112 protein-coding genes, 9 tRNA genes and 2 other RNA genes (1 of these 123 running past the window's edge) are annotated in these 114872 nt (G+C 42.0%); 80 read left to right on the forward strand and 43 right to left on the reverse strand.

Annotated elements, in window-relative coordinates; all coding sequences use genetic code 11:
* A complete protein-coding gene (gene dnaA, locus TM7x_RS00005) occupies positions 1-1356 on the forward strand; it encodes a chromosomal replication initiator protein DnaA (RefSeq protein WP_039326694.1) in 1356 nt (451 codons plus the stop codon).
* A 245-nt stretch (positions 1357-1601) separates the two neighbouring features.
* Positions 1602-2699 (forward strand): DNA polymerase III subunit beta, encoded by a 1098-nt coding sequence (dnaN, locus tag TM7x_RS00010; RefSeq protein WP_039326695.1) that lies wholly within the window; start codon positions 1602-1604, stop codon positions 2697-2699.
* Here the strand turns inward: dnaN and TM7x_RS00015 are convergent.
* The 12 genes from TM7x_RS00015 to TM7x_RS00070 all read right to left on the reverse strand — a co-directional run bounded on the left by TM7x_RS00015 (position 2689) and on the right by TM7x_RS00070 (position 18612).
* A complete protein-coding gene (locus tag TM7x_RS00015) occupies positions 2689-3336 on the reverse strand; it encodes a hypothetical protein (RefSeq protein ID WP_138074048.1) in 648 nt (215 codons plus the stop codon). The genes dnaN and TM7x_RS00015 overlap by 11 nt on opposite strands.
* Before the next feature lie 3 nt (positions 3337-3339).
* Positions 3340-3948 carry a hypothetical protein gene (locus TM7x_RS00020; RefSeq protein ID WP_039326699.1) on the reverse strand — a complete coding sequence of 203 codons (609 nt, stop codon included), beginning with the start codon at positions 3946-3948 and terminating at the stop codon, positions 3340-3342.
* A complete protein-coding gene (locus TM7x_RS03735; RefSeq protein ID WP_052198755.1) occupies positions 3948-5162 on the reverse strand; it encodes a phage tail tip lysozyme in 1215 nt (404 codons plus the stop codon). Before TM7x_RS03735 ends, TM7x_RS00020 begins: the two co-directional genes overlap by 1 nt.
* Positions 5155-5613 carry a hypothetical protein gene (locus TM7x_RS00030; RefSeq protein ID WP_230478848.1) on the reverse strand — a complete coding sequence of 153 codons (459 nt, stop codon included), beginning with the start codon at positions 5611-5613 and terminating at the stop codon, positions 5155-5157. Before TM7x_RS00030 ends, TM7x_RS03735 begins: the two co-directional genes overlap by 8 nt.
* A 1-nt stretch (position 5614) precedes the next feature.
* Positions 5615-8608 carry a M15 family metallopeptidase gene (locus TM7x_RS03740; RefSeq protein WP_052198756.1) on the reverse strand — a complete coding sequence of 998 codons (2994 nt, stop codon included), beginning with the start codon at positions 8606-8608 and terminating at the stop codon, positions 5615-5617.
* A 3-nt stretch (positions 8609-8611) separates the two neighbouring features.
* Complete coding sequence (locus TM7x_RS00040) at positions 8612-10471, reverse strand: VirB4-like conjugal transfer ATPase, CD1110 family (RefSeq protein ID WP_052198757.1); 1860 nt, start codon at positions 10469-10471, stop codon at positions 8612-8614.
* Positions 10471-11346 carry a conjugal transfer protein TraC gene (locus tag TM7x_RS04160; RefSeq protein ID WP_230478849.1) on the reverse strand — a complete coding sequence of 292 codons (876 nt, stop codon included), beginning with the start codon at positions 11344-11346 and terminating at the stop codon, positions 10471-10473. Before TM7x_RS04160 ends, TM7x_RS00040 begins: the two co-directional genes overlap by 1 nt.
* A 9-nt stretch (positions 11347-11355) precedes the next feature.
* Positions 11356-12246, reverse strand: a complete 891-nt coding sequence (locus tag TM7x_RS00050; protein WP_039326702.1) for a PrgI family protein — start codon at positions 12244-12246, stop codon at positions 11356-11358.
* A 30-nt stretch (positions 12247-12276) separates the two neighbouring features.
* Entirely contained in the window at positions 12277-14787 is a 2511-nt protein-coding gene (locus TM7x_RS00055) for a TrbL/VirB6 family protein (RefSeq protein WP_039326703.1), read from the reverse strand.
* 73 nt (positions 14788-14860) lie between these two features.
* Positions 14861-17449: a TrbL/VirB6 family protein gene (locus tag TM7x_RS00060; RefSeq protein ID WP_039326704.1), complete on the reverse strand. Its 2589-nt coding sequence runs from the start codon at positions 17447-17449 to the stop codon at positions 14861-14863.
* Between the two features lie 49 nt (positions 17450-17498).
* Positions 17499-18374, reverse strand: coding sequence for a hypothetical protein (locus TM7x_RS00065; RefSeq protein ID WP_039326706.1), 876 nt, complete (start codon positions 18372-18374; stop codon positions 17499-17501).
* Between the two features lie 160 nt (positions 18375-18534).
* Positions 18535-18612 (reverse strand) — tRNA-Asp (locus TM7x_RS00070).
* A gap of 102 nt (positions 18613-18714) precedes the next feature.
* Here TM7x_RS00070 and TM7x_RS00075 point away from each other — a divergent pair.
* From TM7x_RS00075 to TM7x_RS00100, 6 genes are all read left to right on the forward strand, one after another.
* Positions 18715-19086 (forward strand): hypothetical protein, encoded by a 372-nt coding sequence (locus TM7x_RS00075; protein WP_039326708.1) that lies wholly within the window; start codon positions 18715-18717, stop codon positions 19084-19086.
* Positions 19086-19505: a hypothetical protein gene (locus TM7x_RS00080; protein ID WP_039326710.1), complete on the forward strand. Its 420-nt coding sequence runs from the start codon at positions 19086-19088 to the stop codon at positions 19503-19505. Before TM7x_RS00075 ends, TM7x_RS00080 begins: the two co-directional genes overlap by 1 nt.
* Before the next feature lies 1 nt (position 19506).
* Positions 19507-19788: a hypothetical protein gene (locus TM7x_RS00085; protein ID WP_052198758.1), complete on the forward strand. Its 282-nt coding sequence runs from the start codon at positions 19507-19509 to the stop codon at positions 19786-19788.
* A 40-nt stretch (positions 19789-19828) separates the two neighbouring features.
* Entirely contained in the window at positions 19829-20170 is a 342-nt protein-coding gene (locus TM7x_RS03745) for an Mbov_0395 family pilin-like conjugal transfer protein (protein ID WP_138074050.1), read from the forward strand.
* An 8-nt stretch (positions 20171-20178) separates the two neighbouring features.
* Positions 20179-20559, forward strand: coding sequence for a pilin (locus TM7x_RS00095; RefSeq protein ID WP_039326711.1), 381 nt, complete (start codon positions 20179-20181; stop codon positions 20557-20559).
* A 70-nt stretch (positions 20560-20629) separates the two neighbouring features.
* Positions 20630-21010, forward strand: coding sequence for a pilin (locus TM7x_RS00100; RefSeq protein WP_039326714.1), 381 nt, complete (start codon positions 20630-20632; stop codon positions 21008-21010).
* Positions 21011-21108: 98 nt separating this feature from the next.
* Here TM7x_RS00100 and TM7x_RS00105 read toward each other — a convergent pair whose 3' ends face one another.
* The gene (locus tag TM7x_RS00105) at positions 21109-21600 is read right to left on the reverse strand and encodes an Hsp20/alpha crystallin family protein (protein WP_039327924.1); all 492 of its coding nucleotides are present in this window, start codon (positions 21598-21600) and stop codon (positions 21109-21111) included.
* Positions 21601-21887: 287 nt separating this feature from the next.
* Between TM7x_RS00105 and TM7x_RS00110 the strand changes: the two genes are divergently transcribed.
* Positions 21888-22379 (forward strand): ComF family protein, encoded by a 492-nt coding sequence (locus TM7x_RS00110; protein ID WP_039326716.1) that lies wholly within the window; start codon positions 21888-21890, stop codon positions 22377-22379.
* Here the strand turns inward: TM7x_RS00110 and TM7x_RS00115 are convergent.
* The 5 genes from TM7x_RS00115 to TM7x_RS00135 form a co-directional block, all read right to left on the reverse strand.
* Positions 22374-22826 carry a 23S rRNA (pseudouridine(1915)-N(3))-methyltransferase RlmH gene (locus tag TM7x_RS00115; protein ID WP_039326719.1) on the reverse strand — a complete coding sequence of 151 codons (453 nt, stop codon included), beginning with the start codon at positions 22824-22826 and terminating at the stop codon, positions 22374-22376. The two genes, TM7x_RS00110 and TM7x_RS00115, sit on opposite strands and share 6 nt — an antisense overlap.
* A gap of 9 nt (positions 22827-22835) precedes the next feature.
* A tRNA-Ser gene (locus tag TM7x_RS00120) sits at positions 22836-22923 on the reverse strand.
* A gap of 12 nt (positions 22924-22935) precedes the next feature.
* Positions 22936-23012: transfer RNA gene (locus TM7x_RS00125), tRNA-Arg, on the reverse strand.
* 108 nt (positions 23013-23120) lie between these two features.
* Positions 23121-23639 (reverse strand): hypothetical protein, encoded by a 519-nt coding sequence (locus tag TM7x_RS00130; protein ID WP_039326725.1) that lies wholly within the window; start codon positions 23637-23639, stop codon positions 23121-23123.
* A 35-nt stretch (positions 23640-23674) separates the two neighbouring features.
* Positions 23675-24082 carry a hypothetical protein gene (locus TM7x_RS00135; RefSeq protein WP_052198761.1) on the reverse strand — a complete coding sequence of 136 codons (408 nt, stop codon included), beginning with the start codon at positions 24080-24082 and terminating at the stop codon, positions 23675-23677.
* 72 nt (positions 24083-24154) lie between these two features.
* Here TM7x_RS00135 and TM7x_RS00140 point away from each other — a divergent pair.
* From TM7x_RS00140 to TM7x_RS00150, 3 genes are all read left to right on the forward strand, one after another.
* Positions 24155-24247 (forward strand) — tRNA-Ser (locus tag TM7x_RS00140).
* Between the two features lie 10 nt (positions 24248-24257).
* Positions 24258-24347: transfer RNA gene (locus tag TM7x_RS00145), tRNA-Ser, on the forward strand.
* Positions 24348-24481: 134 nt separating this feature from the next.
* Positions 24482-24823, forward strand: a complete 342-nt coding sequence (locus tag TM7x_RS00150; protein WP_039326729.1) for a hypothetical protein — start codon at positions 24482-24484, stop codon at positions 24821-24823.
* A 1-nt stretch (position 24824) separates the two neighbouring features.
* Here TM7x_RS00150 and TM7x_RS00155 read toward each other — a convergent pair whose 3' ends face one another.
* From TM7x_RS00155 to tsaD, 3 genes are all read right to left on the reverse strand, one after another.
* Entirely contained in the window at positions 24825-27392 is a 2568-nt protein-coding gene (locus tag TM7x_RS00155; RefSeq protein ID WP_230478850.1) for a valine--tRNA ligase, read from the reverse strand.
* 152 nt (positions 27393-27544) lie between these two features.
* Entirely contained in the window at positions 27545-28471 is a 927-nt protein-coding gene (locus TM7x_RS00160) for a lipid II:glycine glycyltransferase FemX (RefSeq protein WP_052198762.1), read from the reverse strand.
* Positions 28472-28489: 18 nt separating this feature from the next.
* The gene (gene tsaD, locus TM7x_RS00165) at positions 28490-29560 is read right to left on the reverse strand and encodes a tRNA (adenosine(37)-N6)-threonylcarbamoyltransferase complex transferase subunit TsaD (RefSeq protein ID WP_039326731.1); all 1071 of its coding nucleotides are present in this window, start codon (positions 29558-29560) and stop codon (positions 28490-28492) included.
* A 41-nt stretch (positions 29561-29601) separates the two neighbouring features.
* Between tsaD and TM7x_RS00170 the strand changes: the two genes are divergently transcribed.
* Positions 29602-30900, forward strand: a complete 1299-nt coding sequence (locus TM7x_RS00170) for a UDP-N-acetylmuramoyl-L-alanyl-D-glutamate--2,6-diaminopimelate ligase (RefSeq protein ID WP_158386478.1) — start codon at positions 29602-29604, stop codon at positions 30898-30900.
* Positions 30901-30981: 81 nt separating this feature from the next.
* Here the strand turns inward: TM7x_RS00170 and TM7x_RS00175 are convergent, their stop codons facing one another.
* Positions 30982-32259, reverse strand: coding sequence for a Mur ligase family protein (locus tag TM7x_RS00175; protein WP_039326733.1), 1278 nt, complete (start codon positions 32257-32259; stop codon positions 30982-30984).
* Between the two features lie 106 nt (positions 32260-32365).
* Here TM7x_RS00175 and TM7x_RS00180 point away from each other — a divergent pair, with 106 nt between their 5' ends.
* Positions 32366-32632 carry a co-chaperone GroES gene (locus TM7x_RS00180; protein WP_039327932.1) on the forward strand — a complete coding sequence of 89 codons (267 nt, stop codon included), beginning with the start codon at positions 32366-32368 and terminating at the stop codon, positions 32630-32632.
* 19 nt (positions 32633-32651) lie between these two features.
* Positions 32652-34295, forward strand: a complete 1644-nt coding sequence (gene groL / locus TM7x_RS00185) for a chaperonin GroEL (RefSeq protein WP_039327934.1) — start codon at positions 32652-32654, stop codon at positions 34293-34295.
* A 63-nt stretch (positions 34296-34358) separates the two neighbouring features.
* Here groL and TM7x_RS00190 read toward each other — a convergent pair whose 3' ends face one another.
* The gene (locus TM7x_RS00190) at positions 34359-34865 is read right to left on the reverse strand and encodes a hypothetical protein (protein ID WP_039326735.1); all 507 of its coding nucleotides are present in this window, start codon (positions 34863-34865) and stop codon (positions 34359-34361) included.
* Between the two features lie 77 nt (positions 34866-34942).
* Here TM7x_RS00190 and TM7x_RS00195 point away from each other — a divergent pair, with 77 nt between their 5' ends.
* Positions 34943-35983 carry a bifunctional phosphoglucose/phosphomannose isomerase gene (locus TM7x_RS00195; RefSeq protein WP_039326737.1) on the forward strand — a complete coding sequence of 347 codons (1041 nt, stop codon included), beginning with the start codon at positions 34943-34945 and terminating at the stop codon, positions 35981-35983.
* Here TM7x_RS00195 and TM7x_RS00200 read toward each other — a convergent pair.
* Together TM7x_RS00200 and TM7x_RS00205 are read right to left on the reverse strand one after the other, a co-directional pair.
* A complete protein-coding gene (locus TM7x_RS00200; protein WP_039326739.1) occupies positions 35980-37191 on the reverse strand; it encodes an ABC transporter permease in 1212 nt (403 codons plus the stop codon). The two genes, TM7x_RS00195 and TM7x_RS00200, sit on opposite strands and share 4 nt — an antisense overlap.
* Positions 37188-37982 (reverse strand): ABC transporter ATP-binding protein, encoded by a 795-nt coding sequence (locus TM7x_RS00205; RefSeq protein ID WP_052198764.1) that lies wholly within the window; start codon positions 37980-37982, stop codon positions 37188-37190. The genes TM7x_RS00200 and TM7x_RS00205 overlap by 4 nt, the downstream gene beginning before the upstream one ends.
* Positions 37983-38059: 77 nt before the next feature.
* On the opposite strand from TM7x_RS00205, the gene TM7x_RS00210 reads away from it, so the two are divergent.
* Positions 38060-38149 (forward strand) — tRNA-Ser (locus TM7x_RS00210).
* A 108-nt stretch (positions 38150-38257) separates the two neighbouring features.
* On the opposite strand, the gene TM7x_RS00215 is transcribed toward TM7x_RS00210, so the two are convergent.
* The gene (locus tag TM7x_RS00215) at positions 38258-39169 is read right to left on the reverse strand and encodes a hypothetical protein (RefSeq protein WP_039326741.1); all 912 of its coding nucleotides are present in this window, start codon (positions 39167-39169) and stop codon (positions 38258-38260) included.
* 553 nt (positions 39170-39722) lie between these two features.
* Here TM7x_RS00215 and TM7x_RS00220 point away from each other — a divergent pair.
* The 10 genes from TM7x_RS00220 (at position 39723) to TM7x_RS00260 (ending at position 49689) form a co-directional block, all read left to right on the forward strand.
* Positions 39723-42125: a ribonucleoside-diphosphate reductase subunit alpha gene (locus tag TM7x_RS00220; protein ID WP_173401749.1), complete on the forward strand. Its 2403-nt coding sequence runs from the start codon at positions 39723-39725 to the stop codon at positions 42123-42125.
* Positions 42126-42138: 13 nt separating this feature from the next.
* Positions 42139-43116, forward strand: a complete 978-nt coding sequence (locus tag TM7x_RS00225) for a ribonucleotide-diphosphate reductase subunit beta (RefSeq protein ID WP_039327939.1) — start codon at positions 42139-42141, stop codon at positions 43114-43116.
* A gap of 15 nt (positions 43117-43131) precedes the next feature.
* On the forward strand, positions 43132-43527 hold the full coding sequence (locus TM7x_RS00230; protein WP_039326743.1) for a pyridoxamine 5'-phosphate oxidase family protein: 396 nt from the start codon (positions 43132-43134) through the stop codon (positions 43525-43527).
* Positions 43528-43584: 57 nt separating this feature from the next.
* On the forward strand, positions 43585-43758 hold the full coding sequence (locus TM7x_RS04100; RefSeq protein ID WP_158386480.1) for a hypothetical protein: 174 nt from the start codon (positions 43585-43587) through the stop codon (positions 43756-43758).
* 85 nt (positions 43759-43843) lie between these two features.
* On the forward strand, positions 43844-44002 hold the full coding sequence (locus TM7x_RS04105) for a hypothetical protein (RefSeq protein WP_158386482.1): 159 nt from the start codon (positions 43844-43846) through the stop codon (positions 44000-44002).
* A 50-nt stretch (positions 44003-44052) separates the two neighbouring features.
* Entirely contained in the window at positions 44053-45684 is a 1632-nt protein-coding gene (argS, locus tag TM7x_RS00240; RefSeq protein WP_039326748.1) for an arginine--tRNA ligase, read from the forward strand.
* A 54-nt stretch (positions 45685-45738) separates the two neighbouring features.
* A complete protein-coding gene (locus TM7x_RS03750) occupies positions 45739-46173 on the forward strand; it encodes an MscL family protein (RefSeq protein WP_052198765.1) in 435 nt (144 codons plus the stop codon).
* 63 nt (positions 46174-46236) lie between these two features.
* Entirely contained in the window at positions 46237-48783 is a 2547-nt protein-coding gene (locus TM7x_RS00250) for a helicase-related protein (RefSeq protein ID WP_039326750.1), read from the forward strand.
* A gap of 19 nt (positions 48784-48802) precedes the next feature.
* On the forward strand, positions 48803-49354 hold the full coding sequence (gene orn / locus TM7x_RS00255; protein WP_039326752.1) for an oligoribonuclease: 552 nt from the start codon (positions 48803-48805) through the stop codon (positions 49352-49354).
* Entirely contained in the window at positions 49351-49689 is a 339-nt protein-coding gene (locus TM7x_RS00260) for an MmcQ/YjbR family DNA-binding protein (protein WP_039326756.1), read from the forward strand. The genes orn and TM7x_RS00260 overlap by 4 nt, the downstream gene beginning before the upstream one ends.
* On the opposite strand, the gene TM7x_RS00265 is transcribed toward TM7x_RS00260, so the two are convergent.
* Positions 49686-50297, reverse strand: coding sequence for a hypothetical protein (locus TM7x_RS00265; RefSeq protein ID WP_039326758.1), 612 nt, complete (start codon positions 50295-50297; stop codon positions 49686-49688). The genes TM7x_RS00260 and TM7x_RS00265 overlap by 4 nt on opposite strands.
* 53 nt (positions 50298-50350) lie before the next feature.
* On the opposite strand from TM7x_RS00265, the gene dnaG reads away from it, so the two are divergent.
* Both dnaG and rpoD read left to right on the forward strand, forming a co-directional pair.
* Entirely contained in the window at positions 50351-52084 is a 1734-nt protein-coding gene (gene dnaG, locus TM7x_RS00270; protein ID WP_052198766.1) for a DNA primase, read from the forward strand.
* Positions 52081-53040, forward strand: coding sequence for an RNA polymerase sigma factor RpoD (rpoD, locus tag TM7x_RS00275; RefSeq protein WP_052198767.1), 960 nt, complete (start codon positions 52081-52083; stop codon positions 53038-53040). Before dnaG ends, rpoD begins: the two co-directional genes overlap by 4 nt.
* Here the strand turns inward: rpoD and TM7x_RS00280 are convergent, their stop codons facing one another.
* Positions 53041-53628, reverse strand: coding sequence for an AAA family ATPase (locus TM7x_RS00280; RefSeq protein ID WP_039326760.1), 588 nt, complete (start codon positions 53626-53628; stop codon positions 53041-53043). It lies immediately after the preceding gene.
* A gap of 44 nt (positions 53629-53672) precedes the next feature.
* On the opposite strand from TM7x_RS00280, the gene TM7x_RS00285 reads away from it, so the two are divergent.
* The 5 genes from TM7x_RS00285 to holA are packed head-to-tail and all read left to right on the forward strand — an operon-like array spanning position 53673 to position 59450.
* Complete coding sequence (locus TM7x_RS00285; RefSeq protein WP_138074051.1) at positions 53673-54362, forward strand: hypothetical protein; 690 nt, start codon at positions 53673-53675, stop codon at positions 54360-54362.
* Positions 54363-54378: 16 nt separating this feature from the next.
* A complete protein-coding gene (gene polA, locus TM7x_RS00290) occupies positions 54379-56913 on the forward strand; it encodes a DNA polymerase I (protein ID WP_039326765.1) in 2535 nt (844 codons plus the stop codon).
* Between the two features lie 20 nt (positions 56914-56933).
* Complete coding sequence (locus tag TM7x_RS00295; RefSeq protein ID WP_039326767.1) at positions 56934-57578, forward strand: hypothetical protein; 645 nt, start codon at positions 56934-56936, stop codon at positions 57576-57578.
* Positions 57579-57585: 7 nt separating this feature from the next.
* The gene (gene mutM / locus TM7x_RS00300; protein ID WP_039326769.1) at positions 57586-58554 is read left to right on the forward strand and encodes a bifunctional DNA-formamidopyrimidine glycosylase/DNA-(apurinic or apyrimidinic site) lyase; all 969 of its coding nucleotides are present in this window, start codon (positions 57586-57588) and stop codon (positions 58552-58554) included.
* On the forward strand, positions 58551-59450 hold the full coding sequence (holA, locus tag TM7x_RS00305; protein ID WP_039326771.1) for a DNA polymerase III subunit delta: 900 nt from the start codon (positions 58551-58553) through the stop codon (positions 59448-59450). The genes mutM and holA overlap by 4 nt, the downstream gene beginning before the upstream one ends.
* A 52-nt stretch (positions 59451-59502) precedes the next feature.
* Here holA and rpsT read toward each other — a convergent pair whose 3' ends face one another.
* Positions 59503-59871 carry a 30S ribosomal protein S20 gene (rpsT, locus tag TM7x_RS04205; protein ID WP_082001314.1) on the reverse strand — a complete coding sequence of 123 codons (369 nt, stop codon included), beginning with the start codon at positions 59869-59871 and terminating at the stop codon, positions 59503-59505.
* 159 nt (positions 59872-60030) lie between these two features.
* Between rpsT and TM7x_RS00315 the strand changes: the two genes are divergently transcribed.
* From TM7x_RS00315 to rpsO, 3 genes are read left to right on the forward strand one after another with little or no spacing between them, the layout of a single operon-like run.
* Positions 60031-61728 (forward strand): DHH family phosphoesterase, encoded by a 1698-nt coding sequence (locus tag TM7x_RS00315; protein ID WP_039326773.1) that lies wholly within the window; start codon positions 60031-60033, stop codon positions 61726-61728.
* 3 nt (positions 61729-61731) lie between these two features.
* Positions 61732-62388 carry a tRNA pseudouridine(55) synthase TruB gene (gene truB / locus TM7x_RS00320; protein ID WP_039326775.1) on the forward strand — a complete coding sequence of 219 codons (657 nt, stop codon included), beginning with the start codon at positions 61732-61734 and terminating at the stop codon, positions 62386-62388.
* Between the two features lie 38 nt (positions 62389-62426).
* Positions 62427-62693, forward strand: a complete 267-nt coding sequence (gene rpsO, locus TM7x_RS00325) for a 30S ribosomal protein S15 (RefSeq protein WP_039326777.1) — start codon at positions 62427-62429, stop codon at positions 62691-62693.
* Between the two features lie 61 nt (positions 62694-62754).
* Here the strand turns inward: rpsO and TM7x_RS00330 are convergent, their stop codons facing one another.
* Positions 62755-63354 carry a sortase gene (locus tag TM7x_RS00330; RefSeq protein WP_039326779.1) on the reverse strand — a complete coding sequence of 200 codons (600 nt, stop codon included), beginning with the start codon at positions 63352-63354 and terminating at the stop codon, positions 62755-62757.
* A 187-nt stretch (positions 63355-63541) separates the two neighbouring features.
* Between TM7x_RS00330 and pnp the strand changes: the two genes are divergently transcribed.
* Positions 63542-65659, forward strand: a complete 2118-nt coding sequence (pnp, locus tag TM7x_RS00335; protein WP_039326782.1) for a polyribonucleotide nucleotidyltransferase — start codon at positions 63542-63544, stop codon at positions 65657-65659.
* 33 nt (positions 65660-65692) lie between these two features.
* Here pnp and TM7x_RS04110 read toward each other — a convergent pair whose 3' ends face one another.
* Positions 65693-65860 carry a hypothetical protein gene (locus tag TM7x_RS04110; RefSeq protein WP_158386484.1) on the reverse strand — a complete coding sequence of 56 codons (168 nt, stop codon included), beginning with the start codon at positions 65858-65860 and terminating at the stop codon, positions 65693-65695.
* A gap of 5 nt (positions 65861-65865) precedes the next feature.
* Between TM7x_RS04110 and TM7x_RS00340 the strand changes: the two genes are divergently transcribed.
* From TM7x_RS00340 to TM7x_RS00385, 10 genes are all read left to right on the forward strand, one after another.
* A complete protein-coding gene (locus TM7x_RS00340; protein ID WP_138074052.1) occupies positions 65866-66618 on the forward strand; it encodes a hypothetical protein in 753 nt (250 codons plus the stop codon).
* 122 nt (positions 66619-66740) lie between these two features.
* Positions 66741-67577, forward strand: a complete 837-nt coding sequence (locus TM7x_RS00345) for a hypothetical protein (protein ID WP_039326786.1) — start codon at positions 66741-66743, stop codon at positions 67575-67577.
* A gap of 195 nt (positions 67578-67772) precedes the next feature.
* Entirely contained in the window at positions 67773-69938 is a 2166-nt protein-coding gene (locus TM7x_RS00350; RefSeq protein WP_082001315.1) for a ribonuclease J, read from the forward strand.
* A gap of 106 nt (positions 69939-70044) precedes the next feature.
* Entirely contained in the window at positions 70045-72258 is a 2214-nt protein-coding gene (locus TM7x_RS00355; protein WP_052198768.1) for an FtsK/SpoIIIE family DNA translocase, read from the forward strand.
* A gap of 44 nt (positions 72259-72302) precedes the next feature.
* The gene (locus TM7x_RS00360) at positions 72303-72920 is read left to right on the forward strand and encodes a hypothetical protein (protein ID WP_039326788.1); all 618 of its coding nucleotides are present in this window, start codon (positions 72303-72305) and stop codon (positions 72918-72920) included.
* A 72-nt stretch (positions 72921-72992) separates the two neighbouring features.
* On the forward strand, positions 72993-73346 hold the full coding sequence (gene rpsF, locus TM7x_RS00365; RefSeq protein ID WP_052198769.1) for a 30S ribosomal protein S6: 354 nt from the start codon (positions 72993-72995) through the stop codon (positions 73344-73346).
* A 35-nt stretch (positions 73347-73381) separates the two neighbouring features.
* Complete coding sequence (locus TM7x_RS00370) at positions 73382-73804, forward strand: single-stranded DNA-binding protein (protein ID WP_039326790.1); 423 nt, start codon at positions 73382-73384, stop codon at positions 73802-73804.
* Positions 73805-73817: 13 nt separating this feature from the next.
* Positions 73818-74015: a 30S ribosomal protein S18 gene (gene rpsR, locus TM7x_RS00375; protein ID WP_039326792.1), complete on the forward strand. Its 198-nt coding sequence runs from the start codon at positions 73818-73820 to the stop codon at positions 74013-74015.
* A 72-nt stretch (positions 74016-74087) separates the two neighbouring features.
* Entirely contained in the window at positions 74088-74648 is a 561-nt protein-coding gene (efp, locus tag TM7x_RS00380) for an elongation factor P (protein WP_039326794.1), read from the forward strand.
* An 11-nt stretch (positions 74649-74659) separates the two neighbouring features.
* Positions 74660-75382 (forward strand): TlyA family RNA methyltransferase, encoded by a 723-nt coding sequence (locus tag TM7x_RS00385; protein WP_039326796.1) that lies wholly within the window; start codon positions 74660-74662, stop codon positions 75380-75382.
* Here the strand turns inward: TM7x_RS00385 and ychF are convergent.
* Entirely contained in the window at positions 75372-76451 is a 1080-nt protein-coding gene (gene ychF, locus TM7x_RS00390; protein ID WP_039326798.1) for a redox-regulated ATPase YchF, read from the reverse strand. The genes TM7x_RS00385 and ychF overlap by 11 nt on opposite strands.
* 44 nt (positions 76452-76495) lie before the next feature.
* Between ychF and TM7x_RS00395 the strand changes: the two genes are divergently transcribed.
* The 14 genes from TM7x_RS00395 (at position 76496) to TM7x_RS00460 (ending at position 90924) form a co-directional block, all read left to right on the forward strand.
* Positions 76496-79456, forward strand: coding sequence for a hypothetical protein (locus TM7x_RS00395; RefSeq protein ID WP_039326800.1), 2961 nt, complete (start codon positions 76496-76498; stop codon positions 79454-79456).
* A gap of 44 nt (positions 79457-79500) precedes the next feature.
* Complete coding sequence (gene pilM / locus TM7x_RS00400) at positions 79501-80547, forward strand: type IV pilus assembly protein PilM (RefSeq protein ID WP_039326802.1); 1047 nt, start codon at positions 79501-79503, stop codon at positions 80545-80547.
* A complete protein-coding gene (locus tag TM7x_RS00405) occupies positions 80544-81281 on the forward strand; it encodes a hypothetical protein (RefSeq protein WP_039326805.1) in 738 nt (245 codons plus the stop codon). The genes pilM and TM7x_RS00405 overlap by 4 nt, the downstream gene beginning before the upstream one ends.
* Positions 81268-81936 (forward strand): hypothetical protein, encoded by a 669-nt coding sequence (locus TM7x_RS03755; RefSeq protein WP_052198770.1) that lies wholly within the window; start codon positions 81268-81270, stop codon positions 81934-81936. The genes TM7x_RS00405 and TM7x_RS03755 overlap by 14 nt, the downstream gene beginning before the upstream one ends.
* Complete coding sequence (locus tag TM7x_RS00415) at positions 81933-82163, forward strand: hypothetical protein (RefSeq protein WP_039326809.1); 231 nt, start codon at positions 81933-81935, stop codon at positions 82161-82163. Before TM7x_RS03755 ends, TM7x_RS00415 begins: the two co-directional genes overlap by 4 nt.
* A gap of 14 nt (positions 82164-82177) precedes the next feature.
* A complete protein-coding gene (locus TM7x_RS00420) occupies positions 82178-83938 on the forward strand; it encodes a GspE/PulE family protein (RefSeq protein WP_039326811.1) in 1761 nt (586 codons plus the stop codon).
* A 12-nt stretch (positions 83939-83950) separates the two neighbouring features.
* A complete protein-coding gene (locus TM7x_RS00425; protein ID WP_039326813.1) occupies positions 83951-85021 on the forward strand; it encodes a type IV pilus twitching motility protein PilT in 1071 nt (356 codons plus the stop codon).
* A 3-nt stretch (positions 85022-85024) separates the two neighbouring features.
* The gene (locus TM7x_RS00430; RefSeq protein WP_039326815.1) at positions 85025-86239 is read left to right on the forward strand and encodes a type II secretion system F family protein; all 1215 of its coding nucleotides are present in this window, start codon (positions 85025-85027) and stop codon (positions 86237-86239) included.
* Positions 86240-86324: 85 nt separating this feature from the next.
* The gene (locus tag TM7x_RS00435) at positions 86325-86804 is read left to right on the forward strand and encodes a type II secretion system protein (protein ID WP_039326816.1); all 480 of its coding nucleotides are present in this window, start codon (positions 86325-86327) and stop codon (positions 86802-86804) included.
* Between the two features lie 74 nt (positions 86805-86878).
* Entirely contained in the window at positions 86879-87760 is an 882-nt protein-coding gene (locus tag TM7x_RS00440) for a prepilin peptidase (RefSeq protein WP_082001317.1), read from the forward strand.
* 32 nt (positions 87761-87792) lie between these two features.
* The gene (locus tag TM7x_RS00445; protein WP_039326819.1) at positions 87793-88533 is read left to right on the forward strand and encodes a type II secretion system protein; all 741 of its coding nucleotides are present in this window, start codon (positions 87793-87795) and stop codon (positions 88531-88533) included.
* Positions 88526-89107, forward strand: a complete 582-nt coding sequence (locus TM7x_RS00450) for a PulJ/GspJ family protein (RefSeq protein WP_039326821.1) — start codon at positions 88526-88528, stop codon at positions 89105-89107. The genes TM7x_RS00445 and TM7x_RS00450 overlap by 8 nt, the downstream gene beginning before the upstream one ends.
* The gene (locus TM7x_RS00455) at positions 89091-89789 is read left to right on the forward strand and encodes a PulJ/GspJ family protein (protein WP_039326823.1); all 699 of its coding nucleotides are present in this window, start codon (positions 89091-89093) and stop codon (positions 89787-89789) included. The genes TM7x_RS00450 and TM7x_RS00455 overlap by 17 nt, the downstream gene beginning before the upstream one ends.
* Entirely contained in the window at positions 89782-90924 is a 1143-nt protein-coding gene (locus tag TM7x_RS00460) for a hypothetical protein (protein WP_039326825.1), read from the forward strand. Before TM7x_RS00455 ends, TM7x_RS00460 begins: the two co-directional genes overlap by 8 nt.
* Before the next feature lie 7 nt (positions 90925-90931).
* On the opposite strand, the gene xerA is transcribed toward TM7x_RS00460, so the two are convergent.
* Positions 90932-91849, reverse strand: a complete 918-nt coding sequence (gene xerA, locus TM7x_RS00465; protein ID WP_039326827.1) for a site-specific tyrosine recombinase/integron integrase — start codon at positions 91847-91849, stop codon at positions 90932-90934.
* Between the two features lie 88 nt (positions 91850-91937).
* Between xerA and TM7x_RS00470 the strand changes: the two genes are divergently transcribed.
* The 7 genes from TM7x_RS00470 (at position 91938) to TM7x_RS00500 (ending at position 96289) form a co-directional block, all read left to right on the forward strand.
* Entirely contained in the window at positions 91938-92462 is a 525-nt protein-coding gene (locus TM7x_RS00470; protein ID WP_039326829.1) for a nucleoside-diphosphate kinase, read from the forward strand.
* Between the two features lie 41 nt (positions 92463-92503).
* Positions 92504-92580, forward strand: a tRNA-Arg gene (locus TM7x_RS00475).
* Between the two features lie 5 nt (positions 92581-92585).
* Positions 92586-93116, forward strand: coding sequence for a PH domain-containing protein (locus TM7x_RS00480; RefSeq protein ID WP_039326831.1), 531 nt, complete (start codon positions 92586-92588; stop codon positions 93114-93116).
* Entirely contained in the window at positions 93094-94092 is a 999-nt protein-coding gene (locus tag TM7x_RS00485; RefSeq protein WP_039326833.1) for a SurA N-terminal domain-containing protein, read from the forward strand. Before TM7x_RS00480 ends, TM7x_RS00485 begins: the two co-directional genes overlap by 23 nt.
* A 52-nt stretch (positions 94093-94144) precedes the next feature.
* Positions 94145-94220: transfer RNA gene (locus TM7x_RS00490), tRNA-Thr, on the forward strand.
* 4 nt (positions 94221-94224) lie between these two features.
* Entirely contained in the window at positions 94225-94602 is a 378-nt protein-coding gene (locus TM7x_RS03960) for a hypothetical protein (RefSeq protein ID WP_082001318.1), read from the forward strand.
* 4 nt (positions 94603-94606) lie between these two features.
* The gene (locus tag TM7x_RS00500; RefSeq protein ID WP_039326837.1) at positions 94607-96289 is read left to right on the forward strand and encodes a glycosyltransferase family 2 protein; all 1683 of its coding nucleotides are present in this window, start codon (positions 94607-94609) and stop codon (positions 96287-96289) included.
* Here TM7x_RS00500 and TM7x_RS04220 read toward each other — a convergent pair.
* The 3 genes from TM7x_RS04220 to TM7x_RS00505 form a co-directional block, all read right to left on the reverse strand.
* A complete protein-coding gene (locus tag TM7x_RS04220; protein ID WP_420887224.1) occupies positions 96213-96695 on the reverse strand; it encodes an NrdR family transcriptional regulator in 483 nt (160 codons plus the stop codon). The genes TM7x_RS00500 and TM7x_RS04220 overlap by 77 nt on opposite strands.
* Positions 96696-96804: 109 nt before the next feature.
* On the reverse strand, positions 96805-96948 hold the full coding sequence (locus TM7x_RS04115; protein WP_158386486.1) for a hypothetical protein: 144 nt from the start codon (positions 96946-96948) through the stop codon (positions 96805-96807).
* Between the two features lie 96 nt (positions 96949-97044).
* Positions 97045-97121, reverse strand: a tRNA-Val gene (locus tag TM7x_RS00505).
* Positions 97122-97181: 60 nt separating this feature from the next.
* Here TM7x_RS00505 and thrS point away from each other — a divergent pair.
* Genes thrS through TM7x_RS00530 form a run of 5 tightly spaced genes read left to right on the forward strand, consistent with a single transcriptional unit; the run spans position 97182 to position 101451 of the window.
* Positions 97182-98993: a threonine--tRNA ligase gene (gene thrS / locus TM7x_RS00510; protein ID WP_039326839.1), complete on the forward strand. Its 1812-nt coding sequence runs from the start codon at positions 97182-97184 to the stop codon at positions 98991-98993.
* A 9-nt stretch (positions 98994-99002) separates the two neighbouring features.
* Entirely contained in the window at positions 99003-99326 is a 324-nt protein-coding gene (locus tag TM7x_RS00515; RefSeq protein ID WP_039326841.1) for an MGMT family protein, read from the forward strand.
* On the forward strand, positions 99308-100198 hold the full coding sequence (gene miaA / locus TM7x_RS00520; protein WP_039326844.1) for a tRNA (adenosine(37)-N6)-dimethylallyltransferase MiaA: 891 nt from the start codon (positions 99308-99310) through the stop codon (positions 100196-100198). The genes TM7x_RS00515 and miaA overlap by 19 nt, the downstream gene beginning before the upstream one ends.
* 24 nt (positions 100199-100222) lie before the next feature.
* Positions 100223-100810 carry a hypothetical protein gene (locus tag TM7x_RS00525; protein WP_039326846.1) on the forward strand — a complete coding sequence of 196 codons (588 nt, stop codon included), beginning with the start codon at positions 100223-100225 and terminating at the stop codon, positions 100808-100810.
* 2 nt (positions 100811-100812) lie between these two features.
* On the forward strand, positions 100813-101451 hold the full coding sequence (locus TM7x_RS00530) for an MBL fold metallo-hydrolase (protein ID WP_039326847.1): 639 nt from the start codon (positions 100813-100815) through the stop codon (positions 101449-101451).
* Positions 101452-101525: 74 nt separating this feature from the next.
* On the opposite strand, the gene rpmB is transcribed toward TM7x_RS00530, so the two are convergent.
* On the reverse strand, positions 101526-101732 hold the full coding sequence (rpmB, locus tag TM7x_RS00535; RefSeq protein WP_039327955.1) for a 50S ribosomal protein L28: 207 nt from the start codon (positions 101730-101732) through the stop codon (positions 101526-101528).
* 143 nt (positions 101733-101875) lie between these two features.
* Between rpmB and TM7x_RS00540 the strand changes: the two genes are divergently transcribed.
* Positions 101876-102475, forward strand: a complete 600-nt coding sequence (locus tag TM7x_RS00540; protein WP_230478851.1) for a site-2 protease family protein — start codon at positions 101876-101878, stop codon at positions 102473-102475.
* A 176-nt stretch (positions 102476-102651) separates the two neighbouring features.
* An RNA gene (gene rnpB / locus TM7x_RS03950) (RNase P RNA component class A) lies at positions 102652-102991 on the forward strand.
* A 51-nt stretch (positions 102992-103042) separates the two neighbouring features.
* On the opposite strand, the gene rplT is transcribed toward rnpB, so the two are convergent.
* From rplT to TM7x_RS00560, 4 genes are read right to left on the reverse strand one after another with little or no spacing between them, the layout of a single operon-like run.
* Positions 103043-103384: a 50S ribosomal protein L20 gene (rplT, locus tag TM7x_RS00545; RefSeq protein WP_138074055.1), complete on the reverse strand. Its 342-nt coding sequence runs from the start codon at positions 103382-103384 to the stop codon at positions 103043-103045.
* 2 nt (positions 103385-103386) lie between these two features.
* The gene (gene rpmI / locus TM7x_RS00550) at positions 103387-103581 is read right to left on the reverse strand and encodes a 50S ribosomal protein L35 (protein WP_010164349.1); all 195 of its coding nucleotides are present in this window, start codon (positions 103579-103581) and stop codon (positions 103387-103389) included.
* Positions 103581-104111: a translation initiation factor IF-3 gene (infC, locus tag TM7x_RS00555; RefSeq protein ID WP_082001319.1), complete on the reverse strand. Its 531-nt coding sequence runs from the start codon at positions 104109-104111 to the stop codon at positions 103581-103583. The genes rpmI and infC overlap by 1 nt, the downstream gene beginning before the upstream one ends.
* A 57-nt stretch (positions 104112-104168) precedes the next feature.
* Entirely contained in the window at positions 104169-105692 is a 1524-nt protein-coding gene (locus TM7x_RS00560) for a YifB family Mg chelatase-like AAA ATPase (RefSeq protein ID WP_039326862.1), read from the reverse strand.
* Positions 105693-105758: 66 nt separating this feature from the next.
* On the opposite strand from TM7x_RS00560, the gene ssrA reads away from it, so the two are divergent.
* The 3 genes from ssrA to TM7x_RS00575 all read left to right on the forward strand — a co-directional run bounded on the left by ssrA (position 105759) and on the right by TM7x_RS00575 (position 111233).
* Positions 105759-106158: a transfer-messenger RNA gene (gene ssrA, locus TM7x_RS03965) on the forward strand.
* Positions 106159-107922: 1764 nt separating this feature from the next.
* On the forward strand, positions 107923-108375 hold the full coding sequence (locus TM7x_RS00570; RefSeq protein ID WP_039326869.1) for a hypothetical protein: 453 nt from the start codon (positions 107923-107925) through the stop codon (positions 108373-108375).
* A gap of 8 nt (positions 108376-108383) precedes the next feature.
* Positions 108384-111233 carry a type IV secretory system conjugative DNA transfer family protein gene (locus tag TM7x_RS00575; protein ID WP_039326872.1) on the forward strand — a complete coding sequence of 950 codons (2850 nt, stop codon included), beginning with the start codon at positions 108384-108386 and terminating at the stop codon, positions 111231-111233.
* A gap of 15 nt (positions 111234-111248) precedes the next feature.
* Here TM7x_RS00575 and TM7x_RS00580 read toward each other — a convergent pair whose 3' ends face one another.
* Positions 111249-111821 (reverse strand): hypothetical protein, encoded by a 573-nt coding sequence (locus TM7x_RS00580; RefSeq protein WP_039326875.1) that lies wholly within the window; start codon positions 111819-111821, stop codon positions 111249-111251.
* Between the two features lie 11 nt (positions 111822-111832).
* Positions 111833-113437 carry a hypothetical protein gene (locus tag TM7x_RS00585; protein ID WP_039326878.1) on the reverse strand — a complete coding sequence of 535 codons (1605 nt, stop codon included), beginning with the start codon at positions 113435-113437 and terminating at the stop codon, positions 111833-111835.
* Between the two features lie 147 nt (positions 113438-113584).
* Between TM7x_RS00585 and TM7x_RS00590 the strand changes: the two genes are divergently transcribed.
* Positions 113585-114872: the 5' portion of a DNA gyrase/topoisomerase IV subunit B gene (locus tag TM7x_RS00590; protein WP_039327957.1), read on the forward strand. Its footprint extends 701 nt past the window's final position; only the first 1288 of its 1989 coding nucleotides appear in the window; the start codon lies at positions 113585-113587; its stop codon lies beyond the right edge, outside the window.

The raw sequence follows: 114872 nt of genomic DNA on the forward strand, positions 1-114872 counted from the left end.
GTGGATAGTCATGCAGTTTGGCAGGGTGTATTAGGTGAAATTGAAGTAACTGTATCGTCATCATCTTTTACGGCGTGGTTTAAAAACACGAAACTAGAAATAATATCAGATAAAGAAATCTCAATAATTGCCCCAAATATTTTTGCTCGCACTCAACTCGAAAAGCGTTTTCACCCACAAATACTTGAAGCTTTATCTCATAACGGAATAAATTCTCCATCAATCTCCTACCATGTTGAATCCAGCAATAAAAAGCCTCGTATTAACCGTGAGATTACTAAAACCGAGAGTCAGGAATCGTCAGCGCCGCTCATCTTACCATCAAAAAAATCTCATGCCAGTAATCTAAATCCTCGCTACACATTTGATAATTTCATCGTTGGCTCTAGTAACGACTTGGCTTACGCTGCCTGTCAGGCCGTCGCCTCTCACCCCGGAGAAAAATATAACCCGCTTTATTTGTATGGTGGATCTGGACTTGGTAAAACTCACTTAATGCAAGCGGTTGGTAATGAGATAATTAGAAAACAACCATCCGCCCGCGTACTATATATCACCACAGAAACTTTTGTGAATGAATTTCTTGACTCAATTCGCTTTAAGAAAAAGGGTTTTTCGGATAAGTACCGCAATGTTGACGTCCTAATCGTTGATGATATGCAATTTATCGCCGGCAAAGAAAAAACTCAGGATGAATTCTTCCATACGTTTAATGACCTTCATCAGAACAACAAACAGATAATTATTAGCTCCGATAAACCACCGAAGAGTATTCCAACCTTAACGGATCGTTTACGTAGTCGCTTCGAATGGGGTATGGCAATTGATATTCAGATGCCAGATTATGAGACTCGTTGTGCCATAATCAAAGCGAAGGCTGAGCTCAGTAATACCGAATTAGATTCTGATGTCGTAGAATACTTAGCAACTAACTTTAAAACAAATATTCGCGAATTAGAGGGCGCATTAAACCGGCTCTTAGCATATGCGGAAATGCAAAACTTCACTCCAGACCTTATGGCAGCTGAGGGTATTTTAGGCGATATCAAGCGTAGCCGCCCACAACATGTCACCGCCAAGCAAATTATCGATAAGACTGCTCGCTATTATAATATCGACGTGAAAGATATGTGCTCGTCCAGGCGCGATAAGTTTATTGCCACACCGAGGCAAATTGCTATGTTCCTACTGCGCAGTGAGCTGAAAATGAGCTTCCCAAAAATTGCCCAAGAGCTTGGACGGAAGGACCACACGACCGCTATGCACTCAATTGAAAAAATTACTAAGGAAAGCCTTACCAATGTAAGCATTCATGAACAAATTAATGATATTAAGGATAAATTATATGCTCATTAGTTGTGGAAAAGCTGTGCAGACCCTGTGTTTTTTTGGCGGATTACTAACACACAGATATGTGGAAAGAATGAATTACTATGTTAAGCAGTGGAATAGTAGAATAATATCCACCATAAAGCCCACAGCCAATACACAGAGTTTTCCACCTATAAAATCAACCAACTACCTCTATCTGAATACATTTTTTACCCAGTTTCCACAATACCTATTACTATTAAGACTAATTAAAAATTAAGGAAAGTATAATGAAAGTATCGGTCACTCAAGAAAAACTTGCAAAAGCTCTTAATCTCATCAAAGACATTGCTTCAAGTCGTAATGAATTACCAATATTAAATAATATTTTACTATGTACTGATGGAGGCAGATTATTAATCGCTGGAACAAATTTGGAAATTGCCTCTACTCAATATATTGGTGCTAAAATTGATAAGCACGGCTCGATTACCATCCCTGCTCGCTTGGTCTCAGAATTTATCTCAAACTTACCAAGCGGTACTGTTGAGCTTGAAGTCAAAAATGAGCATCTTCATATTACATCGGGTAAATTCTCATCAGTTATCAATGGTGTGGTGGCGGATGAGTATCCGGAATTACCAACAATTGACGAAAAAACTGCCATCCAATATGAAATCGATGTTGAAGATTTAAAGAAGGCGATAATTCAAACGAAAATTGCGGTTAGTTCTGATGTGACGCGGGCGGTTTTGACTGGTGTGTATTGGCATAATCACGAAGGCTCGTTATATCTGGCAGCTACTGATGGTTATCGATTGGCGGAAAAAAGACTAGCTAAGTCTAATGATGAAGTATCAGCTATTATCCCTGCTTCGACACTTTCAGAGGTAAGCAAGAGTGTTGGTGAAGAGAAAAAAATCACCGTTCTCTTTGATGAATCTCAAGTATGCTTCAGAACGGGAGATATGGAAATCGTTAGCCGGTTGATTGACGGAAAATTCCCTGATTATCGTCAATTGATTCCGTCAAATTCAGAGACGGAAATCGTGATTAAAAAAGCTGATTTTAGTAGAGTGACAAAGATTGCAGCATTATTTGCGCGTGAATCTGGTGGCGGAATAACCGTGACCGCCTCAAAGGAAAACTCCCTATTATCTATCCACTCAATCGCATCTGAGCTAGGTGAAAACACCTCAGAAGCTTCGGCTTCTATATCAGCTGACGGTCAAGTAACACTTAATTCGCGCTATTTAACGGAAGTTCTGAATATTATTGATGCTGACGAAATTACATTCTCGTTTAACGGTAAATTATCGCCATGTGTCATCCGAGAGCAGGTAAAAAACCCTGATTATACACACATTATTATGCCACTTAAGAGTTAGTGGAAAATGGTGATAACCTAGATGCTGCTTCGGATAAAATTTCTTCTGGAATATTTTTAGTATTATAAGTAGTATTGATTATTTGTGGTCTAGTTTTAATTGTCCATTTATTATTTTCTTTTTTTAATATGACAGTGTAGGCGTCTCCTGAATTTCTATCTATATCCTCTCTTTGATAGGTGGCGGCATACCAATCGATATTCTTTCCTAATATAATTTCCTTTTTAAGTATGAAATATGATTTTAATTCTGGGTATTTAGTAAATAATACAGCTGAAATCTCATTTTTGTATTCGGCTATTTTATTGGACATAAATTTCTTGCTGTAGCTGGTTTTTATAGATACATCCCTGTCTGATCCTTCGACTGTAAATTCTGTGTAATTTTCATTTATATGTCCAGACTTAGATGAGGTTTTAATTATATATTTGCCATCTGATAATTTTATTTTAGTATCTCCTGCTAACGATATAATTTCAGTGTTATTTTTTGCATTATTGCGATATATTTTAGCCGATAAGTCTGGTTTGTCGAAAAATATCGAAATAGTATAGGTTGGTTGAATGAAGAAAAAAGACAATAATAATAGTACGACTATTATAGAACTTATTATTATAATAATATTTCTTCGATTCATAAATTACTCCTTAAACACATTGGCATAATTTCTAAAAACAATATTTAGTTTTGATGGATCAAATCCTTGTTCTTTAATTTTATTAATAGCAGCATTTCTATATCCTTCTATAGTATCGATCTCTACAATAATACCATTTGGGATATTTGGATCTACTCTATAGCCTATAGAGTATATTAGATTTTTGATAGGTAATTTTTTAATTATTGGATTTGCATCTTCTAATGCTTTTTGCTCGTCAACAAGTTTGTCTGTTGTAATTTTGTCTATTTCAGCGCCCCTAGAAGATGATTTTAACTCTTTAGTTGCCTCTTGAGTAATTGGAATAAGTGAAAATACTATCCTTAGTGGTTTATCTTTCTTTACTTCTATATGAACGGTTTCGCTCTTAAAGCCATCTCTAGATGCTTTAAAATCATATATTCCTGGTTCTAGATATATAATTTGTGATCCGATAATTTTTTTATTTTCTACGGTAATTTCTGCTTTATTTGGTGAGACTAATAAAAATACTGGTACCGTATTAATTCTGGATGTATATATGACAATTCCGTAGGTTAATATAATAAGTGATGATAAAAATAGTAATATACTAATTGTTCTTTTGTTCATTATTTTTTCCTATACCAAGTTACACTTGGAGAAGTTAAACTTTCACCTCCTGCTTTTGGTGCATATTCGCATTGTGAAGCAGATGCTATTTTTGAATCAAAACCCTCTATATCGCCAACGTAAACAAAGGTATGTCCTGGGCTGTGTGCGACATCACCGGGTTTAAGATCTGCTATATTTATTGAGTTGCCAGCACCAAGATTTTGCCAGTTCTCTTCAGCCCAAGCACGCTGCGTGGCTGTCGGGCCAGCCTTACCGTTTTCGCCTCCGTAATTATAGTTCTTATCAAATCCACTGTCATTTAGTATCGTTGTCACAAAGGCACCACAGTCTACACCGCCCCCAAGACAAGAATCTCCAATGTATCTGTTCTCGCTTTTTGCCTTTTCTATAGCTTTTGCATATTCAGGTTTTTTATCTGTACGTACAGTTTTTTCTGGCCAGGCATAACGTTTGACATAGTCGATAAAGTCGCCGCCACTTGATGAAGAGCATCCTCCTCCGCTTCCGCCCGTACCATTGAATCTTTCATAAATCTTTTGAGCAGCAGCACCACGTATATTTTTGACCTGCTCTTTAGTCATAGCTGATTTTTCAAAATCATCATGCCAAAAAATAGTAGCCTCCTCTACTGTTTTTAAGGTTTTTAGTAGCTCCCAAGAATTTGACGCAGTACCGAATCCAGAAGCTGTAACCGGTCTTTCCGTTCCTTCTTGAACCAGATACTCTAATTCGAAAATTAATAATTTATCGTTATCTTCTACAGGAATAGAGTCTATCATTCCTTTTTCGTTGGGTGCGCCACCATATTCTTGACTGTAATATTTTTTTAGATCGGATGGTATTTTATTAGCTATTAAAGTACGCCTTCCAAATGTCCATTGAGCAAGACCCCATCCTCCGGATTCCCATCCCTGTCCTACTTCATGCCTAGTAGGACTAAATCCTGACTCTGCTTGAATATTAGCCATCACACCAGCCGTTTGCTCTGCACTTAATCCGACATTACGCAAGTATCCCCAAATCTTTTCTTGATTGTCAGCTCCAGATATACCAGCAGACGAAGAATCGGAACATGTCGTGTCATTTTTATTAAACCATAAGATATTATTATTGATATATGTATTTGGATATCCTGCTGCATAAGAAATCGGCTGAACAGTAGATATAAATAATACGGCAATACAAATAGCAATGAATATTTTTTTATACATCAGTCTGATTCCTCGCATATTCATTAACTATGTCCGTGGGTACGCCAGCTTGCTTTAGCGAATCTATCGTTTTTTCGCTATTGACTCCTGCAACGACTGTATTATCCTTAAAAATAGCATAAGAATCATAAGTGGAATTAGTAATATGGCTAAAAATTGTCATTTTTATTAATTTAAATCCGCCCTGTTCTTTGACTAAGATATATTTTTTTAGTTCACGTTTTCCATACTTACTGGAAGTGGAATTAAGTAATTCAATGATAATATTCTGCTCAATTGGTTGTTGAGGGCTAGTCTTTTGGGTGGCTGATTTTTTACTGACGGTTTGCTCGGACGATAAAATAGTGGTGTACTTACCTTTATCTGGATTTTTCGTGATAAAGAATACAACCAGAATATTTATGAAAAGCACGATAGATAATATTAGTATAGTTTTATCTTCCCTATTCATATCAAACATTCCTTGCGTACTCCCAATGCCACGGTTCTGGTTTACTGCCACCCGGTTTTGCCCAAGCTGGGTGAACGTAGCCATATTTATGTGCGTTCGCTTCCAGCCATTTATAGACAGCAGATCCAGTTCCACCGACGTTAATATCTACTGCTAGACCCCAACCGTGATTTGATATGCATGGAGGAGCTGGTGCTGCCGCCCCGCCCTGGTATCGTGGATTACCTGGAGTGGAGTAAGCAATTTGCGTATCGCAGTCTCTATACGCTTCGTTAATAGTTAAATCAACACCAGTCTCGGCTTTATAAGCTTTATTCATTTCTTCCATAGCCTTCGCAGCTTTTTTATGCATTTTATCGCTTGATGAGAATGATAATGCTTGCAATTCTGAGTCTGGTATTTTACCGTTTTCATGTCCGCCCCAACCTTTCTGTTGCGCCTCTTCTAATTGTGGCTCGCCAATTGCATCGCCATCGTCAGCATTTTGAGACTTAGCTGAGCTACCTCCGTCATTCTCTTCATCTTCACCGTTAACTGATTGAGCGACTTGGTAGTCAATTAAAAGTACCGACATTGCAGATAATTTTCTATCACTATAAGTCTTATTTCCATCACCTGTTCCAAATGATTCGTTGGTAATTGCCGAACCGTCGGTTGGGTCAGTAAGATTTTGTTGCTTAATTGTTCCTGAAGAAGTTGAGCTAGATGGCGCCGTACAGCCGCCACTCTTAAACCAGTATTCTCCGGTACTAGCGTCGCTACAATCGCTAATAAAGTCATGAAGCGGTGTGTTGCTGACAATATAGCCACTACCTACGAGATCTTCTATAGTCGCATTATCTGGAACGTCCTTACTGTTGTCTATCCACCCTTCTTCCTCAGCGATTTTTAGTGCTTCTTCAGTAGACATATTAGCCTGGTCTTTAGTGATACCTGTACATGGTAGACCTGCTAAGTTAATTGCCGGATCGTCGGGCGAGCCACTACCCATGTTAAAATCTTTAGCGTAGCTACAATATTTTTCTGAATATATACCACTTGCTGCCTTCGTGGTTGATGAATAGGCTAATGCCATTGATGGTAGTCTAAAAATATTAGAGAGCATTGCTGCTGGAGTTCTATTGTATGTAGCGTTTGCCAGCATCATATTTCCCATATTATGAACTATGCTGCCTAAGAAGGTATATTTACTGGAGATGTCAAATGGACTTAATGAGGCGATATCCATATCTTTTTGAAACTTTTCATTGGCTATCTTTATACTATTGAACTCTGCTAGCTGACTTCGTTTTAGTCCTGGTAGCATTTGCCTCATGGATCCATTTGAAAAGAATGCAGCCGCTCCTACACCAAGCGAATCTCCCAAATCTTTATATCTAGCATTACCTGGAGTTAAGAGACTTTCTGCTAGTTCTAAAAGTAAACTTTTGACCGCCTCACCAGCAACCCATCCTAATAAAGACGCTGCCACTTGCTTAATTGCAACTTTACCAACTGCACTCACTAAAAAACCCACTCCACCAGTTGCCCATCCTGCCGCTAATTCTGCTGCTGTAAACGCATACATGGTATATGGACTAAGGATAAAATCACATGCTGGGGCGGTTTCTTCCTTGAGTTTATTAATAGACTGGATAGCTGGATTAGATATGACTGAATATCCAGGAACATAATTTTTGGCAATAGCTGGCTTATTACTATTAATGCCCATTGAAGCAAGTAATACTGGTGAATCTAGGGCGGATCCCTCGGTGTTTTCGGAGCCTTTTATTTTTCCTCTTTCCGTTAACATCGTGCCGATTGTGTCCATCGCCTCTGGTGTAAATCCGCTACCAAAACCTGATGCTTTAGCTTGAGACCCAGGAGACAAGACAACTTCCATAACTAAGGTAAGCAAAGGTGCTAACTGAATGGCAGTAACCCCCGAAGCAATAATGTTTGGGATTTTTACAACCATACACCCACCGGCAGCAATGCCATAAGCTAGGCCACCTTTCCCTACTCTTTCACTAAGACCAGTTATGCGATTATTTATATGACCGCTTGCTTTATTACTATCGAATCTTGGTAGTTTTTTCTTAAATTTATCAACCCGTTCTTTTATACCAAGCTTTTTATCAATTTTATTGGCGATTCCACCATTTCTCTTTAGGCCCATTTTGTTATACATCTTCTGCATATGCTTTCCAGTCCAGGCATGGAAACGCATATTAAATAGCCCGGTTCTCCCGTAGACTTTATTCCCTATTTTCCTATTTTCCGGCTTAATCAGCTCATCTTTTAGTCTAGAGGCTTCAATCGGCTTGCCATTATTAATTCCTTCAACTTTATAATGTGAAGGATTCTTATCTGGGTATCCAGTTTTCTTTAGACTTATTTCACTGCCATCCGCATTAACTGGTTTAATCCCTTGTTTTGATAGTTTTGATAGAGCTCTATTTGAGATTCTTCCCATTTTACAGCGCATTCCTTTTTTGCCTTGGCAAATTCCTGCATTATCTTCGTTGCTAAAAACTCGATTAAAGTATTTTTTTAGACGGTGTTCCTTTACTGTTGAAGCTGAATCATTAGTCCCCGTCATATTTTCGACCATACTTGTCAGCATATTTATTGGGCTAGAAATAGTACCAAATATTCCGGCAATTAATCCCAATATTGCAGTGATTACTGCAATCGGTCCACGTTTTTTCAGTAAGGATTTAAATGTAACTGGACTTTTCTTTTTATGTTTACCAGACGGCTGATAAAAACCGTTATTAGGCACGGAAGATTCTCGCCCATTGACTGCTTCACTGGCGGAGTCATTTTGGTCGGGGTCAAGTTGATAATCCTTATTATCAAATTGAGACTCAAGGTCGTTTAAGACATCCTTTTCGCGAGCACTTAATTCCGAACCGCTATCAAGTCCAGCTGAGATTTGATCGAACCTAGCCTGCTCGGCAGGATTTAATCTACTGTCAGTCTCGGAATCTGTCGTATAGTCAACTCGCGCCATCTTTTATACTTCTCCGTAACCACCAATTGGTGTATCAGACGGCTTTACTTGTTGAGCTACGGGATTGGTGTTAATCAGGTTATACTCAGTGTCGCTAGCTTGAATTTGGATATGAACGTGATTTTGCCCAGCAAAGAATAAGCCTTGACCAACTGGGAAATTAGATAGTCGTTTTTGTTCTTCATCGGTCAATTTAAATACCTGAGCGAGGACATCAACAGCGCTGGTGGATTGTTTTAATAGTAATTGCATTGATGAGTTGGAGACTATGGCGCGACCCATCTTACTACCAACGAAATCTTCCACGTCCTGAGTGATAGTGGTTAATCCTAATTGATACTTACGGGCGCGCTTTGCTAGGGAGAATAAGAAATTGGCGGAATCATCATATTTCATCAATTGCCAGGCCTCGTCCACAATCAGCATGCGCTTTTTCTGGTCAGTGCGTGTAATATTCCAGATGTGGTTCAGGACAATATACATTGCGGTTGGCCGAAGTTCATCTTCAAGGTCGCGAATATTAAACACTACCATATTATTGTTGATGTCAATATTACTTTGCTGTGAGAAAATACCAGCAAATGTTCCAGAGGTAAATTTGCGTAGACGCTGTGCCAGGCTTGGTCCAGTGCCACCCATGTGAAGCAAGGTGTCATATAAGTCAGAAATAGTTGGAGGAGTGGAATTGTGAGTCAGTGGATCGGATGTAATACCGACACGCGCGTAGGTGTCAATGAGTGCTTGATCGATGTCTGCCTCTTCCGCTGGTGTTAATCCCGCTACAACTTGCCCGCTGGCTGTTGTTTGTGCCCCGCCTAGCATTTGTCGCAATAATCCATGCAGCGTTACTAGGTTTGCTCTTAAAGCGTCGTCCGCCTCCTCGGTATCGATGACTCGCGGTAAGTCAAAAGGATTAATCCTTGTATCGCTATTTAGACTTAGTCGAATATAGCTACCGCCAACTGCGTCACAAAGTTTTTGATACTCATTTTCTGGGTCAATAATCACAATGTCTGACCCAACCATCATACTCCTTAGAGCCTCTAATTTAACAGTAAATGATTTACCGGCACCAGATTTAGCAAACACCACCATATTGGCATTTTCCAGGCTAAACCTATCAAAAATCACCAGACCGTTATTGTGCATATTAATTCCATACAGGACGCCCTTATTATCTGTTAGGTCGGCTGAAGTGAATGGGAAGCTGGTAGAAATTGCGCCTGTATTCATATTGCGGCGAATTTGCAGCTCATCGGCTAACTGTGGGACTGTGCTATTGAGCCCCTGCTCTTGCTGGCTGGAGGCCACTTTGGAGAAGACTAATTGTTGTCCAAATATTGTTTCAATTTTGTGTTGCACAAAGTTCAATTCATCCATACTATCGGCATAAATTGTAATGTATAGTCCGTAGCGGAAGAACTTCTCTGCCCCAATCTGTAGCTGATCGCGTAATTCTTCGGCGTCTTGTAAGGCAGCTTCCAGTCCTGGATCACGCACGCGTCCCTTTTCCGAATTGATATTCATGCTAGCTTCCAGCTGGGTAACTTTTTTGCGCAGATTATTCAACACAATTTGCGTATCAACCGGATAAATAAACATACTAATATCCAGTACTTCATCGATATTAATGACTGAACTGAGCCAGCCGGTGTAGATTTGTCGTGGATAGCCATAGACATACATAGTACGACCATATTTTGAACCTAGTCGGAAATGATCGGAATGAAGTTCAATGCTACTTGGTGCAATAAAATCACGCAGTGTACGGACACCGGTTAAAAAGGCTTGCTCAACTTCAGCTTGTTCGCGCGCTCGTTGTTGTGCGGCGATATCAACAGCGTCTAATTTCTTCTTTGCCATTATAGTCTTTCTCCTGTTGGTGCTTGTCCTGTGCCTTTAGTGACGTAGGTAGTAGTTAGTTCACTCGGGTCGATTTCTGACAGTGATTCACGTGATGATGTGTCGGGATTATATGAAGTGTAGAATAACTCACCCAACTGACGGGTGTTTAATTGCCAGCTTTTTACCCCAATTTGGAACAAGCCGCTCATTACTGAATCAATACGATTTTTTATCTCATCCTTTGCTTTTGTGTATGTAACTTGATCAATTTTTGTTACAGTCGCTTCTTTTTTTCCGCTAAAGAAACTACTGAATAGTCCTTTTGTTTGTTGCTTGAATGCATTAGTATCACCATCAGGATAATACGGTACAACTACGTAAAAACTTTTATCCATAATATTTGCTTCTTGCGCTAAAACATCAATAAAGTCCATATAATCATCCATCAGAACATTGAGCAACATGTTATCTTGATTACGTCGGATATCAGCCAGTCTGTCTAGATAAGGCCCAATGTCTACCCGGCGTGAACGGACCAGAATTTGAATTGGAAAATATAGAGAATTGATGAAATTTTGATAGCTGAACTCTATTCCCTCTCTTTCGCGTGAACTCATCAAATCAAAGTTAATTGACTCACATTCGATTACTGCTCGGAAACTGCCGTCACTCATAATAATCATATTTTCACGCATTTCAGAAAACAGGAGAGTATTTTGAGTGCTGATTGGTCCACTCTGTTTTTTATTTTCTGGTGACTTATCCGGGGTTGGTGTAGTAGCAGATCCTGCTATGGTTGTATTCACGGCGGATTGCTGAGGAATATTAGGAATAGCCGCATTGGTTTGCGGTAATTGCTGATTCAATTGCTGATTTTGTAACTCTGGTTGCATAAACCCCACCTAACGTAATGAAATCACCACTTCCTCTTCTGCTAATTTATTTTCTTGCTGAATTCGATTTGCCTCACGTGAAATCGTTTCAATTGAAAGGTCGCTGTGATTATTTGCCAAATCTATTATAGCAGGTGATACGTCGTTTAAGCTAGTTTGCGGCGTGGCAGTCGGTTGGCTATTAGTAGGTTTATTGTCTGACAGCGGATTGATGGTTGACTGGCGCATTGTTGGGTATGGATTTATCTGAAGGCGTAAGTCGGACGGTTTTTCTGAGTCGTTATTAGTCTGAGATGGTTGCTCAGATAGTTGACCTGTTTGCATTTTCTCTATTATCTGCTGTCGCCTACGGACATCTGACTGGCTAATTAGATGGTTAATGTTTTGTGCTGTAGTGCTATTTTCATCTAGAATATCATTGGCCGCTTGGCCTTCGTTAAATAAATCGGCGCGCATTGAACTATTCGGGTTATTAACTCCACGGATTGACCAACCTTGGCTGTCTACCAGGTTTGCTAAGTATGACAATCGCCGCTGAACCTCGGTTTGATCGTATTTATTGCCATATATCTTCTCCTCAGTTTTTGGTGCGACAACTTCTACTAACGTTTCAATACCGTCAGGCTGCCATAGGCGTTTTTTCGGTTTTAACATAAAAGAAATAACTGCCGCAAGGTATACTTCCATCGGTTGATCTTTTTTAAGAGGTAAAGCTAAAGCCCCAAAAAACAAAACAACCGGCATTGGAATTAAAAATAAGGGTAGCAACAATTGGCTCAAAGCATACGCAATACCAATTCCAACAACTGCGGTAATTAAAAACACAAACTGCCGGAAACTAAATGGTCCAAGTAGCTTATCCTCCGCCTCAACATCCTGAGGAACTTTATATATAGACATACTGCTTATATTATACCAAAAATACGATGATTATAGCATGTTGCGAAGGTTTTTGAACTGATCTTTAGCCGCATCAATTACACTCGCTGACAATCTTTCGTCGCTGAGGATTGTATCAATAGTCTCCTTAATAGATGCGCGTTTTTCTTTGCTAATTATAGAGGTATTATTAACAGCTTCTATTAATAGTTTAACCCCATCAGCATCAGTGTTAGCCAAAGCTTCCGGTTTATATTTACCACCCTGTAGCCATTCAGCACAATAATTGAGCAAATCTTGACGGTTATTAATAGTACCCTTAACCATATCGTCAATTAATTTACCACCCATAAAGGAAGCTTTGTTTTTCACGCCAGATGATGCTAATGCTGCCGCCACAGAAGAATAGAATTCTGGCGGTAATTCGCTAACAAGCTGAGCAACTTCTGTAACGGTCCCATATTTAATCTGCTCTTCAATTGCAGCTTCACGTACATATATGTTATTGCTATCCAATACCGTTCCATCTGAAAGTGTCACGGAATTGCCTAAAGATATCTTTTGTCTTTGCCCAGAGCTTAGCTTATAATGCTTCATAATCTGATGAGCTTCATCAACGGACTTGGAGAATTCGCTGCGGTTGGTTGATATGGCAGAGGCTAAGGCGGCATCCGCGCCAAGTAAATTACCTTTATCATCCACTAAGACATGTCCACCAGCCTTCCCTCGAAGTTCCTTGCTGTTTATCAATTGTTTTGCAAATTCACTGTGCTGCTGGCGTTGAGCGTTATTCTTAATTAGTCCAGACACTGCAATTTCGGTTTCTAGGTCTTTAATGTCTGATATAAATTGAGCTTGTTGCGCGTCTCGCCAATTTGAGTATTTAGTTGACTTAGCTCGTAGAGCACGATCGTACTTTCCATACGTATCAGTTGGTGCGTGACCCAGCGTAGCTTCGGTGTATCGATTGTCATCTTGTGCGGATAACAGATCTGCACGCCTGGAAGCCTGTCTGGCGTCTAAGTCTGACTTCTTATATCTGGCTGTATTTCTGAATGAGTTTTCGGCATTTTTCTGTGAAGTTTCCAGATCTTTTTTGCGTAATCTACCACTATGATCTGCCCAACGGCGTAAACGATTTGGGTTGAATCGCGCCATATTGGGGTTAGCCAACTTCTTGTTTTTAGTGATCTCGCGACGATCTTTAGCCCAGTTTTTAGACTTGTCGTACCAACCTTTATTCTTATCATTAACAAACCCAGCGAACTTACCTAATACTCCGCCGCTAAGTTTCAGAATTATAGGTGTTAAGGCTAATGGTATAACTTGAACTGCCATTCCTAAGATTTGCATTATTCCACCATTTGCTCCAGTGGCGTTTTGGATAATTATTATTCCAGCCAATTGTGCCCCACCGAATATTACAGCGAATGCCGGGAAAAATACTAACATCGTGAGGAATAAGTCTCGCCATTTCTTAAACCATTTTTCTGTGCCAGGAAGTAAATAGCAAACGAAGGCTAAAGGTGAGATGATAATTAGGATTACAATTAAAGCTTGACGTGCTGCCATAATTAGAAGCACTAAGAGAAGCACTAGACCTATTCCTACTAATGCCGATAGTGCTAATGGTAGTAGTTCTGCTCCCATGGCTACTGTTGCGACCACTCCACCAGCTAAAGCTCCGTTGGACAGTATCATCACAATAACTTCTGACCATGTCCAACCTACGCCCGTATTTTCTCCTACGGTGGATATTGTGTTTTTAATCCCCATGAAAGCGTCTTGGAAAGCGTAACCAGTTACGTTTGATAAATCTAATAAAATAGCACAAAACGTAAACGATAAATTGACTAACACCGCCGCAATCACTAACCTAGGGAGCATTTTTTTGATACCGTAATTGCTAATTCCTACAGAGGTCAATTGTGAGTAGATAATCACCAAAAACGCCACAATAAACGCCACGTTGCTGATGTTGCGCATAATGACCCACGCCAAATAAATTCCACTGTTTTGATTGGTCGTTTCTAATGGCTTAGTTTTTAAGAACTCCTGAAGCGCGCTGTACATATAATCTATGCCATCAGCTAACCAATTGGAGAGTGGACAGATAATCCAACCTATTCCCTGTACGTCACAGGAAGTGCTGGTTGAATTTTCTGAGGGAGATTCAATTGAAATAGTTGAGGTGCTGGTTTGTTCGTAGGTGTTTGGTGGCGCAAATGAATAAACCGCGTAAGTTGCGGAACTTAGTGAAGATATTTCGCTTGATGGGAAATAAATAACCTTGGCTTCTTTTTTATTCTTATCTTCATTAACATAAACAAGCGAATTATCAGGTAGGTTAAATTGTTTGATCTTTTTATCATCGCTTACCTTTGTATATTTTTCTTTATTATAGGTTAAATTACGACCACTCCATTCTGCGTCTACGGCGTAAACAGAAGTTGAATGTGCTAAGGTATTAAGAAAAATGCCCACCAGCATCCCTGCTATCAGCAACACGAACCACTGCAGCCACTTATTAAGAAGCTGCTTATGGGAAATCAACCACTCCATCTGAGGTTATATTAGCATTTTTGATGGAAAAAGTCAAGAGAAGAAGTTGTGTATGATTTTTTCTTGCTTAATGTCATCTGCCGTATTTATTAACCTCTTCGTCAGAGGGAATAATTATCCCTCCAGAGCTACTGTTGCTCTGTTGGTTATTTTGTTGAGAATTAGAGGAGGATGTATTCTGTGGTGTATTCTCGGCAACCACTCCGTGAGCACTTAACGCCTCATATATTGCTTGATTTATATTTTTTGCAGTATTTGGATTTGATACGGCAACTTCTCCTGCTTTTTTAAATGCAGCCGAAGCTTTTTCATTCTTACTATCGGCAATAGCTTTAGATAGCCATTTGGTTGCTGCGCCATTTTGTACTAAGTGCTCTGCTTGTAGATTTCCAGACTCGGTATTATTTACTGCCATGTTAGATAGATTTTGCATACCATCAATCTTATCGTTGAGAATAGCATCTCCGAATCCGTTTCCTATGATATTATTATCTCCCTTTGCAAATGAACCTTTAATCGCTCGTTGTTTTATAGAAGTGTCTACACCTTTTAGGCTACTCAGCACCTTCATACGTTCTTCAAAACTACCATTAGCCATAATATGGTCAATAGCAGCTGCGCGCATAGCTTTTGAGGCAGTTGTGTTTGTGCCGTTGGCTATATTGGCTATATTACCTGATGTCATACCTTGCAACATTGTGGATGCGTTTTCAACGTCGCTTTCGAACGCCTTAGCTACAGTTGCGCGGGCGCGTGCTCCACCTTTATCCCAACCCATAAATCGACCGAGTGGACTACTATCCCTCCACGTAGCAATTTTACCCGTTCGCCTGCTTGCGCGTTTTCTGTCCATGAAGTCTGAATATTTTCTTTTCGTATCACCAATAACAGAATTGTCAACACGTCCTTTTGCTGTGCCTTTTACGTTTCCAGCGAATCGACTATGCGCATTAGCACCCATTCTACCTATCTTTGCGCCAATGTTGCCCAGCGAATTTAATGAGCTCTGTAGTACGAAAGGTGTAGCGCCCAATGGCAATATAGATGCTGCTAGTGCTGCGAACTGCATAGTTTCTTTCGGGTTGTTTGGATCGTCTGTGGCTGACGCTGCTAATACAGCTCCCGCTAATTTTCCAGCTCCGTATAGAAGGGATATTACAGGAAATACTATTAATAACCCTCTAAACACTGATACCCATTTTTTGAACAGATTTTCGGTATTTGGGAGAAGCCATGCTGCAAATGCTAATGGAGATATCGCTATCAATAATATAATGGCAGATTGTCGAACAATTAATATAACCAGCACTACAAGTAGAGCTAACAGCAGGGCTAAAATAGTAGGTATACTTACAGCAAGGAATATAAACAGACCTACTCCAACTAAGGTTAATCCAGCGGCTATTAAATTATAAAAAGATCCAGTTGCTGCTGATTGAGTATCTATTCCTGATGCAGCTCCTTCTAAAACTCCCTTAAGAGAAAAACCGAGTATATTAGATAAGTCTACAGCTAATTGACATAGGTAAAAAGATAAGTTTACAAGTAAAGCTCCTATTATTAACCTTGGCAGAATTCTCTTAATGCCGTAGTTGCTTATACCGACATTGCTTATTTGGGAAAATATTACCCATAAAAATATCAAAGCAAATGTGGCGTTTGCAATGTCGCGAAAGAAATCCCAAGCTTGTTTTAATCCCCCGGATGTAGAATCGTTTTTAAAAATTCCTGGGTCAATAGATAGAAACTGTGATATTGCGGAGTAGGAGGCGTCTCCCAAGCTACCAGCAAAACTCATCAATGGACAAACCAACCATCCTACACCGTCTACGCCACAGGAATTTTTCTCTTCGTCACTTTCTTCTGGCTTATTAAGAGCATTTTCTGCCTCTTGAGCTTTAGCGTCCATCTCTTTTTTAATGTCATCCCAGGCTATAGTTGTCATATTTTGTATGACTTGACTCTTATCTATACCTGATCTTGAGCTAACACAGTCGGTGAAGTATTGATCCTTGGCGCTAGATCCAGTGTCTCCGTATTTACGAGAGGATACAGATTCTTCAGCCGCAGCTATACAAGTCCCTATTAATTTCTTTGCAAGCTTACTTTTTGCATTTTGATCACAGCTTATGCTATCACCAATAGTTGCGCATCCAGCTTCGATTTTTTCGCTGTCCGGCAACTCCTTATACCAAGTACTATTTGTAATTGTTGGTTTTAGAGCTTCCTCTAGCTTGGGCATAGTTACTTGATTAGTGGCAGCATCTATTGAGGCCTTTTTTCTGGCATTTTTAACTTGTTCCTCTTTTGATAATTCCACACACCTACCCTGTGAATAGGGTCCTTCCTTAGGTGTTGATCCCTGTACTTCTCGTGATTCAGCTTTATATCCACTATCACATTTAAGTCTGTCATAGCTCACTCTATGGTTACTTTTACTACTATAACACCACCACCATCCATCATCTTTACTTTCTTCACCTTGAGGGGTTTTCTTGTAATTACCATATTCAGTATTACAGATAACGGCACCTCCTTTAATAGGTTTGGAGGTTGCGTCATCCGCATATGCAACTAAAATTGGCTGCAAAATTATAAAAGCTAGCGATGCAAATAAAATAATCAGCAGTGGTTTTATAGGATTATAGTAAAAATACCGCATATGCTTGCATTATAGCATATGCGGTATTGTCATGGTAAGATTAGTGACCCTAAGACCACCATGCTTTTTTTTCTACACCGAATGTTATCTCGTTAAGTTCAATCAGATGTTGAATGTTCGACGTATTAACTTCTACGGACATATTAATAGGACTGGCTTCGAAGTCCTTATTATTTGATGGCACAGTTATGGTTGCTCCACTTGCCTCAAATCTAACAACTGAATCTTTCGTTCCTTTAGAATTATTGACTGCGATAGGTTGTTTACTTACTCTCAGTATTTCAGTGTAGTCATAATAAAGCGATCGCTGTTCAACGGTACAGAGTTCCTTTTTGCATGTAGGAGATGTTGGGTTTGAAGCTGCCCAAAGCTTTCTTATTGCTTCTTTGAATTTTTCTAATTCTTCAGTCTTTTCCGGATTAAACATAGCCGTAGCTAGATTCATTGCCCTTGTGTAGTTTGCGTCATCAGAATGATCAACACTAAGCATTTGAATTAGTCGGATTATTCTCAATGCACTCCAAGCTGTTTTCTTTGTTACTGGATCAAAAACAGGCTCTTCACCGTTATCATAGTTATTTCTAATAAACTGATCTAAAATTCCTACCAAGTCTTCTCTAGAGGCATTCTTGTCGTCTAAGATACTCAGATCAATACCTTCGTAATTCCAGTCTTTTAGGGGTTTTAGCATTTCTTCAACATCAGTCTTTCTTGAGGCTGGTGTTTTATCTGGCGACAACTCTGGTGCTGGACTCTGAGTTTCTTGCGCTGTAGATGTTGTGATGTCTGGAGTTGGTTCGCTGTGAGTCTCTCTATTACATCCCGCCACTCCAAATGCAAGTGCTGCCGTGCCAATTAGTGCCATTATTTTTTTTGGTAGTTCTGAACCGCTTGGGTTATTAAGCTTATTGGGACTATAAACCATAACGCTTGGGGTCCTTTCTCTGGCATTGCCAGGTGTAATTTATAAATCTCCTTAGGTTCATTGACCTAATTGCCGATATAATAACATAAAAATTAAATAAATGCAATAGTTATAGCTGGCAATTATAATAAAAAACACCCTGTTAGGGTGAAAATATCTGTGGCGCGCCCGACCGGATTCGAACCGGCGATCTCCTCCGTGACAGGGAGGCGTGATAGGCCAACTTCACTACGGGCGCACATTGCAGTTTATATACTAACAGACTACCTACATCTTTTCAAGGAAAATATTTGCTTTTTTCGCTTGACTATTTTACAATTTCTGTATAAGAGAAATTTTTATGACAAAAAGAAATATTATAATCAGTATATTTATAGCAACAGTAATCGCAGGAAGTGTTTTTATACCCAGAATAGCTTTGGCTGCCAACTGTGGTGGCGCGGAAACCTCTGTTATTTCTTGTGAAGGCGAAGGTAGCACGGCAATTATCAACATAATCAAGCAAGTTATCAAGATCTTAACTGCTGGTGTTGGTGTTGCTGCTTTTGGGGCTGTTGTATATGGTGCATTTTTATATACTACGTCTGAAGGAAGTCCAGATAAAGTAAAAAAAGCCCGAGAAGTTTGGATGAATACGGTTATTGGGTTGTTGATGTTTGCATTTATGGTGGCTATTACCAACTTTATCATTCCAGGGGGAGTTTTTAACTAATGAAAAATATTATAATTGCAGCATCTTTAATTGTAGTTGGTGCTTTTGGTGCTAATATTGTTATATCTGAAACTTCTTCTGCGGCCTGCTCTGATGGTAAGATTATGACTTTAAAACCTTGGTATGATGGCCTGTTGGATGGTGATTGTAATGTTAAATCCCCTGGCGATAATACAGACTCACAAGCCAATTTTATTTGGAAGATTGTCCTAAACATAATAGAAGATCTCTTGCAGGTTGTTGGTTATGCTACAACTGGGTATATTATGTATGGCGGCTTCCTTATAATGACCAGTAATGGCTCTTCTGATAAAGTAGCTCACGGACGAAAAACAATCATGAATGCAGCGATTGGGTTGGTTGTGGCTTTATCATCAGTGGCAGTTGTTAGTTTTATATCATCAAATATAGGAATATAGTATGAAATATTTAGAATTTTTTGCTGGATTATTAGGTAGCGCTAGCGAAGTCGGAGTACCAGACAATCAAGTTGACATTATGGTTATTGTTAACTTCATATTCAAAATAGCTGGTATCGTAGCGGTTATTGTTATAGTTATTGCCGGCATAAACTATTCACTGTCTTCTGGTGACCCGGCAAAAACCGCTAGCGCAAAAAATACAATTTTATATGCCGTTATTGGCCTGGTGATTATCTCTAGTGCTATTGCTATAACAGGTTATATTATAGGAAAGGTTTAGTATGAGAAATATTACAAAAATTTTGACCGTCTGCATGGTTATGATTGGAATGTTTAGCGCATTCGCTCCTGTAGTTTCTGCTGGTAACGGTATTGATATTTGTGCAGGTGATGGCTCTGGGTCAGTTTACTGTAATAATAAATCTGATGGTGAAGGTAAAGTTAATGGTATCATAGGCAGTATAGTGCAAGTTTTATTAACGGCAGTTGGTGTAATTTCGGTCATTATGATTGTTATCGGTGGGATTATGTTCGCAACTTCTAGTGGTGATGCTCAGAAAACAGCAAAAGCCAGAAATACTATCTTATATGCTGTCATTGGTTTGGTTGTTTCAATATTTGCTGCAGCAATTGTTAACTTTGCGTTTAGTAATTTTAAGTAGGAGAAAACATGAAAAAAACAGTATTATCGATAGCATTAATGATTTGTATGGTCTTTGGAGTGTCAGCCCTGCTGGCTACTTCCCCTTCTGGTAGTGTTTCTGCTCAAGTGTCAGATGGTATTGACATAGCTACTACTCCAGAAATGAAAGGCAAGCAAATTGAAGGTAAGGGTGGCTTAATACAAACTGTCGTTAATGTTTTATTGTGGGTTGTAGGTGCCTTATCTGTTATTATGATTATTTTTAGCGGTATCCGTTATGTTACTTCAGCTGGTGACGCTGCAAAAACTAAAGCTGCACAGAATTCACTTATTTATGCAGTAGTTGGTCTGATCGTGGCTATTTTCGCCTGGGCTATCGTTAATATGGTCATCGATAAGTTTGTCTAAAAACATAATAGTTTTGCAAATAACAGAGAAAAATGTATAATAATAACATCATTAAAGAAGGAGAAATAACATGAATAAATTGAAAATGATTCTAGCTGGACTGCTAATTGTGCCGACAATCTCTTTGGCGGTAGCTCCAGCTGCAAATGCTGCTGATTTTACATTAAGGGGTGGAATTGACAGTGCACAAGGAGAGGGTGTAGATAAGGTTAATTCTAGTCCTGAGAGCCTAGTTAAGCAGTTTGTTAATATATTCCTATTTGCAGTCGGTGCCTTAAGCGTTATTATGCTTATTTGGGGTGGTATTCGTTACACTACTTCAGCTGGTGATAGCAATAAGGTTACTTCAGCTAAGAATACGGTTCTATACGCTATTGTTGGTCTAGTCGTCTCTATTTTGGCTTGGGCTATCGTTAATATGGTCATCGATAAATTTACTTCAGGATCATAATAAGTTTTGCAGTTAGAAAAAAGAACCTCGCTAATGAGGTTCTTTTTTCTAATCAAAAAATACCGCCAACCTGTGGCGGTATTTTTAGCTAAATAATTTTACAGGACCTGAATCTTCTTCGCCTTCTCTTGTTTTATCTTTTCAAAGGTAATTGTCAAAACGCCATCTTTCAACTCCGCCTTTACACCCTCTTCATTAACGGCTGTAGGCAATGCTAATGTGCGGCTAAATTCGCCCCAGTAACACTCCTGAATGTGCCATTGGCGTACGTCAGCTTCATCACCACTAGATAACGTGCCGCTAATAGTTAAGATTCCGTCAGAGATACTTACGTCTAAGTCGTTGCGATCTACTCCAGCAGTACGAGCTTTAATGATTAAGTCGTTCTCTGTTTCAAAAACGTCAACAGCTAATTGACCCATTAGATCGTCAGCTTCATCCTCCCAGTTGTCTTCAGCTGGTGCTGCTGGAGCTGGACTGCTGTTGCTGTCATCGTTAAGATTAGGTAGTAGCTGATCTGTATCGTCAATAAACGCTGCAGCCAACTCATCTTCTGTTAGTAATATGTTATCATCTTGTTTTCGGGCCATAATTTCCTCCACTTTTATAATAGGCTCATTGACAAAGTCCTTATTAGTATAACTATAATATGCGGTATAATCAACAGTGAAAGGTGTAAAACGTAAAAATTACAATGTTTGATGCACTATTATCTATTATTGCTCCGCACTACTGTTATAGATGTCATAAAATAGGTGGTATTTTATGTAAAGATTGTAAAAAATACATCATAAGTCAGAAATACGATATTTGTGTATTGTGTGGTCAGTCCTTAAAAAATGGAAACTTGTGCAAAAAGCATAAAATCTCCTGTGATATGATCTGGTGTTTTACGAAAAGAACTGGCGTGGTGGCTAAGATAATTGATAATTATAAGTTTAACCGGGTACAAGCTGCTGCTGATCTGTTGAGTGAATTTTTGAATAATATTCTGCCCCCTCTCCCGAAAGAGACGGTTATTGTGCCAATACCTACAATCTCCCAAAATATTCGTCACCGCGGATTTGGCCATATTGAAAAGATAGCTAATAAGCTAGCTAGGAATAGAAAAATAGAGTGTAGACCCCTGCTTCGACGAAGAAATAATGTCACTCAGCACTTTACTAAGTCTTCGCGCCAGAGAAAACGTCAAGCAAAGGATTTCTTTGAGCTAAGTGGTTCGGTAGATAAAAATCGTCGATATATAATTATTGACGATATTTTTACGACTGGTTCAACCGTGTTGGCGGCAGCTGAATGCTTAAGAAAAAACGGCGCTGAGCATGTAGAGATTGCTGTCATTGCCAGGCATGGTCGTCCGAAATTATGAGTGGTGATACTGGCTGCCGCGATAGATTTCTTGAGCACGATACAGTTGTTCAGCTAAGATTAGCCGGACTAGCTGATGTGGAAATACTAGATTTGATAGAGACCAGACAACGTTAGATTTTTGGCGTAAATCATCGTTAACCCCATAAGCCCCTCCAATAATAAAAACAACATGCTTATTTATATGACTGCTAATTAGATTTGATAATTCCGGTGATGATAAATTTTTACCGCGTTCATCAAGCAGGATAATAAAATCGTCTGAACTAAGACGTGTAAGTATACGCTCTGACTCTTCCTGACGTGCTCTGTCGCCTTCAAAATTTGAATGTGGTATAATCACCATCTCAGTGGCAAATGGCGGCCTGAGGCGCTCTAAAAAACGAAAAATGCCTGGCTGAATCCAGGCTTCATGTTTCTTCCCGATTGTTATAACGGTTATTTTCATAAATATTTATGGCGGAGAGAGAGGGATTCGAACCCTCGATGAGTTGCCCCATACCGCTTTTCGAGAGCGGCCAGTTCAACCACTCCTGCACCTCTCCATAAAGCTTAATTGGTACACCCGGCAAGATTCGAACTTACGACCTCTGGCTCCGCAAGCCAGCGCTCTATCCAGCTGAGCTACGGGTGCATACAGCCTTTCGGAAATCCGATTGGCCATAACAAAAATATAAAGAGCTTTCTCCGCCTGGAAGCGGTGAACTTCTGTATTCTACCACATAAAACATGGCCAATCAAGCTATAGTTTTATTAAGCGAATGAGCTTTTCTAGAGCGTCTGGTTTAATTTCTTGCATTGGTAGGCGTGCACCTAACATATCGACTATCTTCTCACCTTCTGCTTCAGAAAAATAGATAGTTAGTCCTGGGGAAAAACGCTTAACTGGCAATAATATGATGGAGTGCTGGTTGTTTTCATTTGATAATCCAAATGCACGAAATTCACTGAAATCATGTAAAACGTCAGCAATATAAACACCCTTTGGGCTAATTGCATAATTAATAATCTGAGGATTTTTGTTTGATAGGGTAAATAAGGCCACTGCCATAATAGGTAGCAAGGCAGCAAAGGTCCAGTTCTTAAATACTAGAATAGCTAAAGCTATTAGCCCAACTAGGATAATCGCAAATATTATGTACCAAATTTTTCCACGCTGAACTTGCACTCCTTCTGGGGCGTTCCAGGCAATTGGTTCAGTTAGATCAAGTCTATCTGATGAGGTTGGTTCGAATCCCTGTTGTTCTGGATTATCATTCATGCTGTTAGTATATCACGGCAAGAATAAGTGAACAATTAAACGTTAGTGGTTGAACCGCCGCTTAATGCTGCGCCAAGGATAAAGTTAATGATAGCATAAGCAAAAACTGCGACTAGCAGACCAACAATTGCATATAAAATGGTGTTTTTAGCGTTTGTGACTGATTCTTTCTTGCCACCAGATATGACATAGCGAAAACCGCCAAAAATTAGCATAACAACACTTAATACGCCGACTGCAAATAGCATAATATTTATGGCACGCTTTATGATTGATGAATCGCCATTAACTAGATTGGATGGAGTATTATCCCCCCGGGCTGCACCAATACCAGCCGAAGCACCACCTTCACCAAGAGCAGATACCGGTGTGGCTGCTAGGGCTACTCCTAATCCAATCGTAAGTAATGCCGTGACAATCTTAGAAATATATCCTTGTATCATAATTACATTATACCTCATTTATCATAAAGCTGTTAATTATTACACTTATATGATACACTAAATAGTGAATTTGGAGGAGTACCCAAGTGGCTGAAGGGGACGGTTTGCTAAATCGTTAGTACGGAGAGATCTGTAGCGGGAGTTCGAATCTCCCCTCCTCCGCCAAATCAAACCTGGAAGGGTGACCGAGTGGTTGAAGGTACCGGTCTTGAAAACCGGCGTGCGGTAAAACGTACCGAGGGTTCGAATCCCTCCCCTTCCGCCAAGATTGCAAGATGAAATGTTCGCCAAAACGAGGCGAATATTTTTATGTAGTGAAATATACTTGACAAAAAACAAATCTTATGCTAGCATAATAACCAGTATTCTAAAAAATAGATACAAAAAAGAAAGAACAAAATGAATTTAGTGCAACAGTTTTTTACTGCTACAGCTATGCTAGTGAGCTTAAACGTAGCGTTTAGTATATTTATTCATGATACTAACATTGATAAGGCATTTTTATCATCTTGGAAAATGTATAGTGTTCATGGTGATGTTGAGAGTGACGGAAAAATGCCGGAAACTAATCCACACACCCATCCAGAACACTCAGATCTGTCTAATGTATTAAAGGAGAGCTCAGCGCGTCCACGGACCACGCCTCGTAACAACGATAAAAAGCGACTGCGTCAAAAATATGCTGCTCGCGGACAACATACTTTTGATGGATATCACCTTGATCTTGACGCTGTAAGCTAGACTATTTCAAGCTAATTACTTCTAATTCTGAAACCAGCCGAGCAATGATTTTTTCCTGCTCGGCTAATTGTTCGCGAGTTTCCTCAACAAGGTGTGTTGGGGCTTTCTCAATGTAAGTTGGGTTGTCTAGTCGTTTCTGTAATCCTGACAATTTTTGGCGTGCTTCTGCTAATCTAACCTCAAGATTTTCCTGATGCTGATATAGAGTTTCGCTATCAATATCCAGCCACGCTTCCCTGTTTGCCGCAGCTAAACGAAGGCCACGCGGCTGATCTGTATGTTCGACTGACTCGAGGCGCATCAGATGTTTAATAGTGTCCTGGTTATCAGAAATTAGACTGTCGTTACCGTATAATAATCGATATTTTTTATTACCTGGCAATTCAGCAATCACCCAGCGGCCCTCGGTAACTAGTGTCTTTAACTGTTCGAATTGCTCAGCGGCAATTGGGTCAAATTTTTCTGGAGTCGGCCAAGTTTCACGCATTAAGATTCCATCGGTATAGTTAAGAGTTTGCCAAATTGTTTCCGTAACAAACGGCGCAAATGGGTGTGCAATTTTTAGAGAAGTCGCCAGTACCCATGATAATAGTGGGCGGTTAATTGAAGTTTTAGATGATTCGATATACCAGTCGGCTACGTCGTCCCAAATGGTATGGTAAACCGTTTCTGATGCTTCAGAAAAACGATACTGCTCTAGTCGAATGGCCACGTTATTGGCAGCGTCATTTAATTGACGAATAATCCAGTGGTCGGCCAGAGTTTGTGGCTCCAGCTCGACAATTTGATGATTATCGCCAATTTGTGCCTCAACAAATCGGGCTATATTCCAGAGTTTATTGCAGAAATTACGTGCAGCAATAACCGAACCTTTATTAAAGGCCTGATGTTGGGCTGGGGCGCGACCAGCGATAATTCCCATGCGCGTGGCATCTGAGCCAAATTCAGCCACCAACTCCATTGGATTAATAACGTTGCCTTTGGACTTAGACATTTTTTGGTTATGCTCATCATTAACCATGCCGTGTAGATAAACCTCTTTGAAAGGTAGTTTACCTGTACGATATAGACTCAACATAATCATTCGAGATACCCAAGCGCGCATGATGTCCATGCCTGTTTCCATCAGGCTGGTTGGGAAATATTTGGCTAGTTCCCCGTCGCCTAAATAGTCAGTTACTACATATGGCCATTGACCGGATGAGAACCAGGTGTCGAAGGTGTCTTCTTCTCTAATATATGTTGTGTTATTCACAACAATCTTCTGTTCATTAGTACGAGTGTCGAATATCCAATCTTTAGGATTATTTTCATTAACAAATGCTGGAATTGGAATTCCCCACGGGATTTGACGCGAGATATTCCAGTCCTTTAGCTGTTTGAGATATGAGATAAGCTCGCGGCTTTTAGAGGCGGGATAAAAAGTAACTTCTCCCCTTTCAAGCGCATCAATTGCTGGTTTGGCCAAAGGCTCCATTTTAATAAACCATTGCTCCTTAACCATTGGTTCAATAACGCTACCACATTTATAACAATGACCGACAGCATGCTCAATATTGCTTTCACCGCGGCGCAATTCCAGTGCGTCTAGGGCTTCTAAAACTCGAGCACGGGCTTCTTCTGGGGTTAACCCTAAGAATTGTGCAGGAACATTTATCATCTTGCCTGCTTGGCTAATGATTGACTCTAAAGGCAAATCGTGTCGTTTGGCAATTTCAAAATCGTTCGGATCGTGGGCTGGAGTAATCTTAACCGCGCCAGTGCCATAACTCATATCAACGTATTCGTCTGCAATAATTGGAATTTCTTTATCAATAATTGGTAATAAAATACGTGTACCAATGAGGTGCTTGTATCTTTCGTCATCTGGGTGGACTGCTACTGCTACGTCGCCAAGCATAGTTTCGGGGCGAGTGGTAGCCACGATAATCTCGCCAATTTTGTCCAATGTTGGGTAAGCTATTTGCCATAACTTCCCCTTTTCATTCTTATGTTCTACTTCAATATCAGCGAAACTAGTTTGGTGTTTAGTGCAGTAATTAACGATGCGCTCACCTCTGTAGATTAGATCATCATCCCACATCTTTTTGAAGGTGTCATATACAGTGCTAATAACTTTATTATCCAAGGTAAACGTTAGATGTTTCCAAGAAGCACTAATACCTAGAGCGCGCAGTTGTAGTTCCATATTACCGCGCTTTTCTTGGACGAAATTCCAGACTTGGCTATAGAGCTGATCTCGAGAAAAATCAAACCGGCTCTTCCCTTGCTTGGTCAATTCCCTCTCATACACTACCCAAGTCTCGAAGCCAGCATGATCGGCACCAGGAATAAATATCGCATCATCACCCTTCATACGGTGATAGCGGATCATAATGTCCTTCAAATTCATATCCAAGGCGTGGCCTATATGTAAATTACCATTAGCGTTAGGCGGCGGCATAACTATAGAATATGGCTTACCTAACCCTGTCGGCTCTAGAGCGCCACTAGTTTCCCACATGGCATAAATGTTTGGTTCGTAATCATTTGGTATGTATTGTTTGGCTAGCTGCATAAGTAATTCCATGGTTTTTTCATGTGAAAAAAAGACAAAAGTAAATACAAGTACTTTTCACGTGTAAAAGCTTGCATTTATAGTATCCTTAATTTTCTCCATATGTTTATATTACATCTCAATTATATCACATATTTTATGTGGCACAGCCAAGTAGGATGGGGCTATTTTTTAATGGTTTGGTAAGCTCTATATAACCAATATTGAAGCGGTTTTAATGGCAACTCCCAAGTTGCACCGGAATAGATGTCTTCGCCGCCAAACGATCGCTTAAACTTTGTAAAGCCAGCCCAGGGGTGATTTTTTGGCGCACTTTCTGGGGTGATTCCATATAAATCAACCTGATCCATCTGGCGATGTTTTGCGTCGATAATAGCTTCGGTAAGCAGGGCAGTGCTGGCATTAAGTTTGCGATATTCTGGCGTAGAGTCTGCCGCCGCATGTGCATAAATTCGAGTTGTTTTTGAGTCAAAAAACAGGGCAGTAGCAATTATTTTATCGTTACACTTTGCGTACCAAAACGAAGCGTCTTTGGATGGTAATAGGGAACTGGCTTGTTTATGGAAATATGAATCTGGATGTGGCGACATGCCGGTTCTTTTGGCAACTTCATGGATTAGTTCAAGAAAATATTTGATATCTTCTGGATTTTGAGATTGGTGAATGGTAACGCCCTTTTTGTGATAATTTCGATAGCAATTTCTGACAGGTTGCGCCATGTTAGCTATAATCTCGTCTTCTGACTGATGGAGATCAATAACATGAGTATGTTCTGGCTGTAGATGAACGTAAGTGGCTTTTTTCCATGATTCATTATGTAGTGTCGTAGTGAAATTTGGATTAATTGGCCCAATTCTAAGAAATGTCACGCTGAGTTTTTTACCTAGGCTGGTGAGGTCTTGCAGGGCTAATTGTAATTTTTCTTCATTGATGGCAGTTGGACCAAAAGGGCAATATAATCTAGAATTGCCCGTGCCATGTTCTAATATAGCAAAATACTCCCAACCATCACCTCTGTTGTGAAAGACTTTTCGACCGAGTGATTTTTGGAATTGCTCCCAGGCTGTTGATTGTAAAAAATGTTGATTCATGTTGTAATCCTCACAACGTTATACTACTGTCATTGATAAACTTGGCTGTACTTCCAGGTCGTACGGGTTAGCGGGCTGGTCAATTTGAGCACGGTAATAGCCGAGCGTAGCGATCATGGCGGCGTTATCGGTGCAGAGCTGAATAGGGGTGTATTCGATTTCAATTGGTAGAGATTCGCGTAGCTGGCGACGTAGTTCTTGATTAGCGGCAACACCACCAGCAATGACGACGGAAGCTGGCTGAAAATTGTCAAAAGCTTTTTTGGTTTTGTCTATGAGAGTTTTGATGGCGGTGTATTGGAAGCTGGCTGCCATATTATGCCTTAATTCATCGTCTACAAGCCCTGGAAGCTCGTGTGAAGGAAAAGTAAAGTCTTTTCCAACTTCTCGCTGAACGGCTCTTAAAACGGCTGTCTTAAGGCCAGAGAAGGAAAAGTCGTATTCGCCTGATAATTTCGCAATAGGTAGCTGAAAAGCATGTGGATCTCCGAGTTCGGCCGCTTTAGCAATAGCTGGGCCACCAGGATAAGGTAAACCAATGATTTTAGCGACTTTATCAAAAGCCTCGCCGATGGCGTCGTCTTGAGTTTGACCGATGAGTTGATAATCGCCATGATTCTTAAAGAGAACAAGTTGCGAATGCCCGCCAGAGACAATCAATGAGAGCAGGGGGAATAACGGTTGTTTTTTTGGTAATGATAGGGATAAGTCTCCAGATTGTTGATTGATAAAATTAGCGTATACATGAGCCTCAACGTGGTGTATTTTATAAAGCGGTTTATGGTGGATAATAGCGAGAGTGCGGGCAGCGAGCGTGCCGATCAGTAACGAACCAATGAGCCCCGGTGCATAAGTAACAGCGATGGCGTCAATATCATCCCAGGTGCAATTTGCGTCAGACAAAGCTTTTTTAATGACAGGATTTATGACTTCCAAATGACTACGTGCGGCAATTTCTGGAATAACTCCGCCGTATTCGGCATGAATATCGATTTGTGAATTGACGACGTTTGAAAGCAAACGTTCGCCATCTTCAACTATTGACGCCGCTGTTTCGTCGCAACTGGATTCGATTCCCAAAATCCTCATTTGTTTTTATTATAGCAAATATAAGTGGTAAAATGGGTATTATGAAAAACGAGTTGGTAAAAATTGCTAGAAAAACGCTACCTCAAGGAGCTTTGGAAAAAACAGAAAATGCCTATCGGATTGCGCGGACGAAGATGATTAGCCTAAGATATGGCAATCCAGCTCGTGGCTTGAGAATTATTGCAGTAACAGGGACGAACGGGAAAACTACGACTGCTTGTTATATTAATGAAATTTTGAAAGAGGCTGGCTTTAAGACGGCATTGTTTACGACGGCAGTGATTGAAATTGCTGGTGAAGAGAAGATAAATGATTTGAATGCAACTGTCCCAACTGTAGCGAGGCTGTTTAGTTTTTTCCAGACAGCTCAGCGTGAAGGTGTCGAATACGTGATTTTAGAGGCGACTAGCCATGCATTATCTCAGCATAAGTTTGATGGCGTGCCAATTGAGGCGGCGGTGATGACTAACTTGACTCAAGATCACCTGGATTACCATAAAACAATGGAAGAGTATGCAGAGGCAAAGGCTAAATTATTTGAAAAGCAGCCAAAATATATCGTGTTAAATCGCGATGATAAGTGGTTTGAATATTTCAATAAGTTTAATGCTTCTGGCGAAAAGATGACGTACGGTGTGAGTCCGGAGGCCGAGGCTCGGATAACACACATTAAGCTTTATAAAAAGGGCACTGAAGCAAGTTTGCTCATTGACCATCAGACCCATTTGGAGTTGGCGACTAATTTACCTGGTGAATTTAATGTACTTAATATGTCAGCGGCAGTGTCTTTGGCGTATTTGCTCGGTATAAAGCTAGAAGATATTCAAGAAGGCGTGGCAAATCTGGAGACGATTCCAGGGCGTTTTGAGCGAGTGGATAATAAGCGCGGAATTGATATTATCGTGGATTATGCGCACACGCCAGATGCATTGGAGAAATTGTTAAAAACGACACGGAGAATTGCTAAAGGGAGATTATTCTTAGTCTTCGGCGCGTGTGGTGACCGAGATAAAACAAAGCGACCAATTATGGGAGAGCTGGCGGCTAATTTGGCGGATAGAATTTTTCTAACAGACGAAGAGAGCTATAGTGAGAATCCAGATGATATTCGGGCAATGATTCGACAGGGAATTGAGCGAACAAAGAAGGTTCATAAGATGACGGAAATTGCTGATCGAAAACAAGCGATTTATCAGGCACTAAAATCAGCCGTACGTGGCGATACGGTTCTAATTACCGGTATGGGTCATGAGCAGTATCGAATTGTTAACGGTAAGCGAATTCCGTGGAATGATAAGACGGTTGTAAAAGAAGTTCTCGGGATAGAGAAAAATAAATAATTCGGCCAACTATTTATCAAGCTTTTATGAACAGTTAATGATATCTGTCGGTCTATCGATTGGATAGTGAATTAATTAAAACTAATAAGGTTGATCGAAAAATTGCTGTTTCTTTTTAAGCCAGGTTTCTGATTGGCGGACAAGTTTTTGGCTGTCAGCGGGGTTATTGAGCAGTGGTTTAATAGTTTCCTCGAGATATATGCCGCCCTGTGAGCCCTTGAAAAGGATTGTCGTGTCTTTAATTCCTTTACTCTTTAAGAACTCTCCAGCTTCTGGTGATTTGTCAAATGACAAAACCTTGCAACCATTTTTTTCAGCAATTGGTGCAAGGTGTTTTTTAGCTAATTTACCGACGGTAATCAGTAGGTCTAATTGCTTGGGGTCACACAGTCTACCAATTTTTTCATGCTCCAGCTTAGAGGAATCGCCAAGCTCATTCATGTCGCCTAAAACCGCAATTTTACGACTTGCTTCCAGAGAGTAAAGTGTTTTTAGGGAATTTTCCATAGCAACGGGACTGGCGTTATAGGTGTCGTCTAGTAGGGTGCATCCTTGCGTGCCGCGTAGAATATTCATCCTACCGGAGACAGGTTTAATTTTCGTTAAGGCTGCTGCGACTTCGTCAATATTCATGCCGCAAGCTAGACCTGCTGCTGCCGCGCCAGTGATAGAGCGGATGTTGTGCTTGCCTAATACGGAGATATTGATGTTGCGAGACTCTTCTTGATTGTGCCGTAAAGTTGCAATGTAGCCGTCGCTAGTAGTTTCTTTAATTTGCAAGAGAACATCGGCAGATTCATCGCCGTAGCTTATTTTTTTGCCAATTATAAGTGAGTGATATTTTTTATCAATATCGTGAAAATTGAAGATGGTTTTTTTAGCAACTTGACTAATGGACAATTCTTCGCGCGCCACCACGTCAATTGTTTTAAAAAACTCCATATGTTCTGGTGCGACAGAGGTGATTATAGCGATATCAGGCTGAATGTAGCGCATAAATGTTGCCATTTCACCCGGACAATCAATGCCACATTCTTGGATAATGATGTCAGGCGATTGCGGATTTTTAATACTAGAACGGGCAGCGGAGAAGACTTTTAGCCAATCTAGGGGCGATTTGACGTTTTTTGGTCCGTCAATACCAAGAATTTCTAAAGGTGCGCTTAAGGTGGTATTCAAGTTGCCGCGGCTGTGACGAACGATAAACTTTTCCGATAAAACGGTGGTAGTTGCTGATTTGACGCTGGTTTTACCGACGCTACCAACCACAGCGATTAATTTAACATTGGAATGAGATTTAAAATATTTTTTAACGTAAGATCCAAGGATTTTTTCTAAGAGGTGTTTGAATAATTGCATGAGGATATTATATCAGACTGATAGTAATTAAAATTAGCACTCAAGCTTGACGAGTGCCAAATTGGTGCGTTACAATAGGTTTATTGTTAACGAAATGGAGGATATTGTGAGCGTACCTATTCAGCCTCTTGGCGACCGTGTGGTAGCGGTGCGGGAAGAAGCAAAAACGCAGACGGCGAGTGGAATTTACTTGCCTGATAATGCTAAAGAAAAGCCAATAATTGCTGAAATTAAAGCAGTTGGCGGCGATGTTAAGAATGTTAAGATTGGCGATCGAATTATCTACAAGGAATATTCGACCACGGATTTGAAAATTGACGGTACGGAATATTTGATTGTCCGCGAGGAAGATATTTTAGCAACGGTTGTTTGAGAAAAGGGGAGTTTTTATTATGGCAAAAAAAGTTTTTTACGATGACGATGCGCGCGCTCGCGTGTTGGGCGGCGCCGAGGCGCTGTATAATGCAGTTAAGGTAACCTACGGGCCAAAGGGCCGCAATGTGGTGATTGCCAAGGGGTTTGGCGGGCCAACCGTGACGCACGATGGCGTGACAGTGGCGGAAGGAATTGAATTACCAGAGAATGACGATGAGACGCTAGGCTACAAGGTTGGTGCGGATTTGATTAAACAAGCGGCCAAGAACTTGAACAAGCAGGCTGGTGACGGTACCACGACGGTGACGGTGCTGACCTATTCGATTTTGAAAGAGGCCAACCGGTTGATCGCGGCAGGGCACAACCCGATGGAGCTACGCAAAGGTATCGAGCAGGCTGGCGCGGAAATTGTCAAAGAGCTGAACAAATTAGCTGAGCCAATTGAGGGTAAGTCCGATCGCGTGGCCGAGGTAGCGACCATTTCGGCGGGTGACGCGGAAATTGGCAAATTGATCGCTGGTGTCATCGAGAAAGTTGGCAAAGACGGCGTGGTGACGGTTGAAGCTGGCCAAGGTTTGGAGCTGGAAGCCGAGGTTGTTGAGGGCTTCAGCCTAGATAAGGGCTGGGTCAGTCCGTTCTTCGTCACCGACACTGGTCGACAAGAGGCGGTTTACGAAAAGCCAGCGATTTTGATTACCGATAAGAAAATTTCCAGCGTGCAAGAGTTCCTGCCGATGCTAGAGAAATTAGCACAATCTGGTAAAAAGGACGTGGTACTAATCGCTGATGAAGTTGAGGGCGAGGCGCTGAGCATTTTGGTATTGAACAAGCTCAAGGGTGTATTTAATACCGTGGCGGTCAAGGCACCAAGCTTTGGCGACCGCCGCAAGGAGATTTTGCGTGACATCGCGGTGCTGACCGGCGCAACGGTGATTTCTGAAGATCACGGTTTGACGTTTGAGAATGCTGGCCTGGAGGTCTTGGGCTCAGCACGCAAGGTGATTGTCGGCAAAGACGAAACCACCATCGTTGAGGGCGCGGGCAAGCCATCAGCCGTGAAGGAGCAGATCGCTCAGATCAAGGCACTGTCCGACAATGCTTCCAGCGAATACGAAAAAGAACAATTCGACAAGCGGGCGGCGGCGCTATCTGGCAAAGTTGCCGTTATCAAAGTCGGCGGTGCGACCGAGACAGAAATTGACGAAAAGAAGTTCCGCGTGGACGACGCCGTGGCAGCCACTAAGGCAGCCTTGGCTGAGGGTATCGTCGCTGGTGGTGGCGTAACCTTGGTTAATTTGGCTGGCGGTCTGAAGGTGACTGGTGCAGACAGCATCGCGGCTGGCCGGCAGATTTTAAAGGACGCCCTGAAGCACCCATTCCTGCAGATTATGCGTAACGCTGGTTTGAACGCCGACGCACTACTAGCGCAAGTCGAGGCGGGCAAGGCTGGCTTTGGTGTTAATGTCATGAAACCCGAAAATGAATTGGTGGATGTCAAAAAAGCTGGTGTCATCGACCCAGCGCGTGTCACCAAGGAAGCGGTGCAGAACGCGGTATCCATCGCTTCGACCGCAGCGACCATGGGCGCATTAGTCGTCGACGTGCCAGAGCCAGAAGCTCCAGCTGCGCCTGGCGGCATGCCGGGTATGGGGATGATGTAAGTTCATTCTGTTAGTAATAAAAATCCCGCCAGAGTCAGCGGGATTTTTTATTGGAGGAATTAACTAGCGGGGATTTGAAAGATAATCAATCTCTTTAATGATATCCAGCAAGGCTTGAGCGCGACGAGCTTCGTCGGCAATAGCTATAGCCGCATCGTGTGCTGGTGCAATAAGGCTTTTATCATCAGTAGAGCGCAACAATAATAGGTAAGTGTCAAACTTTTCTTCTGGTGAAACATCAAGCTTATCAACCAACGGACGAAGTTCATTTAAAGCAGTCTGCTTAATGCTGTCAAGCGTAGGGTCTGTAGTTGGGTGTGATGAATCCGTGGATATCGTTGGTGTTGGATTTACAGCTACTGGATTTACAGAAGGCTCAACTACAGGCTGGCTATTGTCTTCATCTGTAGTAACAGGGTCTGGTGAAATAGTTGCAGGATTAACCGTTGGAGTAACTATATTATTTGTTTCTTCAAATTGTAAATTATTATCTGTGTCTTGTGACACACCAGCTAATACCTTAGCTAACTCCTGGTCGTCACTGATTGATTGATTAGCTCGAGAATCCATTTATAACCCACCTTATATGTTAAATTGTTTAAGCTTATTATGTTATACTATAGCATGAGTGAATTGAGGAGTGCAAGATGTTAGATGACATAAATGTGATAAAACAGTATGATCCAGGAGATGTGCTTAGTGGTGTTTTGAACATTCCGGAACAAGCACGCTACGAAGTAGTAGTTCACGAGGGGTCAAATCAGCGACGTGATTTTAAGAATATTGTAATTGCTGGAATGGGTGGATCAGCGCTGGCGGCAGATATGGTCCGAGTATTAACTGCAGGTTGGTTGCATCTTCCACTAGAAGTAGTAAAGGGCTATGATTTGCCGGGTTTTGTTGGTGAAGAAACGCTGGTTATTGCGGTTAGTCATTCAGGTAATACCGAAGAAACATTGAGTTGTTATCAGCAAGCATTAGATAAAAAATCTTGCTTAGCAGTAATGTCAACTGGCGGAGAATTGATTAAGCGAGCAAATAACGACAATATCACGTACGCTCAGATTCCAGCGGGCACTCAGCCACGCATGTCGACTGTTTATCATTTGCGAGGGCTATTGAAATTATTACAGTATTTTTGGGTGATTGACGGCGATTTATATAATCAGGTGGCGGATAGTGCTGACTGGCTGGAGGGTGAAATTTCTCATTGGACGCCTGCAGTGCCAGAGAAAAATAATCTAGCTAAGCAGATTGCTAAAATGACAATTGGTAAAACGTTAGTTATTTTTGGTGGTGAATTAACTTGGCCGCTGGCTTACAAATGGAAGATTAGTTGGAATGAATCAGCAAAGAATTTGGCGTTCTCTAATCAGTATCCAGAGTTTAACCATAACGAGTTTATTGGCTGGTCGTCACATCCAGTAGAAAAACCGTTTACGGTCTTTGATATTCGTAGTAATTTGGAGCAAGCTAGGATCCGCGAACGGATGGAATTAAGCGACCGTCTGTTGAGCGGCAAGCGACCAAAAGCGCACGTACTGGAACTCCAGGGAAGGACGCTGATGCAACAATTATTATGGGGATTAGTATTGGCTGATGCAGCTAGTATTTATACAGCAATTCTCAATGGCGTTAATCCGGGGCCAGTCCATCTAATTGAAAAGTTAAAGGCTGAGTTAAGTTAATATCTTAGTGATTCAATTGGGTCTCGTTTGGTGGCGCGGGCTGCTGGATAGACACCAGAAATTACACCAATAATCAACGAAAGTCCAATTGATAAGACGGCTGTTTGCCAATATATGTATGGCGTGAGAGGAAGATATAAGCTTACTAAATAAACTCCAGTGATTCCTAATCCGTAGCCAAATATACCGCCTAGTAGTCCAATGATGGCTGCTTCGATTAAGAATTGGTTGATAATGTCCCAACCTGTAGCGCCAACTGCTCGCCTAACGCCAACTTCTCGCTGACGTTCGGCAACGTTGACTAACATTACGTTCATAATACCAACTCCGCCGATTAATAGAGAGATGATACCGATAACTGTGAGGATTATTGAGATAAACTTTGCTAGGTTAGATTTCTTCTCATTGATTTCATCGCCAGAAACAATTCGATAATTTTTGTCGCTATCGTGGTTTTTCTTCAGGATATTATTAGCAGATGCTATGGCTGATCCAAGATCTTGATGGCTATTGGTGGTCATGACAATTTGCTGAATTTGCGGCGTTCCTTGTGTGAATTTTTTAACCACCGAAAGAGGTGTAATGGCGGCATTATTAAAATCTATATCCAGGTAACTAACTGGATTTTCGATATTTTTTAATACACCGACAACCGTTAGGGGTTGATTGCGGATAAAAATAACATTACCAATAGATTTCTCGGTGCCGAATAAATCAATTGATAGCTGTTGACCAACTACAACTCCGCCTACTTCGTTGATAAATTCTCCATGAGCAATTTGCAGATTAGTGACATCTTTAAGAGACTCCGTGCTGCCAATTAGCGTGGCGTTTTGAGTATCAATTTTACCATCACGGGCGCGTAGTTCAGTATGTAAAAAGGCAATAGGTGCGGCTTTTGTATTGGTTATTTTACTAATATCCTTAGAATCTTTCTCGGTCAGAGTATTAACAGTGGTTGCGTTATCTGATTCTGTTAGTAGATTAGTGACATCTTTTTTATTGCCAGACTTAACTATAGCAACAGGCTCACTGGAATGTTTAGTGGTACCACCGAATAGTTGATTAATGCCACTAGTTAAGGACAGAACCATGGTAATACTGGCAATACCAATCGTCACACCCATGACTGTTAAAAAGGTACGTCCACGATTAGCCTTCAGTGCTTGAGTGGCGCTCTCAAAATGATTTCTTATCAATATTTTCATGATTTTTTTGCCTTCTTTTTAGTCGAAGATTTTTTATTCCTATACTTATCTTCTTTTTCATCATCTTCAATAAGTTTCTTAGTGAATTTACGCTTTTCTTTATGCTCATCAGTATCAATTTTACCGTCCAGCATAGTGATGACGCGGCTGGCGTAATGGATCAGTTCTGGGTTATGAGTAACCATAATTATGGTATTACCACGACGATGCAGGTCTGATAGCTCTTCCATGATAAGGTGACTTGATTTACTATCAAGGTTACCTGTTGGCTCGTCGGCAAGGATAATTGATGGGCTATTAACTAGTGCCCTGGCAATTGCTACACGCTGGACTTGACCGCCGGATAATTGATGTGGCATGTAGTATTCACGCTGGCCTAGGTGAAAGGTTTTTAGGATACGACTAGCCTCTTGTAGACGTTTAACTTTTCCTAGCCCCTTGTAAGTCAAGGGTAGTGCTACGTTTTCGATGACAGTTAATCGAGGAATTAGGTTAAAATTTTGAAAAACAAAGCCAATGTGTTTGGAGCGAATTTTAGCGCGTCGTCGTGAATTTAGGTTATCTACGGCAACGTCATCTAGGTAGTATTCTCCTTCGGATGGCTGGTCTAATAGACCGAGGGTATTTAAGAGGGTGGTCTTGCCGCAGCCGCTTGGGCCCATAATAGCAATAAACTCACCTTTTTTAACGGTTAAATTAACGTTATCTAAGGCGCGAATTTCAGCATCGCCAAAGCCAAATTTTTTGGTGACATTAACAAGCCTAATGCGTGGTGGAATTGCTTCTTTCATCTTTTCTTCATTATAAGAATAGGTATTGATAAGTGCAACCATAAGTGATAATAAAATTGTGGTATAATTATCAACAAGGAAGGGTGCAGGAGTGGTTGAACTGGCACGCCTGGAACGCGTGTAACGGAGCAATCTGTTCGAGGGTTCGAATCCCTCTCCTTCCGCCACGGAGGAGTCTCTAGTGTGTTTGAATTTATCTAATATTTTATTCGTGCAGTAGATATTGTTTTACCTGATGTTATTAAAAAGATAAGAAGACAGCTTCTTTGATTATCTTAGTTATTTTTATGATTCCAGCCAACAATTTCTATAGATCTCCGAAGATATTTAGTTGTATCTTGAACAACTTTTTTCTTGATGTCATTGGGAATTTCTTTATAAAATAAAGCAAAAGTTCTTTCTATATAGACGTCTAGTGGCCAATCTGAATTAAAAAAGCTCGTATTGTTGGCTATCAGATCTTGGTAGGCCATTACGGTTTCTGCAAAATCATTTAGACAATCAGATATAATACTGGTCTTGACTTTTGATTTACGACTTCTTGTAGTCTTTTTTATAATGATATAGGAAAGATCTGAGGACTCTTCGTAGACATCATATTTTTCTGGTTGACGGTCCTTGTGAAACTCTAGTGCCTGATACTCGTTAACTATTTTATTGTAGTATCCTTCACTCTGAAATATTCGAGCTTTTTCTACTAGATAATTAACTGCCCGCTTGATTTTTGCATGGTTGTTGTCTATAAAGTCTACGCCCTTTATAGATTTATTTTTAGTGCGGGTGTTTATCCAGTCACCCAGTAATATGGGCGGTATGCGTTTGCTATTTTTATAGAAATCTATAAAATCTTCTACCTTTAGCACTTGGATATCTTTTATAAATTTTCCGCCAGCACCAGTTTCTCTTGGCGTTAATAACTGGCGAATATCCAGCATAAATCCTTTTTCATGGGTTTCAAATATATTCATTAAGAGACCCGCATTGTCTGGATCAAAATCACCAAATGATACGCTACCGTTTTCATGCTCTTCTTCGCTATGTCGTGCTTTTGAAACTTCCACGAGGACATGAAGAATTACTTCACGTTGGATAGCAGCACGAAGTGTTTCAGCGAAGTCATCTTTTATATAGGTTTTCTTTTTATCTTCGCCGAAATATTCTTTATTAATATCTGATACCACAGGCATACTTATATTATATGGTAGATAGTGAGCTGGCAACAATCTGGTGTCGACGGCTTTCTATATCATAATTACCTACGCCATGACAAACCAGAACATGAGAGTAGAATCAATTGCAAAAATCCTAACTAACAATTGTGACGGTAATGTTTTAAATTTGACTTTGAGCGAACATTTAAAATATCCAAGAGAAATTGTATCAGCCAGAGATATTGCGATGTGAATAGCGGGAATTTGTTTTTGTGGATACCAAGAATCTCCAGAATATGTGTCGCATATGTAGGCTAATCATGGTTTTCGGGTAGATGAGTAATAAGCTTGTCCAGAAAATAAGTGACGTTGCAGATTGATATAAATTTCATACGGTATCTGATTATAGTAAAAATAGGTTGTAATTTTTACCAAATTACTTGCAAAACACTAGATATAGCGGCTATAGTTAGTGTTGTACGCTATATGTATAGCGAGCCCATAAATAAACAAAAACACAAGCTATTAAGATGGGCTACCAGATGAGGTGCTGGTGGTCTGTTTTGGCGGGGTAAATTAAGGAGGGTATGTGAAAGAAATTAACGTGATTAAGCGTGATGGCACAAAAGAGCCATTTGATGCTAATAAAATTAACACAGCTATTTTGAAAGCCTGTGATGGCTTGCCGGATCAAATTTCTAAAGTTGTTCAGGTGGCAACCGAATTGCAATTGACCTTATTTGACGGGATTACCACTGAACAGTTAGATGAGGCAGTGATTCAGACGGTTTTACAGAATGTTAAGGATGATCCAGATTATGATAAGATTGCGGCACGTTTACTGCTTAAAACGGTCTATAAGCAGATTCTAGGTGATTATGAAACAGCAGCAGAATTGAAGAAGCTTCACGCTCGTGAATTTCCTAAGTTTATTAAGGCTGCGGTTAAAGATGGACTGTTAGACAAGCGAATGGCAGATGGCCGGTTTGATTTGAAAAAGTTGGCAGCGGAACTTGATCCAGCAAGAGATGATTTAAGTAAATATTTGGGTGTGGTGACCAATAAAAATCGTTATGCTCTTCGTAGGCAAAACGGTTCACCAATTGAAACGCCGCAATTCACTCATATGCGTATTGCTATGGGGCTTAGCTACAACGAGACTGATCCGACTGCTGCAGCGATTGAGTTTTATAATCACATGAGCAATCTGGAGTATGTTCCGGGCGGCTCAACGCGAGTTAATGCTGGCGGCTCCTTCCCGCAGCTCAGTAACTGTTTCTTGCTTAATGTTGACGACGATATGGAATCAATTGCTAAGGCGGTGCGTGACACGATGTGGATTGCCAAAGGTACTGGTGGTATTGGTATTGGTTTTACAAAGCTACGTGCAGCGGGCAGTCCAGTTAAAACCACCAACACCGAATCAACCGGTCCGATTCCGTTTATGAAGATGATTGATACGGCGCTGTTTGCAGTTTCTCGTAAAGGTAAGAAAGCCGGTGCGGCTGCGATTTACATAGAGAACTGGCATTTGAATTTTGACCAATTTGTCGATCTTCGCCAAAACTCTGGCGACCCGTATCTAAGAACCAGGTTTGCTAATACGGCAGTCTTTATCTCTGATGAATTTATGAAGAGAGTAGAGAAAGACCAAGATTGGTATTTGTTTGACCCTGCGGAAACTCCAGACTTGACGGAATTATATGGTGAAGATTTCTCGGCACGATATAAAGAATATGTAAAGATGGCAGAAGATGGGAAATTGCGTACGTTCGATAAGGTATCGGCTCGTCAGCAATTTAAGCGTATTTTGACCAGCCTACAAGCAACATCGCATCCGTGGTTGACTTGGAAAGATACAATTAACGTGCGGGCGCTGAATAATAATACCGGTACAATTCATCTCAGTAACTTGTGTACGGAGATTACCTTGCCGCAGGATAAAAACAATATTGCAACCTGTAATTTGGTGAGTATCAATTTATCGGCATTTCTGAGCGAGGATAAAACTTGGGACTGGGATCGATTGAAAGAAGCGGCTCGTGCGGCGGTGCGACAATTGGACAATTTGTGTGATATTACTCAAACTCCAATTCCAGAAGCAATGCACTCTAATCAGCAGACGCGAGCAATTGGTTTGGGTATGATGGGATTTTCTGACGTGCTGGAAAAATTGGGCTATTGCTATGAATCAAAAGAGGCTTACGATTTAATTGATCAATTGACGGAATTTATTAGCTATCATGCCATTGATCAGTCAGCTGATTTGGCGGCGGAGTTGGGTAGTTATCCAACATTTACCGGCAGTGGCTGGAGTAAGGGATTGTTGCCGATTGATACGGTTGATAAGTTATCTAAAGATCGCGGCGTGAAGGTGAAAATAGACCAAAAGACACGACTGGACTGGGATAGCTTGCGAAAGAAGGTGAAGAAGGGAATGCGAAATGCGACTATTATGGCAATTGCGCCAACGGCTAATATTGGGCATGTGGCGGGAACGACTCCTGGAATTGATCCGCAATTTGCACAGATTTTCAGTCGTTCGACTTTGAACGGTAAGTTTCTGGAAGTGAACCATAATTTAGTTCGCGATTTGAAGAAGCTTGGTCTGTGGGACAATTTGAAGGATGAGATTTTTGCGGCGCAGGGCGATATTCAAGATATTGATGGTATTCCGCAAAACATCAAGGATGTCTATAAAACAAGTTTCCAGCTTAGTCCGTACGCGTTTATTGAGGTGGCGGCTAGGGCTCAGAAGTGGGTCGATCAAGCGATTTCTCGAAATATGTACCTGGAGACGCGAGACATTGATGAATATGTGAAGATTTATTCGGAAGCGTGGAAGCGTGGCTTGAAAACGACATATTATCTGCACGTTAAGCCGCGTCACCAGTCGGAGCAGACAACAGTTTCAGTTGATAAAATTGCAGAACAAAAAGTCCGCACAAATAGTAAAGTGCGCGGATTTGGATTTGCGAAAATTAATAAATAAGGAGGAAATTAAGATGGGAATTTTAGGTTCAGGTCTGCGTGACGGTTTGTCACTTCACCCAATTCGTTACCCTTGGGCATATGATCTTTATAATCAAGCAGTGGCTAACACGTGGTTTCCAAATGAAGTTCAATTAGTTCAAGATTTGGCAGATTTTGAAAAATTGTCAGATGATGAAAAGCACGCATTGAAAACAGTTATTAGTTATTTGAACCCAAACGAGTTATTGATCAATAAATCGTTAGCGTTCGGTATTTATCCATATGTGAACGCGGCGGAAGCTCAACTATACTTGTCAAAACAGATGTGGGAAGAAGCTAATCACTTCATGACGTTTGAATACATTATTGAGACATTTCCGTTTGATCGCGAGGAGATTTACGCTGCGGGCTTTGGTAAAAAATCATTGGCAGATAAGGCTGACTTCCAGAATAAGCATTTGGATGTGATGCTTGATCCGAATTTGGATATTTATTCGCTGGAAGGTAAGAAGGACTTTGTTCGTTCATTGGTGGCATATAACATTGTGCTGGAGGGAATTTGGTTCTATTCGGGCTTTATGGTTGGCATGAGTTTCCGTCAGCGTAATTTGTTGCGCAATGTTGGCTCACTACTGGACTGGATTACTCGCGATGAAAATCTTCATTTGACGTTTGGTATCAATTTGCTTTTGACGATTTTGGACGAGAATCCAGAATTGCAAACACAGGAATTTGCAGAAGAAATCCGTGGCTTGATTTTGCAGGCGGTAGAGCTTGAAAAAGCTTATAACAAAGATATGCTACCAAAGGGCATTTTGGGCTTGAACGCTGATTATGTCAATCAATATGTCATGCATATGACGGACCGTCGTTTGCAAGAATTGGGCTTTGAGCCAGAGTATAATGTGCCAAATCCAGCTAAATGGATGGCGGCCGCTAATGACACGTTGGAATTGGTAAACTTCTTTGAGAGTACAAATACTAGCTATGAAGTTAATACCACGAAGTAATAAGGATGTAATTTTATGAACGAACTGGCAAAAGAAATATTAGATACTGTTGAAGTTGGCGCCCTGGCTACTGTTAATGCTGATAGGACACCACTGGTGACGCCAATACATTTTGCACGACTGGACGATTCAATAATTTGGATATCAGAACCGACTGCGCGACATTCAGTAAACGCATTTCGCAGCGGCAAGGCAGAATTTGTGGTTTGGGATGATCAAAAGCGGGCAGTTTTCTTAAAAACTAATGTAACTGAATTGTCAGAATCTGAAAAAGAAGCGGCTATGGCGGCCTATAAGAAGAAATTGCCTAGCTTTATGCCACGCTGTCAGAATCCGCAATTATATATTGCACCAATCGGTAAACTTGATGAAAAAACCACAACAGGAAGTTGGCTACACTTTATTGCATAAGCGCTATATCTAGCGTACAATTAGTTAAGTAACTACTAAATATAGGGGAAAATGAAAATGAACGCAAGTCAAATTATTACTGATGATATGACATTGGAAGAAAAATTGAGCGCTATTGATGCTGCCTTGAAAGCTGCTCAAGATGTGGCCGATGATCAAGCAAAGGCAAATGGTACTGTTGCTGCGCCAATTGATCCGGCAAGTTTGACTATCTGCGACGGTTGCGAATAAGAAACTCTCGGAAGCTTTTCATTGACAAATTAAAAATAATGTGATATCATTTTACTATATAAAAATTAAAACAAAAAGGAATAAAATGGCTGAAGAAAAAGACGTTCATGGGCTCACGGAAAGTGTATTAAGTCGAGATGATATGTCAGCGCTAGCATATGTATTGCAACATGTGAAAGGCGCCAGTCCAAGTTCGGTGACGAAGCTGAGTTTGGAGTTGGAAGAACTTGACGAAGCGGTGTAAGTAGTTACTTTAGCTAGATAATAAACCACCTCTGTTGTATACTGTAGGTTATGGAACAGATTATTTATCAGGCGGTGAAGCAACTTTTTGATCAAGAAGTATCAGTGCAGTTGACGCGTCCTGATCCAAAGTTTGGTGACTTTGCGACGAATGTGGCGCTGCAGCTAGCGAAGCCGCTGGGTAAGAATCCGCGCGAGATTGCCGAGGCAATCGCGGAAGAGTTGCGCGGTCATGAGGAACTGGGCGAGGTGAGCGTGGCTGGACCAGGCTTTATCAACGTGACGTTAAGCGATCAAGCGGTGCTTGAGTTATTGAAAGTGCGACCGGCCACCAATCGCTCAGGGCAAACAGTGGTCATTGAAACCAATTGCCCAAATCCGTTTAAGGCCATGCATATTGGTCACGCTTTGAATGCGATTTTGGCGGACACGATGGCGAATTTGCTAGCGGTGGATGGTGCGTCAGTACACCGAGTGAGTTACCACGGCGACGTCGGCACACATGTCGGCAAGAGCATGTGGGCGATTCTTCGCGAAATTGACGGTGATGTCAGCAAACTAGATGCCATTCCGGCCGACAAGCGCAACGAGTTTATGAGCCGTATGTATGTTGAAGGGGCGCGGGCAGCTAAGGAATCGCCAGAGGTGCGGGCAGAAATTGATGAGCTAGCCAAGCAATCGTTTGTGCTGGACGACCCGCTGTACAAGCAAGTGTATGAGATTTGTAAAGCCTGGAGTTTTGATGAAATTGATACCAATGTGGCACGGCTGGGTAATGTGCCGATTGAGCGGCGCTACGTTGAGAGCGAAACCGAAGTGCCAGGCAAGGCCTTGATTAAAGCAAAAACCCCAGAGGTCTTTACGAAGTCTGATGGTGCGTATATCTTCAAAGGCAGCCAATACGGTACGTTTGATAATGTGTTCATCGGTTCGCACGGCAACGGACTATACGGCGCGCACGATATGGGGCTGATTCAGTTGAAACATCAAGATTATCCAAATCTGGACCTATCGATTACGGTCAACGGCGAAGAGCAGGCGGCGTATTTCCGTGGGGTGATCGCGGCTAGTGAATTGGCGATTCCAGAATTGAAAGGTAAATTGTTTAATTATGTGACTGGCCTGGTTAAATTGACAACTGGAAAAATGAGCTCGCGAACGGGTGAGGTTGTTACAATTGGCTGGCTGTTTGACGAGTTTAAGAAGGCAATTGAAAATGCTGGTGGTGAACCAACTGACGACGTGATTGCTGGCGCGCTTCGTTATCAATTCTTGAAGGTGAAGATCGGTGGCGACGTCATATTTGATATAAATGAAGCTGTAAGCCTGACGGGTAACACCGGTAGCTATCTGCAATACGCACACGCTCGGGCGCGCGGGATTTTGGCAAAGTCTGAACAAGCAGCCACGTTCCCGACAGAATTGTTCGACGAAGACCGGCTGTTAGTCAGGAAATTGAGTGAATATACGGAGGCGGTTAACCGTGCCACCGAGAGCTTGGAGCCGCATCATATCTGTGCCTACCTGTTTGAGTTGGCACAGGAGTTCAATCGTTACTACGAGAAAAATCAAGTTGTCGGCAGCGATAAAGAAGTGCATCGTGTCGGTCTGGTGGCGGTGTATGCTGATATTTTGAAGGCGGGATTAACCGTTTTGGGTATTGTAGCACCAGAGAGATTGTAACCATCCCGTAATAGTATGGTACAATCAAGGCGTTACTTAATGTAAAGGAGCTATATGGCAGAGAAAAAAGTAGCCAAGAAAGTGGCAGTCAAAAAAACTACAACCAAAAAGTCAATCATTAAAAAACCAAGCGTAGCAGTGTTGAAAGAAAAAGTAGGCGCGGTAAAAAGCCATGGTGGTGGCTTTATGATGTTTATTCGCGAGCAGGGTGTCGTTGGCCTGGCTGTCGGTTTGGCGATTGGTACTGCGGCTGGTGATACAGTCAAGAAATTGGTCACAGCGTTCATCGACCCACTTGTGCAGTTAATCGTTGGATCACAACAGGGTCTCCAGGCAGCATCTTTTACTGTTGAATTTGCTGGACGTCGGGGTGAATTTTTGTACGGAGCATTTATCAGCTCATTGATCACCTTGTTGGCAGTTGCCTTTGTGGTCTATGCAATTGTTCACTTTTTGAAACTTGATAAATTAGACAAGAAAAAAGACTAAAACGCTTACGTTTGCTATTTTACACTCTCCTATCTACAATGTGAGTATAAAGGAGAGTGTAGCGTGAAAGATGGAGTCCGGAGGGCGGGTTATTTACCTAGGCCAAAAGAGCGTAGTAGTAGCCATTTGTTGAGTCGAAATATTGAAGGTCCTTGGCGGTCGTCGTATTGTTATGGTGAATCACCTGAACAGAGGCGACAACGCCTTGAAGAATTACGGAAACGGTATAGTAAGCTACCAGAAACTTCTTTCGCTGGCTATGATCTTGGCGACAAAGAATTGCCTGCGTATAAGCATAAAGCAGAGATATTAGATACACTTTCAGAGAACAAAATATCTTGGTTGTGTGGACCGACAGGTAGTGGTAAAACGACACAAACCGCTCAGTATGCACTTGAGCGGTTTGATCGTGTTGTGGTGTTGATGCCGCGGCGGGTGATTGTCGATAATGTTACTGAGTATGTCGAGCAGAGTTTGCGTGGACAGTTGGGTAAGCAATATCCTGATCACCTGGTGGGAAAGATTCATGGACGTGCTACTGAGGCAACGCCGGACACCAGGCTCTGTTTCATGACAGCGGCAACCTTTACAAAAAAGCTGGAACAATTTTCTAGCGACTGGCAGGACGAGAAGACGCTTATCTTGGTTGATGAAATACATGAAGCCAATTTGGAGATGGAATTTGCTACCGCTCTGGCGGCAAAATCGATAGAGAATACCGACAAATGGTATATGGCTTTTTCCAGCGCCACGCCTGATACGGAAGTTTCTCAGGCGATGTACGAAGGCATCAACGAATCAGCATTGCCAGTCGTAACCATCGAGGGTCGGCCGCATGATATTGATATTGAAGAAGATAAGGTGAATACCGTATCCGAAGCCTACCTTGAATATGGTAAGGACTCGAAAAAATCACTAATCTTTGTTGAAGGTGTGAGGAGTATTGATGAGACCATTGCGTCAATCAAACGCCACGCCCGCCATCAACCCAGGAAAATACGATTCTTCAAACTACATTCTGGCATATCAGAAGCTGCGCGCCGAGAGATTTTTACTGCCAAACCAGTAGAAGATGAGTCGTTTGTCATCGTTTCGACCTCGGCTGGACAGTCTGGTATCACCATCCCCGAGGTTGATTTGGTGCTGTCAAATGGACTGACGAAGAGTAAAGAAATTGGTGAAGAGGGCACGGAGGGGTTGCCACCTCGATTGTGTACTCAAGCAGAGCTGATGCAGCAGGCGGGGCGGGGCGGTCGTGATATTGATGGCGCTAAGTTTGTATTGGCTCGTCCGATATCTTACGATAAGATTTATTTGCCAGATGAGCTAAAAGGATTTTATGATATTGCGTCCCGTGAACAGCATATTCCACCGGAGATATATCACACGAATATTGTGCGCAACGTTTTGTCGGCTATCCATCTGAATGGTGATTTTGAGGATCTGAACCGATACCTGATGCATCCTGTTGCTAGTAAAAAAGTTATTCAAGAGTCGTACGATTTGCTGGAAACCCTGGAAGCAATTGATGGAGAGGGGCAGATCACAAAAATTGGTGAGTTTATGGATAATTTGCCATTGTCACCAGAGTTGTCTCGGGCATTAGCAGAAATGATTAAGAATGGGGGAAGCTTACGTGAAGTGTTGGCATTATCGGCCATGGCAGCCTCCGTCTCGGGTGGTGGCTTTGCCGCCTGGCATCAACCAAAGGAATTGTTCCAGGAATTTGTCAGCCCCGATACAACAGATGACTTTTTTGCCGAATACGATGCTTTTTTGAAAACCAGAGAGATTTATGACGGCTGTCGTACTGACAATGACGTCTACTTGACTAATGGTATTGATCCCAATAAGGCGGACAATATTCACTATCAATTTAGTAAAATATGTCGGCGTCTGTTGGTTAATCCAAAAGATATCGACATGGGTGAATTAAACAGCGAGGAAAAACATAATATATCAGTAGCTTTGGTGTGCGGGTTTCAGGAATTATTGTATGCTAAAGCTGGTAGTCGGCGCATTGGACGAACAACGGTCAACCAATACACCAACATTTACACTGGCGAACGTGGTATTTCTGACTATGAAATTAGTTCGCACAGCTTAGTACGACGTATGGGCTCGGAGGCGTTGACGTTAGTGCTGGCTTTACCGTGGTGGTATGATACGCATGATGGTCGTAGATACACACTCAACACAATTTTATCAGTAACCAAGAATCAAGTTGCTCAAGCCTTGAGTAGTAGCGCTGTGTCTGAATCCCTTGGTGACAGAGTTGCTCCTAATGGTGATTTAATTCGTGTGGCGCAGCCGAAAGTTGGCTCGCTGATACTTGGTCCAGAGCGGCAGCAAAAAATCCCCGCCACAACAGATGAGCAAATTGCGCTGATAGTGGACGCAATGAAAAACAAGGCTAATAAACAAGTAAGAGTATTGTTTGATTTACAACATCAGCGAGTTATCACCAAGGGTCAATTGCATCAGGTCCTAGACGGGTCTGCGGTAAATAGTCACAATGTCCATGAAGCAGAGGCTAAGGTTTGGGCTGTGGTGCAAGAGGTATTAACGAGCGAGCAGCAGGAAGTTTTTTATAGTCAGATAAATGGATGACGAGTGTATAATAGATAATATGAAAGCAACTTTTAAGCCAAAAAAGATTTTGTGGATGGATCTGGAGATGACCGGGTTGGATCCAGTGCATGATGAGATTTTGGAAGTGGCGGCAATTGCTACGGATTGGGATTTTACGGAAATTGCGACGTATGAGGGCGTGGTGCAGCATGACCCAGCAAAATTGGGTAAGCTGCTGGACCGAAACGCCAGTTTTTGGAATGAGCATCCAGAAGCACGGCGTGGTTTGGAGGAACAGAACGAAGACGGTAAGCCATTAGTAATGGTTGAGCAAGAATTATTGGTATTTTGCTATGAGCATTTTGCGGATGAGCCACGGATTTTATTGGGTGGCAATTCGATTCACCAAGATCGGCGGTTTATTGATCAGTGGTGGCCTATGTTGTCAAAAAGACTACATTATCGGATGTTGGACGTCAGTGCTTGGAAGGTGGTGTTTGAAGGCAAATATGGCAAGAAATTTGCCAAACCAGAAGAGCATCGGGCGCTGGAGGATATTCGCGGCAGTATCATGGAATTAAAATATTATCTAAAGAAGGTGAAGCCATGACCCATAAACAATTTGAAGAGTTTATTCTTAGTTTGCCTGGTGTATGGCTGGACTATCCGTTTGGCGAGGATATAGCGGTGTATAAATTTGGCAAGAGTAATGATGGCGCAGGGAAGATGGTGGCGCTGGTGGCTGAGGGCTCAAATCCGCTGCGGGTGAGTTTGAAGTGTGACCCATTGCTGGCGCAGAACTTGCGGGAAAAATACGAAACAGTATTGCCGGGCTATCATTTGAACAAAAAGCACTGGAACACCATCATCTGCTCAGGGCAGTTGAGTGACGAAGAGATATTTGACCTGGCGCGATTAAGCTACCAATTAGTTGCAGAAGCTTAGCTTGATTTAATTATATGATTAATTTGCTTTTGGATATTTTCCAAATCCGTAGCAGTTTTTTCCAGCCATTGACGCATAGTTTTTGATTTGGTCGATTTATATACTTTCGACATCATGGCAATTGTGTCTGTTATTTGGACATTCATTTCGTGTGCATAAGTAACGTCCAGCTGCGTATTCAGGTTGGCTTCATCTAGTTTTTCCTCCAGTTTATCCGAAGGGTCTAGGGCGAGAATATCTTTCTTCTTCTCTTTGTAACTAATGCCCGCCGCCTGAAGTGGATCGCTCATTGATGCTTCAGCGGTAGTTAGGACGGAAATTAAAGAACTATTAGTGGTTTGAAGTTCGGTTGATCGGAATTTGTTATTGTATTTCTGAGAAATAGTCAGTAGTTTATTGACCCGTGCAGCAACTTGGGCTGGAGTGGTTTTTGGCATGGAATTTTGCGAAAAAATAAAAATTGCAATGATGGTTAATATTCCGATTAGACTGAGAACAGCCATGATTATTTTGGTTTTTTTATCAAAACCTTCTGCTGGTGGAGGTGTGGCAATTTGATTTAGATAATCGATACCTTGTGATTGGTTGTCCAAATTGTCAGGATACATGTTTCTATTTAAGCACAAACAATAACAGAGGTAAAGGGTGATATAATAAAAACATGAATAATGCCAAAGAAGAAGTACGAGCGCGGCTGAACATCGAGGATGTAATTGGTGAGTATGTTCATCTGAAACGAGCAGGTCGTAATCTAAAGGGTCTTAGTCCGTTTACAGACGAGCGAACACCGAGTTTCATGGTAAGTCCAGAGAAGCAGATTTGGCATGATTTTTCTTCTGGCAAGGGCGGCGACATTTTCACCTTTGTGATGATGGTTGAGGGGATGGATTTTCGGCAAGCTCTGGAGCATTTGGCGCGTAAAGCAGGTGTGGATTTGACATTATTTTCTAATGGCGATGGGCGAACTTCCAAGCGACGGGCCAGGGCTAGAGAAGCGCTTAAATTGGCCGCTAATTTCTATCAGCAAAATTTGGTAAAAAATTCGGTGGCGCTGGACTATGTAGTAAAAAAACGACGATTAAATCGACAGACAATTGGTGATTTTCTGATTGGATACGCACCAGATAAGGGTGATGCGCTAACAAAAGCGCTAGAGAAAAAAGGGTTTTCAAAACGTGAGTTGTCTGATGCTGGATTAACAAATCGTTTTGGCGGAGATTTATTCCGCGGACGGATGATGGTGGTGCTGAGTGATGGTAGTGGCGAAGTGGTTGGTTTTACTGGTCGGATTATTCGGGATGATCCGCGCGCGCCAAAGTACCTAAACACGCCGCAGACTTTATTGTTTGATAAGTCGCGTTATATTTTTGGATTGTCGCAGGCTAAAGAGGCGATTCGTAAGAATGATACTGCGGTTATTGTCGAGGGAAATCTGGATGTGATTAGTAGTCATCAGGCGGGCATAAAAAACGTGGTGGCAACTTCCGGTACGGCGATGACGATTCAGCATTTGAAATCGTTAAGTCGGCTGGCGGGGCGGATTCGCTTGGCTTTCGATGGCGATCGGGCGGGGGTGAATGCAACGGAGCGGGCGATTAATCTGGCGCAGGAAGTTGGTATGGAATTGGAGGTAGTGAGTTTGCCTGATGGTGTTAAAGATCCAGACGAGTTAATCCAAAAAGATCCAAACTTGTGGCAGATGGCAATTGATAAATCCCAGCCGGCGGTGGACTGGGTAATTGCCAGATATGCGGAAATGGAAAATTTGAAATCAGCAGAAGGTAAGCGCCGTTTCTCAACGATTGCTTTGAGAATTGTCAGAAGTCTGAAAGACCCGGTAGAGCAGGAGCATTATTTGTCGGTGATTTCTGAGAAAACTGGCGCGTCAATTACTGCTTTGAAGGCAAAATTGTCGAATGAAAAAGTTGCCGAGCACCAATTGAAAAAGACTAAAGTTGATAAAGAAAAACCACAGCCAGTTCAAGATGAGACCGAGGATATATTGGCAGGGCTGGCGGCGAGCGAAAAGTCTGTGCGACGTTGGCTGGCGGTGATTTCTGGTGAGATGTTGGACGGCGACAGTGCGCGGCAATTGATTGGCTATCTGCGAAAAAACCCAGACTTAGAATTAAGCGAAGTTCCGCTGGACTTGCAAAAAATCGAACAGTATGTGAAAATAGTACAGTTGAAAAGTGAAAGTCGTTACGCCAATTGGGAGCAAAAAAGCTTGGATGAAGAAATGGCTCGGCTAGTCAGGCAAATAACAATAAAACATCGCGAAAACAAAAAGAATCAATTATTAACACAGCTTAGAGAGGCCGAGGCGTCGGGTGATGAGGTTTTGTCTCAGGATTTACGCCAGAGCTTAAATAATCTGATTAAGGAGAAAATGTGAGCGACGAAAATACGACAAAGCCGACAAATTTAAATGATGATGATTTTGATCCAACGCTTATAGACGAAGAAGAATCAGAAGATTTGGATTCGTTGACGACTGGTCAATATTTGGATGACGTGTCAGATGACTCGGTGCGGTTGTATTTAAGGGAAATTGGTAAAATTCCACTACTGAGCGCCGAAGAAGAAATGGACTTGGCGCGCCGGATTATTGAAGGGGATAAGAAGGCTAAAGATAAGATGGCTGAGGCAAATATGCGCCTAGTGGTATCAATTGCCAAGCGATATTCGGGCCGTGGTTTGGACTTTTTAGATTTGATTCAAGAGGGAAATACTGGACTCTTGCGCGCGGTGGAGAAGTTTGATCCAGATAAGGGATTTAAGTTCTCAACTTATGCGACTTGGTGGATTCGTCAGGCGATTACCCGGGCGATTGCTGATCAGGCGCGTACCATTCGTATCCCAGTTCACATGGTGGAAACTATCAATAAATTGCTGCGTACGCAGCGACGGATGACACAGGAATTGAATCGTGAGCCGACGATTGACGAGCTGGCTAAAGAGTTGGATATGGAGCCAGAGAAAATCGAATACGTCATTAAGATTAAGCAGGATATTTCTTCTCTGGATGCTGGTGTTGGTCGTGACGGTGAGGATGATGACTCAGTGCTGCAAGATTTTATCGTTGATGAAGATACGGTTTCGCCAGAAGATTCAGCATCAAACCAATTATTGAAAGAGCAAGTTCAGGATATATTATCAAGCCTGAGCGACCGTGAGCAGAAAATTGTTCGAATGCGCTTTGGTCTGGACAATGGTAAAAACCACACTTTGGAAGAAGTTGGTCAGGAATTTGCCGTAACACGTGAACGAATCCGCCAAATTGAGGCTAAGGCACTAGCAAAACTTCGCAAGCACAAAGATGCGAAAAAACTTTACGAGTACTTGGATTAATTAGCACTGCTCGGGTGATTTACAGAAATGGGCGTCGTGAGTTACGGCGTCTATTTTTTGGTGTAATTGATCAAGGTTGCCGTCATTTATGACAAAGTAATCAGCAATGGCAATTGGTCCGCCTTTTTCCAGATTTTCAATTTCCGACCAATCTCGCTGATCAACTTCGTGTGGCTGCATTGGGCGTTCGGGGCGTTTTACCATACGTTGATAACGGAGGTGTTTTGGGGTAACAATAGCGATAACAACCACCTGGCCAGGAAATTCATGTTTGATAATTTTATATTCACTCCACGTATATAACCCGTCCAAGACGATTTTATTTTGTCCAGCGTTAATTAAATCACGAACATTTTTTATAACGCGCTTAATTACAAAGTCTTTACCTTCGCGTTGGCGGATTTCTTCGCGGAATTTTTGTTGATTGTCCCAAGTTTTTTCAATTCCGGCCTCGTCCATGGCCTTATAAATAACGCCGCCAAAATAAATTTTTGGAAATCCTTTTTCTGTCAAATACTCGACAGCCGAACTCTTACCGCTACCCGCTAGTCCAACCAGGGCGATAATTCTTGCATGTGGTTGTGTCATAGACCAATTCTAGCAACTTGTTGACATTCTTCCAAATAAAGCGTATGTTTAGGGTAAGTATTATGGAAACGTTTCATAATCATACTGAAGATTTATCTCAGAATTCACTTTCTGATCCTGATATCTGGGGCCGTTTAATAGAATATCGTAAAGAAGAGACTCAATGGGATAATATACTAGACCAAGTTGAGGAATTAGAATCGAAATTTGATCTTAATCCAGATGGCAGTAAAGCATGGAAAAGATTTGTTAACAAACCGGTTATTGATCAGTATGGTCAGGTGTGGATGATTTGGAAGTCTGGGGATTGTTATCAGATATATAAGATGCCAGACGATAAAGATAAGTTTAATTATGTTTTCATAGATGATCTTGAGGTTACTCCCACCTTAGGTGAGCCGATTTATAAATTTTCTGTCGGATTTGATAATTTTGGCGATGCAGAAGTCTTAAATATACAGATGAGTGACGAGAGAACCGGGCATTGCCTCCTCTCCAACAATGAAAGAGATCGGTGGGAGACGTATAGGCGGTGGACAAAACACGACAATAACTCCTACAGTGCCATGGAAGACCTTAGAAGAAGCTATGAGAGATATGAGAAAATGCAGAGAAAATTGGGTAATTATTCTTTCAGTGCTGCAAAAAGGTTTGGGGAGATTTATGATAAGTATGGGAGAATACAACGAAAACTTGGTGATGCATCAATTAGAGATCTGGCAATAGCGGCTTAAATGCTACAATAGAAGTATGAAACGTCTAGTGGTTATTGATGGAAAATCGGTGTTTTACCGAGGTTATTATGCTATGCCGGGGCTCAGTACGGCGGACGGTACGCCGACTGGCGGGGTGTATGGGTTTGTGAGTTTGGCGATTGAGCTTATCAAGAAATTGGAGCCGGATTATGTGGTGGTGGCCTGGGACAAGCGCGGTACCAACATCCGTAAGCGGCGGGAATTATATCCAGAATACAAGGCCGGTCGCAAGCCGGCGCCTGATGATTTTTATCAGCAAATTCCAATCTTGATGGAACTGCTGGATGCGTTTGGCTGGCCACTGTATGAACTGGATGATTATGAGGCGGACGACATCATGGGTGCATTTGCCAAGCAAGCGGAGGCGCGTGGTGTGCAGACCTGTCTATTGACGTCCGATTTGGATGCGCTGCAATTGGTGTCGCCTCTCACCAAAGTCTATGCTATGAAAAATGGCCTGAGGAATATCGAGGAATTTACGGCAGAATATTTTGAACAAAAATATGGTATTCGGACGGACCAGTTTTTGGATTTGAAGGCGCTAAAAGGTGATTCTAGCGACAATTTGCCGGGTGTGCCGGGCGTTGGTGAAAAGACAGCGGTCAAATTATTGCAAGCATATGAAACATTGGACGGCGTGTACGCACATGTGGATGAGCAAAAAGGTGCTCTACGGACAAAGCTGGAGAACGGCCGTGAATCTGCGTACTTAACTAAGCAAGTGGCAGAAATCTGGACGGACGCGCCGGTGGAGCTGGACTGGGAGGTGGCGGATGTTAATGATTGCGATTTTGCTCGGGTGGCGGAGATTTTGCGGAAACTGGAGTTTCATTCGCTGATTGGGCGGCTGCCAAAGACAATGCAAGCGGTGGATGAGGTAGTGGAGACGGCGGAGTTAGAGTTGCCGCAGGTTGACAATTTGCCAGCTGAGCCGCTGTTTGAAACAGAGAATATTATCTATATTGATCCATCGGAACCGGACACGGTCTATATTAATTCTAAGCCTGGTGTAGCGTGGCGGGCCAAGATGAGTGAAATTGGTCAACATGTTTGGCAACTGTTGGCGCAGGGCGTAGTAATCGCGGCGGACGTCAAGGATCTATATCATGCGCTGGACGCTCACGGTGTGACGGTGCGGTTTCATGAGGTCTGGGATGTTGGACAGGCGGCGTTTTTGATCGATCCATTGAGGCGCGACCGCAGTTTAGCGGCACTGGCGGGCGATTTTTCTGAGGATGATTCCGCGTCGCGACAGCTGGCACGACTACGCCAGATTTACCGCCAGCAGCAGGATTATATGGCAGCGCATCAGCAAGTTGCTCGGGTGCTCCGTGAGTTTGATTTTCCAGTAATTTGGTCGCTGTTTCAGATGGAAAAGCGCGGCATGAAACTGGACACAGCGCTGCTTGAGCGGATGGGCGAGGAGCTGAGGGCGGAGGTGAGCCAACTTGAACAACAAATGTATGCGATGGCTGGGAGTGAGTTCAATGCTGCTAGTCCGGCGCAGCTGTCTGAGGTGCTATTCACCAAGTTGCAGCTGCCGACGACTGGTATCAAAAAAGGAAAAACTGGCTATTCGACAGGGCAAAAAGAGCTGGATAAACTGCGTGGCCAACACCCGATTATTGAACTGATTGAGCGGTACCGGGAGCTTACTAAATTGATTAGCACCTACATTGAAGCGCTGCCGAAGTTGGTGGCCGCGGACGGGCGGATTCACACCACATTTAATCAAGACGTCACCAGCACTGGGCGGCTGAGCAGCGCAAATCCTAACCTACAGAATATTCCGGTGCGTACGGAATTGGGTCGGAAAATTCGCCAGGCATTTGTACCGAATGAGGATAAGGTCTTCGTTGGCGCGGATTATTCACAATTTGAGCTGCGGTTGGCAGCGGTGCTGGCGGGCGATGAGCAGCTGATTAACGATTTTAATAGCGATGTGGATATTCATACTAAAACGGCGGCCGAGACCTACGGCGTGCCGATGAGCGAGGTGACAAAATTACAGCGCCGCGCGGCTAAGGTGATCAACTTTGGGGTGCTGTACGGCATGAGTCCGCACGGATTGGCGGCGGCCACTGGCATGACATTTACTGAGGCGAAACAGTTTATTGAACACTATTTTGCGGTGCGCCAACCAATCCGCCAATATCTGGATACAATTTTAGTTCAAGCGCGCGAACAAGGTTTTGTCGAGACTTATTTTGGCCGGCGGCGACCAACGCCTGACGTTAAGTCGAGCAATTTTATGGTGCGTTCGGCGGCCGAGCGGGCAGCGATGAATATGCCAATTCAGGGCACGGAAGCTGATTTGATGAAGCTGGCGATGATTCGACTGGAGGATAAATTAGCCGGGTTGGCTGAGCCGGTTCTACAAGTCCACGACTCGATTTTGGTGGAGTGTCGGCCAGAAGACGCTGAGCGGGTCAGCGAAATAATGCGTGCGGAGATGGAAGGAATTTGTCCAGATCTGCCAATTAAATTAAAAGTTGACGTCGGCATGGGTGCTCATTGGGATGAAGTGTAGAAATATGGTATAATTACGCCATGAAATACACCCAGCGACGCAATTCATTTTCTCGATTTGTACCAATCTTGCTAGTTATTGTCATTACTATTGTGGCAGTGGCGGCGGTTATTGCAATTGGTCGAGCTTTATTTGGTAAAAATGATTCAGGACAAGCAGATCAGAATGTTAATACGGGTCAAGTTGCGCTGCTGTCAACAGAGGAAGGCAGTGCGGTGCGGTTAACAGTTCGTGGCCCAATTGTAGCTAATGAGAATTTTCGATCGTATAGTGTTGTTATCTCGCCAAGTTCTCGTGATATGACAACATACGAAGGTTATTTGGATAAAGAAATTAATCAGAAAAAATTAGACAACAATGTGAAGGCTTATGCGGAGTTGGTCTATGCGCTTGATAAGCGGAAAATGATGAATGGTACGCAACTTACTGAACAACAAAACGATTTACGCGGCATCTGTGCTAGTGGTAAAGTGTATAAATTTGAGACACTGAAGGATAATTCAGTCGTGAAGAGTTTATGGACGTCGGATTGTAGTGGCTCTAAGGGTTCGGCGCAGGCAAATGTTAATGAAATCTTAGATATGTTTTTGAAGCAAATTCCTGACGGCAAGAAGATGGCGGCTGGTATTGGTCTTAGTCAGGAAGAGGCGTTGTTTAAGTTATAGGATTGATATGCCGGAACTACCTGAAGTTGAGACAGTGCGCCGCGGTTTGGCAGATTTACTGCCTGGCCAATCTGTAGTGCGAGCAAAAGTTTTTGACTCACCGAAGAGTTTTCCAAATTCGCCTGCTGATGTTGAGAAGTTTTTATACGGTGCGCGTGTAAGGGCGGTGCGACGGCGAGCAAAAGTATTAATGATTGATCTAGATACTAACTACTCGCTGGTAATTCATTTGAAGATGACAGGGCAACTTATTTTTCGTCAGGACTCTCGTCATGCTGCTCGGATATCCTCAAAAATATCTCGGGACCCACGTAAAGTTTCCCAAGATTCTTCTGGGGATACTACTCGCAACGTTGGAGAATTTGCTGGTGGTCATCCAAATGATAGTTTGATTGGCGAGTTACCTGATCGATCGACGCGAGTGCAGATTGATTTTGTGGATGGGTCGCGACTATTTTTTAACGATCAGCGCAAATTTGGTTGGATGAAGTTGCTGCCGACTGATGAGATAAAGAATCTGCCATTTATGAAAAAAGTTGGACCAGAGCCTCTTGAGAAGGCAACTCGTGCTGAAGATTTTATTAAGCGGATTCGTCGTCGCCAAAATTCGATGATTAAGCCGGCATTTCTTGATCAGGCGGTAATTGCTGGGGTGGGTAATATTTACGCTGACGAGGCTTTGTGGGCAGCAAAAATTCACCCTCAAACTCGAGTGAGAAATGTTGGTGACGAGCAGCTGGCAACTTTATTTAATGAGTTGCGCCAGATTTTGCAATTAAGCATTGACCAGGGTGGTTCAACGGATAAAAATTATGTTGATGCTGAAGGTCGGAGGGGTAATTATCTGAAGTTTGCCCATGTATTTCGTCGGGAAGGCCAGCCGTGCCATCTTCATCCTGACCAGGAAATTGTGAAATTAAAAGTTTCTGGCCGTGGGACGCATGTTTGTCCGGTGTGTCAGGTAGAGGCAGAATGATCTATCTTCTTTATGGTGAAAATGAGTTTGAAAAGCGAGCAGCGCTAGCAGAGTTGATTGGCGGTGAGAACGTGGAGCGTCACGATGGCGAGAGTCTGTCGCTAAATGGTATGCAGGAAATAGCAATCGGTCAAACATTATTTATGGATTCCTCAAGATACTTGATTTCGAGATTAAGTGAAAATAATGAAGTTTGGTCGCAACTACCAGATATGAAGTTTGATGAAGATCGGACAATTATTCTGGTAGAAGATAAAATTGACAAGCGAACAAAAACCTACAAATGGCTTCAAAAAAATGCTCAGGTTAGAGAGTTTTTACCGTTAAGCGAGCGCCAAAAGTCACAACTTTTAAAGTGGTGCCAAGCAGAGGTAAAAAATCGTGGATATGATTTAACGAATCAGCAGGCGGAGATAATTGTTGGCCGCTTAGGGTTTGATCAGTTGCGATTGAGTAATTTTCTGGATCAGCTAGCGTTAGCGGAGGACGTTACAGATGAATTGATTGATGATTTCATTCCGCTGGCGCGAGCAGAAAACGTATTTGATTTGTTCGTTTCGGTGCTAGCAGGAGACCGCGATAAAGTTCACGACATAATTGGCTATCTGGAGTCGGAAAGTGGCATTGATGGTGCTTATCAGACAATGGGATTATTAGCCTCTCAGGCAACCAATTTGACGGCGTTAATTTTAGCGGATGGTGATAGTGGTGCGGTGGCATCAGATTTTTCTGTTAATCCGTATGTTTTACGGCGATTGGCCTCATTGTCAAAAGGTATTGATAAAAAGCGGTTGAGGCGAATTAACGAGGCTTTATTTAGGGCTGATTTACAGATGAAAACAACCTCGGTCAATCCGTGGCTTCTTATAGAGGTGGCTTTGGCTGACATCGGCTAGCATAAAAACACCCCAGATAGACTGGAGTGTTATAAGAAAAATAACTAATGAATTACTTTGTAGTTTTCTTGGCAGCCGACTTCTTTGCCGGAGCCTTTTTAGCTGTAGTTTTCTTAGCAGTTGCTGGTTTTTTAGTGGCAGCTGGCTTGACAGCTGGCTTTTTGGCAGCTTCTAAAGTAACACCTGCTTTTTTAGCAATTTTGCTCAACGCGCTTTTTCGGCGAGCAGCAGTATTCTTTTTAATCAGGCCCTTTTTAACAGCGGCGTCGATTTCACTTTGAGCTGCAGAAAGTGTCTTGGCGCTTGGGGCTGCAGAGAAAGCCTTAACGGCAGTCTTGATATCTTTTTTAATGCCGATATTGCGTTCACGGCGTTTTAGAGTTTGTTTAGCGCGCTTGATGGCGGATTTGATTATTGGCATGTTACTCCTTTACCTCTATAGATTTGTATCGCTAATCAGGAAGAATTATACAGAAAACAGTGCAAATTGTAAAGAGGCGGTACAGATATTGACTTTATGGTAGTGCTTATGGTATAGTGATGCCAAGCGTAATTACAAAAAACAAACATAGGAAAAGTCATGTCAAACGGATCAGCAAAACAAAAAGTAGTCCAGAGCATCAAGGATGTAACTAATATTTTGGTGACGGTCAGCTCCAGTCCGTCAGTCGATGAATTATCGGCAGCATTAGGATTGACGATTTTCCTTAACAAACTTGGCAAACACGCTACAGCGGTGTTTAGTGGTGATATTCCGCCAGCTATTACTTTTCTTAATCCTGATAAAACGTTTGAGCAGACAACAGATTCTTTACGTGATTTTATTATTGCCTTAGATAAGGAAAAGGCTGACCATTTGCGCTATAAACTTGTTGATGATGCGGTGAAGATCTTTATTACGCCATACCGAACGACGATTTCTGACAAAGATTTAGAATTCTCACAGGGTGATTATAATGTTGAGTTAGTTTTGGCGTTGAATGTTGAGAATAGTGAAAGTATTGATACAGCGTTAACGGCACACGGTAAGATTTTGCATGATGCTACGGTTATCTCGATAACAGCGGGCGACGTAAAGAGCGGCTTGGGGTCGATTGATTGGCATGAGGGTAGTACTAGTGGCGTAAGTGAGATGATTGTTGAACTGATTAATGACTTGAAGACGCCGAAGGTAACTTTGGATGAACAGATGGCAACCGCACTGTTGACGGGAATTGTGGCCGTTACTGAGCGCTTTAGTAATGACAATACTTCATCAAAGGTTATGACTACTGCAGCAGAACTGATGGCAGCAGGGGCAAATCAGCAATTAGTAATATCAAAGATTGCCGAGAGCGAGACAGAAGATAAGCCTAAGGAAATTGAACAAGTTAAAAAAGAAGTTCCAGCCAAAGACAAAGATGATTCATCCGAAGATAAGGCAGATGAAGTAGAGGAAGCCGAAGAATCAGAGCAGGCAGACGGAACGTTGTCAATTAGCCACGAAAAGAAGGGTGACGTTGATGAAGTAGCTGAGCAGACGGTAAAAGAAAAGCAGGAAGAGTCTGCTAGGGTTGCTGAAGAGAAATTAGCCAACATTAAGCCGATTAAGGAAGAAGTTCGAGTAGAGGAAGAGGAGCCTAGCGAAAAAATAGTCGCCAAAGAGCTTTCCTTTGAGGAAACGCCATTGATGGGTGGCACGCTAAATGCGACTACTACGCAGGCTGCCGAGGATAAGATAAGGGCGCTAGCTAGTGACCAGAATAAGACCATCTTAACTCATAGTAAGTATGTGGGTGATAGCACACCATCATTTGGCGACACGCCGTTGAATGCGGCTATGGGGGCTTCTGACGAACCGCCAAAAATTGACCCATTTGCTACAACTAACGCTGAACAAAGATTGTCGACAATACCTGTTGCTCCTCAATCTGATGAGTCAATTATTGCGGCAATTACCAATGATACAAACCAACTAAGCGCGCCGGTAGCCGTAGAGCCAAATCAAGTTAGTGTCTCTCCTGAGCCTGTTCTAGCTGCTCCGTTACAACCTGAGAATACGGCTAACGAGATTTCTTTACCGATGCCACCAGCAATTCCAGATTTTAGTGCACTGCCACCAATGCCACCAGCGCCAACCGGTGTTGATACCGCTGGATTACCGCAACTTTCGCCACTAGGCGTAGCGCCTGAACCGGTAGCTGCTGAAGTAGCTCCAGCACCGGCGCTGCCGACTCAGCCAATTCAAAATACCGGGGAATTTAATCCAGGTCAATTCCAGATTCCAGGGCAAAAATAGTTGATGGATGAAGTCATTCTTATAGATAAGCCACAAGGTTTGACTAGCTTTGGGGTGGTGGCGCGCTTGCGACGAGTTTTATCTAATCAAGCGGGTAAGAAAGTGAAAGTTGGCCACACGGGTACGCTTGATCCGTTTGCGACAGGATTAATGATTATTGTGACAGGAAAGAAATGTCGGGAAGCCGAGACGTTTACTAAGCTAGATAAATGGTATGAGGCGGAGATTGTCTTAGGAGAGAAAAGCTCGACGGGTGATCCTGAGGGCGAAATTGCCGAAGTGTCTGACTATAAGCCGAGTGTAGAGGAGATTCAGCAGGTAATCGGTCAGTTTGTGGGGAAAATTGAACAGACCCCGCCTATTTTTAGCGCAATAAAAATTAACGGTCAGCGAGCTTATAAATTGGCGCGCGAAGGGAAGCAGGTGGAGATCCCAAAGCGTACAGTGGAGATTTATTCACTAGAATTGTTGTCCTATGAATATCCTAAGTTAAGAATCAAAACTCATGTTTCCAGCGGAACTTATATCCGAACATTAGCGGTGGATATTGGTGATAGATTAAATACGGGTGCGTATTGTGAGAATTTGCGCCGCACACAAATAGCCGATTATTCTATTAAGGAAGCGAAGACCTTGGCGGATTTTGGAATTACTAGCTAATTGCAAAAAGCTGAGTAACTTGGTATAATTACAAAGCTATGATTAGCAAAGATAATAAAGCAAAAGCAATTGCTTTGACTCAGGTCAATAAAAACGACGTCGGTAGCCCACAGGCTCAAGTGTCGGTTTTAACGGCTCGTATCAAAGAGGTCACGGAGCATCTGAAGGCGAATAAACACGACTTTATGGCGCGCCGCGGCTTGATCCAAATGGTTGGTAAGCGCAAACGCTTGCTGAAATATTTGGAGCGAACTGATTTTGAGAGCTACAAAGCAGTTGTTGCCAAGTTAGGTTTGCGTAAATAATTTTACGTTAGGAAAACTGCTTAAATCCCCTTCGGAGAGAAGGGGATTTTTGTTATTGCAATTATTTTTTCAACTTGGCAATAAGTACGTCGCGTCCGTCGTTGGCACCGCCTAAAGTACAGGAATAAAGCGTCAATTGCGGTTGATCGGTGCGTTGTTCGATTTCTATTGCCTCTGGTTTAACGCTACGTTTTTCGCTGATGACATAAATGTAGCGCGCTCCATTATAATCGATAACCATCTCATCGCCAACCATCAGTTTATCAATATTGTAAAACGGTGATTTTCTAAGTGTTTGCCGAGGGGTCAAGCCCATAATGAAACGGTGTGCGGATAAAACAAAATTACCGCCATCCTTCGGGTTACCATTCTCTGGTTTACGCCACCAAGCACCGTGTTCCATAGTTTCTGCACCGCCAGATGCGTACGGCAGATTTATATCAATTTTTGGGATATAAAGTCGATTTTCGGTGATTTTATCCTTAGTCTTACTTATAAGCTGTGAGGTGGAATTGTTCTTTGGGTTGATGGTTTGAGACATGATAAGTGGTGTACTAATAAGCACCAATAGATATATTCCACTAGCAATCATTATTACTGCGATTATTGGCAGAATGTAATTTTTTCGTCGTTTGGTAGCCGATTCTAGATGAAGTGACATGGCTAAATTATAGCATAACTATATTAAGGAATTTGCCTGAGCATAAGAGCGGAGCTGGTGTTTAGGCCAGCGGTTTAGTATAATATTAAGCAGCAATTTGTAATGCGGAAGTGATAGAGATGAGATTGCGCCATGAATCAGGCGGCACAATTTTATCCCTGTTACTGCCGCGAGAAAGGAGCTCTTTATGAGTATTATTAATCCAAGCGGCAAGGAGATTTTTAGCGTTACCACTGAGTTTTGTGGTCGGCCGCTGACACTAGAGGTAAACCGCGTTGGCTTTCGGACAACTGGTAGCGTGCTAGTGCGTTACGGCGATACCGTGGTTTTGGGTAGTGCGCAGGTGAGCAGTCGCCCAGTCCAGATGGACTATTTTCCATTATCGATTGATTATGAAGAAAAGTTTTATGCAGCGGGTAAAATTTCCGGTAGCCGATTTATTAAGCGTGAAGGTCGTCCAAGTGACGAGGCTGTGCTGATTGGTCGGTTGATTGATCGTCCAATTCGTCCGCTATTTCCGAAGGGCTACCGCCAAGAAGTGCAGGTTGTAGCAACAGTACTAAGCATGGATCCTGATTTCCGCCCAGATGTTATTGCGATGATTGCGGCGTCTAGTGCCTTAATGCTAACTGGCACGCCTTTTGACGGTCCAGTGTCTGGTCTGCGTGTCGGCCGCGTCAATGGAGAATTTAAGGCATTCTTAACGCAGGAAGAGCGCGAAAAGTCGGATCTTGATTTGGTGGTGGCTGGTATTGAAAGTGGTATCACTATGGTTGAGGCTGGTGCTAAAGAAGTCTCAGAAGATGTTATTGTCGATGCTATGGCGTGGGCGCACCAGATGATGCAGCCAGCAATTACCCTGCAGCGGGAATTGGCGGAAAAAGTTGCGCCAGCTCCGCAGGAATATACCTTAATCTTGCCAGATGAATCAATTCAGCAGACAGTTGATGAGTGGGCTAAGGGTAAGTTTGGTGAAAAACTTCGTCGCCCATATCCAGAGCGTAATGAAATGATTAGTCAGATTCGTGCTGAATTCCATGAGGCGATGGCGGAAAAACTTGGTATGGATGAGGAAGAATATAATGAGGTACGTGGTGATTATGATGAGGCGTTTACTTTGGCGCTTCATAAAGATGTACGTCAGGGAATTGTTGCAGAACAAGTCCGTCCTGATGGTCGACAATTAACAGAAATTCGTCCGCTTAGCTCGGAAGTTGGCTTCTTGCCGCGCGCTCACGGCTCCAGTCTGTTTACTCGCGGCGTGACGCAGGGTATGAACATTGTTACTTTGGCGCCGCTGAGCTATTCACAACTCGTTGACACAATGGAAGTTAATGATGGCGAACGACGCTATATGCACCATTACAATGCGCCAGGCTATACAGTCGGTGAAGTTAAGCGAATGGGTAGCCCGGGTCGACGTGAAATTGGGCACGGTTATTTGGCGGAACGAGCGCTGTTGCCAGTATTGCCAGCAGAAGAAGACTTTCCTTATGCTATTCGTTCTGTGACAGAAATAATGAGCCAGAACGGCTCAACGTCGATGGCGGCAACTTGTTCAAGCTGTTTGGCGTTGATGGATGCGGGTGTGCCATTGTCGGCTCCAGTTAGTGGAATTGCTATGGGTCTGATGATGGACGGTGATACTCCGTATGTACTGAGTGATATTGCTGACGCTGAAGACTTCGCTGGCGATATGGACTTTAAGGTTACAGGTACAGCAAAGGGAATCACTGCTCTCCAGATGGATATGAAGGTGCATGGCCTACCAGTGGCGGTGCTGCGTCAAGCAATTGAGCAGAGTAAGGCCGGTCGCGCGCACATCTTGCAGCATATGCTGAGTGTGTTGGCTACTCCACGTGATCAGCTTAGTCCGTATGCGCCACGAATTGAGAAGATTAAGATTGATCCAGATAAGATTGGTGCGGTGATTGGTAAGGGTGGAGAGACCATCAATAAGATTACCTCAGAAACCGGTGCTGAAGTTGATATTAAGGAAGATGGTTTGATTACAATAGCTAGCCCTAATGGTGAATCAATTGAAAAGGCACTGAATTGGATTAAGAGCTTGGTCGAGGAGCCAGAAGTTGGCAAGGTTTATAAGGGTAAAGTCGTCAGTATTAAGGACTTTGGTGCTTTTGTAAATATTCTGCCGGGCGTTGATGGCATGGTGCACATTTCAAAGTTAGCCGAAGGTCGAGTCAATAAGGTCACTGATGTAGTTAAAGAGGGCCAGTCGGTTCGCGTAAAAATTACTGGAATTGATGAGCGCGGTAAAATCAATTTGACGATGATCGGTTTGTAAATATATAATAATGAAAAGCATAATTTCAGGAGATTAAATTTCTAATGGATAATAGCAACAATAAGAAGCAACAACTGCAGCAAATACCACCTCAACCACAATTTCAACAAGCTCCGCCTCAACAGCCTCAATTCCAACAGGCTCCACAACAGCCGCAACAATTCCAACAAATGCCACCTCAACCCATGGCTGGCGCTCCATACCAAATGCCTCCGACGAAGAGTAAAGGTGTTTTGTGGGGAATTATTGGCGGAGTAATTGGGCTAATAATCATTATCGTTGGTATAGTCCTGGCTATTGTATTCTTGAGTGGTCCAAGTAAGGCAGATTATAAAGATGCGGTAAGCTTAGTATCGCAAATGAAGCTGCCTGAGTATAAGGATATATTTAAGGATGTGAAAAAAAGTGATGATTACGAAGAGGTCATAAATAAAGTTATAAATTCAGCTGATGAAGCTCACGCTAAGTTTGCCTCTAATAAGGCCTTTAAGGACAAAGACGTTAAGGAGGCTTACGACAAGTATCTGAAGGTGTGGAATGACGAGGCTAAACCTTACCTAAAATATGTCGGAATTTTTAACAAAGAAGGGGCTTACCGTAAATGTAAAGTCCCTAATCCAAATAAATATTTTGAGAAATCTAAGGATGAAATCGAACAAGATTTTGACTCTGTCATGAAAAGTTGTACAAACGCCCTGGACAACATGATAAAGTCTGATAATGATATTGCTAAGAAATATGGTGAAGACTTGAAAAAGCATTATGCGGAGATGAAGCAATATTACGTAGCAGCAACAGCCTATAGGCAGGACTACATAAGAACAAACGGCAAAACATCTTTGTCGTCACCTAAAGTTCCAACTACCCCAACTCCTAATTACAAAAAGGACATTGTCAAGATAGTGAAAGATAATTTTGATAATTTACAAAAAGTACTAGAAGATAAAGCTAATAAATAGATTTTATCTAAAAACAAAAGTGCCCTGAGGAAATCAGAGTGCTTTTAGTGGTCAATGTTTGACGACAACCAGCTAATAACTATATAATAGTAGGTAATGTAAGTTTAGGAGGTAATAATTTTATGAACAATAATCAGAATAACAATACACTACCGCCTCAACCCATGGCTGGCACTCCATACCAAATGCCTCCGAAGAAGAATATGAGTAAAGGTGTTTTTTGGGGAATTATTGGCGGAGTTGTCGCTATCATTGCCATTGTTGGTATTGTCTTAGCTTTTGTATTCCTTGGCGGATCAGGTGATAAAAAAGGTGGAGCCCAAGTCAGTAAGGAAGACTATAAAGACTTTTACTCACAGATTAATAAATTAGACATCTCTAGGGATGTTGAAGGAAGTAAATATGCTTCATTGTCGTATAGGGGTATTGAGAGAACACTTGGAGAGATTGATGAAAAATATAAAGAACTGGGGTCGCATAAAGCCCTTGCGGACGAAGATTTAAAAGAAGCCTACGATGAGGCGCTAAAGGATTGGAATGATAGTATAAAGCCGGCTATATATGCTGCATATAAAGTCAGTACAGACGAAGATGTCAGTTTTTGTGAACTTAATACCTACGCGTCATATATGAAGCCTGACAGAGAAGCTATTGATGCTGCTCTAGCTTCCCGTGAAGAGCGATGCATGAAAGCTGTAGAGAGGTTTGAAAAGTCTGATGATAAAATTGTTTCTCAGTACGGTAAAGCTCTTCGTAAGTATTGGTCAGAAGATATAAAAACCTTTTTATTAGAGTCATATAAATACTATAGTGAACTTAAAAATAACCCCAACGCTAAATTAAGAAGACCTAAAGAGCCAAAAAACCCAGAAGTGCAAGGTGAAAAGTCTAGAAGTGATCACTTAGAAGACTATGCATATCTCAAGAAACTAGCTAAGAAAAAGTCTGACGAAAAGTAGTCTGTATCTAAAAATAAAATTACCCTGATAAAATCAGGGTAATTTTTATTGTAGCTTGCTGTGCAGTGCTGTTTTTGACAAAATACAGCCAGTTTGTTATTATAGGGAGTACTGATTAGAGGAATTTATTGTTAGATTAACACCTCTATACTTGGGTTTTGAATTATATTGTAATAAAAAAAGGAGTATAACAATATGGGTCAGCGGCGACTAGCAACACCGCAAAAGGACGATGCTAAAAAGCGTCCACAGTCGAAAAAAAGCAATAACGCAGTATTAAATAGTACCACTACTCGAAAGGGCGAGGTCTTTCGAGCGCAGCGACGAACGAGCGAGAATGTCAACCTCAGGGCGTCACAGCACTTGATTGATATTCCGGTCAATAAGTCGGTTTATAATGGTTATGGTGGCGAGCAGTTTAGTATGAAAATGCAGCCAAAACCGCAACGTGGTGGCCAGCCAAAGCTGCGGATTATCCCAATCGGTGGTGTTGGTGAAATGGGTATTGGTAAAAACATGAACGCCATTGAGTATGATGATGAAATTATCATCGTGGACATGGGCTTTCTGTTCCCGGGCAGCGATTATCCAGGTATCAACTATATCACGCCGGATATCACCTGGCTGGAGGAAAATAAGCATAAGATTAAGGCGCACGTGTTCACTCACGGACACCTGGATCACATCGGGTCATTCCGGCACTTTATTCACCGAATTCCAGCGCCAGTTTATGGGTCGAAGTTTACTATTGGCATGCTGGACAAGTCGATGGCTGACGCTGATACCGATTTTCAGCCAGACTTTCGGGTGATGGATCCATTGAGTCATGAAATTGTTCAAGTATCGAAGCACTTTTCCGTGGAATTGGTGCGAGTAAACCACTCGATTCCTGACTCGACAGCAGTGATCATTCGGACGCCATTAGGTGTGGTGATTGACTCTGGTGACTGGCGATTTGAGGAAAGTCCGGTTGATGGCCAGAAATTTGACCTCGAGCGCATGACTGAAGTGGCATCCAAAGAGGGTGTTCTGATGTTTATGAACGAATCTACCAACTGTGAGTCGGCTGGTACACACACGCACACGGAGTTTGATATTCAATATTCAATAGGTCAGGTGATGGATAAATTTAGTAACAGCCGAGTGATTTTGAGCTGTTTCTCATCACAAGTGCACCGCTTGCAATTGATTTTGGAAGAAGCACACAAGCACGGCCGTAAGGTGGCGTTTGCTGGTTTTTCGATGATTCAGAACTTGGAGGTAGCACTACGTTCAGGCACTATTAAGATTCCAAAAGACACCGTTATGAAGATGGAGGATATCATCAAGTTACCAGACAGCCAGGTCACGGTGGTTTGTACTGGTTCGCAGGGTGAGTTTAATGCCGTGTTGAGCCGTATGGCGACTGGCGCGCATAAATACATGAAGATCAAGGGCTCTGATGTGGTGGTGTTTAGCTCCAATCCGATTCCGGGCAACGAGAAAAACGTAGTGCGAACAGTTGATGGCTTGATGCGCGAAGGTTCTAGTGTGATTCAGAACGGCAAGACACACTTGACGGGGATTGGGCCGCTGCACTTGTCGGGACATGGTTATTATGATGATCACGTCAAGTTGATTAATGCGTTGAACCCAACGTACTATATGCCAATTCACGGCGAATTTCATATGTTGGTTTATAATGCTCGGTTGGCAGAAGAGGAGTGTGGTATTCCGCGGAAGAATATCTTTGTGTGTGACGCTGGCGATATTATTGAAATTGACGTTGAACGGCAAGCTAAGAAAGCTGGTCGGATTCAGGCTGGCGGCGTGATGTATGATGATACCGGTGCTATTGTGTCTGAGGTGGTACTAAAAGACCGCATTCATATGTCTCAAGAGGGAATGTTTGTGGTGGTATTGACGGTGCAACGCGGCACCGGGCGGTTACTAACCAGTCCAGACATTATTTCCCGCGGCTTCATTTATCTGCGTGATTCTGAGGAATTGATGAACATGATTCGTCAGTATTTGAAGCAGAAGGCAGCGCGCAGTTTTTCTGGCAAGTATGACCTAGACGTTATCAAGAAGGAAATTAAGGATGAAGTCACACATATTTTGTACGATCAGACGCGCCGTACGCCAATTGTTATTCCGGTGATTAATGAAGTTGGCAGCTTAAAGACGGTAAAATCGACGACTGCTTCAGCTTCTCCGACTGCAAAATCCACGCCTCGCAACAAAAAATCTATTACTTCGGTGGAGGAGCCAAGGATGACTTTGCCAACCACGCCACGCCGTCGTTTTCCGCAGCGTCAAGTGCCTGACACTGAGGCGAATGACACGAAGGCTCGGGAGCGACAAGATTTTCGTCCCTACTAAATCCTCAGATTGATTTTACTGATAAATTATGCTATAATACAAAGTGTATTAAATTGATGTTTATATCTGTTAAGAAGTATAAAATCAGTGTATAATAAAAACGATTATGGCAAAAAAGCGAAAGAGCACGAAAAAGTCTACTCCTACCAAACCGCAACATAGTTTGCCGGTGGGTTTTTGGTCACAAGTAGGCGCGGTCTTATTGATCCTCTTGTCATTGCTATTGGTGGTTTCGTGGTTTGGTGTTGGTGGTCCAGTTCTTCAGTGGATTGATATGGCAACCATAAAGACAGTCGGCTACACTGCTTACACATTACCGATACTATTAATTTATTTGGCGGTAGAAACTTTCCGGGCAGAAGAGAATCGCTTACCTGCGGCGGTGAAGTTTGCGGCAGTTTTAGAGATTGTGTGGTTTTCAGGATTATTTGGGCTATTAAAGACGTCTTTACGACCAGATGCTGGTGGATTTGTAGGTGATATATTAAATACAGCCACACTTAAAATGGTAGATTCGGCAATTGCTGCAATATTTTACCTGGTGTTGGCGTTTATTACAGTTTTATTTATCACCCAAACATCACCATTTACTGTGTTTAGTAAATTGTGGCAAGCAATTAAAAGTAATAGCTTAGAGGATGATAACAATCGATCTATCATGAAGCAAGCGGCAAATCCTCAGTCGACAGAGGAAAATAAAAAGGTGAGTTTGGGAGATATTAAACTCAATGCTGGCGTGCCGATTATTGACACCACTAAGGAGAAGAAGGGTTTATTAAAGCGTACTGAAAAGCCAGAAAAGGCCGCTGAAGAACAAGCTCTGGTGGCAACACGTGATCCAAATTGGCAAGCCCCAAGCCTGGATTTATTAGAGAAGAACGAAGGCGGTGCGGATGCTGGCGATACGAGACAAAATGCTCAGATTATTCATGATACACTATCCGAATTTAACATTGATGCAGCAATGGGTGATATAAACGTTGGTCCAAAGGTGACGCAGTATACCCTAAGGCCACCAAGTGGTGTGAAATTGACGCGAATTACTGCGCTAGAGACAAATATTGCGCTTAATTTGGCGGCCCAAAGTCTGAGGATTGAAGCACCAATTCCTGGCCAGAAGGCGGTGGGAATTGAGGTGCCAAACCGTAAGGCAGCTGAGGTGCGGCTGTATAGCACATTAGTTTCAAAGCAGTGGACGGCGTCGCGCGATCCGCTCAGCTTTACGATTGGTAAGGATATTTCTGGGCAAGTCGTGGTTGGTGAGCTGGGAAAGATGCCGCACTTGCTAATTGCTGGGCAAACTGGCTCTGGTAAGTCAGTGATGATTAATACGCTACTGACGAGTTTATTGTATCGCAATAGTCCGAGTGACATGAAGCTGATTTTGGTTGACCCGAAGCAGGTGGAAATGGCGCCATATGAGGATATTCCGCACTTGCTGACTCCAGTGATTACTGAGCCAGAAAAGACTATTTCAGCTTTGAAATGGGCAGTTAATGAAATGGAGCGGCGCTATAAATTATTAGCGACAGAGAAGATCCGTAATATTAAGGATTACAATAAGAGGCTACAATCACGAGCGAAAAAGATTGCTATTGCTGATGAAAACGGTAATGTGCAGGAGCATGAAGATGGTTCGATGCCGTACATTGTGATTGTGGTGGACGAAATGGCGGACTTGATGATGATTGCTAAGAAAGATGTCGAGGCATTAATTGTTCGTTTGGCGCAGAAGGCTCGAGCGGTTGGTATCCATCTGGTACTGGCAACGCAGCGGCCAAGTGTTGATGTTATTACTGGTTTGATTAAGGCGAACGTGCCGGCGCGTATTTCTTTTACGGTAGCTAGCCAGGTGGATAGTATGACGATTTTAGACCAAGCGGGCGCGGAAAAATTGCTGGGTCAGGGTGATATGTTGTTCTATACACCAAGCATGAGTAAACCGAAACGCATCCAAGGTGCCTGGGTAACTGATGACGAAGTAAATAAAATTACTGATCATTTGCGAATGCAGATGGCGCCGCAGTACAACGATGAAGTGGTGGCTCAGCCAGTACAGTTGAACGGTAAGGGCGGTGTAGTGATGGATTTGTCAGAAGGTGGTGATGATAAATTCAAGGATGCTGTGAGGGTGGTAGTTGAGCGACGAAAGGCCTCAACGAGTATGCTCCAAACGCGACTAGGTATTGGCTATCAGCGAGCAGCGCGCATTATTGAAGAAATGGAAGAGCGGGGAATTATCGGTCCGCAGAATGGATCAAAGCCACGTGATGTATTGATCTCTAGTGTCGAAGAATTAGATGAATTGTTGGCGGAATAGTATAAAAGATTGACCAAATAATATCTATATTGTAAAAAAACTTTATGAATGAGCATTTTCCCGGAAGCTATGACTTAGCTCCTGACCAAGATACTCTTGTCTCTATAGTACAAGCAGCAGGTAAAGTTCTTAAAGAGAAGGGTATTGAAGGGCTAGAGAATGGTCGCTATCAAATAGACGATAGTAGTGCTGCTGCGAACATTTTTACATGTAAACTATCGCCAGAAATAGTACATCATATTTTTTCAATTCCACTAGAAACCATTCGCGTTTCTTCGGACGGTCATGCGGAGGGGTGCGAAATAATCTATTTACCAGAATCTATGTTGGAAGATGGCACACAATGTTCTGCTGAATTAGGTTTGTACGTTACTGAGGTGGTAAGTCGTTCAGGTGTCTTACCGCCGCTTTATATAGAACACAGCTGGATTATTAGAGGTTGGAAAGGGCAATGTCTTGAGGGAGAGTATAAGGTCGAATATTCCATAGATGGACGACGAGTAAGTCCGGGTAATCTTGATCTAGAAAGTTTGGATTTGAGAAACTCTGAAGATATCAGAAGATTAATCGCCGACATAAGAAACAACACTCAATCTCTTGGTGTTGACGATATAGACACTATCTATAGGCTAATTGACAAGATATCGCAGAGTGGGGTATAATACAGGCGAATATTAACCTAAGCTTACGTGAGACAGCGTAAGCATCCGTAAATGGATTCCAGAGGAGGAAGCATGAACGAATACGAACTAACCGTTCTTATTCATCCGGATTTAGAGTCTAATCTAGATTCAGCGTTGGATAAGGTACGTGGTTTAATCACCGATAACGGCGGTGAAATTACTAAAGAAGATAACTGGGGCAAGAAAAAATTGGCCTATACCATCAAGCGTGAAGACTTTGCAATTTACGTTTGTTTTGAGGTAAAACTGCCAGCGCCAGCTTTATTGAAGATTTCTAACACGCTTAACATTACCGACGAAGTATTGCGCTACCTATTGGTAAAAACTGATGAAAAAACTCGTCAGGCATTAAGCGAGCAAAAAGCACGCAACGAAGAAGCTGATTCAAGCGAATCAAATAAATAAGCCTAACTGCCGCAAGGTAAAAGAGGGGATAGAATATGGCACGAAGCATCAATCAAGTAATTTTACTGGGTAGATTGACACGCGATCCAGAGCAGCGAACAACGGCTTCTGGAAAGAACGTAGTTAGTTTTAGTATCGCGGTTGATCGACCAACCCAAGATGATCAGGCGGACTTTTTCAATATTACCGCTTGGGATAAACTTGGTGATTTGGTGATGCAATATTTGAGTAAGGGTCGTCGGGTTCTAGTCCAAGGGCGACTGCGGCAAGATAGTTGGGAAGATAAGGAAACTGGCAAAAGACAGAGTCGAATTGAAGTTACTGCTTCAGACGTAACATTTTTAGACGGTCCGAATAATGACAATTCTGGTTCTGCTGCGCCAAAAACTACTAAAAAAGAGGAAGTTGTGACGGAGATTGACGATAAGCCAATTGACCTGAGCGAAATTCCATTCTAATAAGGAGATAATAATGGCACAATTGAAGAAAAATCCACCGATTATTTTTGACTACAAAGACGTAAAGACTTTGCAGCGCTACATCAATGTTTATGGTCAAATCGAGCCGATTAGCAAGACTGGCTTAAGCGAAAAGCAGCAGAGAAGTTTGGCAGTGGCAATTAAGCGCGCTCGTCATTTGGCGCTATTGCCTTTTGTGGCTAGCAACTAGCAATATTTAAACAGCATATCTCGTTGCTACTACATATTTGGCGGCGAGATATTTTATTGGAAAGGAATATGTATGTATCAGCCAACTGATTTGAAAAAAGGCGTAGTTTGCCAAATTGACGGCAAGCCATATCGCGTCGTAGAATACGGTCAAAAAGTTATGGGTCGTGGTGGCTCAATCGTTAATGTGAAGCTGAAGAACTTGATTGACGGTAGTGTTATTCCGAAGACATTTAAAGGGCAGGAGCGAATCGAAGCTGCTGAGGTTAATAATAAGACTGCGCAATATCTGTATAACGATGGCGATAAATTCTACTTTATGGATCCTGTTAGTTTTGAGCAGTTTGAATTGGCGGCGGAGATTGTGGATGATGCTAGCAAATACTTGAAGGAAGGCGACGAGTTAAATCTGCAATTCTTTGACGGGCGAGTAATTAACGTTGAGCTACCAAAGAATAAATATTTGGAAGTTACTTATACTGAGGATGTAGTGAAGGGTGACACAACTTCGTCTGTCTTAAAAGACGCAACGCTAGAAACTGGTTTGGTAGTGAAGGTTCCGGCGTTTATTAAGCAGGGTGATATTATTAGTGTCGATACATCAACTGGCGAGTATCGCGAACGAAAGAAGTAGCGGTCCTTCAGATGAAACAGCGATTAGACAAGGTTCTGGTCGAGCGCGGGCTAGCGTCAACACGTTCTCAGGCGGATAATTTTATTCGCTTGGGTTACGTTTATTTGAATAAAAAAATTGCTCAAAAATCAGGGGCAATGGTATCTGATACTGATACGATAACGCTAAAAAAGATGGAGACTTATGTGTCGCGAGCGGGCTTAAAACTGGCTAGCGTAGCCAAATATTTTAAGCTTAATTTTCAAGATAAAACAGTATTAGATATTGGCTCAAGTACTGGTGGTTTTACCGACTATTCACTGCGTCATGGTGCTAGGAAAGTTTTTGCCGTTGACGTTGGTACTGACCAACTTCATCTAAGCTTGCGGACGAACCCAAAGATTATCCTTCACGAAAAAACTGATATTCGTGATTTTTGCACAGATGAAGTGATCGATGTGATTGTGGGGGATGTGTCATTTATATCGCTACGGGAGATTTTGCCACATGTAGCTAAAGAACTAATGAATAAAAATACCATACTTATTGCCATGGTAAAGCCGCAATTTGAAGCAGGGCGACATCAAACTAATAAAGGCATTATTAAAAACGATAAGGTGCGACGGCAGATCTTAACTGATTTTGAAAATTGGGCAAAAAAGTATTTTGTGATTTTAGATAAAAAGGATAGTGAAGTTGCTGGTAGTAAGGGAAATCTTGAGCGATTTTATAAATTGCAATTAGCTAAACATTAAACCTAAACTCAACAACATCATTTGGTTGCATAATGTAGGTTTTGCCTTCAGTGCGAATCTTACCAGCCTCGCGAGCTTTTACTTCTGATCCGGCAGTAATCAAATCATTAAAATCGACAATTTGCGCCGCAATGAAGCCTCGTTCAAAGTCTGAATGGATAACTCCAGCAGCTTGTGGCGCCGTCCAGCCCTTATGGATTGTCCAGGCGCGCACTTCTTTTTCACCGGCAGTCAAGTAGCTTTGTAACCCCAGTGTGTCGTAGGCGGCGTGAATTAGTTTGACTAGTCCAGTTTCTTGAACGCCATAACTTTCCAGAAGCTCTTTGGCGTCATCTTCTGATAAACCTTTTAATTCTTCTTCTAGCTTTGCACAGACAAAGACGGTTTTTGAGGGGTGGACTAGTTCTTTTAATTTTCCTTTTAGAGCGGAATTGTTCAATCCTTCTTCATCAACATTGAAAGCGTAAATAACTGGTTTGGCGGTGAGTAGATGCAGGTCAGCAATTGCTTCAAAGTCCACACCAGCCAGAGCAGAAATTGGTGTCCCTGACTGTAGATTGTCTGCCAGTGACTGTAAATAGGCTACTTTTTGGCGGGCTTCTGGACTAGCCTTAGCTTCTTTTTGTAGCTGCGGCAGGCGTTTCTCGATTGTTTGTAAGTCAGCTAGGATTAGCTCGGTATTGATAATGCCGATATCTTTTTTTGGGTCAATTGGCGCTTCGTCGTGTCGCAAAATCTTTGAATTTTCAAAAGCACGAACAACGTGAATAATGGCGTTGCACTCTCTGATATTGTGAAGAAACTTATTGCCTAGACCTTCGCCTTTGGAGGCGCCGGCAACTAGTCCGGCAATATCAACGAAAGTAACGGTAGCTGGGATGATTTTTTGGGTATGATAAAGCTCAGCCAGGGCTTGTAAGCGGCTGTCTGGCACGGGAACAATTCCTGTGTTCGGCTCGATAGTTGCAAACGGATAATTAGCAGCCAAAATATCATTGTTTGTTAAAGCATTAAAAAGTGTCGATTTGCCGACATTAGGTAGGCCAACGATTCCAATAGATAAACTCATAACTTTATTATATCATCTGCGCAATCTTTGATATAATTATAAGCATGAGAAGAAAATACTCATTGCCTAAGGTGGGCATGCTGGCAATAGTAGTAGCTTTAGTTGTTTCGGTAACGGCGTTTTTTGTCTACACATACGCAATTCCTAGTTCACCAGCTTGGACGATAACCGGTAAATCTTGGGTCACAAAACAATTTAACCCATCTGACACTAATAACTATGGATCTAACTGGACGGCGGCTCCAGGGCGATTAAAAAATGTAAAGCCGGGAGATACGGTTGACTGGTGGCACAGCCTTTTTGTGAGTGGTGGGACCACGAGTCAAGTTGTAACGGGTGTACAGCAGGACGTATTTGATATCACTTCAAATCAACCGATAGATAATGATTTTAGCCTGGGTAGCAGAGGTGCTTGGCATAACGAAGATCCGCAGCAACACGGTATTATTACCGACTGGAAGGGGTATGCTTGGAAGCGAATGAACAACCCGGCGGATTATCGAAACACTACAATGGAGACGCTTAACGGTAAAACTCGCCTGGAGGATCTTCATGGTGAACTTGGAAAAAATAAATTTATGCATACGCGGATTATCAGAAATGAAGACATGGGTAAGCGTATCTGCCAGAGAATCTACTGGAGTAAACAGAATTCTTCACCGACTGCAGGCTGGGGATATTCACCTTACGCTTGTGTCGAGGTGCCGTATAATTATGATATCGAGCCATCGGTTGGTATTAGTTCTGATTATATTGATACAAAAAACGTTACCAGTATTGAGGGTATAAATGCCGGACTGAATAATAAGGGAACAGAGAAGTCCCAGGGGTCTTCGTATGCGTTGGCTCGGTTTGTAGCTAGAGGCACAGAAGTCTCCAGTATGGCTGGCGTTAATGCTGTTTCGTTGCCAGGTGGAACTGTTCATGACTGGTCCTGCGCGGTTGTGCGATTGATTAAGGAAAAGCATAGAGAACTTAATATTGATAACGGAACATGTAAGGAAATTGTTGCTAATGGCGGTAAGAACCAGATTCCTACCGGCCAGACATCAATTGCCACAAACGCAACCGACAATTTGAGCGGGGTAAACCTAAATGCGAATGATAACTTATGCTATGTGGCAATGGTTAGTAATTATAATGGCTCGGCACCGTCTACAGATTTTAGATACGCGATTAAATGTATTAGGACCTCCAATAAGCCAAAAGTTCAGGTTTGGGGTGGTGATGTTAAAACTGACAAGGAGGTGATTACTAGTAAGACGTCCAACACCATACTTCAAGCAGATAGCCATAACATATTGGATAAGTCGGCTATACGGTCAATGGGTCTTTGGGCTACGGGCTTTGATGGCGATGGTAATATTCTTGGTGGTACAGTTAATTTTAGTCCTGGTGAATATAAGTATAAGGGAGGAGATGGGACTGATGCTCACTGGTCATTAATCTGTTCGCAGGATTCTTTTGGAGGTAATGGTAATCAGCGGGCTTATAGGTATAATAAGGTTTCGGGTAAATCTGAACCGACTGATTTACCAAATTGTCATAATGATGCAAGTAATTTGACTGATGAATATCAAGCTAGGACGGCGGTGACAGCACAGTGGCAGTTGCCCGGATCGGCAGATCAGATAAGTGATGGCTGGATTCCTTGTTCTGATATACCAAATAAAGATTTGGTTGGAGATACGCGTATTATTACATATTCTCCTTTTTGTCGCAGGGGTGTTTGGCGCTCTTCGTCTAAAGCGAAGTGGATTAGTATAAATAGTTTTGGTCGCCATACCCACTCAGACTCAAAGCCGGATCCAAGTGTTACATCTGGTTGTTTAAATGCTGTAGGACCCTCAATCTTAAACTGCGGAAACACATACGTATTTAGACTAAAAAATGTGAAATTGGACGACTTAAAGAACGCTAAAAAATTGCAATTTAAGTTCTCGGGTGCAGCAGACAACTTTGTTCGAGCAAAAATTAATGGTCACGAAATGGATGTTAAAGGAAATGAAAATGGCGCCAGACCAGAGGGGACACAGTACGCAGGATGGGGACTTCCGGGATTTCTTGAGAACTCAGCGTTTACGGCTGATATTAAACCAGGCACTGTTCTGTATAGCAATGGAAATTTTATTGATGTCTATGTAAAATCTAGCCCGTCGCACGTAGGTCTGTTGATTGAGGATATATCGGTGTCTTATACGATGGATCGGGTCTATCAGAATATGTATGGATCTTGGGCGGAATATGGAATTATTTCTGGCGGAAGGGCGGATTCAGCTTCGGGTGCCGGCCTGTCGTCGTCTTTTAATGGCCGCGACAACTTAACAATGCGAGATTATAATAAATTGACTTTTGCTAACACGCCGAAGTTTGGCAATTTTAGCGCAACTAGCTCTGTTCCAGATAACTTCACCCTGCCGTCTGTTGGTGGCGTAAAAGGTAGTGTCTCAGGTAATGTGAATATTAACAGTTTAGCTACGGGTGAATACACTGCCGGTAACATTAATTTAGTTGGCACTAAATTGGATGCAGGTAAGAGTATAGTTATAAAATCTACTGGTACGGTTAGGATTTCAGGAGATTTGCTGTATAGCGATTCGGGAAATGTTCGTTCATTGCCACAATTGGTAATTTATGCGAAGAATATTGTGATAGACCCTTCAGTTGGGGAGGTGAATGCTTGGCTAATTACTCCGAAAGATGGATATGTTAGCACTTGTGGCGCTGTATTTAATATGACCAATTGGTTAAGTAATGTGTCCGAAGCTTTATGTGGAAAGAAGCTAAGAATTAACGGTCCGATTAAGGCTGGCCACTTATTCTTACGCCGAACATATGGAGGAAGGCACGCCTCCTCGGCGAAGAATGACCCGAATATGCACCCAGGAACTCCAGCCGAAATTATTAACTTGCGGGCCGATGCTTATCTTTGGTCCTACAACAACTACCGCAATACCGGTGCAATTAGCACTATGAATGTTCGTGAATTGCCGCCAAGGTATTAAAAGTTTGCAAATTAAAACGCTAATGTATATAATTATTATTAGTTATGAAATTAGCAAAAGGGTTGGGCGACTTCTTCGGACTAGACATCGACACAAATGCTGTGCGAGTGGTTCAGTTGTCTCGTGCTGGCACGGGATGGAGTTTGTCTCATTATGGTTACACGCCAGTTGATTCTAAGATATCAAGTGGTGATTCTCCCGAGGCGCGGCGACGTCTAGGGGAGGCAATTATGACTGCCGTCGGTCAGGCTGGTATTAAGACGTCTAATGTGGCCGTTGGATTGCCGTCAAATAAAACGTTTTCGACTGTGATTGACGTGCCAAAAGTTTCTGAGCAGGAACTAAAGGCGATGATGAAATATCAGGTTGACCAGTATATACCGATGCCGTTAGACGAAGCAGAAGTTGACTGGGTAATGTTGGGTGATAGTCTTCATGCTCAGAATCAATATGAAATTTTGCTGACAAGTACAGCAAAAACTTACGCAGAAGAAAGGCTAGAGTTGGTTGAGGGGCTTGGCTTTAATGTGATAGCCGAGGAACCAAACGCTATTGCTATGGCTCGTTCTCTGCTGGTTTCTGATTCTCAGGATGCTCGCTTAATTATTAACGTGGGTGAAAATTCGACAGATTTAGCAGTGGTATATAATGGTGCGCCAAGGTTGATTCGTATGATTCCAACTGGACTCTCATCATTGGTCCGCGCAGCTGTTCAGAATTTAAACGTACAAGAAGATCAGGCTCGTCAGTTTATTCTTAAATTTGGTTTGGCTCCAGATAAATTAGACGGCCAAGTGTTAAGGGCAATTGATTCGACTTTGGATAGTTTTTCCTCAGAGCTGGTTAAATCTATTAAGTTTTTCCAGACTAGGTATCCTAATGTAGCGGTTTCTGGTATTTTACTGTCTGGTTTTGGCTCGGCTATTCCGCAGATGGATAGTTATGTAATGAATAAGGCTGGCATCCAGTCAATTACCGCCGACCCTTGGCAGCGAGTTCAGGTGTCTCAGACTGATCAGCAACAATTGGCGCCGATTGCCTCAGAATTTGCTATTGCTGTTGGTTTAGCACAGAGGAGTAACATGTCATGATTGAAATAAACCTTATTCCGAATGTTAAGCGAGAGTTGTTGAAAACTCGAGCAATGCGCAATCGCGTTATCTCTGTATCGTTTTTGATAGGTGGGGCTTCAATTGCAGCAGTGGTTGTTCTGGCGGTAATTTTAGGTGGACAAATTGCAGCCGAAGCGGTGCAGAATAGCGGCATTAAAGATCGAAATGATAAGCTTATGTCTGTGGAGGATCTTAATAAGGTTGTAACAATCCAAAATCAGCTTTCAAAGATTAACGAGCAGCATGCTGGTAAGAAAATTAATTCGAGGGTGTTTGATGTAGTTTCAGCTGTAAATCCAGTAGCGCCTAATAATGTTAGCTTTTCAAATATAAAGATTAGTCCAGAGTCTAAGACTATCACCTTAGAAGGTAGCGCTGTTAATGGTTATAGTGCTTTGGAGACCTTAAAGAAGACTATTCTAAGCACTAAAATCCGAACAACTGATGGAGATAAAACTTCTGAAGTGGAATTAACCAAAGATATAAAAGATGGCGATACTAGTTTTGGTGAAAACTCAGAAGGTAAAAAAGTTTTGCAGTTCTCGTTCTCATTTGAGTACACTGAACAATTATTAGCGCCAGCACCAAATGGTACGGTTTCAGTTATAACGCCAACAACTAAAATTGATATGACTGATTCACGCCAAGGTATTCCGGATAGTTTGTTTAAGAGTAATTCGGTAAAACAGGAGAAAAATAATGGCAGCCGATAATAAAGGGGTGGCAATTCGCAAGCGCCAGCAGATTGATTCTTCAAAAAAGACAATGTTTATTTTTGTGGCAAGCGCAGCTTTCTTGGCGGGAATTGCACTGGTTGTCAGTATATTTCTGATTCAGCAAATTGTTTTCCATTCAAAGATTATTATTGAGAAGCAGAGTACAATTTCTCGTTTAGATAAGAACTTAAAAACCATTGATGAATTAAAGAAAAACATTAGGGTTTTAGACACAAACACAGCGCTTAACTCTATAAAATCAAGTGACGAGAGTAATGCGTTGCAGACTATTCTTGACGCCCTTCCAGATAATCCTAATGCTGACGCCTTTGGTGCTTCTTTGAAGAATAAGTTTATCGATACGACAACTGGTGTGACAATTCAGAGTCTGTCGGTGTCGCAAGCTGGTTCTGGTGGCGAGGGTTCTGAGTCTGCTCCGGCTAACACGGTATCGTTTACGATGGAAGTTAGCGGACCAGCTGATAGACTAAAGGAGCTATTAACTAAATTAGAGTCATCAATTCGCGTGATTGATCTAAAGGCTTTAGAGATTCAGCGTAATGAAGATAAATTAAGCTTAGTAGTGCGGGGTGTTGCTTATTATCAGCCAGCGCAAACAGTACAATTAGAAAATAAGGTGGTAAAGCCATGAAGAAAACAGACATAGCTATGGTGATATTGATTGCAGGCGTGGGTGTAGCTATCGGCTATATTGTCGCCTCTAATATATCATTTTTAAAGGTTCCAAAATCTGGAGCAAAGGTCCAAACTATTAGAGAAATATCATCTGATGTTGAAAAACCAAACCCAGCAATTTTCAATAAGAATGCGATAAATCCAACTGTTGAGGTGTTTGTGGGTCAAAATGCGGCCAAATAGAGAAAGGACGTAGGATGGCTTTACTGACGGACGATATTCAGGACAAATTGATTGAGCTGCTGATAAACGAAGGACTTATTGAGAAGTCTGTTATTGATGACGCCTTAAAACGTGCTTCTGAGAATAATAAGCCACTGTTTAGCTTGCTGAGCGAAGAGGGGCTGCTTGATAATGAGCTTTTAGTCCATGGCGTGGCTCAGGTTTCGGGTGTGCCATATGTTAACTTGTCTAATAGTGTTATTAGTCAGGATATTTTATCTCTGTTGTCTTCTGATGTTGCTGAACGTTTTATGGCGGTGCCTCTAGCAGAAGTTCAAAACCGTCTAGCAGTGGCGATGATTGACGCCAATAATGTCCAGGCGGTTGACTATCTGTCGAATCGTATTCAGCGACCAATTAAAGTCTTTATGGCCTCAGAAGAGAGTGTACGTCACGTCCTTGATCAATATAAAACTGATTTATCATCTGTTAATGTGGCAGCTGAAGCGTCCCAAGAAGAATCTCTGTCGGAAGCTGGCAATATTAAAACTATTGTTCAGGATTCGCCCATTTCACGGGCATTATCGACTATTTTGGAATATGCTGTAAGAAGCCATGCTTCGGATGTTCATATTGAGCCATTAGAAAAAGCCTTGAAAATTCGTTGTCGGGTTGATGGTGTTTTGCGCGAGATTATGCAACTACCAAAAAGTATTGAGCCGGCTTTGGTGAGTCGTATTAAAATTCTTTCCAACCTAAAAATTGACGAACATCGTATGCCACAGGATGGTCAATTTGCGGTTAATGTTGCGGGTAAGGAAGTTGACTTGCGTATTGCTATTTCTCCGGTTGTTTGGGGTGAACAGGTGGTTGTTCGTTTGTTAGACAAGAGTGGGAGCTCTTTTAATCTGGAAGATATGGGTTATGCTGGGCGCGCTCTACGGACAATTCGCAAGGGAATTAAGCGTCCTAATGGTATGATTCTGACATCTGGTCCAACTGGCTCTGGTAAGTCCACCAGCTTATATGCGTTAATTAAAGAAATTAAGAATGATACTGTTAATATTGTGACGCTTGAGGATCCGGTTGAGTATAAGATGGACGGAGTGAACCAAATTCAGGTTAACGCGGAAGTTGGATTAACGTTTGCTTCTGGACTTCGCTCGATTTTGCGTCAAGATCCAGACATCGTGATGGTGGGTGAGATCCGCGACAACGAGACAGCCAATCTAGCGATTCAAGCAGCGTTAACGGGGCATCTGGTGTTCTCGACGCTGCACACTAATTCTGCCGCCGGCGTGTTGCCGCGATTGCTCGACATGGGGATTGAGCCGTTTCTTATTGCCAGTACAGTCAATACGATTATTGGGCAGCGTCTAGTTAGGCGAGTGGCACGTCGGCGTGATATATATCAATCGTCACCTCTGGAAACACAGGCAATTCGGGAGGCGGTTGGTGGATTATTGCCTCAGACAAAAGAGCAGGTTGCCCAGTTTGCACAAGATTTGGGCTATGAAAGTCTGCCGCTGGCAACGCAGACCTCATTTGCCTTAGCAAGGGGTAAGGATACGCCTCAAACTCCGCGCGGTTACTCTGGTCGAGCCGGTCTATATGAAGTGATGGATATTACTGAGGAAATTCAGAATTTAATCGTTAAGCGTGCTACGTCAGCTGAAATCCAGCGAATGGCGATTCAGCAAGGCATGATTACGATGCGCCAGGATGGATACCTGAAGGCGTTAAACGGAATAACGACAATAGAAGAAGTTAATAGAGTAGCGGCGGATACCGCGTAAAAAGGAGGAAATATGAATAATCAAGAATTGCGAATTGAAATTTTACTAGAAGAGGTTGTTAAAAAACGCGCTTCTGACCTTCATATTCAAGTTGGGCTTCCGCCGATGCTTAGGATTGATGGCGCATTGGTGCCGGCGTCGGGCACTCAGCCACTTGATGAGCCAGCGGTTGAGCGACTGGTATTTCAGATACTTGATGAAGATCAGCGACAGATCTTACTGAAAGATAAAGAATTCGACTTTTCGTTTGCGTTTGGTACACTGGGTCGATTCCGAGTAAACGCTTTTCATGAGCGCGGCAATTTGGCTGCGGCTCTGCGTCTGATCCCGAACGAGATTAAGTCGGCGTCTGAACTCGGTATGCCACCGGTTGTAAATTCATTTGCTGATTTTCCACGCGGTTTAGTGTTAGTGACTGGTCCAACCGGCTCTGGTAAGTCGACGACCTTGGCAGCATTGGTTGATAAAATCAACTCTGAGCGCTCACAGCATATCATTACAATTGAAGATCCGATTGAGTTTACGCATAAATCAAAGAAGTCGGTGGTGGTCCAGCGTGAAGTTCACTACGATACTTACTCATTTTCAGCAGCGTTACGATCCAGCTTACGTCAGGATCCAGATGTTGTGCTGATCGGTGAGATGCGTGACCTGGAGACTATTTCAGCAGCCATTACTATCGCTGAAACTGGACACTTGGTATTTGCAACTCTACACACCAACTCAGCAGCACAGTCAATTGACCGTATGATTGACGTGTTCCCGCCGCATCAGCAGCCACAAATTCGGGCTCAGCTATCAAACATTTTGATGGCTATCTGTTCGCAGCGTTTGGTGCCGGCTATCGGGGGTGGTCGTGTAGTTGCGGCAGAAGTTTTGATTGCCAATCCAGCAGTGCGTAATATTATTCGCGAAGGTAAATCACATCAGCTAGACGCGGTTATTCAGACCGGTGCCGATCAAGGAATGCAGACGATGGACCGAACGCTGGTCAACCTGGTGCAGAATGGTACGATTACGTACGATAATGCGCGTGAGTTTGCGGTTGACTTGACGGAATTTGAGAGGCTAATGAGGGGGTAGTAGATGAAGAAGTACAATTACGAAGCCAGAGATAGTGCTAGTAATAAAATTGTTAAATCTGTAGTTCAGGCTGAAAGTGAAAATGCTGCTGCAAAGTTATTGACGACGCAGGGTTTTGTACCCTTAAAAATTGAACTACAAGATGATAAAACGGGTTTCTTTGCAAAGTTATCTGGTAGAATCACTACTAAAGATAAAGTGGTGTTCACTCGTCAGCTAGCGACACTTATTGGGGCGGGCTTGCCATTATCTCAGAGTCTTAGGACGGTTCAGGAGCAGACTACTAATAAGCGGATGCAAGAAATCGTTCAAGAGATTATCTCTGATGTGGAGGGTGGTAAATCATTGTCTGACTCATTTGCTAAGCACCCGGAGGCTTTCAATAAGGTGTACGTGGCGCTGGTTGCAGCTGGTGAAACTTCAGGTACAATGGACGAATCTTTGAAAAGGCTAGCCGCTCAGCAGGAAAAAGATGCTGCCATGATGAGCAAGATCCGTGGTGCTATGATGTATCCATCAATTGTCTTGGCGGTGATTATCTTAGTGGTTGGTTTTATGTTGTTTACAGTGGTGCCACAGGTTGAGGGACTATATCGCGACTTAAATAAAGGTCTGCCGTTCATAACATTAATCATGATTAATGTGGCTAATTTTTTTATTCACTTTTGGTGGCTCGCATTGTTGGTAATGATTATTGGCGGCTATTTTTTGGTACAATACCTAAAAACCGAGCAGGGCATTAGAACTAAAGACACATTTAAGCTTAATGTTCCATTATTTAAGGGGATGTTCCGAAAAATGTATATGGCGCGGTTTTCCAGAACAGGCCAAGTTCTGCTAAGCACTGGTGTGCCGATGCTTGATATGCTTCGTATTTCGTCGGATGCAGTCAATAACATGATTATTAGCGAAGGTATTATCCGAGCAGCGGATAAGGTAAAGGGCGGAAAAGCCCTCTCGGCATCTTTGTCGAATGAGGAATATTTCTTAACGATGGTGCCACAAATGATTAAAATCGGCGAGCAGTCGGGTAAGATTGACGAAATGATGGGGAAAACTGCTCAGGTGTATGAAGACGAGCTTGATGAAGAGATCCGCGCTTTATCGACCGCTATAGAGCCGGTTCTGATGGTATTTCTAGCATTAGTTGCCGGTACGATGGTTGCTGCAATACTATTCCCAATCTATAGTTTGGTTGGCAATATAAATATTCACTAGACGACCAGGTGATTTTGGTGTATTATAAGCGTAAGCATTTTTTTGCACAAATATAAGCATAAGCCATAGAAAGGTGGAAATTTCAATGGTAAATAAAGACAACAAAAAAGGATTTACAATCATCGAGGTAGTTTTAGTCCTGGCTATTGCTGGACTTATCTTCGCGATGGTATTTATCGCATTACCAGCTTTGCAGCGCAGCCAGCATGACCAGTCGAGAAAGAATGACGCCTCAACAGTTGCTGCAGCTATTACTAACTGGAATTCTGCCAACCGTAACGGCGGAACCTTCAACGAGGAATCTTTACGCAAATATGTTGATAAACTTGATCAATATGATAAGAATTCAGAGCTGAAGGTGGTCGCTACCGGTTCATCAATGTCGGTTGCTGGTAATGAGATTAAGGTGATGCGCGGCCGTAAGTGTCCGTCCAGTATGCCGGCTCCATCTGCAGACGATCCAGCAAACATTACCTTAGAGAATGGCTCCTCGCGCAATGCTGCCGTCGTGGTGTTGTTGGAGAACAATGGATCTCAGAAACAATTGTACTGTCAGGATGTATAGATAAGGAACATTTACATAAGGTCAGCCTCTTAAGGGGGCTGATTTTTTTATGTTTTTTTGTTAACATAAGAAGTATGATGAAATTTATGATAGCAGGGTTTTTAGGCGCCATATTGGGTAGCTTTGTAGGGGCGCAGGTTTGGCGTTTGCGTGCTCGTCAGTTAGCTGAGGATAAAAAGGCTGGTGAGAAGGTTGACCAGAAAGAATTAAAGAGGCTCTCTCCACTAATAAAGAAAGTTTCTAAGGATCGTTCTCGCTGTCTATCTTGCGGCCACGAATTGTCATTTTGTGATCTCATACCAGTTTTCAGTTGGGTGATTAGGCTGGGAAAGTGCCGATATTGTAAGAATTTTATTGGTTGGACGGAAATTCTGCTAGAAGTAGCCATGGCTGGATTATTTGTCTTGTCTGTAGTATTTTGGCCAGGATCATTGATGGATTTTTGGCAGGTTTTGCTACTGGCTTTGTGGTTAAGCGGTTTAGTTTTACTGGCAATTTTATTTGTTTATGATCTCAAATGGCTGCTTCTACCTGATGTCATAAATATTCCGTTTATTATTTTGGGATTTATTTTTTCAATAATAAACTTGGCGCTATCTAATGATTTTACAAAGAGCCTGACGTCTCTTTTAGGGTCGGTTGTAATTTTAAGTGGCATTTATTTGCTACTTTATCTTTTCTCAAAATACCGCTATGGAGAGGAAAAAACTTGGGTTGGTTTTGGTGATGTTAAGCTTGGTTTGGGGTTGGCTTTATTCTTGGGTAATTGGTTGTTGGCTTTTGCGGCTTTATTCGCAGCTAATTTAATCGGTACGTTGCTAGTCCTTCCTTCAATGCTAAAGGGTAAATTACAGGCAACTTCAAGAATTTGCTTCGGTCCGTTATTGATTGTAGGGTTTTTATTGGCATGGTTTTTTAGTCAACAAATTTTAGCATGGGGCTTTCTTATCGTCTAAGTAAAATTTGCTTATGCTATAATGGAGAAGTGATGGGCAATAAACAAAAAGGTTTTACTATAATTGAAGTTATTTTGTTTGTGGCTATTTCTGGCTTGCTCACTTCTATGCTTATGGTGGGTGTTAACATATCAATTAATCGTCAGCAATATCGCGACTCAGTTCAGTCTTATGCTGGCTTTTTGCGTAATGAGTACTCAAAAGTCGTTAATGTTGAAAATGATAGATCGAAAAGTGTCTGTCCAATTGACGGTGCAGACGGTAGGTCGGAGACTGCACGCGGTCAGTCGGATTGTGTGATTGTTGGTCGCTATATTACTACATTTGGTCCACTAGGGTCAACTGACGGTAATTCCTATAGAGCATATCCTGTTTATGCATACCGATCAGATAAGGGCAGCGCTTGGGTATATCGGCGCGGTGCTGAATCTGACAAATATACCGTGAATTGGCAGGCAAAGACTAGATTTTCTAGCCAGCCTAAAAATAGCGCTTATATATCCATCTTAATGTATCGACATCCAGAAACAGGACAATTAGACATCAGGACGGACACTAGTAGATTTGGCGATAATTTAACGGATTTTGTTAATAATAAGAATAGTGCAGGCATAGTACAGTCCGCTGGCGAGCAGCGCCAACAGCGGGAAATTTGTATTTATGATGATGGTTGGTTGCCGAATGAGCGGCTTTCTATCTTTTTGCGTTCATATGCAGCCTCTGCTGATGCGGTTATCGTAGGGAACGCTACCGGAGGGTGTGCTGATGCGTAAATTTAACAGGGGTGATACTATCGTAGAAGTGCTGCTTGGTGTAACGATTTTTAGCATGGTTGCTGTTATTACGTTAGAAACTATGAATCGGGGCATGGCTATTTCCCAGTATGCCTTAGAGACGACGTTGGTGCGTCAGCAGGTTGATGCGCAGGCAGAAATGCTAAGATATGCTCACGACACAAAGAGTGATATTTGGAAAAAGTTGGTTGATAATAACGCCGTAAGTGTTTCCTCGGTTAATGACAATGAGGGTGGCTTGGGTGCAGAAAGCTGTCCTGACAACTTTTCTAATAAAGAGTTTGCCTTGGCTGCGACACCTTCACTCGGCTCTAAGATCAGTATTTTAAATAATCCAGGCGATTATAAACCGGCAGAAACTTATGCGCGAGTTGATAGTGGTACTAAAAAAACATATGGAATAGCGGTTAGGCTTGTTAAGCCGAGTACAGCTATAGGTAGTAGGGATAGCAATAAATATGATGCGTACATAAAAGCTTGCTGGATGCCAGTTGGTAGTAAAATGCCAGCAACAATTGGTACGATTGTGAGGTTGTATGACTCGGGTCGATAAACAGGGATTCACACTTGTTGAGTTAATGCTTGCGATGGCATTTATCTCGATTCTTCTATTGTCAATTACTATGGTGGGCGTTCAGGCGGGCAGAATGTATAGCCGGGGTGTGGTGCTGCGTGATATTAATCAGGCAGGGCGAGACATCTCCGATACAATTCGACGAGATTTTTTGCAGGCAAACGCCAATAAGATTGATGGTTCTGGTCTGAGAGTGCCGAACAATAGCAGTTGGGCAACTGGTCGGCTCTGTCTGGGGTCTCATTCGTATGTTTGGAACAACCCGAGATATTTGGACGATCCGAGCCTGCTGGGTGCAAATAGGCTATTTAAGGTTGACGGTAATCCGATAAACTTGGTGCGGGTAGTTGACGCTGACGGTGGCTTGTGTAAGAAAGATGGGTCCGGTAAGTATCCAGAGATGGTTGATTTAGCAAAATCATCAAACTTACTTAGGTCTATAAGTAGCGGTGATGGCTCGATTGGCATGCATGACGTTACATTGGAGAAAATCACATCGGACGATTCCAGGGAAGCCCTTTACAAGTTGACCTTTACTTTAGGGACAAGTAAGATGAGTGAAATTAGAAATTCTTCTTGTAAAGATCCGAGCGAGACAGATAATAATTTTGATTTCTGTTCTATAAATAAATTTGAAATGATTGTGAGGACAAATGGGTAGAGGTATACGACAATCGGGCGCTGTATCGCTTTTTGCGGTTATTTTTGGGGCGATGCTGCTAACTATTGTCACAATTGGATTTATGCGATTGATGATTATGGACCAGAGACAATCTTCTAATAATGATTTATCGCAGAGTGCTTATGATGCTGCTTTGGCTGGGGTTGAAGATGCCAAGCGAGTAGTTCGTGCTGCACAAACAGGAAATATTCAGGCTGCAGGAGTACTCAATGGTCCGATTAACTGTAATATGGTTGCCGCCTCTGGCGTTGTCGGCGGTAGTACATCTGGCGATACTATTATTCAGACTGGCACCGGCGCTGGTAAGAGGTTTGATCAGGCCTATACTTGTGTAAAGATTACTATGAAATCTCAGGATTTTATATATAAATCTATTGAAGATAAATCCCAGCTTATACCGCTACGTGCAACCAGCTCATTTAATAAGATATCAATTGAGTGGTATCGCCGCGATGATGAAAGTAACCTTGGTGGCGCAAACGCAGTTAATACTGAGATATCTACCACGGGAGATTTGCCGGCAAGGAATAGCTGGCATAGTAACACTCCTCAATTGATGAGGGCGCAGCTAATTAATCCAGGGCCAACATTTAGCTTATCAACATTGGATACGACTGGCGTCACCTCCTTTTTCCGACCAAACGTATTGAGGTCAGATGTAGCAGGGCAAGATGGAACTGCAGTTTCTGGCAAGACGTCAGATCGACCAAGGGCAACTGACGGAAATGAGCATAATAATGGAACGAATATAGTATCTTGTAGCAAGACCTTTAAATTTTCTGGCGAATATTCGTGCAAGGCGGTGATTGAAGTTGATGAAATTGCTGCAGGCAGCGAAACGGCTTTTTTGAGACTAACTTCCATATACAAGGGTGGCAGCGTAAAAGTTTCACTTCAAAAAACGGATGGCACTATCGTAAATTTCGATGGAGTTCAGCCTATAGTTGACTCAACGGGACGAGCGAGTAATTTATTTAGACGAGTCGAGGCGCGTCTGCAAATTGGCGATGATTTTGCTTATCCAGATAACGCGATTGAGCTAAAGAATAGCCTCTGTAAAGATTTCTCCGTATCTGGTAGAGGATCTGCCGTTGCTGGTCGATGCAAACCTTAAAGGTAATTTATGTATCGCTATGAAAGCGTTCATGAATATCTTTTAGATGTTGATCTGTAACATGGGTGTATACCTGAGTTGTTGATATATTGCTATGTCCTAGCATAGATTGGACCGAGCGTAGATCGGCACCATTCATTAGAAGGTCGGTTGCAAAACTATGCCTCATGGTGTGTGGGCTTACGTGTTTGGTAATGCCAGCTAGGCGTGCATATTGGCTAACCATTCGTTGAATGCTACGAGCGCTTAGGCGGCGGTAATCGCCAGAAGTGCTGGGTGTGATGGTTCGTTTACTGCAACTTAGGAATAGTGCGGGTAGGCTATCTGTTCTTGAGTTCAGATATGTGGATACATGTTTGGCGGCACCTTTTGATATAAAGACTGGTCGGTCTTTTTGTCCTTTTCCTCGCACCATAAACTCGCGCCTTGTTAGGTTTATATGATCCCGATTTAAGTTGACTAATTCAGAGACGCGGAGGCCGCTGGAAAACAGCAACTCCACAATTGCCCGATCTCTCAGCCCCGATTCGGTGTCGGTTGGTATTTGCTCAATCATTCGCAGCACCTCGTCATATTGTAGAAAAGTTACTTGTTTCCGGACAGTCTTGGGTAGGATAATTTTATCCGCAGCCAAACTTTTGATATCGCGTCGAGAAAGGTATGTGAGTAGCCCTCGAAGTGCAATTAGATGATAGCTTTGTGTGATTAAAGATAAGCTTTCGCCTGTGTTGTCATTTTTATAACGGTTTAGCCAGAGACGATATTGCCTAATTAGCTCTGATGTAATTTTATCAACAGGTATATCACCGGCAAAATCGATAAATCTCTCTAGATAGAGCTGATAATTTATAATAGTTTTTTGACTGCGTCCACTCTCAACTTCCAGGTGTTCTAGAAAATCAGTTAGGGCTTCTGATATAAACATATACTTATTTTACAGTTAGAGGGCTGGTTTATCAAATCATCTATTTTTGGTACTATAATAAAAATAATAATGAGCAAAGGAGCAACCTATGTCAGATAGTGAAAAAAAATATTGTGGCGTTGAAAGAACGTTGATTGTTTTTAAGCCTGATGCTGTTCAGCGAGGAATAGTTGGGGAAATTTTACAACGTTTTGAGCGAGTCGGCTTGAAGATAGTTGGTGTAAAAATGACATCACCGTCTAGAGATCATTACTATGCGCACTATGAGGACATAGGTAAGTTGGCTACGCGTCGGGGCGAGGGTACACTAAACATAACGTTAGATATGATGATGGACGGTCCGGTCATAGCAATGGTATTAGAGGGAGTTGAAGCTGTAGCTGTCGTTAGGAAGATCGTTGGTCCAACTGAGCCAAAGTCAGCAGATATGGGAACCATTCGTGGCGACTATTCTCATATTAGCTTTGGCTATGCTGATGAGTGCCAAAAGGGTGTGCCAAACCTAATCCACGCTTCAGGTGACCCAGAGGAGGCCGTTAGCGAGATTAACCACTGGTTTAAGCCGGAGGAGCTAGTTAGCTATCATACACTAAGTGAGAAGTTTACGCGTTAGGCTGGTCTACCTGAGAGCTACTCGTGGTATAATTAGGTTATGCCTCGGTAGCTCAACTGGATAGAGCAGATCCGTCCTAAGGATAAGGTTGCAGGTTCGACTCCTGCCCGGGGTACCACGTATATGACAGGACAGCTAAAAGATAAGCAATTTGATGGACAGCGTGACGGGGAGCAGCTATTGTTCGTATTTCGTCGTCATATTATTGCTATGCGTAAAGGGTTTTACCTACTTCTCGGGTCAATGGCGTTCGGGTCGTTGCCGTTTCTTATCTGGCAAGATAACCTGAATTTATTATGGTTGTTTCTTGGTAGTTTTGTTTTTGGTCTGGTACTGTTTTCTTACCATTTTTTGATGTGGTTTTACACTTATTACATTGTTACAGATCAGAGAATCCGTCAAATTACACAGCATGGTTTTTTTGGTAAGGACGTAATTGAGCTGAAATTATCAAAAATTCAAAATATTAGCTATAATATTCCAGGATTTAGTGGGGAGATGTTTAAGTTTGGCACAATTATTATTCAGACGTTTGTTGGTGATCTTGTTATAAAAAATGTAGAGCATCCGGACGATGTCTATAATAAACTACAGGATGCGGTAGAACTTTCGGCGAAAAAGGAGGGTGATAATGAAAAATCTATTGAATCGTAAAGATAAAAAACAACCAAAGAAGCTACCTACGAGGATTACAAATGATACTGTAGCTCAGCATCGCGAAAAGGTCTTGGCGGCTGGTCGTAAGCATAAATATCCCATCCAGTATACTAAGCGTCGGTTGGTATGGATAACAATGTTTGTTAGCGTGGCAATTTTAGCTATTTTCGTTGGTCTTGGTTGGGCTCAGCTGTACTTGTGGAAAGATACTAGTGATATTGCCTATAGAATTACTAAAATTTTGCCTCTTCCAGTGGCGAATATAGATGGAGAAAATGCGAATTATAGTGATTATTTGCTGTACCATCGAAGCTCGCTGGCTGTTCTGCAGACCCAAGGGCAATCTGATCAAAAAGACAAAGTTAAGTTTTATCAAAATCAGTCAATAAATAAAGCCCTAGAGGTCGCATACGCTAAAAGGCTTGCAAGAGAAAATAATATTACAGTTGACGATAACAAGGTTCAGGATCTAATTAAAAAGCAACAAGAATCCAGCAAACTTTCACAGTCTGCTTATGAATCTGTAGTAAAAGATAATCTGCACTGGTCTATGGATGAGTTAAAGATAGCAATGAAATACACCTTATTAAAGCAGGAAGTATCGTTTAAGATTGATAAGACGGCTGACGATTTGGTGTCTACTATCCAAAATAAGGTGAAGAGTGGAAAATCTTTAAAAGATATTGCTGATGAGATGGGCAATAAAGTCCAGCCTGTATTTAATCTGTCTGTTTCTACGGACAACTCTGATGGTGGATTGACAAAATCTGCTACATTGCTAGCAAAAGGTAAAATATCAGAACCACTAAAAACCTTAGCTGGCGACGGCTACTATTTTGTGACACTTAACAGTTTTGAGGATAATACGGTAAATTATTCTTACGTTAAGGTGCCGCTAACAGAATTTAATAATCGGTTTAATTATCTTAAGAACAACAATAAGGTAAAATATTTTATCTCCATTGATAAATAATCTTTTTGGTTTGAAAAACCCTCTATTTTTGTTATAATTTCTTAAGGAGTTTGCCGTTGTAGCTCAGCTGGTAGAGCAGCTCATTCGTAACGAGCAGGTCGCTGGTTCAAGCCCAGTCAACGGCTCCATTTTATGAAAGATACTATCAATAAATCGATAAAAACCGTTTTAAGCGATCGTGGAATATCTATCCTTTTGATTGTTAATATCATAGTTTTTATTGCTATCTCCATATTCTTGATAACATCTATTAAGCATAGCGAAGCGCAGGTTATCACTCGCTACACTGCGTATGGAGTTGCAAACTTTTATAGAAACCATTGGTACAGTTTGTTCGGATATATTGCTCTAGCTTTTATGATTGTATTTGGACATTCTATATTAAGCATTAAGTTGGTTTCGTTAGAAAAGCGCAGTATGGCTGTATTTTTTCTGTGGTTGACTTTGGGAATCTTGATTGTTTTGACTGCATTGGCATATTCAATTATTAAAATTGCATCATTAGGATAAATGTATGGATATTGAAATTCCACTTGGCAAACGAACAAAAAAATATCGATTTTTTGAAATATTACCGGGATTGTTAAGCTACGGAGCTATCATTCTCCTCATTATTCTATCGATAGTTAATCCTATTCTGGCGTCAATATATCTTCTGACTATTATTTTAGTAGCTTTTGTGAAGACGATTGCCATTAGCTATAGGGTGGTTAGTGGTCACAGAAACATGGAAAGAGCATCTAGGGTTGATTGGAGCAGGCGTTTAATGGACTTAGAGAGTCCAAAAGAATCGTATTCTAGGTTGAGAGATATCCCCTCTGGGGCGTTGCTTTATAAACAACACTTAGAGAATCTGAGGTTTATGTCAGCTGCAGAGGAAGGGCATTTCCCAAAGCCCGGTAATATTTACAACGCCCTCATAATGCCGGCATACAATGAAAGTATTGAGGTGATAGAGCCTGCACTAAAGTCAGTCTTAGAGACGACCTACGACAAGACGCGTTTGATTGTTGTTTTTGCCTATGAAGAACGTGGTGGCGCTGAAATTGATAAGACAGCCCATATTTTAAAGGAAAAGTACGGTAAGAATTTTCACTCTTTCCATATAGTAAAGCATCCAAAAGACCTACCAAATGAAGTTGTTGGTAAGGGAGGGAATATTACCTATGCTGGTAAATGGCTGCAGCAGTATTTACAACATGAAGGAATAGCCTTTTCTGATGTAATAGTTACAACAATGGACTGCGATAATAAGCCGCACAAGCACTACTTTGACTATTTAACGTATGAATATATCACACATGAAGACAGGAAGCATTTATCGTTCCAGCCAATATGCTTGTTTACTAATAATATATGGGACGTACCTGCGCCGATGAGAGTGGTGGCGACGGGTAATTCATTCTGGAATATTATTAGTTCTATGAGGCCTTACTCTTTGCGCAATTTTGCATCTCATGCGCAACCTATGAGTGCGCTTGTGGAGATGAACTTCTGGAGTACCCGTACAATTGTCGAAGACGGACATCAATATTGGCGTAGCTATTTTTATTTCAACGGCAATTATGAGGTCGTGCCAATGTTCGTTCCAATCTATCAGGATGCGGTATTGTCTAGTGGCTATGTAAAAACGTTACGCGCTCAGTTTATTCAATTACGTCGTTGGAGTTATGGCGCTTCAGATGTGGCGTATGTCGGTAATAATGTATTCAATAAGGATAGGAAGGTAAGGTTTTTGCCGAGCTTGGCGAGGTTTATAAGATTATTAGATGGACATGTTACACAGGCCTGCATTGCGCTAATCGTTGCGTTTGGTGGATGGGCGCCGCTTGTATTAAACGGCGAGGCTGCTCGTAGTGTTGCTGCTCATCAATTGCCCGATACAGTAAGTCTGATACAGCAGGTGGCAATGGTTGGTATACTGGTGTTAATTTTTGTATCATTTAAGCTTCTGCCTCCACGCCCAGAAAGATATAAGAAGCGTAGGAATATACTTATGGTTATGCAGTGGGCTTTGATGCCGGTAATCGCTATTGTATACAGTTCAATGGCTTCGTACAATGCTCAGACGCATCTTTTATTTGGTAAGTATCTTGATAAATTTGATGTAACGGAAAAAACTACTGTTGAGATGAATGACCAGGGTCGTTCTCGGGGTAATAAAAAGAGGGGCGACCGCGTCTCTTCCGCTGACTAGTGATTAGATTGTGCTGGGCAGCGTACTGTAGGGCTGCTATTTGATCAAAATTCTGTAGAGTAGAGTGGGTAATCTTTGCTATATCTTGTGTTGATATTGTATGTTTGTTTTGTAGAAATAGTAGCTTATCTTGTACGGTATTTGCTAAATCGTAGCTGTAAAAATCAGCTGCTTTTTTATCATGATTAAAACTTCGTGCAATACTGATGATTAGCTTGCCTATAGAGAAGTTATTAATATTGTTTTCTTTCGATAGGACTGGAAGGTGAATTACCGGCTTCTCGTAGGTTGTAAAAGAGTGCCCGCATCGTGTGCACACATGTCTTCTCCATGTTGTCGGATATTTTTTATTTTGACGAGAGTTAACTATGCGGGTTTTGTCGTGAAAACATTTTAAACATATCATATCAATATATTGTCATATAACTATAAAAAAATCTAGTGGAAAAGTACTGTGTAAAATAAAAAGCCCCATCTACAGGGGCTTTCAGCGCTACTGTGTATTAAGTAGAGGTCTAACGATTGTGCGGATCAGCAGACAGCGCAGATCTCTCCTCGTTAATCTTCCTGTTGTATTCATAATGAAGTTGCGCTTTGCTCAACAGGGAGCATGATTGTTTGATTTTTGTGTCTAATTGCGGTGAGCTATGTTTACTCATACTATGGATATTAACATATTTGCTCTATAATGTCAATGCTTACATCGATAAAATTAAAATACCCTTTATTAATAAAGGGTATGTTTTTGTCGTATCTGGTGGGCAATAGAGGATTCGAACCTCTCACCTCTTCAACGTCAATGAAGCGCTCTAGCCAAATGAGCTAATCGCCCAGATGTAATAATACTATCACAACAGATATCTGTTCGCAAGGAGCGTGCTATAATATTGATATGAGTGAAGATGAATTAAAATCTATGAGACACAGTTTGGCGCATATTATGGCTCAGGCCGTTCAGCGTTTATGGCCTCAGGCAAAATTTGGTGTAGGCCCAGCTATTGATAATGGTTTCTATTATGATATATATCTTGATGGTGCGACAATTTCTGAAGATAGTCTGCCAAAGATAGAAAAAGAGATGCGAAAAATAGTATCTGCTAATTACCCGTTTGAGAGACGTGATGTGGCAATAGATGAGGCTATTGATTGGGCTAAGGAAAATCAGCAGAACTTTAAGATTGAGCTATTAAACGACCTTAAGCGGTCTGGTACTACCGTTGCTAGTGAATTATCTGTCAAGTATATAGGCTCTGTAAATGAAGCTCCTAGTAAGGTAAAGACCGTATCTTTGTATTCGCAAGGTGACTATGTTGATTTGTGCAGGGGTGGACATGTTGATAGTACGGGTAAGGTCGGTGCGTTTAAGCTGACTAAGGTTGCTGGCGCATATTGGCGTGGTAATGAAAATAACCTGCAAATGCAGCGTATATACGGCGTGGCATTTGCCACCCAGGAAGAGCTAGATAAATATTTGGAAAAGATAGAGATCGCAAAGCAGCGCGATCATCGAAAGCTAGGCAGGGACCTTGATTTATACACGACCTCGCCACTAGTGGGTGTTGGTTTGCCACTATTTACACCTAGAGGAACTATTTTGCGTGAGGTGGTGTCTCAATATTCGAATCAGTTGCGGCAGAAATTCGGTTTTGAGAAGGTGTGGACGCCCCATATCACAAAAAAAGATTTGTATGAAAAGTCGGGTCACTGGGCAAAGTTTGGTGAAGAGTTGTTTCTTGTAAAGAGTCAGGAGACTAGTGATGAAATGGCCCTCAAGCCTATGAATTGCCCGCACCATACACAGATTTTTGCCTCACGTCCACGAAGTTATCGAGATATGCCAGTAAGATACCTGGAGACGACAACTGATTATCGTGATGAAAAGACTGGAGAGCTAGGTGGATTAAATCGTGTTCGTTCATTGACACAAGACGACAGTCACGTATTCTGTCGGCCAGACCAGATTGAGGAGGAGATTAATAACTTGTTGTCGGCGGCTCGTGAGCTGTATGAGTCAATCGACATGAAGCTAAGAGTTCGTCTGAGCTATCGTGACGATTCTGATTCATACTTAGGTAATATTGACCTATGGAACTCTGCGCAAGGTCAATTAAAGTCAGCTGTTGAGAGAGTGGGTCTAGACTACTTTGAGCAGGATGGTGAAGCAGCCTTTTATGGTCCAAAAATTGACTTTATGGCGACTGATGCAATTGGTCGTGAACATCAGGTGGCAACTGTGCAGTTAGATTTCGTACAACCTCAGAGGTTCGGGTTGGAGTATGTAGACATTAATGGAAATTCTACAACACCTGTTATGATCCACTGTGCTTTACTAGGTTCGATTGAGCGATTTTTGAGCGTGTTTATTGAGCATACAGGTGGTTGGTTTCCATTCTGGGCGGCTCCAGAGCAGGTGCGTATTTTGACCATTAATGATTCTGTATTAGGCTATGTTGATAAAATAACAACTATTTTGTCGGAAACTACCCTAACTAAGCCCGTTAAGTATAATGATGTAAGATTTACATCAGATATAAGAAACGAATCTTTGGGTAAAAAGATTAGAGAGGCGACATCTATGAAGATACCAGTTCAGCTTATAGTAGGGCCAAAGGATGTAGAGGCGAGCGAGGTTAGTATTCGAACTCAGGCTCGCGAGGAAAAAATTCCTCTAGAGAACCTCTCTGGATATTTAAAATCTTTATAAGGAGAGTTTTTGGAAAATATAAAAGTTGATAATCTCCGGGATAGAGTATATGTACTGATGGCTCTATTGCCGTCCGATAATGTGACTACTTATGGAGATATAGCAGCTATGGCTGGACATCCTTATGCAGCCAGACAGGTTGGAGAGATTGCTCATGGCGGACCGAGTAACTTGCCGTGGCATAGGCTTGTTAATTCAAGAGGCGGTTTGGCTGTTGGTTTTCCTGGAGGGCAGTGCACACAAAGGTTGATGCTGGAGCAGGACGGTATTCTGTGTGATGATCGTTATAGGGTGGTTAATTTTAAGGAGCGAAGATGGCATCAGAATTTATAGGTAGTAGGTCTAAGTTGCCGTTAATTGTAATCGTTGGTCCAACTGGTAGCGGGAAAACATCTCTAGCGGTAAGTTTAGCCAGGAAGTATGGTGGTGAAATAATCTGTGCCGACAGCAGAACTGTCTATAGAGGTATGGACATCGGTACTGCAAAGCCTTCGCTTCGCGAACAACGGACTGTGCCTCACTGGGGTATTGATTTGGTGGATCCAGGAGCTTCTTTCAGCGCTGCACAGTTTAAAGATTATACTAATCGTAAAATTGAAGAAATTAGGAGCAGAGGCAATATACCTTTTCTTGTGGGTGGTACCGGTTTGTATGTTGATGCAGTTGTTTTTGACTTTGAATTTGGTAATGATTACGACAAAGACAGGCGTAATAAGCTGCAGAAAATGACTGTAGCGCAACTCCAGGATTATTGCATTAAACAGGACATCTCTTTGCCAGAAAATAATAAGAATAAAAGATATCTGATTAGGTCAATTGAATTGGCCGGACAGAAGGTGTCTAGACAGTCTGCTCCGTTAGGAAACGCTATTATTGTTGGAATTACAACAAAAAAAGATCTACTAACGCAACGGATTACAGATAGAGCAAAAAAAATGTTCAATGATGGTGTTGTCAAAGAAACAATAATATTGGGATGTCAGTATGGCTGGACTAACGAAGCAATGACTGGTAACGTTTATCCGATTATTAAAAAGGTAGTAGATGGAAGTATGGATCAGTCGCAAGCGGTTCAAGAGTTTATAAAAAGGGACATAGGTCTTGTGAGGCGTCAGCTAACATGGTTTAGGCGCAATCCGTTTATTGAGTGGGGAGATATAGATTCATGCGAACACTATTTGTCACGATTATTAGATGACAAGTAAAAAATATGTTACAATTATAGTGCAATGATTGATTCATTATTTGGTTCAAAAACAAGAGTAAAACTACTGTATTTATTTCTTAATAATCTGGAAAAATCGTTCTACGTAAGAGAAATTACTAGAATGATTGATGAGCAAATAAATTCTGTTCGTCGTGAATTGGCGAATATGGTTTCTGTGGGCATTGTGAAGCAGGATGCTATAGATAATAAGTTATATTACAGTGTGAATGAGGATTATCCTTATGTGAAGCCTCTTATGGTGATTTTCTCTGATAAAAATAATGATGATAAAAAGCCGGCAAGTGCTTCATGGGAAGATTCAATAAAGAGAATACGAGGCTTAAAAATAGCTATAACTGCTGGAAAGCTGGATATTGGCTCTATAGCCTCTGTTGATTTGCTCCTGGTTGGCGATAACATGTCTGCGTTAGCAATAAAGAACTTGATAAAAAGAATTGAGAAGGCTAAGAAGAGTGAAATAAATTATGCCATAATGACGTATGATGACTTTTATTATAGGATGAGTGTCAAGGATAGGTTTATAATGGATATGATTAGGAACAAACATTCAGTATTGTTAGATACAGAAGGTATAATGAGAAAGGAGTAGGGATGTTTGAGATAGAATATAAGGGCGCCAACGCTGTTGTCATCAATACAAGAAAGCTTCGTGTTGTCTTTGATCCAAATTTAGAGATTGCTGGCGGTAAAAATGTGGCCGTTAATAACGATATAGAGGTGGTCACTGAAGATAGGCTCTCCAATGTGGAATCATCGCCAAAGTTGCTTTTTAATGGACCCGGTGAATATGAGGTTGGGGATATATCTATATTAGGTATCCTTGCGCGTAGGCATATTGATGCTGGTAGTGATGTAAGAAAAACTACAATTTACAGAATTACAGTCGGCGAAGTTAAGGGTGTGGTTGTCGGTAATGTGGAGGATGGACTTTCTGACGATCAGCTAGAGAATATTGGCGTTGTAGATTTTGCAATATTACCCGTAGGAGGTGGTGGCTATACACTGGATGCCGTAGGTGCAACTAAGGTGGTTCGCCAGCTTGACGCTAAGGTGGTTATTCCAGTACATTATAGGGATTCAAATTTAAATTATGAGGTTCCGCAAGCTGACTTGGATGAGTTCCTGAAGACCTTGGGGGCTCCGGTAATTGAGGCTGAGCAGAAGTGGAAATTAAAGAAGTCTGCCGATTTGCCTGGCAGCTTAACTATTGTAAAAATATCTAGAAGCTAGTCTTTACAATAAATTAAAATCACCCCAGTATTTAGCTGGGGTAATTTTAATTTTAGAAGTTCGTAAATAGATATTTACTTGCCATGCGTACTTAAGATGCCTTTTTTCTTCAAAGTACGAATCGCTTGTGTGCTTAAGGTCATGGTGATTTTCTGACCATCAACAACAAAAGTTTTCTTTTGAAGATTTGGCTTGAAGACACGCTTGGTGCGGCGCAAGGAGAAGCTGACATTATTGCCATACTGCTTGCCTTTGCCTGTTAAATCACATCGTGATGCCATTTCCACTCTCTTTACTTTATTATTGATAACAATCTTTATTATTGTAGCGACATTTGTGCAATTAGTCAAGACGGCCGGTTGGTGATATAATAACACCTATGGTTTTGGAGATAATAATAGTTATAGTCGTTATACTGCTATCTATGACCATCCATGAGGCTATGCATGCATTTATGGGTTATGCTTTGGGTGATGATACAGCCAGACAGGAGGGCAGGTTAACATTAAATCCAATAAGACACATTGACCCTTTTATGACCTTATTGCTGCCGCTAATGATGGTGCTGTTGCACGGGCCAATTTTTGGTGGTGCTAAGCCGGTTCCATTTAATCCAAATAGAGTACGCTTTGGTGAGTGGGGGGCTGCGCTGGTGGCTCTTTCTGGTCCAATTACTAATCTACTAATTGCTTTTATTGTATTTGGTTTGGGGGTGATTTGTGGCATTATTACTTCCGGGGGAGTGATACAGCCAACTATATATGGGATGGTTATCTCCACTGCTGTATCTGTAAATTTAGGATTTTTTATTTTTAATATGCTACCAATCCCACCGCTAGATGGATCGAGAATTTTGTATGCTGTAGCGCCAGAGGGGATTAGGGTTATTATGCAAAAAATTGAGCAGCAGGGTGCTCTTTTGGTGCTAGTTCTTGTTTTACTGTTTTCTGGCGCGGTGGGTCAGGTAATGTTTGGCTGTACTCGAGCTATATTGCATATATTTATGATGATTTTTGGTGTATAATATTAGTAGACCCTAGGTTTTTCCGTGGGCGCGTATGATTTTCCTAACATCATATGATAGGGAGCTCTAATGATTTATTACTGTGGTAATACTTTGCGGGCACCCACCTTGCATCTACGCGGGGAATATCGAGCGCTCACGGAAAAGCTTGGGGTTTTTAATGGTATAATGGATAGGTAGCCTGTTGGGTAGTCGCTTGAGTTAATCTTAAGAGGAAAGTCCGGGCAGTGAAGGACGACGGCAGTCGCTAACGGCGACCGGGGGAGACCCTAGGGAAAGTGCCACAGAAACGAAACTACCTCTATTTATATAGAGGAAAAGGTGAAACGAGTGAGGTAAAAGCTCACAGTCGTCTACGGTGACGTAGATGGGAGGTAAACCCTGCCGACTGCAAGGAGGTCTGCATGCAAAGAGGAGTCCACTCGTAGGCCGATAACCGCTTGATTTGTTTGGCAACAAGCAAACTAGATAGATGATTACCCTAGACAGAACCCGGCTTATAGACAGGCTATAAGAAAACACCCTGATATGACACAGGGTGTTTTCCATTATGACTAGGAGGTTATATTATAGGCTAGCTTTTACTATCTCGGCAAAAGCTTTTGGCTCGCTAACTGCTAATTCAGCCAGAATCTTTCTATCAATCTCAATATTTTTGGATTTCATAGAAGCTATTAGCTTACCATAAGTTGTGCCTTCCTGGCGAGCGGCTGCGTTAATGCGGGTAATCCATAGTCCACGCAAATCGCGTTTTTTATTGCGGCGATCACGATAAGCGTATTGTAGGGCACGAATAACCCCTTGTTTTGCTAAACGAAAACTGCGCGTGCGGTTATGCTGCATCCCTGCGGCTGCTTTTAAAATCTTCTTATGTTTGGCGCGTGCGGTAACTCCTCGTTTTACTCGCATAATTATACTCCCATTGCTCGACGAGCATTCTTAGCCATCGAACCAGTTACGGTTGCTGTTGTATTTATTGCACGCTTACGGCTTTTTGACTTCTTAGCCAAAAAGTGACCGCCAAATGCGCGCTGGCGTGTCAATTTGCCGGTACTGGTCAGCTTAATTCTCTTCGCAGTGCCTTTATGGGTCTTTAGCTTTGGCATTACTTACTCCTTATTACTACGCTCAGATTGCGACCAGCCATCTGAGGCTTTTGCTCTAATATTGCATCGTCACTAAGTTGATCCATTACTTTGTCAATCAATTCGTAGCCAATTTCTTTGTGGGCCATTTCGCGACCCTTGTAAACTACTTGTATACGAACTTTGTGTCCGTTTTCCAAGAATTTACGGATTTTTTTCAGCTTTACCTCAAGATCTCCAGCTCCTATCTTTAGACCAAAGCGCATTTGCTTTAAGTCCCCAGACTTTGCTTGCCGTCGGTTTTTTTGCTGATCTTTCATCTTCTGGTACTGATATTTGCCCCAGTCAATGATTTTTGCAACTGGCGGTTTGGCTCCTGGCGATATTTCAACTAAATCAAGATTCATGTCCTCGGCCTTTTTCAAGGCTTCTTGAAGCGACATGATTCCCAGCTGTTCACCGTCAGGACCAATTATCCGCAGTTCCTTTGCACGGATTGCTCCGTTGATACGGATTGACTTATTAATCTCTGGCTCTCCTTTTGAAGCAATTTTAGATTAACTCAGTTGCTATTGTAACAGAGATGTTTATTATTTTCAAGGATGTAATTAGTTAATGTTAATTTGTCTATACTGCAGACTTTCGGCGATATGTGAAACTTCTATCGAGGTTGAATTTTCTAGGTCGGCTATTGTGCGGGCAACTTTAATTACTTTAAAATAGCTGCGCGTGCTTAAGTCTAGTCGCCTAGCTGCGTTAATCAAGAAGGCTTTCGTAGAGGCTGAAATAGATGTAATTTTGTCAACATCGCTACTTGAAAGGTCGTTGTTGTATTTATAGCTACATCCATACCTAGTTTTCTGAATGGCACGAGCTTGAGAAATTTCAGATAAAAATAATGAATGTTGTGATTTTATCAACGAACTATTACTGAGTAGCTTTTCGTGGGGAACTCTTGAAACTGATACGGTTAAGTCTATGCGATCAAGTAGCGGTCCTGATAACTTTTTTTGATAGTTAAGGATTTGATTTTGTGAGCAGATGCAGGTTTTGTCTGAGTCACCAAGAAACCCACATGGGCAGGGATTCATAGTGGCAATCAATAAAAAATTGGCAGGAAAGTTGAACTTACCGTTAGCACGACTCACTGTGATCTCGTGGTCTTCTAGGGGTTGGCGTAGCGACTCTAAGATATTTCTGGGATATTCTAATAGCTCATCTAGGAATAGAACACCTCGATGCGCCAGACTGATTTCTCCAGGTTGTATCCTTGATCCGCCGCCGATGATGGAAGCTCTACTAGCGGTGTGGTGAGGTGATCTGAATGGGCGCTCTCTAATGGTACTACTGATAGTGTTAGTATTGCCCAGGTTGTGTAGTTTGGTAACTTCAACGATTTCAGTTTTTGATAGTGGGGGTAATAGGTTTTTTAGAGATTTTGCTAGCATAGTTTTTCCTGATCCCGGAGGGCCAGATAGCAAAATGTTATGTCTTCCAGCTACGGCAATCTGAATGGCTCTTTTAGCCTGTTCCTGTCCATAGATGTCGTCAATTGTCGTCTTGTCTTCTGGCGTGTTAGTTTCTATTTTATTTTTAGTTCTATTTATTGATTTAATGAACTTCTCCTTTTTTAAGTGTAGGAAGAGAGATTTGAGATTGTCTACTGGGAATATTTTAACACCGGGAACTAGAGATGCTTGTTCTGCATTCTGGGCTGGCACGAATACTGATTTAATTTTGTGGTTTTTAGCAACCTCAGCTGTGACAATTGCTGATCGTATTGGTCGTAGGCTGCCATCTAAGGCTAGTTCACCTGCAAAAATTGCACCTTCTATGTCGTTTTGAGTTAGCATACCTCCTATGCACAAGATGGCTAGTGCTATTGGCAGATCAAACTGTGATCCGTCTTTTGGCAGTTCCGCTGGAGCTAAATTAACAATTAATTTGCCCTTTGGAAAATCTAGGGATGAATTTTTTATTGCACTGCGTACTCTATCTCGAGATTCATCAATAGCCTTGTTGCCCATACCTACGATTTGTAGGCTAGGTAGCCCCTTTGACATGTCGCCTTCAACCTCAATAATCTTTCCAGTGAAACCATAGGGTGTGGCCGAGACAACTCTGCTTACCATAAGTCTATTAAAACATAAGTGTATAGATTTTTAAATGAGGCAGTGGTATAATCATTATTGATGTGCGGGGCTGATATAGCTTTCGACAATTGGACTTTATCAAGATATTCTGCGAACCGACGATACACGTAACGTATGCTGTAGTTGCAAACTTTGTTGCAAAAGCAAAGTCATTTGTAGCGAGCGCTTTCGCTCCTAAGATGGCTTTTGCGCCAATCGCTGCTTAGTTTTTAGCGATCATCCTAGCATCGTGGCAACAGTCAATGTTGTAGGGTGTCATATATATGTTGCTTGCTGTATGTTCGGAAGTGGCGGACATACGGGACTTTCTCCGCGTAACGAAACTTAGTTTTTTTGACTCATTTTTTAGCTAAGTGACGTTATAAAATTTTTAAATGAGCCTATGTTCGTAGACGAGTATCATGATACCAGTTGGACCCGGGGGCAGTACCCGGCAGCTCCACCATGTATATTTGATTCGGCCGAGAGGCCGGTTTTTTTATTTGGTAAGTAATGTAGGCTGTAAAAAAACAACCACCTGCGAGTAGTGGTTGTTTTTAAAAAGTGGAGTTTTACAAGTTCTTTTTATTTTTGGCTTCTGTATAACTTTTTTATTCAGAAGCTACCCCCATAATAAGTCATAGAAATGCTTATGTCAACAGTATTTTTATAAAAAACCTAAGTAAAAAATACTACACTCACTATCATCATTATTTATCACCGTCTATGCTGGCGAGGTGCTATAGAAGATTGATTTGTGGCTGATCGTTTGTATCACCTGAGAGTTTTTTCTTAGGACGGTTTGTGTCATAGTCTGCTGGGGTAAAGACGTTATTTGTATAGTCGGGTCTATGGCTTATGTCTTAATATATTTTGAGCTGGCTTGTAATGTCCAGGGCGATTGTGTAATTTTGGAATAATCACTATTTGATATGACGCAATAATTATTTAAAAAAAGTATGCACGATAGCTGTGACTGTGGTGATGAAAAGAAGAAAAAAAAAGGGGGGGTTATAATGATTGTAAATATTTAATATATTCTGATTGACAAAATACTTAGTTCATTTTGTGAAGTATCTAAAGATTTGTACTGTAGATTTATATAGGTAAAAAATAAACCAATGTTGTTGAGTTCTGGCGTGTTGGCGAAAAGGGCGTGGTTATTTTAAATTGCACCCTCTGTAATGACTTTAGTTGCCTTGACATGGGTATCATTATGGGACTGCGATAGGGCAATAGTCGTAATACTGTTGTAAAAAACACTTAAATAGATAAAATTAGATTTACCACTTTAACAGATGATAATTTTAACAACAGCTAATAATAAGTAAATATTACAATAATTTTTAATAATGTTTTGGTTGACACAATAAAGGGGTTGTGCTAGTATAAACGTAAGCTTTTATTGAAAACCAAAAAGCAAAAAACACATTAACAATTCATAGACAAGACTCAACATTTAAGAGTAAGTACTTGACGGACAATTGGCTGCATGATTTTTATAATGACGCAGCCAATGCTCCGCCTTTACGATACTTCGCAAATTGTAAAAGCGTTGAGCGCGCGGCCAGTACCGCATGCATCCAGCTAATCCTCGTTAAGATGTTAGCGATTATAATACTGGATGTATGCAGAGGAACGCTGCAGGGATGCTCCTTAATTAAGGAGCGGTCAATCGTCTCGAGCGGTAGCTAAAAGCTATAGACACCCGCGCCTAATAGTTATTTTTTATCGGCGGATGGTTGTGTTTATTTCTGATAATACTATCGCTCAGGCTTCTTGTTTATAGTATTATGTGAGTATGGGGATAAGAATAGTTAGTCTCATTGCATTGGTTGCTACGATTTTTATTGCTGTTTTGTTGAATGCGACTAATCCAAGTAGTACGGGTCCGTTTGGAATTTTGGCATTTTTTACGTGCTTGTATATATTGTTTATCTGTATAGTCTATGTGATATTTTTAGTTTCGGAGCGAATAGCTGCGAACTTTTTTAATTTTAATAAAATCTCTGAGAAGTCTAAGTATAAAATATATTATTATTCTACTATGATATCTCTTGCTCCGACTATTTATGTTGGGATGCAGTCAATGGGCGGTGTTGGGTTTTTCGAAGTAATGCTGCTGGCGATTTTTGAGCTGTTGGTGTGCTTTTTTATACATAAAAGATACTAATATCTCGGAGCACCTAAACGTATGCTTTTAAGTGGTGACGTGATACAATGTATATGTATGAATCCGGAATTACCACAAGTCAGCAGGAATACTGAGGTACAACCCCAGATCTTTGTGGGTGGCGAGAATGGTGTAGAAAGTACAATAGAAAGTCCTGAACTGATATCTGATACAGAGCGTAGACAGTCTTCTGTCGTTGAGCAATACAATAATATACCAGTAGCATTGCCCGTCGATGACACCGATGACTCAGCCGCTCTTCCGAATGATGATAAAAATACAACATCGGTAAATGCAGGTTCGACTTCGATCCCTAGCGACGATATGCCATTAGTTGCAGCAGACGAGGATCTAATTGAAAAAGAGTGGGTAGATAAAGTAAAAAAAATTATAATTTTAACGAAAGATGACCCTTATGAGAGAAGTAGGGTTATTACCCAGCTGCAAATTGATTATTTGAAAAAAAGGTATAATAAAACGTTGGGTAAAGATTATAATAGTGGTGAATAGGTTTTTATATGGGTGCGGGTCCTCTGATTGTTAGTTTTATAGTAATAGTTATTATTGCGGCTGGTATTACGGTGGCTTTTCTTCAGTATCGTAATATGCTTAGGGAGGCTAAAAATTACGAACGTGGGCTGAAAATGGTGCCACTACTTATTCATTTACCGCCAACTAGCGAAGATGTTAATGGCTCCAATAGAGATGAGAGGGACCTTACGGAAGAGGTCTTGTCCCAAGCTCAGGTGATGTACAATATTATCTCAAGTACGGCTACGAAAGGGTTTAAAAGTAAGGTTTATGGACAGCGTCATATGTCATTTGAGATTGTTGCGCGTGGTGGGCTTGTCCATTATTATGCTGTAGTTCCGTTAGTGCTAGTGGACGTTATTCGTCAGGCCGTAGCAGCTGCTTATCCATCTGCTCGGCTAGAAGAAGTCACTGACGCTAATATATTTAGTAAAGTGGGGAAAATGAGTGGTACTATAGGTGGTGAATTTACTTTAAAGAAGTCATTTGTATATCCGATATCTACTTACCAAGAGTCAAAAAGGGACGCTTCTAGGGCACTTTTAAATGCATTGTCTTCTGCTTCTAGAGAGGACGGTATAGGTGTTCAGTTCTTATTGAGGCCAGCTTATGATGGGTGGTCAAAAGCTTCAGAGTCTCATATTGATGGTATGAAAAAGAATAAAGGTAAGAAAAAGGGGCTGGCTGGTGTTGCTCCCCTTGATATTATGGAGGCATTGTGGAAGCCGCCAGAGGGTGGAGATAAGGACGAGGCAAAAAGTCCAGAAGATAAGCAATTGAGTTCTTTAGAGCAGGCTGAGGTTGATGCCATTAGCGAGAAGACTAGATATCCTGCCTACGAAGTTCTTGTGCGTGTTGTAATTTCCTCAAATACCGCAGCTCGTTCGCAGGTGTTGCTAAAAAATATCATTGCTGCTTTTTCGCTATTTGATTCCCCTCGTAATAACGGTTTTAAGTTTTCTTTAACGAGAAACGTTGAGGAAATGACAACGGCTTATATCATGCGATTCTTTCCTCAAGAAACTCGTAGTAATATTCTCAACAGTGTTGAAATGGCAACATTATTCCACCTGCCAGGATCTAGCGCAATCCCGACTTCACAGGTTAAGCGTCAAATGTCAAAGCAGGTTGATGGACCAACTGACATTCTAGACGAGGGCCTCCTAATAGGATATAACGAGTTTCGGGGAGTAAAAAAGCCAATTCGTATAGGTACAAAAGATCGCCGTCGCCATGTTTACATTATCGGTCAGACTGGTGTCGGTAAGTCGGTGCTTCAGGAGAATATGGCATACCAAGACATGATGGATGGCCGTGGGTTTGCTTTTATTGATCCGCATGGCGATTTGGTAGAATCGTTGCTAGGAAAAGTGCCAAAAGAGCGAGTTGAGGATATTATATACTTTAATCCTTCAGATATGGCCAATCCAATTGGGCTCAATATGTTTGAATTTGATACGCCGGATCAGAAAGATTTTTTGGTTCAAGAGGCAATTAATATGCTATACGGGTTATACGACCCAGGACATACGGGGATCGTCGGTCCTCGTTTGGAGCATATTTTTAGAAATTGTGCATTACTGCTAATGGCAGATCCCGCAGGTGGAACATTTATTGATGTGCCAAAGTGTCTTATTGATCCAGAATTTGTTAAGAGTAAGCTGAAATATGTAAAGGATCAGCAGGTTATTGATTTTTGGACAAAGGAATTTCCGGCATCTCAGCGCTCAAATGAAGCTGGTGAGGTCGTTTCGTGGGTTGTGGCAAAGTTTGGCCCATTTATCTCTAATGATGCTATGCGTAATATTATTGGTCAAACAAAATCTGGCTTTAATCTGCGTGAAATTATGGATAATAATAAGATTTTACTAGTTAACTTGTCGAAGGGCAAAATGGGGGAGCTAAACTCCAAGTTGTTGGGTATTATCTTTGTGATGAAATTTCAGGCGGCGGCAATGTCGCGGGCCGATATCCCGGAGGACCAGCGAGTTGATTTTTCATTATATGTCGATGAGTTCCAGAACTTTGCTACAGACAGCTTTGAATCTATTCTATCAGAGGCTCGTAAATATAAATTAAGCCTTATTATGGGTAATCAGTTTATGACCCAATTAACCGATAAGATACGTGAAGCTATCATTGGTAACGTTGGTACGGTTATCTCCGGGCGTATTGGTGTGACGGATGCAGAATTGATGGTTAAGAAGTTCCAGCCGACTTTTGATGTTGACGATTTGGCTAAATTGCCAAATTTCCAATCTATAACCTCTGTAATGATTAATAACGTGCCGTCAGCTCCATTCAGTATGAACTGGATCCCTCCGATGGGGCAGGCCAATAACCAGTTGAGAGATGCTCTAGTAAGGTTGTCTGCAGCTAAGTACGGCAAGCCGCGCGCGGTTGTTGAGAAGGAGATTTTTGATAGACTTAGGAGTAGCCAGATACCAAAGCTGAATTCTATGCAGGGTATTTCATCTGCTGGTCAGAAACCCTCAGCCGGAGGTTCGTCTTTCTTGGATGAATGGCTAGCAAAAAGACAGCAGCTAGGCGGAAAGCCTGCGGTAAATCCGGTTACTAAACCCAGTGGCGTGCAAATTTCTTCATCAGCGCAGCAGGTCTCAGGTAGCGTGGGGTCGATAAGCAACACTCCTTCTGCGGCCGCTCCGGTGGGCAATCCTATCTCTCTACAGAATAAAGACTCTGAGCGGGACATAGCTACAGCTAACACCAATAGGCTACCTAGTGCCGTAGAGCCTAGCCGTCCTGTAGTTAAAAATCGACTTGATTTACGTAGCAGTAATAATGATGACAACGAAGTGACAATTAATTTACGATAAATATCGGATGATTAATTAGCGACTTTTTCTATTATTTATGAAGCCTACTCTAGCGTATTCAATGACTGCGCCTATAGACCAACCTGCTACAAATAACACAATCACCTCTGACCCTGATAATAAATAGCCGTATCTTTTCGCAATAAAGTATACAAAAACAGAGGCTATTGCACCTAGTGCGCCAGAAATAATTAAATTAGGGCGGGCAATAGTATTGCCAATGGCGTCACTAGTTTTTTCAACAACTGGATTATGGATAACCTTACTAAATGCCCTGGATGGAGCTGATAATTGATTTTGGACGTTGGTCAGAGTCTTTTTATATGAGTTATCAATGTCTTTTTTAGTGAGAGGCTTATCTTCTTTAGCCTCTTTAGATTGACGCTTTTCTGTTTGCTCATTTTCGTGGCGGGTGGCTAGTTCGATAGCCTCGTGCTTGATATTATTCTCATTTTCGGCATTAGATTTTTCTTTTTCTATGGCTTTTTCTAGAGATTTGGCAATTTCAGTAGATTTTTCGTTATTGACATTATGCCAAGCTTCGGTATCAATAGAGTTTTCTGGGGTAGATTTTAATTTTTCGCTCATTTTTACACCTCCTATAGTGTTCCCGCGGACATATCTCGCCGTACTATTCTAACTTCTTTGTTTAATTGACGTGACCGGGCGTAGAAGAACACTACTACGGCTGAGACAATTCCGGCAAATAGCATATTTTCACTAGCACCAGTTTTTGGCAGCTGAGAAGTTGTTTGCTCGATAACTTTTGGCGCAGGGCAATCTACCTTCGTGCTGACGGTGTTGCCGAAGGTGTTGTCAATTCGACAATCATAAGATGTTGGGTTGCTTTTGCCTCTAGCCATGGCTGGTATGTTGCTTTTTATTTGGATAGTAAAGCTGCGCTGTTGGGTTTCACCAGGTTTAATCTTAACAGGGTTCCATACTAGAGTTTTTGCATTACCGCTACCAGTGCTGGCGCCTTTATCGTCTGTTAGGCTGCCACCACCGGGATCGAATATATCGGCATATTCCAGTAAATCGCTAACTTGATCTTTAAAAACAAACTCCTCTTCTTTTAGGCCTTTGTTCTTTACTGATAGGGTGTAGGTAATACGATCTCCAGATTTAGCAACTGTTGTTGTTGCGTTGGCATTATTCTGGGTAAGATTGGTTGCAGTTTTTGTTTGAACAAATGAAGCTGAGCATCGGCTATCGTTAATCCATATTGTAGAGTCACCGGGACATGGTTGGCATTGAGGATCGTCTTTCAGTAGTTTAGGATTTTGTGGACACCTTTCTGGCTCTGGTATAGTGAATGTCTTCACGCAGGCATCTGAAGTTTTGTCTCCCAGTGAGCTTTTAACGGTTAGAACTACTTTATAGGAGCCAGGAGTTTTTTCGGTATAGGTGACGATTTTATCATTACTGGTGATAGTTTTTATCAGCGTGTTATTTCGATATATATTATATATATACTGTTGAATAGTTGCGCCATTGGCTGCACTTGCATCAGCAGTTAACTGATAGGCGTCACCATTCTTTTTTATATCTAGAGCGTTACAGGTTGCTACTGGCTTTGGTGGAGTTGAACAGTTTGGGTATGTTCCAACTTGTCCGGTTGGGCAGTGGTGGTTAGGTGGTGCAAATTTTAAGATTAGGTTACCACAGTTTAGCATAATTGCAAACCAGCCGGTCCCAGCTGAATAGCCGACGAATGCCCTATAGGTAAAATTCCCCCATAGGTTGTGTGGTCGATAGTAAAAAGTTCGAGCGCCGCCTTGTGAGGTGCGAACAACGTAAGATCCTTCGCCTCTTGAGGCGCCAAAATGAGGAGTGAGGCCCCATGAATAAGTCCCCATATTGCTATTTAAGGTCTGTAAGTTTCCTGTGGCGGCTTCTAGGTCGGAGCGACTAATCCCTAGATGGTTATAGAGATCGTGGATATTGTTAGTGTTAGCATCATAGTGGGCTAATAATTGGGAGCCGCTGGAGATTCCGCCATAAATCAGGTCGCTAGAATCTGCGGCATTGGCGGATTCTGGCGGAGAGAATATTGTAAAAGACTGCACGATAAGGGCTAGGGCGGTCAAAATAAGTCCGATTTTTCGTGTAGCTTCCTCTTTACGAAGGCGTTTTGCGTAAAAGCCCAGACTGTGAATCATTGAAGGGCTGTACGGTAGGCGCGAGATAATTTTTTTGAACATTTTGACCTCTTTTGTTTTTATTATAGAACTTTAATTCAACTTTAGCATAAGCATACTAGAAAAGTAAATAGTTTGATAATGTATCTATTTTTATGTATAATAAATGTGTTGAAAAGAGCTGATAATTCAGATAATAGTGAGGGAGATATGGCTAAACAAACAAATGAACAATCTTATGATGGCTCGCAAATTCAGGTCCTGGAAGGGCTTGAGCCGGTTCGCAAGCGTCCAGGTATGTACATCGGTAGCACTGGCTATGATGGTGTGCATCACTTAATTAAGGAAATTGCCGATAACTCTATTGACGAAGCAATAGCTGGCTACGCTACAAAAGTTGAAGTGACGCTGCTGGAAGATGGTGGGGTGCGTATTTCTGATGACGGACGCGGAATCCCTGTTGATAAGCACCCAAAGACAGGTAAAAGTACCCTGGAGACAGTTTTAACTATATTGCACGCTGGTGGTAAGTTTGGCGGCGGCGGCTACAAGGTTTCATCTGGTCTTCATGGTGTTGGTTCGAGTGTCGTGAATGCGTTGTCTACGCGAATGATTGCCGAGGTTCGGAAAAATGGTAAAGTCTATCGTCAGGAATATGCGACTGGCGTGCCACAAACTGATTTAGATGTTGTTGGTAAGTCTGATAACTCTGGAACCACCATTACGTTTTATCCAGACCCAACTATTTTTAAAGAGACTGTTAGCTTTGATTATAAATGGGTTGTTAATTATCTTCGACACCAGGCTTATCTAACGAAGGGCGTTTACACGTCAGTTGTTGACGAGCGAACTGGTGAGAGAAAAGCTTTCTACTTCGAGGGTGGCATTAAGAGTTATGTGAAGAACTTGAATATCGGTAAAGAAGTCTTGTCGGAAGATATATTTTATGTTGAGAAGCAGGTTGAGGATTGTATGGTGGAGATCGCTGTACAGTATAACGATACTTATGTTGAGGTGGTAAAGCCATTTGCTAATAACGTGCTTACTCCTGACGGCGGTACTCATTTGGTCGGTTTTCGAGCAGCCCTAACGCGAGTTATTAACGACTACGCCCGTAAAAATAACCTACTTAAAGAAAAAGAGGATAACTTAACTGGTGATGATATTCGTGAAGGTCTGACGGCAGTAATATTAGTGAAGTTGCCTGATCCGCAGTTTGAGGGGCAGACAAAGAATAAGCTTGGTAATCCTGAGATGCGTCGCTATGTAGATCAGGTAATGAGCGAGTATTTTGCGTACTACTTAGAGGAGAATCCAGCTACGGCCAAGAAAGTGGTCGGGAAGGCGACTTTGGCGGCGCGAGCACGCAAGGCGGCCCGTGCAGCCCGCGATAATGTTATCCGTAAGGGTGCGTTTGAGGGTCTGAATTTACCTTCTAAATTAACTGACTGTTCGTCGCGTAATCGAAAAGATTGTGAATTATTTATTGTTGAGGGTA

It is taken from the genome of Candidatus Nanosynbacter lyticus (assembly GCF_000803625.1).
Taxonomy (GTDB): domain Bacteria; phylum Patescibacteriota; class Saccharimonadia; order Saccharimonadales; family Saccharimonadaceae; genus Nanosynbacter; species Nanosynbacter lyticus.

What these genes read in the sequence shown, in the direction of transcription:
- dnaN (WP_039326695.1), top strand. Translation starts at nt 1,602, where the DNA reads ATGAAAGTATCGGTCACTCAAGAAAAACTTGCAAAAGCTCTTAATCTC.
- TM7x_RS00015 (WP_138074048.1), bottom strand. Translation starts at nt 3,336, where the DNA reads ATGAATCGAAGAAATATTATTATAATAATAAGTTCTATAATAGTCGTA.
- TM7x_RS00020 (WP_039326699.1), bottom strand. Translation starts at nt 3,948, where the DNA reads ATGAACAAAAGAACAATTAGTATATTACTATTTTTATCATCACTTATT.
- TM7x_RS03735 (WP_052198755.1), bottom strand. Translation starts at nt 5,162, where the DNA reads ATGTATAAAAAAATATTCATTGCTATTTGTATTGCCGTATTATTTATA.
- TM7x_RS00030 (WP_230478848.1), bottom strand. Translation starts at nt 5,613, where the DNA reads ATGAATAGGGAAGATAAAACTATACTAATATTATCTATCGTGCTTTTC.
- TM7x_RS03740 (WP_052198756.1), bottom strand. Translation starts at nt 8,608, where the DNA reads ATGGCGCGAGTTGACTATACGACAGATTCCGAGACTGACAGTAGATTA.
- TM7x_RS00040 (WP_052198757.1), bottom strand. Translation starts at nt 10,471, where the DNA reads ATGGCAAAGAAGAAATTAGACGCTGTTGATATCGCCGCACAACAACGA.
- TM7x_RS04160 (WP_230478849.1), bottom strand. Translation starts at nt 11,346, where the DNA reads ATGCAACCAGAGTTACAAAATCAGCAATTGAATCAGCAATTACCGCAA.
- TM7x_RS00050 (WP_039326702.1), bottom strand. Translation starts at nt 12,246, where the DNA reads ATGTCTATATATAAAGTTCCTCAGGATGTTGAGGCGGAGGATAAGCTA.
- TM7x_RS00055 (WP_039326703.1), bottom strand. Translation starts at nt 14,787, where the DNA reads ATGGAGTGGTTGATTTCCCATAAGCAGCTTCTTAATAAGTGGCTGCAG.
- TM7x_RS00060 (WP_039326704.1), bottom strand. Translation starts at nt 17,449, where the DNA reads ATGCGGTATTTTTACTATAATCCTATAAAACCACTGCTGATTATTTTA.
- TM7x_RS00065 (WP_039326706.1), bottom strand. Translation starts at nt 18,374, where the DNA reads ATGGTTTATAGTCCCAATAAGCTTAATAACCCAAGCGGTTCAGAACTA.
- TM7x_RS00075 (WP_039326708.1), top strand. Translation starts at nt 18,715, where the DNA reads ATGACAAAAAGAAATATTATAATCAGTATATTTATAGCAACAGTAATC.
- TM7x_RS00080 (WP_039326710.1), top strand. Translation starts at nt 19,086, where the DNA reads ATGAAAAATATTATAATTGCAGCATCTTTAATTGTAGTTGGTGCTTTT.
- TM7x_RS00085 (WP_052198758.1), top strand. Translation starts at nt 19,507, where the DNA reads ATGAAATATTTAGAATTTTTTGCTGGATTATTAGGTAGCGCTAGCGAA.
- TM7x_RS03745 (WP_138074050.1), top strand. Translation starts at nt 19,829, where the DNA reads ATGATTGGAATGTTTAGCGCATTCGCTCCTGTAGTTTCTGCTGGTAAC.
- TM7x_RS00095 (WP_039326711.1), top strand. Translation starts at nt 20,179, where the DNA reads ATGAAAAAAACAGTATTATCGATAGCATTAATGATTTGTATGGTCTTT.
- TM7x_RS00100 (WP_039326714.1), top strand. Translation starts at nt 20,630, where the DNA reads ATGAATAAATTGAAAATGATTCTAGCTGGACTGCTAATTGTGCCGACA.
- TM7x_RS00105 (WP_039327924.1), bottom strand. Translation starts at nt 21,600, where the DNA reads ATGGCCCGAAAACAAGATGATAACATATTACTAACAGAAGATGAGTTG.
- TM7x_RS00110 (WP_039326716.1), top strand. Translation starts at nt 21,888, where the DNA reads ATGATCTGGTGTTTTACGAAAAGAACTGGCGTGGTGGCTAAGATAATT.
- TM7x_RS00115 (WP_039326719.1), bottom strand. Translation starts at nt 22,826, where the DNA reads ATGAAAATAACCGTTATAACAATCGGGAAGAAACATGAAGCCTGGATT.
- TM7x_RS00130 (WP_039326725.1), bottom strand. Translation starts at nt 23,639, where the DNA reads ATGAATGATAATCCAGAACAACAGGGATTCGAACCAACCTCATCAGAT.
- TM7x_RS00135 (WP_052198761.1), bottom strand. Translation starts at nt 24,082, where the DNA reads ATGATACAAGGATATATTTCTAAGATTGTCACGGCATTACTTACGATT.
- TM7x_RS00150 (WP_039326729.1), top strand. Translation starts at nt 24,482, where the DNA reads ATGAATTTAGTGCAACAGTTTTTTACTGCTACAGCTATGCTAGTGAGC.
- TM7x_RS00155 (WP_230478850.1), bottom strand. Translation starts at nt 27,392, where the DNA reads ATGGAATTACTTATGCAGCTAGCCAAACAATACATACCAAATGATTAC.
- TM7x_RS00160 (WP_052198762.1), bottom strand. Translation starts at nt 28,471, where the DNA reads ATGAATCAACATTTTTTACAATCAACAGCCTGGGAGCAATTCCAAAAA.
- tsaD (WP_039326731.1), bottom strand. Translation starts at nt 29,560, where the DNA reads ATGAGGATTTTGGGAATCGAATCCAGTTGCGACGAAACAGCGGCGTCA.
- TM7x_RS00170 (WP_158386478.1), top strand. Translation starts at nt 29,602, where the DNA reads ATGAAAAACGAGTTGGTAAAAATTGCTAGAAAAACGCTACCTCAAGGA.
- TM7x_RS00175 (WP_039326733.1), bottom strand. Translation starts at nt 32,259, where the DNA reads ATGCAATTATTCAAACACCTCTTAGAAAAAATCCTTGGATCTTACGTT.
- groL (WP_039327934.1), top strand. Translation starts at nt 32,652, where the DNA reads ATGGCAAAAAAAGTTTTTTACGATGACGATGCGCGCGCTCGCGTGTTG.
- TM7x_RS00190 (WP_039326735.1), bottom strand. Translation starts at nt 34,865, where the DNA reads ATGGATTCTCGAGCTAATCAATCAATCAGTGACGACCAGGAGTTAGCT.
- TM7x_RS00195 (WP_039326737.1), top strand. Translation starts at nt 34,943, where the DNA reads ATGTTAGATGACATAAATGTGATAAAACAGTATGATCCAGGAGATGTG.
- TM7x_RS00200 (WP_039326739.1), bottom strand. Translation starts at nt 37,191, where the DNA reads ATGAAAATATTGATAAGAAATCATTTTGAGAGCGCCACTCAAGCACTG.
- TM7x_RS00205 (WP_052198764.1), bottom strand. Translation starts at nt 37,982, where the DNA reads ATGAAAGAAGCAATTCCACCACGCATTAGGCTTGTTAATGTCACCAAA.
- TM7x_RS00215 (WP_039326741.1), bottom strand. Translation starts at nt 39,169, where the DNA reads ATGCCTGTGGTATCAGATATTAATAAAGAATATTTCGGCGAAGATAAA.
- TM7x_RS00225 (WP_039327939.1), top strand. Translation starts at nt 42,139, where the DNA reads ATGGGAATTTTAGGTTCAGGTCTGCGTGACGGTTTGTCACTTCACCCA.
- TM7x_RS00230 (WP_039326743.1), top strand. Translation starts at nt 43,132, where the DNA reads ATGAACGAACTGGCAAAAGAAATATTAGATACTGTTGAAGTTGGCGCC.
- TM7x_RS04100 (WP_158386480.1), top strand. Translation starts at nt 43,585, where the DNA reads ATGAACGCAAGTCAAATTATTACTGATGATATGACATTGGAAGAAAAA.
- TM7x_RS04105 (WP_158386482.1), top strand. Translation starts at nt 43,844, where the DNA reads ATGGCTGAAGAAAAAGACGTTCATGGGCTCACGGAAAGTGTATTAAGT.
- argS (WP_039326748.1), top strand. Translation starts at nt 44,053, where the DNA reads ATGGAACAGATTATTTATCAGGCGGTGAAGCAACTTTTTGATCAAGAA.
- TM7x_RS03750 (WP_052198765.1), top strand. Translation starts at nt 45,739, where the DNA reads ATGGCAGAGAAAAAAGTAGCCAAGAAAGTGGCAGTCAAAAAAACTACA.
- orn (WP_039326752.1), top strand. Translation starts at nt 48,803, where the DNA reads ATGAAAGCAACTTTTAAGCCAAAAAAGATTTTGTGGATGGATCTGGAG.
- TM7x_RS00260 (WP_039326756.1), top strand. Translation starts at nt 49,351, where the DNA reads ATGACCCATAAACAATTTGAAGAGTTTATTCTTAGTTTGCCTGGTGTA.
- TM7x_RS00265 (WP_039326758.1), bottom strand. Translation starts at nt 50,297, where the DNA reads ATGTATCCTGACAATTTGGACAACCAATCACAAGGTATCGATTATCTA.
- dnaG (WP_052198766.1), top strand. Translation starts at nt 50,351, where the DNA reads ATGAATAATGCCAAAGAAGAAGTACGAGCGCGGCTGAACATCGAGGAT.
- TM7x_RS00280 (WP_039326760.1), bottom strand. Translation starts at nt 53,628, where the DNA reads ATGACACAACCACATGCAAGAATTATCGCCCTGGTTGGACTAGCGGGT.
- TM7x_RS00285 (WP_138074051.1), top strand. Translation starts at nt 53,673, where the DNA reads ATGTTTAGGGTAAGTATTATGGAAACGTTTCATAATCATACTGAAGAT.
- polA (WP_039326765.1), top strand. Translation starts at nt 54,379, where the DNA reads ATGAAACGTCTAGTGGTTATTGATGGAAAATCGGTGTTTTACCGAGGT.
- TM7x_RS00295 (WP_039326767.1), top strand. Translation starts at nt 56,934, where the DNA reads ATGAAATACACCCAGCGACGCAATTCATTTTCTCGATTTGTACCAATC.
- mutM (WP_039326769.1), top strand. Translation starts at nt 57,586, where the DNA reads ATGCCGGAACTACCTGAAGTTGAGACAGTGCGCCGCGGTTTGGCAGAT.
- holA (WP_039326771.1), top strand. Translation starts at nt 58,551, where the DNA reads ATGATCTATCTTCTTTATGGTGAAAATGAGTTTGAAAAGCGAGCAGCG.
- rpsT (WP_082001314.1), bottom strand. Translation starts at nt 59,871, where the DNA reads ATGCCAATAATCAAATCCGCCATCAAGCGCGCTAAACAAACTCTAAAA.
- TM7x_RS00315 (WP_039326773.1), top strand. Translation starts at nt 60,031, where the DNA reads ATGTCAAACGGATCAGCAAAACAAAAAGTAGTCCAGAGCATCAAGGAT.
- truB (WP_039326775.1), top strand. Translation starts at nt 61,732, where the DNA reads ATGGATGAAGTCATTCTTATAGATAAGCCACAAGGTTTGACTAGCTTT.
- rpsO (WP_039326777.1), top strand. Translation starts at nt 62,427, where the DNA reads ATGATTAGCAAAGATAATAAAGCAAAAGCAATTGCTTTGACTCAGGTC.
- TM7x_RS00330 (WP_039326779.1), bottom strand. Translation starts at nt 63,354, where the DNA reads ATGTCACTTCATCTAGAATCGGCTACCAAACGACGAAAAAATTACATT.
- pnp (WP_039326782.1), top strand. Translation starts at nt 63,542, where the DNA reads ATGAGTATTATTAATCCAAGCGGCAAGGAGATTTTTAGCGTTACCACT.
- TM7x_RS04110 (WP_158386484.1), bottom strand. Translation starts at nt 65,860, where the DNA reads ATGGAGCGCCAGCCATGGGTTGAGGTGGCATTTGTTGGAATTGTTGCG.
- TM7x_RS00340 (WP_138074052.1), top strand. Translation starts at nt 65,866, where the DNA reads ATGCCTCCGACGAAGAGTAAAGGTGTTTTGTGGGGAATTATTGGCGGA.
- TM7x_RS00345 (WP_039326786.1), top strand. Translation starts at nt 66,741, where the DNA reads ATGAACAATAATCAGAATAACAATACACTACCGCCTCAACCCATGGCT.
- TM7x_RS00350 (WP_082001315.1), top strand. Translation starts at nt 67,773, where the DNA reads ATGGGTCAGCGGCGACTAGCAACACCGCAAAAGGACGATGCTAAAAAG.
- TM7x_RS00355 (WP_052198768.1), top strand. Translation starts at nt 70,045, where the DNA reads ATGGCAAAAAAGCGAAAGAGCACGAAAAAGTCTACTCCTACCAAACCG.
- TM7x_RS00360 (WP_039326788.1), top strand. Translation starts at nt 72,303, where the DNA reads ATGAATGAGCATTTTCCCGGAAGCTATGACTTAGCTCCTGACCAAGAT.
- rpsF (WP_052198769.1), top strand. Translation starts at nt 72,993, where the DNA reads ATGAACGAATACGAACTAACCGTTCTTATTCATCCGGATTTAGAGTCT.
- TM7x_RS00370 (WP_039326790.1), top strand. Translation starts at nt 73,382, where the DNA reads ATGGCACGAAGCATCAATCAAGTAATTTTACTGGGTAGATTGACACGC.
- rpsR (WP_039326792.1), top strand. Translation starts at nt 73,818, where the DNA reads ATGGCACAATTGAAGAAAAATCCACCGATTATTTTTGACTACAAAGAC.
- efp (WP_039326794.1), top strand. Translation starts at nt 74,088, where the DNA reads ATGTATCAGCCAACTGATTTGAAAAAAGGCGTAGTTTGCCAAATTGAC.
- TM7x_RS00385 (WP_039326796.1), top strand. Translation starts at nt 74,660, where the DNA reads ATGAAACAGCGATTAGACAAGGTTCTGGTCGAGCGCGGGCTAGCGTCA.
- ychF (WP_039326798.1), bottom strand. Translation starts at nt 76,451, where the DNA reads ATGAGTTTATCTATTGGAATCGTTGGCCTACCTAATGTCGGCAAATCG.
- TM7x_RS00395 (WP_039326800.1), top strand. Translation starts at nt 76,496, where the DNA reads ATGAGAAGAAAATACTCATTGCCTAAGGTGGGCATGCTGGCAATAGTA.
- pilM (WP_039326802.1), top strand. Translation starts at nt 79,501, where the DNA reads ATGAAATTAGCAAAAGGGTTGGGCGACTTCTTCGGACTAGACATCGAC.
- TM7x_RS00405 (WP_039326805.1), top strand. Translation starts at nt 80,544, where the DNA reads ATGATTGAAATAAACCTTATTCCGAATGTTAAGCGAGAGTTGTTGAAA.
- TM7x_RS03755 (WP_052198770.1), top strand. Translation starts at nt 81,268, where the DNA reads ATGGCAGCCGATAATAAAGGGGTGGCAATTCGCAAGCGCCAGCAGATT.
- TM7x_RS00415 (WP_039326809.1), top strand. Translation starts at nt 81,933, where the DNA reads ATGAAGAAAACAGACATAGCTATGGTGATATTGATTGCAGGCGTGGGT.
- TM7x_RS00420 (WP_039326811.1), top strand. Translation starts at nt 82,178, where the DNA reads ATGGCTTTACTGACGGACGATATTCAGGACAAATTGATTGAGCTGCTG.
- TM7x_RS00425 (WP_039326813.1), top strand. Translation starts at nt 83,951, where the DNA reads ATGAATAATCAAGAATTGCGAATTGAAATTTTACTAGAAGAGGTTGTT.
- TM7x_RS00430 (WP_039326815.1), top strand. Translation starts at nt 85,025, where the DNA reads ATGAAGAAGTACAATTACGAAGCCAGAGATAGTGCTAGTAATAAAATT.
- TM7x_RS00435 (WP_039326816.1), top strand. Translation starts at nt 86,325, where the DNA reads ATGGTAAATAAAGACAACAAAAAAGGATTTACAATCATCGAGGTAGTT.
- TM7x_RS00440 (WP_082001317.1), top strand. Translation starts at nt 86,879, where the DNA reads ATGATGAAATTTATGATAGCAGGGTTTTTAGGCGCCATATTGGGTAGC.
- TM7x_RS00445 (WP_039326819.1), top strand. Translation starts at nt 87,793, where the DNA reads ATGGGCAATAAACAAAAAGGTTTTACTATAATTGAAGTTATTTTGTTT.
- TM7x_RS00450 (WP_039326821.1), top strand. Translation starts at nt 88,526, where the DNA reads ATGCGTAAATTTAACAGGGGTGATACTATCGTAGAAGTGCTGCTTGGT.
- TM7x_RS00455 (WP_039326823.1), top strand. Translation starts at nt 89,091, where the DNA reads ATGACTCGGGTCGATAAACAGGGATTCACACTTGTTGAGTTAATGCTT.
- TM7x_RS00460 (WP_039326825.1), top strand. Translation starts at nt 89,782, where the DNA reads ATGGGTAGAGGTATACGACAATCGGGCGCTGTATCGCTTTTTGCGGTT.
- xerA (WP_039326827.1), bottom strand. Translation starts at nt 91,849, where the DNA reads ATGTTTATATCAGAAGCCCTAACTGATTTTCTAGAACACCTGGAAGTT.
- TM7x_RS00470 (WP_039326829.1), top strand. Translation starts at nt 91,938, where the DNA reads ATGTCAGATAGTGAAAAAAAATATTGTGGCGTTGAAAGAACGTTGATT.
- TM7x_RS00480 (WP_039326831.1), top strand. Translation starts at nt 92,586, where the DNA reads ATGACAGGACAGCTAAAAGATAAGCAATTTGATGGACAGCGTGACGGG.
- TM7x_RS00485 (WP_039326833.1), top strand. Translation starts at nt 93,094, where the DNA reads ATGAAAAATCTATTGAATCGTAAAGATAAAAAACAACCAAAGAAGCTA.
- TM7x_RS03960 (WP_082001318.1), top strand. Translation starts at nt 94,225, where the DNA reads ATGAAAGATACTATCAATAAATCGATAAAAACCGTTTTAAGCGATCGT.
- TM7x_RS00500 (WP_039326837.1), top strand. Translation starts at nt 94,607, where the DNA reads ATGGATATTGAAATTCCACTTGGCAAACGAACAAAAAAATATCGATTT.
- TM7x_RS04220 (WP_420887224.1), bottom strand. Translation starts at nt 96,695, where the DNA reads ATGATATGTTTAAAATGTTTTCACGACAAAACCCGCATAGTTAACTCT.
- TM7x_RS04115 (WP_158386486.1), bottom strand. Translation starts at nt 96,948, where the DNA reads ATGAGTAAACATAGCTCACCGCAATTAGACACAAAAATCAAACAATCA.
- thrS (WP_039326839.1), top strand. Translation starts at nt 97,182, where the DNA reads ATGAGTGAAGATGAATTAAAATCTATGAGACACAGTTTGGCGCATATT.
- miaA (WP_039326844.1), top strand. Translation starts at nt 99,308, where the DNA reads ATGGCATCAGAATTTATAGGTAGTAGGTCTAAGTTGCCGTTAATTGTA.
- TM7x_RS00525 (WP_039326846.1), top strand. Translation starts at nt 100,223, where the DNA reads ATGATTGATTCATTATTTGGTTCAAAAACAAGAGTAAAACTACTGTAT.
- TM7x_RS00530 (WP_039326847.1), top strand. Translation starts at nt 100,813, where the DNA reads ATGTTTGAGATAGAATATAAGGGCGCCAACGCTGTTGTCATCAATACA.
- rpmB (WP_039327955.1), bottom strand. Translation starts at nt 101,732, where the DNA reads ATGGCATCACGATGTGATTTAACAGGCAAAGGCAAGCAGTATGGCAAT.
- TM7x_RS00540 (WP_230478851.1), top strand. Translation starts at nt 101,876, where the DNA reads ATGACCATCCATGAGGCTATGCATGCATTTATGGGTTATGCTTTGGGT.
- rplT (WP_138074055.1), bottom strand. Translation starts at nt 103,384, where the DNA reads ATGCGAGTAAAACGAGGAGTTACCGCACGCGCCAAACATAAGAAGATT.
- rpmI (WP_010164349.1), bottom strand. Translation starts at nt 103,581, where the DNA reads ATGCCAAAGCTAAAGACCCATAAAGGCACTGCGAAGAGAATTAAGCTG.
- TM7x_RS00560 (WP_039326862.1), bottom strand. Translation starts at nt 105,692, where the DNA reads ATGGTAAGCAGAGTTGTCTCGGCCACACCCTATGGTTTCACTGGAAAG.
- TM7x_RS00570 (WP_039326869.1), top strand. Translation starts at nt 107,923, where the DNA reads ATGAATCCGGAATTACCACAAGTCAGCAGGAATACTGAGGTACAACCC.
- TM7x_RS00575 (WP_039326872.1), top strand. Translation starts at nt 108,384, where the DNA reads ATGGGTGCGGGTCCTCTGATTGTTAGTTTTATAGTAATAGTTATTATT.
- TM7x_RS00580 (WP_039326875.1), bottom strand. Translation starts at nt 111,821, where the DNA reads ATGAGCGAAAAATTAAAATCTACCCCAGAAAACTCTATTGATACCGAA.
- TM7x_RS00585 (WP_039326878.1), bottom strand. Translation starts at nt 113,437, where the DNA reads ATGTTCAAAAAAATTATCTCGCGCCTACCGTACAGCCCTTCAATGATT.